The following is a 115,343-nucleotide window of genomic DNA, read 5'->3' on the forward strand; positions in this document are numbered from 1 at the left end:
AGCACCACTTTCACCACTTCTGGCCCATTCTCAGTCACTGACAATCCCGAACCATCATATGACGGCGCTTTGTCGATCACCGTGACATCCAAAGGCAACTCAATGTTCTCGTCTTCCGTGCCGGAGACCGACGTGGTGATTTCAGTGTCTACTCCATCGCCAATGGGGTTAACCACAACGTCGATGGTGGTGCTGTATTCTTTCGGTGTGCTGAGTAGATTCTCTTTGGCGTAAACCACCATGACAACCGTCATTGAACCACTGAAGTTTTTGGGTGGAATAAACGCAATATCATCAAGAGAGAAACTTTGGCTGTTAGGTGGCACACTGATGGTCCAGTCGCCGCCGCCACTGTTCTGCACCAACTGGCTTCCATTAGAAACTAACTGGAAATCATCAGGCACACCGGTGAGTTTCACCGAAACAATCTTCTCAGAACCATCAGTGTCCTGCAGCGTTGCCGTGACTCCTGTTAGTGCGATTTGCTCATCTTCGTTGCCCGCAATCGCTGAAGTATTACCACTGAAGGTAACCGGATCGTTAACTGGCAAGACTTCGAACGACACATTGGTTGATATGGTTTTAACGGTGACAGAGTCAGGTAAGCTCGTCTGGTCATTCACTGCCCTATCTTCTACCGTTGTATCGACTTTAATGCTGACATCACCACTGAAATCCGCTATCGGCTTGAAGTAAACCTTGGAAAGATCAGCACTGGAAACAGTGATGGTGCTTTGCGGGTTCTCACCACTTTCATCAACAAAAAAACCTACGGAGCTGTCAACGGTCAATACAGCCTGAGTGATGGTTTCAACACCGGAATTGGGCGACGTATCGGGGTCGATTAATTTCGACGTGAAATCCAGCTCGATAATGCCATCTTCTAATGCTTTATCTGGTACGGGAACCCATTCTGATTGGTCATCTACAGGCTGTTCTTCATTATTCAGACCATCGGTTTGAATCACTTTCACTTCAGTTGAAACGCCGTCGACGACAGGCGTCACGAGCATCGCAATCGTGGTATCTAACTCTTTGATATTACCACTGAGTTGATCCGTGGTGACCAGCTTGATGGGTAAGGTGACATCCCCGGCGAAGTGCTTTGGAAGCGTCAATGTGATGCCGGAAAGATCGACGGAACCATCGCTACCAACAGGCACTTTCGCGACGTATTCACCGGTCTCGTAGTTGAATTCCATCCCAGATACAGATGCACCAATAGCCCCCAATGCAGCAGCATCGATGACCAGAGAGAGCTCATCATTGGGCGCATCCACAGCATTTATCTGGATAAAGTCGTCAATTTGCTCTCCAAATTTAATCGATTTATCTTCAGCACCTGTCACATTCTGCAAGTTGACCGATATATCACCTGCCAACTCGGTCTGATCTGTCTCACCCTGAAAGTCCAGTGTCAGCACAATGGGCTTCTGCTCGACGGGAGTACTTACGTCTCCCTCAGTTCCGTCCCCCTGATCCTGAACCTGCGCTGTGATTTGCGCATATACAGGCGCCGTTGTTTTAGCAGACGTCGTAATGGCCAATGTATCTAATGCATTCGCAGGAACAGTCCAACTGCCGTCACCATTATTGATCCCACCTGTCACGTAGAACTGGTCATAGAGTTCAAGCTGTTCTTCTGTCAGTGGTGTTCCACTGGCATCAGCGACAAAAGTGACCACGACCTGGGTAATAATTTCCTCGCTGCTTCCGTCTGTGTTTACGCCTTCAGGTGTTATAAATGCCAAACGTCTATCAGGACTGGAAAGTGATATTGAGCCAGTACCCTCCCCGACAATGGTCGTCGAAAGAATATTATCGGAAGCATCAATTAGCTCGATGTCTCCAGTATTCTCTAAGGTCGCGATGATGAGGACATTCAGATCCCCCGTGATCTCTTTGGTATCAACTGCCGCTGAATCAGTATCTTTTTGCTCAACCGTCAGTTTCACGCTCAGGTCGAGATCACGGTCAAGGTCGACATTCTCGGGCGCTCTCAACAGCAAATTGGAACCAGACAACAGCTTGGTGATCTGATCCGCTGTCAACACGACTTCTCCACCAGCGAACGTCAACGGTGCGGATTCACCTGCAATCGTCAGCGTATACCCATCGTCAATCGCTGCCTGAGCCATCGAAAAGGTAATAGCGGTAATAGATTCTTTGTTATCAGTGAATCCTTCATCCGTATTTGGACGCCAATTAACGACCACATTCTGGTCTTCAAATCCACGGCTGTTGAGCGTGTAATCTTGCGCATCAATTTCCGGTTCGATATGTACAATGACATCTTTATCGACGGTCAAAGAATCGCCATCGTCTTCAGTGACGATAATGGTGACAGTCAGCGTGATATCATCTGTGCTGCCAGGAGGAGGAACCAGTTTAACGTCTGAAAGCCCATCTACCTTGGCCTGATATTGGGGTTCACCATTAGCACCCAGACCAGCATAAACTAGGTTGATTTCGTCATCATTGGTATCTAATAAGGTCACGCCTTGGGGAATATTGGTGACCAGCGTAGACAGTGTTTCAGAGTCATCGTCAGGCAGAGAACTCCCTTTCTCACCAGATTTAATGGTAAACGAAAGTGAAACTTCTCCATCTTCCGGAATGGTGGTTTCAATCCCCGTCTCCACGCCATCTTCGATGACTGGCTGCCAAACATTACCTAAATCTGCTTCAATATCTGGCACATCAGCCACGCCTTTCAAAGCCACGTTGAGGATTTTGCGCCAGTCTCGTAGATATCAGTCACCGTCTCGGCGACACCACTGGCATTGGTGACTGTGATCGTGTCTTTCACCACGCCCCTGACACTCAATGCGAAATCCACATTGCTTTCCGGTGGTGGCTGAAGCTTCAAACCAGTGATGTCTGAATACGCAATTTCATAGAGACCACCGGTTTCCGGTACTTCAGTGCCATCACTCAAGAGTAATTTCGCCCCTGTCGGCACGCCAGTGATCCAGACATAAAGCACTTCAGAACCGTCTGTGTCGGCTGAATCTGTCAGTGAGATATGCGGTGCGAGGTCAATAAGCTCGTCTTCCAGCCCACTGGCACGGGTCACTTTGAGGGTCGTAGTATCCGCAATGGGGTCAACTGCGATCGTGATGGTTTGAGATTCAGAGTCCGCCGTTTGCTGACCGGACGCAAAATTGTCCTTCTCTTTACTTTGGGCAATCGCTGTTAGCGTGATGTCACCAGAGAAATTCTCGTCAGGTTTCACCACCACATTGTTAATATCTGCAGCTGCGACGATGTATTTGCCATCTGTCGGCGTCAATTCTGCGCCATTAAGCAACAAGGTGGCCCTGCCAGCGTCGAGTGTCAGGATGTAGTTCAGTTCTTCCGAGTCATCCCTGTCTTCCAATTCGGCGTTCAGGTTGAGTGTTGCGCCGTCACTGTCTTCATCAATCCGGTAGTAAAGCGTTGTCGTTGAGTTTTCCCAAATCGGCACATCAGCAATACCCTCAACAGTGATGGAGAAGGTTTTGTTATCCAACTGACGTTCTGAGCCATCTCCGTTGGCCACAAATCCCGTCACGGTAAACGTAGGCACACCGTTAGATGCGGAGTAATCCTGATCAGGGACAAAGGTCACGCCTTGTAGTGTCCAAAGTTCATTGGAAGCATTGGGCGTGAACAAGTTGCCCGCAAGCTCAATTTGATTCCCTGTGATGGGAAGCTCCGCACCGTTCGCATAGAAAGTGCCGTGAGCGTTGGATGGCAAGGTAATCAAAACGCGATCAACCGTTTCACTTTGGTCATTATCACCAACGTCGACAGTCATATTGATCGGAATACCATCTGCCGGATTGCCGACCAGATCATCATTAGGATCTGGCTCCCTTCCCTGATCTTCAATGCCAGATGCATTTTGGACGACAAGTTGCGGCTGGGCATCGACAACCACAATTTCCGTTGTGCCGACAACGATGTCTCCATCGCCGTCAAGAATTTCGTAGCTAAAAGATTCTGTGATGCGGTTGCTGGTTGAGCCGGTGTGTGTGATGTCATCGTTGGCGATGAACTCCACCGTACCGCGGCTATGAATCACCAAGGTGCCGAGTTCTTGCCCGCCACTCCCCTCGGTGACCGTAAACCGGTTATTAATGCCCGGTGTCAGTTCATGCTGTTCGCCATTGATGGTGACTGACTTGATGGTTGCATCATCAGCGCCTCGATTGCGCGCAGGCAGAATGGTAATGCGTGAAGATGAATCCCCTTCTTCCGTCACCAAACTTCCGCCGCCTGTTCCGACGCCGTCGGTCTCCAACGAAAATGGCACATCATCAAGGACATTCACGACGATATTGGCTGTCGCTTTGTCGCCATCAGCATCAGTCACTTCAACAGGGAAGTTAATCGCGAGAGAATTTTTCTCTTCACCTCGCGGATGGTCAAGTGCGCCAAGCAGTGCAAAGGTATAAGTGCCATTCGGGAATACGGTTAGCGTAAAGACTTCTCTTGCGCCCGCCATACCGGTGTAAACCTTATTGGCAGATGTATCACTGGTCAGCTCCAGCGTGACTGCGGTGCCTTTTGAACTCAGCGGAATGGCAGTACCAGCCGCATCTTCACTATTGTCGCTATTTACTGAGGCAAAGCCGCTAACGTTTATCGCTACATCAGCAATTTCATCACTGCCGCTATTGATTTCCAGTTGTCCGGTCGCGGTATCCTGATCAGTGCCCACACCACCAGGCGTGGTACCGGGTCGGTTCTGATTGGGGCTTGAGCCATTAGCGTTGATATCGCTTTCTTCTACATTCAACACAGGCGCGTTGGTAATCACTGGCGCTTCGCCATCCTGAATATCAACGCTAATCGCTGCAATGCCACTTATCACATCACCATCAGAATCCTTGGTGTCGAGAGAGACTGAAATAACAATGCGATCACCATTAATCGTTACCCGTGTGTTTGATGTCGCATCAGCATTGTGGTCAACAGGTTTGTGAAGCGTGATAGAAGGTTCGATGACCAAACCATAGCCATCGACGCTTTGGGTAGCAGGAAAGCTCAACGTCATGACCAACTCACCATCAACCCGCCCAGACAGGACACCTGTCGTCTGATCGTATTCGAAGTCGATGGGTTCACCGTTACTGGTGAGTACCTCTTCCATGTCTTTAATCAAGTCATCCAACTGAGCACTGCTGATTCTCACGTCGTCCGGGATCAATCGGTCAGTTCTCGCATTGACTGTCAAACTCACGGTTGAGGTATCGGGATAGCCAACTTGAGCGCCCTCAGGCGTTAAATCTGGCTCAGTGATCGGCAAGGTTTTGTCAGTAGACGGAATGATCGCCGAGTCATCATCCTCAATGGTGATGGTAAACTCGCCCGTCACTTCATCGCCATCAATATCCGTCACTTTTACGCCAATTGGCAGTTCAAGGTCGCTGCCAGCCTCATCAACAGCCAAATCCAAAACAACGGAGTATTCACCTGTTGGCTTACCCGAAGCATCAGTATCAAGCTTGATGGTCAGCACCGTGTCACCATTCGCAGGTGAAGAAGACGCGGACAAGCTTGGATCATCGATAACTACGATGATTTCGTTAGTGAGCGAAGAAAATGGCTGTGGTTGAACACTGGTTTGATAGCCACTGCTGGTGATGGCATTAAGTGCTGCTTCCAATCCTGAAGGCGCATAGAACTCGATGGACTGAATCGCATCTGTTCCTTGGGTAATGCCAAGGCTGATATTCTCTTGCGAGCGCATGCTGCCAATAATGGGGTCAATGAGTGTTGAATCGACAGGATCGACACTTGCCGCGCGCCATCCTTTATGGTGAGCGTGAAATCAGATGTCGTTGTGTCACCGTCATCATCCGTGACTTTAAGTGAGAGCGGCAACTCTACCGACTCACTGTCTGGCTGTTCAATCGGACGGTTTACGGTTGCGGTGTATTGGTTGTTCGCTTGATCGATAGCTACCGTCAGAACAGTTATAGTGGCGCCAGACCCGTCGATATACCCCACTTCGATGGTTTTGTTTGAGCCATTGAGTTCGTTCAATGGGGTTAGCAAAGTCAGCGCATTGCCTTCGCTGGTTAGCCCTTCTATTTGGGTAGCCAAAGCAGCCTCTAAATCCCAAACCAGCGAGGTGATGTCATCACTTCCCACCTCTAAGCCCAGAGATTCAGTTGTCGAAACCGGTGTATCGCCATTGGCTGGTTCAGTGAGTTCAGCATCCGCGACTTCCATTATCGCATTAATGCCATCTTCCACTGAGTAAGTGACTTCAATAGGCGTATTTAGCGGGTCGTTATCCGTATCGCGTGCCTGAAGTTGAACCTTGATAGCGAAGATTTCGTCATCGCTACCAGAGGCTGGCTTAACTGTCACCCATTGGTTGTCAGCAAACTTGCTTTCTTCAATGTGATCAAGTGGCTCGCTGAGCGTAAAGACAGAAGCAATAGACAGGCCTTGCGCCCCCGTACCCGCCGATGGGGTTGTGGTCAACGTTAAGCTAATCACTTCTGTGCCGTCGCCCTTTTCACCCACTAGCGTGATGACGTTATCTGCGGTGCCCGCCTCAATGCGGAATGTCAGCGCATCACCACCTGAAGTCAGTTCATTCAACTCTTCAATCAATGCAGTCAGATTGGCGATGGAGACAGAATTGGGTAGTAGCCTATCCGCAGCGGCATCTAATGTGATCGTGCCGTTGACGGTTTGAGCAGGTTCGTTAAGTTTATCCTCGGTGATTTCATACTCACCACTCACTGTCGCTGATTCGCCCGACGCGTTACTGCCATCATTGACGGTAACGGTAAAGTCAGAGGAATCACTGTCACCATCGTGATCCGTGACTTTCACAGAAAGTGGCAGCTCAACCTTTTCATCTGATGGCTGGTCGATAGATTGTGACAGCGTCACTTTATATTGATTGTTACCCGCATCCAGCTCAATCGTCATCACGGTAACTGTTGCACCAGAGCCATCGGTATAGCCAATCTCTATCGGATTATCAGAATCATTTAAATCGCTGACTGGACTCAGCAATGACAAGGTATTGCCATTGCTGGTTAGCTCTTCAACGATGGTCTGAAAATCACTGTCTAGCTGCCAAACCAGTGATTCAATATCATCACTCCCGATATCCAGTCCCAGCGAGCGAGTTTCTATCGCTGTTGAACCGGAATTAGGGTCAGTCACACTGGCATCCTGAACAGCGATTTCTGGATGGATGCCGTCTTCAAGCGAATACGTCACTTCTATCGGCGCATCCAGCAAATCATCATCGGTATCTTTCGCTTGCAGTTGAAGCTTGATATCAAAAATCTCTTCGCTGCTGCCAGATGCAGATTTGATGGTGACCCATTGATTGTTAGCAAACTTGTCTGGTTCAGCATGGTCGAGGGGGAGGTTGAGCGTGAAGACTGAATCAATCGTGATGCCCTGCGCACCGCTGCCCGAGATTTGCGTGGTAGTCAGCGTGAGGCTAACCACCTCAGTGCCATCCGCTTTTTTACCGACTAGCTCAATGACGTTATCAGCCGTGCCCGGTTGAATGGTGAAAGTCAGTGCATCACCACCGGAAGTCAGTTCGTTGAGTTCGCTTTGAAGAGCCGACAAGTTGGCGATAAATACAGAATCCGGCTGAAGCCTGTCTGTGGTGGCATCTAATGTAATGGTGCCGTTGGCGGTTTGAGCAGGTTCATTCAGCTGGTCTTCAATTAAGTCGTAATTACCGGAGACACTGACATTGACGCCATTGGCGTTGTCATTGTCTTCAACAATCACCGTGAAAGTAGAATCTGCGGTGTCACCATCTTTGTCCGTCACCCTCACGGAAAGTAGAATGTCGATTTTGTCGTTACTGGTGGTTTGATCGATTGGCTGGGACAGCACTACATCGTAATCATTGTTCACCTGATCCAGCGTGACGGTCATCACTGTGATTGTGGTGCCCGTGCCGTCAACATAACCAATCTCGATCGGTTGGTTTGAATCATTGATGTCGCTGAGTGGTGTTAACAGCGAAAGGGCATTGCCATTGCTGGTGAAGCCTTCGATGGTGGTCTGGAATGTGCTATCCAACTGCCAAACCAGCGATTCAATATCATCACTGCCAATAGTAAGGCCAAGCGAACCCGATACCGTTGATGCGCTCCCCCCTTTAAGCGGATCGACGAGTTCTAGGTCAGCGGCATCAATCACCGGATGAATGCCATCCTCAATCGAATACGTCACTTCAATGGGGTCATCTAACGCATCATTATCTGTATCAAGCACCTGAAGCTGAAGTTTGATGTCGAAGATTTCTTCGCTGCCACCGGATGCAGGATTAATCGTCACCCACTTATTGTCAGTAAATTTGCTGTCTTCAATGTGGTCTAGCGGTTCGTTGAGTGTAAAAACAGAAGCAATCGAGATCCCCTGTGCGCCGGAACCCGGCTGTTGCGTCGTGGTCAGCGTCAGACTGACCACTTCCGTGCCATCGGCTTTTTTACCCACCAACTCGATAACGTTCCCTGCCGTGCCTGGCTCTATCGAGAAAGTCAGCGAATCACCACCAGACGTCAGTTCATTGAGCTCGGACTGTAATTCCGACAGATTGGCAATAGAGAGGGAATCAGGTTGCAGACGGTCAGTTTTCGCATCCAGCGTAATCGTGCCGTTTGCGGTTTGCGCCGGTTCATTCAACTGATTTTCTGTGATTTCAAAACCGCCACTCTCCGTCGCGGACTCGCCAGATGCATTGCCCGCATCGTTAATCGTGAGGGTGAACTCAGAGGTAGTGCTGTCCCCATCGTCGTCTGTCACTTTAACCGTTAATGGCAATTCGACCTTATCATCGGTTGGCTCATCAATCGGTTGCGACAACCTCACCTTATATTCATTACTGGTTTGATCGAGTTCGATAGTGAGCACGGTAATCGTAGTGCCAGACTCGGTGTAGCCAATCTGAATGGGATCACCATCGGCGTTGAGTTCACTTAAGGGGGTCAGCAATGATAAGGAATTCCCGTTGCTGGTGAGGCTTTCAATCAAGGTTTGAAAACTGCTGTCGAGTTGCCATGTGAGTGAGGCAATATCATCACTGCCTACCGCTAACCCTAGCGATTCAGAGGTAATCGAAGCAGGCTCGCCAACCATTGGATCAGTCAGCGTTGAATCTGCCGCGTCGATTAGTGGCGTTATCCCATCTTCCACTTTATAAGTCACGCTGATTGGCGCATTGAGTGGGTCTCCATCCGAATCTTGTACCTGCAGATCGACTTTAATGTCGAAGATTTCCTCGTCCGTACCCGAAGCCGATGCAATAGTGACCCATTGGTTATCCGCAAACTGGCCGGGATCAAGGTGATCCAACGAACCATCCAAGGTAAAGACTGACGCAATGGAAATACCTTGCGCGCCCGTACCAGAGGTTTGACTGGCCGTTAACGTGATATTGACGATTTCGCTGCCGTCCGGCTTAGTTCCTGTAATTTCGACAACATTGCCCGTTTTAGTGAACTGGAAAGACAGCGCCTCACCGCCAGAAGTCAGCTCACTAAGCTCGGTTTGAAGGCCGGTGAGATTTGCAATTTCAAGGGTGTCAGGAACCAATCTGTCTGCCGCTGCATCTAGCGTTATGGTGCCATTTGCGACCAAAGCAGGCTCTTCCAGCTGGTCTTCAGTGAGTTCATACTGCCCTTCTATGGTTGCGTTTTCTCCCGAAGCGTTATCACCATCTTCAAACGTGACGGTAAAGGTGCCAACGCCGCTGTCCCCGTCCCTATCTGTTGCCTCAACGGTCACCGGAATCAAGGTGTCATTGGTCGCTTCTGACTCATCAATCGTGGCATTTTGGGTGACAACGTAGGCATATTGATCTGTCGACCCCGCGACAGGTTGGAGGGTGATGCTAAGCACAAGGGTGGAAGGGTCGCTATCGAGGCTAACGCGGATGTCGTTATCTTCGATAACAAAGGAAGTCGATGCACCGTTGCTGGTAATCGCACTCAAGGCATCGGAAAGTTCCGTGGTCTCTACAAAACGAATCAATGCCAGTGCATCACTGTTTACATCCAGATTGATGGGAATGGGCTCGGAAACATACTCCACGTTGTTTTCATCAATGGTGATGCTGTCAGGGCTAAGTGTTGGATCGGCACCATCTAACACGGCCACTGTGGCACTGACGGGGGAATCCAGCGCATTGCCGCTAACGTCTTGCCCTTGGATCTCCATCGCTATGTTGATGGCATCCCCCGCCACTGTCACCAAACCCGCACTGTTACCCTCCGCGTTGTGGTCCAGTGGTGCATTCAAGGTAACAGAGACCGTCAATGACACATCCCTGCCAACCTGTTCGCCTGCCACTTCAATAATGACAACGGGTTCGCCATTTAGGCTCCCAGTGATGGTTTTGCCATCTGCAGAAAGACCATATTCCAGTGGCTCACCGCCGCTTTGTGTATCTGCGGTCAGCTCAGCGATTAACGCTTCCGCTACCGTCGGCTCAATCACAAAGCTGGTCGCATCCAACGGTAAAGAGCTTGCAGTGATCAACACACTGGAAATCGTGTTTACCGGGTACTGATCTGGCTGTAAGTCGCTCTCGGTGATGGTGAGAGACAGAGACTCACCACCGAAGGGGGAAGAATAGGAAGTGGATCGTCATCGGCTGGAGCGGCTGCGTTGGAAGAAAAGGTAGTATCGAACCCGGCCTGTGCCAGCACGCTGGTATTGTTGTACTGAATAACCGCAAAGTCGCCGATAGACGAGCTGGTTCCGGCTGCACCACCTGCTGCCGGCGCTTCGAAATCCAACGTCGGATCTGCACCCGCCAAAATCGCTTGTTGCAAGGCGGCAATATCACCATCTAGCAGCGCGATTGCGTCTTCACTGTCTGCCAGCGTGACGTTTTCATCCAGCCCAATGATCTGAATGCCCTCATCATCGAGCTTGATACAGGTGGCACAGGGCTCTGTAACCAAAACGGGTTCGCCATCTTTAATGACAATGTAACGGGCGTTGGGTGACGCGATAACTATACCTTCAGCACCCACATTTCCACTGCCGCTGACTGGCGTTGCCAGATTGTTTTGAACAAGGTAGACCTTGCCTTCTTCTACGGTGACTGACGCTGATAATTTTTCTATGTTTTCCGACGTCTCTGAGCCGGTATTTGCTGTCTTCATCGATATACCTATAACGTTTACGAATCACCCAGCCAGCTGCCCCACTGTCTAGATTTACCAACTAAATTGCAGTGAGACGGGTTTTCGAAATTGTTTGCCTATCGGATTTGGTGCGAAGTACTAATCGATCAAATTGGTAAAAAATTAATGCCTCCCAGACAGTTTGGCCTTTAGAAGTTTGCTTTGACCTGTCTCATTTCCGATAGAAAAGCGATAAAGCCCGTTTTGGGGGGTCAAATACTTTCGAACATGCCCTACTTTTTACGTTGCTAAGTCAAACATGTGATTTATCGCAATTTGTGGTCACACACCTGTCCATATATCAATGCATCCAAGCAGTTTCAGGAGAAGAATAACAGGTGAAAAAATGGCAGTTGGTTCCAGTTTTCTTTCCACATTTTGACGTTTTGACTTTTCAAATTTTACGCAGGGTCTAATTTCGCTTTGAGGGAGCATTCATGAAGCAACGTAACACCCACTCTAGACTGCGGTTTTTGGCAAGAACATCTCGTTTCCCTACAGCTTGGAAACCAACATTAAGTGTTATCGCATTTGCACTTTGTAGCACCGGTTTAGCAGCAACCGTGCAGGCACAATCGTTGGAGCAAGCCGTTGCAACGACACTTTCACAAAATCCGACAATCAGAGAAGCCTATAACGAGTTTAAAAGTCGTGAAGCGGACATCGATGCATCACAAGGTGGTTACCTGCCTTCCGTGGATCTAGACGCCGGTATTGGTTATTCCGAATACGACAGTGACAATAACGATGGGACTTATCATCCCAAGGACGTACGGTTGAGCCTTCGACAGTTAATTTGGGACGGCTCTATTACTTATAACGACATCAAACGCACCAAAGCAGAAGCTGAAGCACAGCGCTTTCAACTGTTAGCAGATGCTCAAGACACCGCGCTCAGCGTGACAGAAGTCTATATCGAGGTCTTGCGCTCTCAGGCGATCATGGATCTTTCCCAAAAGAATCTGGAAACCCATGAGCGTATCTTTGGTGATATCAAAAAGCGAGCGGATTCGGGCATCAGTTCCACCGCAGATCTTTCTCAGGCGCAAGGTCGTCTGGCACAGGCACAAACCAATTTGCTGTCTGCAATGAGCAATCTCGATGACGCTGTTATCGAGTTTGAACGCATTGTAGGCGCATCTCCTCTCGATTTGGTCTTGCCGGAAGTTGATGCGCTTTTTATCCCACCAACACTGGTTGAAGCACTCACCATCGCCAAAGAAAACAACCCCGTTATTCAGGTTGCAACGAACGATGTAGAGGCCGCACACCGTCAGTACAAACAGGCTAAAGGCGACTTTCTCCCAACGTTTACCATTGAAGCCTCTCAGGAATGGGGTGAAGAGTTAGATGGTCAGCCAGGTGATACCGACGAGTTTCAGGCCATGCTGCGCATGCGCTACAACCTGTATAACGGTGGCACCGACGCGGCGGAAGCACGCAGCGCCGCATACCAAATAAATAAAGCGAAGAACATTCGCCATAACGCACATCGTCTGTTGGATGAAAGTACGCGTCTGGCATGGACAGCGAAAGAGTTGGCAGAGAAACAAACACAGTTCCTGCAACAACACGTTGATTCAGCCTCTAAGACGCTTGAAGCATACGAAAAGCAATATTTGATTGGCCGTCGTACATTGCTCGATCTGCTCAACACAGAAAACGAGTTGTTTGATGCGCGCCGCTCATACATTGATTCTCATTACGCCGGTATTTATTCAAAGTACCGGGTTTTGAATGCCACTGGCCTGCTGCTCGATGAACTGCGCGTTGATACGCCAGAAGAGTGGCAAGCTTCGGTCTACGGCAAGGACGGCAAAGATAAACAAGGAGACACCGAATGATGAACGCTTTTCAGCGATACGCTGGCATGTCTCGGCAAGCTCTCAGCAGTGTATTTCTGATCATCGCGGCTCTGGTGCTGGCGGGTTGTTCCACCAGCGCTTCACAAGCCCCTGTTGCCAAACAACATGCTGATTTGTTGGATGATGACAGTGATGGCGTGATTAACGCCCGGGATGCCTGTGAAGGCACCCCTCTTGGTGCAGTCATTAACAATGATGGTTGTTCCGAAGAGCTGGAAATCAGTGCCCGTGATGACCTGCATATTCTGTTTGCTAACGATTCAGCAAAGATCCCAGCAAGCTTTATCACCGAAGTGAATGACCTCGCCCGCTTCATGAAGTCTTTCACTTACATCGTGGTTGAGCTTAACGGTTACGCGAGTGTGGTGGGCGACCCAGATTACAACCTAGCGCTTTCAGAGCGTCGAGCCAATGCCGTAAAAAGCGCACTGATCAAACAAGGCATTAGGCCGGATAGGGTTCGAATCATTGGTTATGGCGAATCCGATCCCGTTCCTGCCCAGTCTCAGGAGCAGTCGGACATACTCAGTCGCCGCGTGACAGCGAGTGTGAAAGTATCGGAAACCGAAGTGGTTAACAAATGGACGATCTACACGTCATCATCCGCAGAATGAGATGACATCAGAAACAGAAAAAGGGCCGATTTGGCCCTTTTCTTTTATCACTTTTCTTTTATCGCTGATTGACTCATTAACGGCTTTTAGTGCAGGACAACCGGATCAAGCGTTCCCTGGTTGGTCGGTAACGCCAATAATAACCAGAAATCCAAATCTGTCTCGGTACACTTGTCTGGCGTGACTCGAATAACGCCTTTACAGCGCTTGCCGCTGGGTTGTTCAAGCAACGCACCGGGTCTTCGTAGTGCTTCTTTCATACACTCATCGCCAACAATGAACTGCAAGCCGTCATCATCTACGATGCTGAACAGTCGACCATGCTGGAAAAAGTAAATGCGCTCATTGTCGACTTCTTCCCGTATACCTGAAATGCCCAGCAACGCCCGGCGAACGAAGCCCGATAACTCTTGACCAGTCACACTCATTGGATTGTTCCGTATTAACTTCAACGATAATCATTCCCAATATAGTGATATGAAACGATCTGTTAATCCTAAGGGGAGCACATTGGGACGAAAACCGTTAAAAAGTCTGACAGACTTATAATCAACTTCGTAAAACTGTACTCATAAATATCCGGTGTTTCGAAAAAAGTATCAATCTTGAGTATTAAATCCTCTCAACCCGAAGTCACCGTGTAATGCGGGATTAAGGCGTGAACCCGCTTTAAGCATCAGGTTGATCTCGCACACATTTCATTCTCAAGGCTTCTTGACTTTATCAACGCTGGGCTACGCTTTAACTGTGAGACATCCATCTCACCTATTTAATCGTCTGCACTCCGTTGACGTTTGATTGCGTACTTATGATTTAGGAGGTGAATCGACAGCTAGAAACCACCCTTCTGTTCGCAATGACCAATTACAAAGGAGAGACGGTATGAAAGGGCTTCTATGGTTTAGACACGATTTACGATTGGCAGACAACCCTGCGCTCGTCGCCCTCTCCCGGCGCTGTAACCAAGCCCTCATGGTTTACGTGATTGACCCTGAATGGTTTCGACCCGCTCATTTTCAATCGCGTCACTTGGGAAGATTCAGGGAGGAGTTCTTATACCAATCTCTGCGTGCACTGGAACGTGAACTCAAAAAGCGTAAGCAACGTCTGGTTGTTAAAGTGGGTAATCCCCTCCAGGTGATACCAGATCTTTGCAAAAAGCACGGTATCGATCTTCTGGCCGTGACTGACCACCCCGGTGTATATGAACGCCAACAAGTGGCTTACTTATCACGAACTCTCGGTTGCGAGGTCAGTGTCAGCGAGAGCTTCTCACTTTTCCTTCGTAGCCAACTCACATTTGATAAAACCACCTTCCCGCAAACTTTCAGCCAGTTCAGAAAACATGTAGAAAAGCAGAACATCCTCCCCTGTATCCCTATTAGCGCACCTGAATCACTGCCTAAGCACATTGATGAGCGTCGTGATATCTGGGGTGGCCAAGAGTTTGTTTACGACCTGACGCCGTATCATGGCGGTGAAGATTCCGGCATGGTCCAACTGAACCAATTCTTCTGGAAAACCCAGGGGCTGAAAAATTACAAAGAAACCCGCAATGGATTGGATGGATGGCAGTTCTCGTCCCGTCTATCCGCATGGTTGGCAAACGGTTCAATATCTCCCCGTATTGTCGCTGCGGAGTTGGACAACTACGAGTATCGTCACGGACGGTCTGATTCCACCGAGTCCATGTATGCTGAGTTGCTGTGGCGCGAATACTTCCAATGGATGATGCATTACCATGGCGCCAGCATGTTTGCATTTGAGGGCATTAAGAACAAACGCCCTCTTACCACTTACTATTGTCAAAACTACAAGGCCTGGGAACGAGGCACCACAGAATATCCCATTGTGAATGCCTGCATGCGTCAACTGAACCAGACCGGGTACATGTCGAATCGAGGACGTCAGATTGTTGCTTCATGTCTGGTCAATGAGCTGGGTGTGGATTGGCGATTCGGTGCAGCCTACTTCGAACAGCAGCTGATAGACTTTGACGTCGCAACCAATTACGGCAACTGGCAGTACCTGGCAGGTGTTGGCGCAGATCCCCGTGGTCAACGTCATTTCAATCTGGAGAAGCAAACCGAAATTTACGATCCTGAAGGCTCATTCGTTGAGAAATGGGCCAATTCGAAATCGTCAGAAAGCTTGTTGAAGTATTGAATATCAACTAATGCGACGGGCGGCCTTAGGTCGCCTTTTTCTTTGCCACTGAAATCAGTAATGACTAAGTCATGCCCTTGCCTACCGTGGCCCGAACCGGAATTCCCTCCGAATAAAATGCTTCCAGACAAATTACATTCACACCAAAATGGGCAGGCGTTACGCACTTACGAGGGAAAGGATAACCGTCCCTTTATTGAGTGTTGGTCTTTACTCAAGAATTTCCAAAATGCGCTCACTCACTCGCTTGGCAAAAATCAGTGCTGAATGGGTTAATGGAAAAACTTCATGGCTTGCCATTCCGTCTATTTTCGTTTCTTCAACAAGCACGGTGCCGTCTGACTCCTCATCGCGAACCAACACCGTTGCCGGGCCAATACGCATATCCCCGGCAATACTGTATAGCGTTGAGCCTTTCGGCCATGTGGGTTCTTGTTCCGGCATCAGAAAGCGGCTGGACTCCTGAAACATAAAGTCACCGATCCCTATGTCTTTAAAAAACGCGGCGACCTTTGAGCCTTTGTGTGGGGTGCCCAAGGTAATAACCGTTTTTACACACCTAGACATGTCGCTGCCGTTTTCGAGATAAGCGCGCGTAATTACACCACCCATGGAGTGCGCAACAATTGCGATGTCATCACCATCAATAAAGTCATCCATCGCCCTGAACAACCCGCTCAGATCGGGCATGACGGTGTTGTAAGACAAATTCAAAACCTTGTGTCCTACACTTTCCAAGCGTTTTTCCAAGGGCAACATGGCAACACCATGCATGTACAGTCCGTGTAATAGAATGATTTTCATAATGTTCTTCTTATTCTCATTGAATCAGCCATTTTCCGTCATACCCGCGAGGTAATCATCAAACGGAACACCAGATTCATCATAACCTCAGAACAAGTCTTTCAACTGAGACACTGCGTACACTCTTTGAATAGGTACTTTATATCGACAAACATCGTCCATGGGCAATGTATTAACACTTCGAAGGACCGACATAATGGATTTACGACACCTCCTCATTTCATCAGTTTTTGTTGCTTTACCTTTTACCGCGAGCGCAGACGATGCGTCAAAAGAAGCGGCAAAAATTGAACAAGCGCGAGTTCATGAACTAAAAAAACTTGAAGAAGCTGCAAAGCGTGATCTGGCGGAAATTGAGCGGGAGTCGGCTAAAGACATTTCTGAAATGGAGCGCGAAGCGCAGAAACAATCTCAAGAAGAAATGGTTGAAAGTAAAAAGAAAGCCGCCGAGCAAAAACGCGAAATGATGAAAAAAGAAGCCGAAAAGAAACGTGAGCACCTGAAAAACAAGGCGAAGTGTAAAGGCAAAGAAAAAGCCTGCGAAAACGTAAGTTAAATCTACTTCTTGAAGATGAAAAAGCGACCCACAACGCGGTCGCTTTTTTCGCCCTGAATTTGAGTGGGATTGCCGACAATGAGACGCTCTGATATTCCTCTCGCTGCATACTCTTATACCCAAACAACCTTTAAGTGCTGGATTCAGGTTGTTTGGGTATATCTGGCTGCATAAATATCTCACATGGAGAACGTCACAATGAAATCATCCAAATTGGCCCTTCTCAGCATGCTGTTTGTTGTCGCTCCGTTTGGCTCTCAAGCCACAGAAACTGCCGGGCAACAGGCTGAACAAGTCGCACAGGAACGCGTAGCCCAAATGGAAGCGGTAGCCGACTCTGCCGAATCCGAAGCAAAGTTGTTGTTAGAGGAAACCAAAAAAGAGACGGAAGCGATGACCGAAGACGCAAAAGAAGCGGTCAGTGAGTAGTATTGCAAAGAAACAAAAAGGCGGTCAACTGACCGCCTTCCTACTGATTTATTTTGTTTTTAGAAGATAAGGTGCGCGACACCGGCGATGACTGGCAGAGTCACTAAAGTACGCAGGATGAAAATCATTACCAATTCCCAAACCTTCACCGGGATCTTACTGCCCAGCAGCAGCGCTCCAACTTCAGACATGTAAATCAGCTGGGTCACAGACAAGGTTGCTACAACAAAACGGGTCATTTCGTTGTCAATGTTCGCCGCCAGAACCGCGGGAATGAACATGTCTGCAATACCAATCAGCATGGTTTCAGATGCAGCGACCGCTTCGGGGATTTGCAGTAATTCCAGCAGAGGAACAAATGGCATACCCAGAATGGTGAATACTGGCGTGTATTCCGCGATGATCAGTGCAGAAGTACCAATCGCCATCACCACAGGCAGAACACCAAACACCATGTCAGCAGCGTTCTGGAATCCCTCTTTCAGTACATCACTCAAAGAGCGGATATGAGATGCGCGGTTGACGGCACTTTTCACACCGAAGGAGAACAGCGTTTCACCTTCTGGAAGAGATTCATGCTCAAAGGTTTTCTCTTCGCCATTCACCAGGGTGTTCTTTTTCCAACAAAGTGGAGGAAGACGCGGCACAACAACCGCAGCCACGAAGCCCGCCAGACACACTGTCAGGTAGAATGGGACAAACATGTGCTCCAGACCGACCTGTGCAATAACCACCAAGCTGAAGCTGATTGAAACCACCGAGAAAGTTGTACCAACAATGGCAGCTTCACGTTCGGTGTAGTAACCCTGCTCGTATTGCTTGCTCGACATCAGAATGGCTACGCTACCATCACCCAGCCAAGAGCTGGCACAGTCCACCGCAGAGCGGCCTGGCAAACCAAACAATGGACGCATGATTTTGGTCATGAAGGTACCAATCAGTTCAAGAAGGCCAAAGTTGGTCAACAGCGGCAGGAACAGACCTGCAAAAACGAAGACAGAAAGCAGAGTCGGAAGAAGATCGCCCAGGACGAAACCGCCGGTAGCACCGCCAATCACGTGTTCAGGACCAAAACCGAAAAACGCCATGACGACAAACGCTGCCCCCAACAAACGGACTGTCAGCCAAACAGGTGTTGCCAAAAACAGGCCTGACAAGAACTTTGAATCTGTAATGAAGCGTGGCTTTGTCGCCAGCGCCAGCACTGAACCCAATGCACTAATGAGGATGATGCTAGTCACCACGATAGTCGCGCTCTGACCAAGAAGCCCCAATAGCGACTTCGCCAGCACAGCGATAGGGATCGTAAAGCCACCATCAATCATAATTGGCGTCATAAACAGCAGTACGCCCAGCAATGATGGGATCAAGAACATCAACAGATTCCGTGTTGATGAAGACGATGTTTTTAGTTCTTCTGTTTTTTGCATGGCAATACTTCCTGAGCAATGCGTTGGCGAAATAGATATTCACTAAAAGTGACTAATTGAGCGCAAGGTTAATGCAACCCGTTTTCCATGTAAACAATAAATAGTCATATATTTTGAATAATTTCACCATATTGGCTCAATTGACTATTTTGAATTCAAATATTGTATATATTTAACGCATTAAGTGTTAATAACATGTAAATACAACTAATGGGATGCATAAAAAAACCGGCTTTAAATAGCCGGTTTACGATGGACTTCCCCTAGTCACAAAAGTGAATAGCTATCCTATTTTACGATCGATCTTTGCATATTCGGCTTCAACCCATGCACCGAAGCTGTCCATCAGGGCAACGACAGCGCGTTTTTTCACGGGCTTACGTTCAATCAAATAGAAAAGTCGCTCTATTTCTAACGATTTATCAGGGTAGTGTTGAAGAAAAGCCTCAGAAGCGGGCTTCAATTCAAACTGCCAGTTCTGCTCTTTATGCGCGACCAACCCAAAGCTGGCTCTGATTAACCGCTCGGCGGCTTCCTGGGCGGCGTCGAGTTGCGTCCCCCATTTGGTTGCGACCGCGATTTTCTGCCGTAAGTCTTTAAGTCTTGGTGCCAAGTCATCATTCATTGCCTTGGACACTTCCCAGCTCACCTCGAAATGTCCGAAGCTCTTGCTGAGGTTTTCTCCTGCCAAGTTCACTGAACAATGCTTCAGGAAGAAACCCCAGCGGAATATATTCGCTAAATTGGTCACTTCTTTCAGTGGTACGACATCAATAAGCACACGCTTTAGGGCATCGCTGGATTGTTCAATGCGCCAACGAACGGTATTCAGCGCTGCATACTCCTGCACATTTAAAGCACGTGTGCAGACCAACAGCAAGGTGAGGTCGGCAGTCTCCCCTGCTTCCCTTCTAGCAACGTCGCCAGACAGATAAAGGCTATGAAAAAGTTCGCCACCCATCGCTGACTGAATCTGGCGGACAGAAGCCGCTATCGGTTCAACATAATCAGGTTGAAACGGTCTTTCGTTATCCAACTCAGGTAACAGGCCACCACGCGGCTTGTTCTTGTACAAAGGCATGTCCTCGTTCGGGCAGCTTTAGTTTTCTATATTCTATACCCAATGAGGTTCAAGATGCTGGTATCAATATGAAATCGAGTGATTTATCGCTGCCTTTCTAAGCAATCTCGTGTTGTGATGATTGGGAAATCGCTAACACCGTGGTGTAATGACACAAATTCAGACATCCTGAGAGACCTCCATGGAAATGCCTTTACTGTCAATTGACGAAACACTCGACACTGCCTTTGAAATCTTCTACGAAATGGCAGAGGACAATCTCGAATACGATGACATGCTGGCTTATCAAGAGCGCTTCGATGAAGAAGGCGCCGGCGTTGCTGTAGAAGCAGAAAGCGATTGGGAAGGCCACGTGGCGTTTGACGTAGACCGCGAAGTGTTTGTTGAAATCCGCATCGGCCTAACTTCAGGCGATACGCTGGACGATGTGTTGGTTCGTATGCTAATCAGCCGTGACCCGGAACAGAAGTTCTGTCATATGCTGTGGAAGCGTGCAGCAGAATAAAAAATGGGGGCCAGCAAAAACGACCGCTGGCCCGTTGGCAAGTTAAAACTGAAAATCTTTTGACGCGTCGTGGTTCCTTGGCAGCTTGTGCGCAATGCCCTTGTGACAGTCAATGCAAGTCTGCCCTGCTTCTTCCGCCTTGTCGTGCACACTCGCCGCCACTGATTTCTGGGCGCTGAAATCCATAAACTCGAAATTGTGGCAGTTTCTACATTCTTGAGAGTCGTTTGCCTTCATTCGGTTCCACTCTCGGGTTGCCATTTCCAGTCGATGATCTTCAAATTTTTGAGGTGTATCAACAATACCAAACGCTTTTGCATAAAGCTCCTTACTCGCTTGGATTTTTCGCACCATTTTCGGACCCCATTCTTTAGGCACGTGGCAATCAGGACACGTAGCCCTTACACCGCTTCGGTTGCTGTAGTGAATGGTACCGACATATTCCTGGTACACATTGTCTTGCATCTCATGACAGCCGATACAAAACTCCTCGCGGTTCGTCATTTCCATTCCGGTGTTAAAACCACCCCAGAAAATGATCCCCGCAATGAAGCCCAGTGTCAGCACCGTACCGATAGCCAAGCCGCTCGGTGTTCTGAACCAGGTCCAGAATTTGGTGATGAATCCCGGTAGTTTCATCATCACCTCCTACTGTCCAAACTTACCGGCTGGAACAAACTCGTTCTCAACCAGCGCTTCAGCCTGCACTTGTGGAACATGGCACTGAAGACAAAAATAACGGCGTGGTGACACCTCCGTCAGCACCTTGTTGTCACGATCCATAAAGTGGGTCGGACTAACACGTGGCGCGCCCGTTTTACGGTAAACATCCACGTCATGGCACTGCAGGCACGCGTTGTTGGATTGATTGACCTGATAACCATCGACCGAATGGGGAACCATCGGCGGCTGGTTAACATAGTTGAGCGCAAAGCGTTCCTGATGTTTAGGTACCGCTTTGATTTTTGGCACTTCATTGTTGGCGCCTATCTCCTGATCGCCACGCAGTGATGTGACTTCAGCGATGGCGACAGAACTGAGTAATGCCGCAACAATCAGGGAAATGGAGATTTTCTTTTTCATTGTCGGATCCTTTCGAATCAAATTCTTTCAGTGTGCTGCGGGGCGTTCCCACAGCACTGCCCGGATAAGTCGTTACGCCTTTACAATCTTCACAGCCGCTTTCTTGAAGTCGGTTTCTTTAGAAAGCGGGTCAGTTGCATCCAATGTCAGCTTGTTAACGAGCTGTCCGGCGTCGAAGAACGGCATGAATACCAGCCCTTCCGGCACACGGTTACGCCCGCGTGTTTCCACATGCGTCGCCACCTCGCCACGACGGGAAATCACTTTCACCGCATCGCCACGACGCAAACCACGGCGTTTTGCATCCAACGGGTGCATGTAAACCACGGCATCCGGATAGGCTTTATAGAGCTCAGGGACGCGGCGGGTCATGGTGCCTGTGTGCCAGTGTTCCAACACACGTCCCGTTGACAGCCACAGGTCGTATTCTTCATCCGGCTCTTCTGCAGCAGGTTCGAAAGGCAGTGCGAAGATGACTGCTTTCTTGTCAGGTTTGCCGTAAAACGCAAAACCTTCTCCGGCATTCACATACGGATCGTGACCTTCTGCGTAGCGCCACAGGGTTTCTTTGCCATCTACCACAGGCCAGCGCAGGCCACGAGCCTGGTGGTAGGTTTCGAAAGGTGCAAGGTCATGCGCTTTACCACGGCCAAACGCCGCATACTCTTCAAACAGACCTTTTTGGATGTAGAAGCCAGCGTCTCGCGCGTCGTCGTTCAGGCGGTCAGCCGGGATTTCATCAAGCTTGTACTCGTTGACTTGCCCATTGGCGAACAGAATGTCGAACAGGGTTTTGTCTTTGTACTCTGGCATTTTCGCAACCAGGTCCGCAGGCCATACTTCACCCACTTTGATACGTTTAGACAGCTCAACAATTTGCCAAAGGTCAGACTTAGCCTCACCCGGCGCCTTGATTTGCTGGTACCAGAACTGGGTACGGCGCTCGGCGTTACCATAGGCGCCCTCTTTCTCTACCCACATTGCCGTTGGCAGAATAAGGTCAGATGCCATCGCTGTTACCGTTGGATACGGGTCAGACGTAATGATGAAGTTTCGGGGGTCACGATAGCCTGGCAGACGCTCTTCGTTAATGTTCGGACCTGCCTGCATGTTGTTGTTACACATCACCCAATAGACATTCAGCTTGCCGTCTTTGAGCATGCGGTCTTGCAGAACAGCGTGATAGCCCGGCTTCGATGGTATCGTTCCTTCAGGCAGTTTCCAGATTTTTTCCGCCATGGCGCGGTGTTTAGGGTTAGCTACTACCATGTCCGCAGGAAGACGGTGAGCAAAGGTACCCACTTCACGCGCTGTACCACAGGCCGAAGGTTGACCGGTCAGGGAGAACGGACCACAACCCGGCTTAGAGATTTTTCCGGTCAGCAGGTGAATGTTGTAGCAAAGGTTGTTTGCCCATACACCACGAGTGTGTTGGTTGAAGCCCATGGTCCAATAAGAAACTACTTTGGTTTCCGGATTGGCGTATAGCTCTGCCAGTGCAATCAGTTGATCTTCGGGTACACCAGACAACTCAGAAACCGACTTCACGTCGTAATCAGCAACAAATTTAGCGAAGGTGTCAAAGTCGATCGCTTCCGATGCACCACTACCCGCGTTCTCTGCAGATTTTTCAAGTGGATGAGTAGGACGCAGACCATAACCGATATCGGTCGCGCCTTTGCGGAAGTTCACGTGTTTTTCGATGAAAGATTTATCGACTTTATCGTTTTGAATAATGTAGTTGGCGATAAAGTTCAGGATCGCAAGGTCTGTCTGCGGCGTGAAGATAATGCCATTGTCAGCCAGCTCAAAACTGCGGTGTTCATAGGTAGAAAGCACAGCGACTTTAACGTGATCTGCTGACAAACGGCGATCTGCCAGACGCGTCCACAAAATCGGGTGCATCTCTGCCATGTTAGAGCCCCAAAGTACAAACGCATCCGCTTGTTCCAGGTCGTCATAACAACCCATTGGCTCATCCATACCAAAGGTACGCATAAAGCCCACTACCGCGGATGCCATACAGTGACGTGCATTCGGGTCAATGTTGTTAGAAAGGAAACCTGCTTTCATCAGCTTGGCTGCGGCATAACCTTCCCATACAGTCCATTGGCCTGAGCCAAACATGCCAACAGTGGTTGGGCCGTTTTGCTGAATGGCCGTTTTGAACTTGTCTGCCATGATATCCAGCGCTTCATCCCAGCTCACTGGCGTGAATTCACCTTCTTTGTCGTAAACACCGTCTTTCTTACGCAGCAAAGGCTGGGTCAGACGGTCGCTTCCGTACATAATTTTTGGCAGAAAGTATCCCTTCACGCAGCTCAAGCCTCGGTTAACCGGGGCTTCCGGATCACCTTGAGACGCAACAACGCGCCCATTCTGAGTGCCTACTAATACGCCACAGCCAGTGCCGCAAAATCGGCATGGCGCTTTATCCCATTTTACCTGCTCATCAGATCCCGCCGCTTGCGCGATTGAAACGGGCAAGGTCACGCCTGCTGCGCTTGCAGCCGCAGCAGCGGCATTTGCTTTTAAAAATTTACGTCGTGTCAGGTTCATCGTCCCACTCCTTCCAATGCATCCTCAGGCTCTTCTTCCTCGACCTGATGAAAAACCAGTGTCGCTGCCAGTACGCCAGGCAACGCTTTAATCTGTTCAAATTTATCCAGTAAACCGCCACGGCTTTCGCCTTCAATCACCACGACCAGCTTTCCAACTTCACTGGAAGCTGGCACTTCCGCGCCGGGGATCTTTTCAATCTCTGAGGTAACGCTTTCTATTTGATCAGCAGCGGCATGAACCACCAGACTGCTTACGTGATATTCATTCATTGCCAGTGTTCTCCATGGCGATGGCATTGACAGGACAAGGCGAGATGCAAGCACCACAGCCGGTACAGTCGTGAAGGTTGATATTTGGCTGGGCGACTTGCCCTTGTGTCAGTTGGAATCGGATGGCGCGCGTATCGCACACATCGCTGCAACTGCGGCATTCCACCCCTTTGAAAGTGAGGCAGGTATCCTTGATGGTAATGACCTGTTCCCAGGGCTTTTCGGTTTCTGGGGCGAAAAGTTTCTCCGGACACTGTTCAGCGCAGGCATAGCAGAAGGTGCATTCGCCTTTGGAGAAATCGATAGAGGGGAAACCGCCGTCGCCATTCACGATCACTTGCTCCTCACACACGAGGTGACATTCACCACAGCGGGTACATTGATCAGTGAAATTGTCGCGGTCAGCAATCCATGGCAAAGGCTGAACCTTGGCTTTGGCTGCGCTTCTCAGAAAGAATCGGCGACGAGTATCGACCATCTTGGACCTTAATCCTTAAAGCTCACATTTCATGAGCTACTTCTTAATTAAGGCCACGTTATGAAGAATTGAGAGGTGTATATATACCTCTTAGGGGGTATATAGGGGGTGGTATTGCGCTAGATCAATTTATCGAATTGATTTGGCTCACATTATGAAATCAAAACCGTAAGCTTGAATCTTAAGATGAGTGCTCAAAAGAAAGATATAGCTGTAAAACAATCCGTTACCACCATCGTCGCCCGTTCTCTTATTGGCATACTCTTTCTCGCGGTGATTATCACGGGTTTTGCAATCTTTACCTTTGCTTCCAGCCTGAATGACGCTGCGGCGATCAATACCTCTGGCTCATTGCGGATGCAAAGCTACAGAATTGCTTACGACATCGTACTCGACTCTCCTCGTCTGCCTGAGCATATCGCAAGCTTTGAAGCGTCACTGCTTTCGCCTGAACTCGTTATTCTGGATAACTTCGCCGTTCCCATGGAAATACGGGACCGTTATAACTCGCTCATCTCTCGCTGGGTCTTGTTGCGCCCGGAGTTGGAGAGCCAAGATCGAGGTTTTTACGTTGAGCAAGTCGGTTTATTCGTAAATGATATCGACCGTTTTGTGTATGCCCTTCAGCAGCATTCTGAAAACAAACTACAGGTGCTCGCCATGGTGGGAAGTGTCGGTCTTGGGCTGATCTTGGCGTTGGTGCTGTTTCTGATTCACTACACTCAACGCCACATCGTGAATCCTCTCAACATGCTGGTGAAAGCCAGCCAGAAGATTCAAAACCGCGAATTTGATGCAGAGTTACCGCCTGTTATGAACAATGAATTGGGTGTGCTTTCCAACAGCTTCGCCTTGATGGCCAATGAACTAAAAGGCCTCTACAACAACCTAGAGCAGAAAATTGAGAGTAAAACCCAAAAGCTCACCAAGGCCAACCAGTCACTCAATGTGCTTTATGATTGTTCAACCCAACTCTCTTCTACCTTCCTTACGCGGGAGAGCTTCGAGAAAATCTTAGCCATCACATTGAAAGCAGACGGTGTAAACGCGTTGGCATTACAGGCCCATAACGAAAACCAGACTGACTGGGAAATTTCTGCAGGTGAGCCATCAGAAGAAGAATGGCGTTCCCTCCCATTAGAGCTTGATGGAGAAACGCTTGGAACCCTCAAATGGCAAGGGAACATAGACATCGTTGACCATGCGCTTCTCTCTAATCTGGCCGCTATTTTTGCCCGTGGGGTTTACTATAATCATGCGCAGAAACAGGCCATGCACCTCGCAGTGATGGAAGAGCGGGCAACATTGGCGCGTGAGCTACATGATTCAATCGCTCAATCGCTCTCTTACCTGAAGATCCAAACGAGTTTGTTAAAACGCCATCTAAAAGTTATTGATGCGCCTGACTGCAAAGAGATTGCTGACGATATCAGCGAACAATTGCGCATTGCTTACGATCAGCTGCGGGAACTGCTAAACGCATTCAGACTGTCTTTGACTCATGCTGATTTTGGCCTTGCCCTTCGCGAAATGATTGATGCCTTACAATCGCAGACCGATGCAAAGCTGTCTGTTTCTGCTGAAATGGATACCCTTTCTATGGATGCACAGCGCCAGATGCACATTCTGCAAATCATCCGTGAAGCCTGTGCCAATGCCATCAAACACGCACAGGCAACTAACATCAGGGTTCGCTGTTTCCAGTATAATCATCAGGCTTATGTGGAAATCGTCGATGATGGCGTTGGCTTCTCGCTACGCGAAGAAAAGCCAGACCACTATGGGCTGAACATCATGCTGGAACGCTCTGTCATGCTGGGTGGCGAGCTGAAAATCACCACAGCGCCCTCGAAAGGCTGTCAGGTAACACTAACCTTTGACCTTAACTAACCCGGAGTAACTTTCACATGGAAACATGGAGTGTCTTGCTGGTCGATGACCACCCGCTGATGAGAAAAGGTCTTTCGCAGTTACTGAAGTTTGAGCCTGAGTTTTCTTCCATTGCAGAAGCCAGCAATGGTGCTGATGCTATTGCTGAAGTGCTACGCAACGAACCAGACCTGATTATTCTGGACCTCAACATGAAAGGCCTTTCTGGTCTCGACACGCTCAAAGCACTGAGAAATGATGGCTGCACGTCCATCATTGTTATTCTGACAGTATCAGACAGTCCAAGCGACATTCACGCCATTGTACAAGCGGGTGCTGATGGTTATTTGCTTAAAGACGGTGAGCCGGAAGAGCTAGTGGACCAACTGAAGTTCGCCATGACAGGAGAAAAAGCTTATAGCGAGCAGGTCCGCCATTTTCTGGAACAGAACCGTGACCAAACTTCGCCGCTTAGCGTGCTGACAGAACGTGAACGCCAAATTCTCCATCAAGTTGCCAAGGGGCTCAGAAACAAGCAAATTGCTGAAGCGCTATATATCTCTGAAGCAACCGTGAAAGTCCACCTGAAGAACCTCTTAAAAAAACTGGGGGTAGAATCGCGCGTTGCTGCCACCGTACTCTATTTGGAAAACGAGCCGGGCGCTTGATTGAAGACTTAACAAACAAGACTAAAAGCCAAGCATAAAAAAAGGCGACCAAATGGTCGCCCTTCCTTTACTCAATTAGACATCGACTTAGAACAGGTCTTCACCGTTCAGGGTAACTGTCTCTGCGTCAGTCCAAATTGTGATGGTGCGATCCAGCGTTTCGTGCTCAAACACGTAAGCATTCAGTTCGCCAACCTGAGTATTGTTCAGTCCCATCAGGCTGATCATTTCTGCTGAGATTGGTGCGTTAACAGTACCGCCGTCAACAAACTCCCAAGGCACGCCAGATACATCAAGTGCATCATCACCTTCGCCCAGGTAAGCAACAAAGCCGTCCCAGTCATCAGGTGTGCCCAGATCTTCACCAGCAGGTACGTCTGACTGTGCTTCGATAGCATTCGGGTTGATAATAACCGTCTGGTCACCTTCATCACCAATCACTGCTTCGATTTGAGCCATAACATTGCCCGTTACAGTAGAATCTGTCTGGTAAGAAACGCCTGTGAAATCGACAACGGCATCACCTTCTACCAGCATGGTATCGAAACCGGTATCACCGTAGTACATGTGCTGATTGATCACTTCACCACTGCTGTTTGTTGTGGTGAGGCCAACAAAGTCGTCTTGGCCAAAGATAAGCACATCGTCACCTTTACTACCACGGTAGCTGTCGACACCTTCACCACCGTCGATGGTCACATCATCGCCTGGTCCGCCGTGCAGGAAGTCATCACCGGCACCACCCAGCAAGGTATCTTTACCAGTACCACCGAATAAGGTGTCATTACCTTCACCACCTTCAATGATGTCGTCGCCTTCACCACCATAGATAGTGTCATCGCCAACACCACCCATGATGTGGTCAACATCGTCACCACCATAAATGGTGTCGTTACCTTCACCACCGTAGATAGTATCGGCGTCGCTCTCTTCAACAACCTGAGTCGCATTCACTTTCATCACAACGTCATTGAAGTCTTTGTCACCCAGACACCACAGGTCTTCCCAGCAAGAGTTCTCGCCAGAGTTGATTTCGTGATCCTGACGGTCGCCGTTTTTACCTTGCTCAGACACATAGCCACCAGCAGACAGACTACCTTGACCAAATACTGGGCTACCGTTAGCAAAACTCAGCGTTACTTCGCCCTCGTCAAAGCCTTTGGTATCGCCGTCTGGAATGATGAACAAGCCAAGGCGATCTGCACCTTCAACATCGATAATTGCTTGCGCTTCGTTATCCAGTTTCGCGTTGTCAGCCATGATCACGGCTTTCAGAACGTTACCATTCTCATCCAGCACGTAGTAACCCACGCTGTTGTTGTAAGAAGCACTAGAGGTGATGTGTGACAGATCTAACGTGACAGCGTCACCATTGCTGATATCCCAGTAACCATCGTGGCCACGGTCAAGCTCCAGTGTTTGGTGACCATAGTTACCACCGTAAATGACGTCGTCGCCTTCTCCACCGTAAATTACATCGTCGCCCCATTGACCGTAAATGGTGTCGTTACCTTTACCACCGTCAATGTAATCTTCATCGTTAGAGACCTGAGTTTGCTCTTCAGCAATCTGGTCGTACTCGATGTAGCTGATGTTGCTGTAAGAATTTGGCACCAGTGACAGATCAGTAGCATCTGTGATTTCAGGGCCGCTCAGTTGAAGCAGCAGGTTACCGTTCTCATTCAGATTGTTGTAGTGGTGGCCATTACCATCCAGATCCACATCAATCACGGCAAATTCGTAGATGTTGCCGTCTGAATCACAGTACTTCAGGGTATAATCCAGGTTCACAGAATAAGTGTTGCCATCGATGGTCACTGTTTGTGATTTGTCATCTGAATACTCGTTGCAGTAGTCGTCACCATTCAGCTTGCCATCGTCATCCTGGAACGTCACATTGGTAGAGCCGCCATCGAAAGACAATTTGTTCGGGAAGCAGAAAGTATGGAACTCACCGCCTGAAGGCATAGTGAAGTCGCTGCCCATTTGGAAAACGTTTACACTCGGGTCGTCGCTAAAGTTAGGAGATGCAGTGTTGCCATAGATGGTGTCATCACCGTCACCACCGAAAAGCTGGTCCTGACCATTGTTGCCTTCAATGTAATCATCACCGCCCTGACCATACACAGTATCGTCACCGTCACCTGCGTAAATCTCGTCGTCACCACCAACACTTGGATCAACTTCTTCTGGAGAAGTGAAAGAAGAGTAGTCCAGGCTGCTGATGTTTTCGTAAGAGCCCTGAACGTAAGACATGCTGGTTGAAGAAGTGATTTCTGGGCCATCCAGTTGGATCAGGATTTTGCCGTTTTCACCAACGTTGTGGTAGTGACTGCCATTGTTGTCAGCATCGATGTCTACAACAGCAAACGTGTAGACGTTGCCGTCTGAATCACAGTACTTCAGTTGGTAGTCAACGTTTACATCGTACTCATTGCCATTCAGTTCAACTGTCTGCGTTTTATCGTCTGAATACTCGTTACAACGATCGTCACCGTCGAGCTTAGCGTCGTCATCATTAAACGCTACGCTGGTCGTAGAACCTGAGAAATCAAGTGTTGGTGGGAAGTTGAAAGTGTGGAATTCGCCACTTGAAGCAGTGAAGTCATCGCCAAGTACAAAAACAGCGCCAGTGTTGCCATTGCCCGATGAGCTACCTACATCACCATAGATAGTATCGTCACCACCACGACCCTCGATGTAGTCATCTCCCAAAGTGCCGTTAAGTGTCTCGCCGTTTGAAGTACCGATAATATTAGACATTTGTTGTCCCTCTTTTAGCTAACCAAAGCAAGAGGCAGTCCGGCCGTCTCAGTACCACCAACAACCCTGAGACCCGAAACTTTCCGTCCCTGTTTCACAACAGGTATGGCTTTAACTCCGAATAGTTGTCCTATTGATGAATCTCGAATGATGGGCACCTTTCGTTCGCAAAGCATTGGTGCCGCTGTTTCAAAGCGATATCAGGTTGGCCGAATGAGGGCACCACAGCAAGCGTCTGAAGTGCAATTAGTACTTAATATAAGGCTGAGGGTGGAAGTGGTCTTAACTGATTTTTAGAAAATGACGAACAGGCATTAGAAAAGCACTACGTGAAAAGCAGTACTCTTGAGTGATTATGGTATGAAACCGTACGCCGTATGTGACGTTTTCACAGGGCTGTACGGCGATATCAACAGAAAAGCCATCGACCGATGGCTTTTCCAGACATGCTATTGGCTTAGTTAATATTAGGCCGCGACAGCGGGCTTTTCTGTCAGGCTTTCGTCAGAATCCTGTTTGTTTCCTTCCGCACAATGCATCCAGTCTATCAACTTGCTTGAACATAGGATTAGAAGCAGGCCAGCAATCGCTGAAGTGACCGCAATACCACCGAAGATTGCCAGTGGGCCAGCATCGCCAACATGGCTACCAATAAAGCCTGCCACATAGTTTGCTACTGCATTGGCACAGAACCAGGTTCCCATCATCACAGACATCAGGCGAAGCGGCGCCAGTTTAGTGATCAGGGAAAGACCAATTGGAGACAGGCACAACTCACCCAGCGTGTGGAAGAAATACGCCCCTACCAGCCACCACATTGAGGCTTTCACTGACATATCACCGCCCTGCTGCATTGCCGCCCCTACCATGCAGACAAAGCCCAACGATAGGAAACCCATAGCCATCGCGAATTTGATTGGCGAACTTGGCTCGTTGGCACCCAGTCGACGCCAGAATACTGCCAGCAAAGGGGCAAGAATGATGATGAACATTGGGTTCAACGACTGGAACCAAGCCGCTGGTACTTCAAAGCTACCCAACATACGGTTAGTGTATTCCTGTGAATAGATGTTCATCAGACCACCGGCTTGTTCAAAGCCCGCCCAGAAGATGATGACAAACAGGCTCATCACGACGATCACTTTGAGGCGATCACGTTCAATCTTTGTTAGCGGTTGTTTTCCTTGACCGCCATTCTTGTCGCGATGTGCTTTTGCCGCGGGTTCAATACCAATATTGCCCAAATAACGGTTTGCAAAGAACAACTGGATAACCAGCGACAGCAACATCCCGATACCCGCGCAGAGGAAGCCAGCTTTCCACCCGTAATGCATGGAAGCGGTACCGGCAATGATACCTGCCAGCAATGAACCCAGATTGATGCCCATGTAGAAAATGGTAAAAGCACCATCACGACGGTTGTCACCTTCGTTGTAAAGATGTCCTACCATGGTGGAAATGTTTGGCTTAAACAGACCGTTACCGATAATCAGAAACGCAAGACCGACATAGAACGCCTGAAGTTCAAACGGGTCGATAAAGCTGTTTGGCAATGCCAGTGTAAACTGACCAATTGCCATGAGCGCACCACCGACTATGATTGAGCGTCGTTGGCCAAGGAAGTTATCAGCAATCCAGCCGCCAAGAACAGGCGTCAGGTAGACAAGTCCAGTGTAGATACCGTAGAGGTTCAGCGCGTCTTGTGTCGTCCATCCGAGACCGCCGTTAATGGTTTTATCTGTGAGGTAAAGCACCAGGATGGCGCGCATTGCGTAGAAGGAGAAGCGTTCCCAAAGCTCTGTGCCACAGAGGAGGAACAGACCGCGAGGATGACCCAGCCATTCAGACTGTCTGCTTGCATTCATTGTGTGTTTACCGCCTTTATGATTATTAAAGCGGGAGTTTCTAGGTCCTCCTTTTCCTTTCCGACTCCGCTACAGGCGGTACACATTGCACCAATTTGATGTTCGTCGCAATTACTAAATAAACAAATTTTATATTTCCGAATTTGCTTTGATCTCTATCAGGAGAGACCACTACAGAAAAAGGCAGGAGATCCTGTTGGATTTCCTGCCTTTTTGTCCATTTCGCCTGTATTTTATACTTTACAGCGCCCTAGTCTGTTAGCGCCGTCACGGGTGTATCTGGCGCCATATTCTGACGGCGACACAGCAGCAAACCCAGTCCTGATACCACTGCCATGGCCAGCAAAATTGCGCCCAGCGAGAACTGATCATTCACGTTCATCTGTGCCGCCAACAAGGTAAATAAGCCTGCACTCATGTTTTGAACACCGCCCATCACCGCACCCGCCGTGCCTGCATGACGTGGAAACGGCGAGATAGCACCTGTGGTTGCCGCAGGGAAAAGGACACCCGCGCCCATGAAGTAAATAAATGCACCGCCAATCAGCGTCTCAACGGTCACAGTGACAAAATAGCCAGGGATCACTACGGTCAATGCGCCCGCTAACAAGATCACCGAACCGACTAGCAGAGATTTCCCTGATGACTTTCGCTGCTCGATCACGCTTGAAAGCCAAGAGCCCGCCATAAAACCCGGCAAAGGCAGTACGAATAGCAGGCTCACTGTCGTCGCACTCAGACCCAGTGTGCTTCCCAGCAACACCCCTGCTGCCGCCTCAAACACTGAGATACCAGAGAAAACCGCAATCAGGCAGATTAAGTAACCTTGAAACTGTCGGTTACTCATCACATGGTGATAGCTCTTCAACACAGAGTCTTGGCGACGTGCTTCAGGTGGCAATGTTTCCTGAAAATACAGCGACATGATCAAACACACCACGGCCGCCAACATGAACAAGAATCCATAACTCGCCTGCCAGCCAAAATAGGTGCTGAGTAAGCCACCAATCACAGGTGCCATCAGCGGCGAGAAAATCAGACCAATGCTGACGAGACTGTTCGCTTTGTGAAGACGGCTACCGTCAAAGCAGTCTCTTGTCAGGGTACGCGCCATAGCGCCACCACAACCAATACCAGCACCTTGAATCACACTGCCCAGCAAGAAAATGCTGAAGCTCGGCGCCATGAGCGTCACGATGGTACCAACAAGATAAATCGCCAAACCGACAAGAATGATGGGTTTACGACCAAAACGGTCAGACAGCGGACCATAGATAAACTGGGAAAGACCGTAAGGGATCAAGTAGCACGCCATGACCGCTTGCAGCCATGCTGGCGGTACAGCAAAACTGTCAGCCATCATGGCCATGGAAGGCACATACATGGTCTGGGTCATCTGACCAACAGCAGCCAGAATGATAATCATGAGTAAAATTTTGGATAAAGGCGTTGTCGATGACATCACCGGCACTCCCGGAAGCAAATAATCACTAAGAATCTTTTATGCGAGGAAGTGGACGATAAAAGGGATATTTAACGCTTTCGTTGAATAGTACGCCACCACCTCTAATTTTTCGCAGAGTTTAGTGTCGTGAGAGGCTTCAAACAACTAATTAAACGTCATTCAAGCACGATAAGAAATCATAGAAAGGATTAGTTTTACTAATGTTTATTTACAACCATTGGCTTGCCTGATTATTCGTTAACCAAGAATATACCCGAACAACCTTAAGATGCAGGATTCAAGCATCTTCAGGTCGTTTGGGTATAGCTCTCCAAGATCAAAAAAGCAGCGCCAGAGCGCTGCTTTTCATGAAGATAATTCGCGGAGGGCGATCAGATCGTCAACTTGTGCTTACCGTGAGAGACTTTAGCCTTCAGATACATTTTGTTGCCGTCTTTGAGGTGAGCCTGAGTGCCGACCACTGCTTCCAACTGGATGCCGTGCTCTTGGATTTCACGGATTTTCTTCGGATTGTTGGTGATAAGGCGGATGGTATCAACATCAAGCGCCTTCAGCATCGCTGCCGCGTCTTCAAAGGTTCGCAAATCATCGGGAAACCCAAGATGATTGTTGGCTTCATAAGTGTTCATGCCTTCGCTTTGCAGCTTATAGGCATCCAGCTTGTTGTATAGACCAATTCCACGACCTTCCTGGCGAAGATAGAGAATGACCCCACCTTCTTCACCCATTTTCTGAATGGTTTCTTCCAGCTGTTCGCCGCAATCACAGCGAGAGGAGTGGAATACATCGCCTGTCAGGCATTCAGAGTGCATTCTGACCAGCGGTGCGCCCTGCTGCTGATCTGCACTTTTGAAGATAATAGCGACGTGCTCTTTATCTGAGCCCAAACCTTCGAACGAAAGAATCTCTGCAGGGATCTTACTACCTACACCCACGTTCAATGGAACTCTTGCTCTAACTTTTGCCATCGACTGCAATTCTCTTTTTATTCAGCTTCGCTGAATGGTACTGCCCTGTTTATCCGGGTTGAGCCGCTTAGTGTTAAGCGCCGGATACATATCAACATACTCGTATTAGAATTGTTATAATATAACAATTGTAACGCTGTGGCGGGCAATCGTATCAGAACTCTAACGGGACTGCCAACCTCTCAGCGGAGGCGGCGTATCACGCTTGCAGGGTTTCCAGACACCACGGAAAACGGTTCGATATCACCTTCGACCACGGAACCCGCTTCAACCACAACCCCTTCGCCAATCGATACCCCGGCTTTGATCACACTGTTACCACCAATAACAACGTTGTTGCCGATAATTATAGGCAATGAAATTTCCATCTCACCATTCAGTACCTCCAACGGCAGGAGACTTTGGGTAATGGTGTATATACCTACGCCAGGGCCGATGAGGACATTGTTCCCTATTTCTACGTGTCCACTGTCTATGATGGTGCAGTTTGGACCAAAGGCCACGTTGTTACCCACATTGACGTTCATGCCGTAGGTGCAGGTAAACGGAGCCTCTACCACCACGCCTTTGCCGCGAATCGCAAACAGCTTAGTGATCACCATTTCATTGGCATCAACGTCTGCCGGGTCAATGGTATTGAATTGCTGACAAAGCCGTCTGGATGCATAGCGGAATTGAGTCAGTTCCGGGTCTGCGGGGCTATATGGCATTCCCTGCTGCATCTTTTCAAATTCAGTCAATCTTTCTTCCTTGAAAACATTGTGATTTTTTAAAGTTAGCCCGTTACTGATGATACGTCATTGAACGCTGCTGCATATTGGTCAACGAAATGTCGGCCTGCTTCGAGACCATCCTGATAATCATGTTCCAGTTGGAAAGGCTTACTCAGTAACGCACTGCTTGAAAGAGGCTGTTTTGGCGCGAGTTGAATAAGCTCAGTGCGGACAGGAGGATGGGACATAAATTCAATCGCTTCCTGATACGTTTGAAAATGCCGTGTTAGCATTTCCAACATATCCGCATTCAATTTCTGTCCAGATAAAGCGTGAAGACGATAAATCGAATCACCGCCAAATAGCCAACGGCCACCATTCTGGCTTTTATGCTTTGGCATCATGTCTTTGAGGCGATGCCAAATAGGTTCTGGCGTCTTCTCTCTATACCTCTCCCTGATTTCTTCCAACCGGTGTGAAAGTTGGTCATGGAAGTCTGAAAGTTTCTCCATGCGATCTTCAATGTTCAATCTCGCAAGGTACTCAGGAAGCCGTTTTTCCATTCTTCCCCGTAAGTTTTCTGCAAAAGCTGAACTCATTGGCGATTTATCTTCGACAACAGGCTCGGTACGGATCACCACAACAATATCTGCGCCACGGTTGAACGCTTCTCTTGCGGGAATAGCACCAGTGACACCACCATCAACAAAGAATTGGTCTTCAATGCCCACCGCTGAGGGATACAACATGGGGATCGCGCAAGTGGCTTTCATGACATCAAGCCAGTTGTCTTCAAACATACGGAAGAAGTGCGGTTCGAGGGTGTGTGTATTCGTCGCGCAGGCGTAAGCGCTTCGGTTAGACAAGGTAGTCAGTGCATTTTCTAAACGTAGCCCTTCCGGGTGGTTTGGACTCGCCATTTCCAGCGCCCAGTCCAGATCCATGAATTGCTGCCGACGCACATACTTCATCAGGTTGAAGAAGCGATCGTGCGTGGTGTACTCAGTAATGAAATGATGCCCGAAACCGCGTTGGCGGGTGATATAAGAAGCAAGGTTGAGTGCACCGGCAGAGGTACCGATATAGATTTCAAACGGGTCGAAACCTGCATCGAGAAAACTGTCTAATACTCCTGCTGTGAAGACGCCTTTCTGTCCCCCACCTTGCGCAGCCAAAGCAATGCGCTTTTTGCGTTTAAGGGCGTGGTCAATCATAGGAGTAGCGGAAACGCTGTTGGATGGATAAGACGCTGAAAACGCAGTGTCTTTAGGGCTCTGCACAAGCACCTCTCGGTGTCATCATAGAATAGGCGCTATCTTACGCCTTCTCACTTGCCAAGAGCCAATGTTTTTATACAACTGAACGCTATGAGAAAACGATAGCGACAGTCGCGAAGGTAATGATGCCGCTCAATGCACAAAATACGGTAATCAGCGCAATTTTTAGATTAGTGTCCATTCTCTGACCCCTTAACGATAACACTTACGTTACATATACATAATGTAGGGAGATTATCACTGCAAGGCCTAATATTCAGTTTCCTATCTAAGATCGTTAAATCATTGAAGCAAATGTTTCATTATGTGACACAAAGCAAAGCCCCTGCCTATAAAGCCTCAACAGAATCTTTCACTGTCTTTGCGAGAGACTTAGCAAACACATTGAAACATCTCTTCCTCAAGGGAGGATTGAATAAATTTGATCTTAAATCCCAGCACATGCCTAAAAAAAGAACAATAAACTTCAATTTATCACCATATTTTATTTAACAGACCATTAACTAGCACTATTAGAGACACTTTGAAAATAGTTGCAAATTAGCCCTATTTTTTAGTGGATTAGATTTAGATAAAACTCATTAATCTTGATATTACCGATCGATGGGCGACAAGACCCTGTGCAGTTTTAACGACTTTTTAAGCTTTAAACTTCAAATTCGAACCAATACGCATTTTTGTTCATTTTTCACTCAAACAAACACGGGAAATAGATCGCAACTTTCTGCTAACAGAAACATCATCAATAGTTCATATCACTATCAATACGTCATTTACATCCAGAAACACACCACCCACATACACTTATACGGAATGATAACCAACAAAACAGCACGATCATAAGAGATTCACGCTATTGATTTAGTTGAAACCAATGCTTAATCTGCCTTTAACCTCACAGGCAGAAGATTATTTTGCCAAATCGTGAAGGGAAAAAATTCCAAACACAACATGGTTGAATCAGCACCCGCAACCAAGCGCTTCCAGAGCAGTAACAAAACCATTCAAATCTGTTCACGTCGACGCTAATAACACAGCGCAGCACAACAAGACGTTGTCTGCGTACATAAAAGGACGGGTGTTATCACCAACAAGGAGAAGTTATGACTAGAGAAGTCTGGGGCTCTCGCGCAGGATTTATCCTCGCGGCAGTAGGCTCCGCAATCGGCTTGGGGAACATCTGGCGTTTCCCATATATGGCTTACGAAAACGGCGGCGGCGCATTTTTTGTTCCTTACCTTTTCGCCATGCTGACCGCGGGTATTCCATTTATGATCATGGAGTTTGGCCTTGGCCATAAGCTTCGTGGTTCTGCACCGGTTGTCTTTTCAAAACTGAACACCAAGTTCGAATGGCTGGGCTGGTTCCAGGTAGGTATCGCAGCGGTTATCGCGGTTTACTACGTGGCGGTTATCGGCTGGGCAATGTCTTACGTTGGCTTTGCATTTGACCAAAGCTGGGGCACAGACACCAACGCCTTCTTCTTCAGCGAATACCTGAAGCTAGGCGAAAACTCACCAAGTAATCTGGGGAGCTGGCAGCTTCACATCGCGATTCCTATGACTATCGCATGGGCGATCACTTTTGCGGCAGTATTTACCGGCATCAAAGGCGGTATCGAGCGCGCAAACAAGATTTTGATGCCTGTACTCTTCATCATGGTTATCTTACTGATTGCACGCGTAGCTTTCCTGCCAGGTGCTGTTGAAGGTCTGAACTATCTGTTCACTCCTGATTTCAGCAAACTGACTGACGCGAAAGTTTGGTCAGCGGCTTACGGCCAGATCTTCTTCACACTGTCTGTTGGCTTTGCCATCATGCTGGCTTACTCGAGCTACCTGCCTAAGAAATCTGACGTGACGAACAATGCGTTCATGACCGTTCTGATCAACTGTGGTTTCTCCATTCTGGCCGGCGTACTTATCTTCTCTATCTTGGGCTACATGGCACAAGAGCAAGGTAAAGCGCTCACTGAAGTGGTAAGTGGCGGTGTTGGTTTAGCGTTCATTACGCTTCCACAAGCTATCAACCTGCTACCAGCACCTTACATCATTGGTCCACTGTTGTTCCTGGCACTGGTTGTTGCGGGTCTGAGCTCACACATTTCAATCATTGAAGCGGTGACGTCAGCGATTATCGACAAGCTGAACATCAGCCGTAAAGTCGCCGCCTCTGTCGTTTGTGGTACTGGTTTCGCGGTTTCTATGGCGTTTGCAACTAACGGTGGTCTGTTACTGCTGGATCTGGTTGACTACTTCATGAACAACGTCGCTCTGCTGGCAAGCTGTCTGATTGAGCTGGTTATCTTGGGCTGGTTGATCAAAGTGTCTGACATCCGTGACCACGTGAACAAAGTCTCTGAGTTCTCTGTAGGCGCTTGGCTGGAAGTGTGTGTACGCTTCGTAAGCCCACTGATGCTGGCTTGGATCGTCGGTACTAACCTGGTTAACACATTCAAAGAAGGTTACGGCGGCTACGAGCAAAGCGATCTGCTGATGCTGGGCTGGGGTCTGACAGCTGCTCTGGCTATCGTAGGTATCATCGTAAATATCGTATCTCGTCCTGCTAAGGATTCAGCGGAAGAAGACGCACAGGAGGCAAACGTATGACAACAGGTGCAATCATTATGATGCTGATTGGTTTCGGCATTACCTGGGGTGGCGCAGCATACTGCATCAGCCGCGCAATGAACTCGGATAAATAATCCGGACCCAGAAAGTACAGAACCCCGGCCAATGCCGGGGTTCTTTTTTGTCCAAATCAACCATTTGTTTGATCCCATCCACTCAATTTGGGCGTGCCTCGCTAGAATCAAGACATTTTCTCTAAGATAATAACGTGATACTTGTCGAGAATAAGGGGAAGACCTTTCATGGTTAATCAGAAGCGGATCCTGGTGGTGGATGACGATTTAGAAATCCGCGAACTGCTTCAAGAGTATCTGTCCAAAGCGGGATACGATGTCACGACCGCGCAGAACGGGCAGGAAATGAAAGCGAAACTCGCCGTTCAATACCCAGATCTCATCCTTCTCGACATTATGCTGCCCGGTGATGATGGATTCACGCTGTGTAAATATGTTCGACAAGACTCGAGCGTGCCTATCATCATGCTTACTGCAGTTTCCGATGAAACTGACCAGATCATTGGTCTGGAACTTGGTGCGGATGACTATATTGCCAAGCCGTTCAGCCCTCGCCAATTGGTTGCCCGAATCCGTGCCCTACTTCGCCGCACCCAGCAATTGCAGGAAACCACCATGTCCAAGCCAAAAGCGATTCGTTTCGCGCAGTGGCGCTTGGACCCTGTCACACAACGACTCAATCATCAGGTCACCGGTCAGGAAGTAGAAATGACTTCAGCAGATTTTGCCCTGCTGATGCTGTTTATTGAAAACCCCAACTCGCTGATGGACAGAAACGCGATTTCTAACGCGACACGTGGCCGCGACGCACAACCTCAAGAACGTGGCATTGATGTTCAGGTCAGTCGACTACGCCAAAGACTAAAAGATAACGGCCGCCAATCCACCATCATCAAAACCGTTCGTGGTAACGGCTACATGTTTGTCGCAGACATTACCTATGAGTCTTAACTTAAAATCTTACTTCTGGCCGCGTTCGCTGCTTTCGCGGACCTTGTTACTCACGGTACTGTCAGTGATCCTTGCACAAAGTGTGGCCAGTTTCTTCTGGTACACCCAGTCCAAGGAACGCGAAGTGGAAGGTTTGAAATCGGCATCTGAAAGCATGGCGCAGATGTTTGCTTCCACCACTACCTTCTTCCAGTCATTGCCACTCGAATACCGACATATCGCTCTGGACCAACTCCGTAATATGGGTGGTGCACGCTTTTTCGTCTCATTTAACACGGAAGAAATCCGCATCACGCCAATGCCGGATACTCGTTCAAAACTCGAGGCGATTAGCACCATTGAAAGCGTGCTAAAAAAAGAACTGCCCAATGTTGATCAAATCAAAGTGGATTTTTCCCGCCCTGAAACCTTGCGCGTTTTGAACAACAGCTTGTTGCTGTCTGACCTTCCGAAGTCCTGGGCGCATCACACGCTGAGCTTGGAACCCCTAAATCCGCCGATTCTGGTTGTGCAAATTGAACTCACCGAAGGGCAATGGGTATACATCGCTGCGATCCTGCCCGCTCCGTATGTGACTTTGGAAAATGATCTGATTAACGCGGATCAAATCGTCTTCCTGTTTGCGATTACCACGCTGCTTCTGGTCTTTACCTTTACGCTGATCCGCAATCAAACCCGGCCATTAAAGCGACTCGCACAAGCAGCAAACCGACTGAGCACCGATATCGAACAGCCAGAATTGGTCGAAGAAGGTGCCAGTGAAATTACAACAGTAACCCGAGCTTTTAACCTGATGCAGAAACGCCTTCAGCGTTACATGCATGACAGGGAAAAACTGTTTGGTTCTATCTCTCACGATTTGAAGACGCCAATCACCCGTTTACGTCTTCGTGCTGAGTTGATTGACGATGAAGTTCAGGCTACCAAGATCAACAAAGACCTTGATGAACTTGAGATCATGGTAAAAGGCGCTCTCCAGACGGTGAAAGACACTGACATTCATGAGAACGTATCGGCGCTTGATGTCGTGCAAATTCTGAACACTATCGCCGAGGTACATAACCAGCAACGGTTGAGGGTAAACATTACCGGCGAACAGCTGCGTCCATTTTACTGTAAGCCTTTGGCGTTCAAGCGCTGCCTGACTAACCTCATCGATAACGGAGTGAAGTACGGCGATGAGGTTATGGTTTATGTTCATGATGGCGAGAAGTCTCTCGATATCACTTTGATGGACAATGGCCCGGGCGTTCCTGACGAATTCCTCAAAAAGGTTTTTGACCCTTATTTCCGTCTACATACAGATTTGCACGGAACTGGCCTCGGCTTAGGTATCGCAAAAAATATCATTCGCGCACATGGTGGTGAAATCATTCTTTCCAACCGCAAGGAAGGCGGTCTGCAAATCGACATCGCTTTCCCCAGGACCTGAATTATGAAGAGATTTTCCCCCCTTTTCTTGGCACTCGGCCTCACTTTTTCTGCTCAGGCAAGTGACGGCAATGATGTAGAAGTTCTCCACTGGTGGACAAGTGGCGGCGAGGCCCGCTCCGTCGACACGCTTAAAGAGATGATGAAACGCGAAGGCCATGTCTGGCGTGACTTTGCTGTCGCAGGCCGTGCTGGCGAAAGTGCTATCAACACCCTTCGCATTCGTGCTCTATCAGGCAATCCGCCCGACGCGGCGCAAATCAAGGGCCCTGAAATTCAGGAGTGGGGAAAGCTGGGCTTCCTTGCCAGCGTCGATGATGTCGCCAAGGAACAACGTTGGAACGAACTGGTTCCCCACCGCGTCAGCGATTACCTTAAAGTAGATGGCCACTATGTCGCAGTGCCTTTTAACATTCACCGCGTCAATTGGTTGTGGGCCAATGCTGATGTTTTGAATAAAGTTGGTGTTCAGCCACCGCAAACACTCGACGAGTTCTTTTCTGTTGCCGAAAAAATTAAAGCTGCAGGCTATATCCCACTGGCACTTGGCAATGAGCCCTGGCAGGAAACCACGCTTTTTGAGCTAATCGCACTCGCTGTGATGGGCACAGATGAATTTCACAAAGCCTTTATTGAACAGGACAGCGACGCGCTAACCAGTAACAAAATGCGCGAGACCCTTGAGGTTTTCCGCCGCATGAAGCAATACACAGACATTGATTCGCCGGGGCGCAACTGGAGCGACACCACGTCTCTAGTGATCGATGGAAAAGCGGCGATGCAAATGATGGGGGACTGGGCAAAAGGCGAATTTCTGGCCGCAGGGAAGCAGGCTGGTAAGGATTTCCTTTGTATTCCTGCGCCGGGCACTGCCAATCAGTTTTCTTTCAACATCGACAGCTTTGTTTTCTTCAAAAATGGCGCAACGCAGACCACAGAATCCCAGAAAATGCTGGCGAAATTAATTCTCGACCCAGACTTCCAGCGAGAATTTAATCTCAGTAAGGGCTCCATCCCAGTGCGTGTCGATATTGATATGGAAGGTTTTGACGCCTGTGCACAAGACTCTATGCAGGCATTTTTGCGCGCCGCGGCCACCGACAATCTGGTTGCCAGCCTGTCCCACAACATGGCGATTGGCCGTGCGTCCCAAATTGCGCTGTTTGATGTGATCAGCCGCTTCTTCAACGACGACAATGTCGACATTGACGAAACCATGCGACACATTCGCGCAGCCGTTTTGGCTGATCGACTGTAACAACGCCACCTTTAGACTCCACTTTTCTATTCGTGCCCCTTATCACAGGGGCACTATTCAAAAGCTGTTGATATAACTAACCTGCTCACACTACACACTTTCGACACCGAAACTTAATCTCTTTGTCAAACCTGGCATCTACTCTTTGCGACGCGTTCTAAGTTGGCGGGAACTCACACATTTTATTTGCGAGTAAAGACACGCAAACTAGGCGGTGCTATAACAAAACCGCAACATAACGCTCATATGCTCTAACCTCCCGCTCGAACGAGCAAACACACTTTCTAAATGGAAAGCCGATACGGCAATAGAAGTTCGTCAGACAAGGAGTAAACCATGAAGCTAGGTCAATTAGCAGCACTAACCTCTGTATCACTGCTGCTGGCATCCCCATCTTACGCTGCAACAGAAATCGAGTGGTGGCACGCGATGGGTGGCAATCTCGGTGAGAAAGTGAACGAGATTGCAGATAAGTTTAATGCAAGCCAAAGCGATTACGTTGTTAAGCCTGTGTACAAAGGCAATTACACGGAAACAATGACAGGTGCTGTTGCCGCATTCCGTGCAAAACAGCAACCAGAAATTGTTCAGGTTTTTGAAGTTGGTACTGCGACCATGATGGGCGCGAAAGGTGCTATCTATCCTGTGTACCAATTGATGGAAAACACCAAAACAGAATTCGACCCTTCTGCTTACCTAGCATCAGTAACCGGTTATTACACCGACAGCGACGGCAACATGCTGTCTATGCCATTTAACAGTTCTACCCCAGTGCTTTACTACAACAAAGACCTGTTCGCTAAAGCAGGTGTCGAGCCACCAAAAACGTGGGAAGAAATGGACGCCGTAGCAGACAAGCTGCTGGCAAACGGTGCGAAATGTGGTTTCACCACGGGCTGGCAATCCTGGACACAAATCGAGAACTTCGGAGCGCGCCACAATGCACCTATCGCTACTGCTAATAATGGTTTCGACAGCACAGATGCCAAGCTGCTGATCAACGATAAAATCTTCGTTGACCACATCGCTCAACTGGCAGAATGGCAAAAAGACGGCACCTTTAAATACGGCGGCCGCCGTTCAGACAGTGCGCCACTGTTCTACAGCGGTGAGTGTGCCATGTACATCAACTCTTCAGCGTCTTACGCGGGCATTAAAGGCAACGTGAAAGACTTTGAGTTCGGTGTGTCACCATTGCCTTACTACTCCTCTAAGATCAAAACCCCACAGAACTCCATCATCGGTGGTGCAACCCTGTGGGTACTGCAAGGCCATGACAAGAAAGACTACGACGGTGTCGCTAAGTTCTTCAAATTCATGTCCAGCGCGGAAAACCAAGCCGACTGGCATCAGTTCACAGGTTATCTGCCAATCACTCACGCAGCGTACGACCTGAGTAAGAAACAAGGTTTCTACAACGAAAACCCAGGGACTGACGTGGCGATTGTTCAGATGACATCTGTTGAGCCGACTCCTGCTTCCAAAGGTATTCGCCTCGGTAACTTTGTGCAGATCCGTGATGTGATCAACGAAGAGCTGGAAAACGTTTGGTCTGGCGAAGCCTCTGCACAAGATGCAATGGATAAAGCCGTTAAGCGCGGAAACGTACTGCTGGCAAAATTCGCAAAAGCGAACAAGTAATACGCTCACCGTAATACCGGGGGGATATATCCCCCCGCTGATCCACATAATTACAATAAGCAGGTTGTTATGGATAACAAACCCGTCTTTCACAACGTCTGGTTACCCGTACTGCTGCTCGCCCCTCAATTGGTCATCACTTTTATTTTTTTCCTGTGGCCAGCGGGACAAGCAGTATGGCAATCCACGTTATTGGAAGATCCCTTCGGGTTAAGTACAGAATTCGTAGGCTTAGAGAACTTCTTTGAGCTTTTTGAAGACAGTGCTTACTTCTCGTCATTTGGCACCACCCTATTCTTCAGCTTCGCAGTCGCAGCATTAGCGCTTTTCGTCTCTTTGCTGCTGGCGGTCATGGCCGACCACATTATCAAAGGCGCCACTGCCTATAAGACCTTACTTATCTGGCCTTACGCGGTTGCACCCGCGGTTGCAGGTGTGCTTTGGCTGTTTATGTTTAACCCAACGGTAGGCGTATTGGCACATGCCATGGCAGCCGTAGGGATAGACTGGAACCCCTTTATCAACGGGGGCGATGGCATGTTTATGGTTATCGTCGCAGCAACGTGGAAACAGATAAGTTACAACTTTCTGTTCTTCCTCGCCGGATTGCAGTCTATTCCCCGTTCACTGATCGAAGCGGCAGCGATTGATGGTGCAGGCCCGGCGAAGCGATTCTTTACCATTGTGTTCCCACTGCTTTCGCCAACCTCTTTCTTCCTTCTGGTCGTGAACTTGGTTTATGCCTTCTTTGACACCTTCGGCGTTATCCATGCAATGACACAAGGTGGCCCTGGCGACTCGACCACAACGCTGGTTTACAAGGTTTATGCCGATGGCTTTGTGGGACTGAACTTAGGTTCGTCTTCCGCACAGTCTGTCCTTCTGATGATTCTGGTCGGCGTGCTGACCGTCATTCAGTTCAAATACGTTGAGAAGAAGGTGGCTTACTGATGGTAGAAAGAAGACCGTTACTGACATTCTTCAGCCACTTCATTCTCATTCTGGGTGTGCTGGCCGTCGCCTTGCCTGTCTGGCTCGCATTGACGGCAGCAACACACGACAGTAAAGAGTTTGTGAGTGGCATGACACCGCTTTGGTTCGGTGATCGTGGTTTTGAGGTTTTCCATGAAATCCTCACAGAAGGTACATCACGTGAACTGGATATCAGCGTAGCTGGGATGCTATGGAACTCGACGTTGATGGCACTTGGAATCGCCTTCGGCAAGCTTTCCATTTCCATTCTGTCAGCCTATGCCGTGGTGTACTTCCGTTTCCCTGGCCGTATGCTGGCGTTTTGGGTGATCTTCATGACCCTGATGTTACCTGTAGAAGTTCGTATTATGCCGACTTTTCAGGTCATCGCCGATCTCAGCATGCTGAACACCATGTCTGGCCTGACTATCCCGCTAATCGCCAGTGCTACCGCGACTTTCCTGTTCCGCCAGTTTTTCATGACGGTACCGGGCGAGTTGTTGGAAGCCGCTCGAATTGATGGCGCAGGGCCGATCAAATTCTTCTTTGATATTCTCCTGCCGCTTTCGAGAACCAATATCGCAGCACTATTCGTGATTACGTTCATTTACGGCTGGAACCAATATCTATGGCCTCTGCTGATAACCACCGAAGATAACTACTACACCATCGTGATGAGTATCCAACGCATGTTGGCTGTCGGTGATGGCGAAGTGGAATGGAACAAGGTGATGGCAACGACGCTACTCGCCATGATCCCGCCTGTACTCGTGGTGCTTGGCATGCAAAGGCTGTTCGTGAAAGGCCTGGTAGAAACTGAAAAATAATAAAGAATTAAGCTTCACACAGAGGATGCGTGAATGGCGACAATGACACTCGACCAAATTAAAAAAGTTTACCCCAACGGTTTTAAAGCAATTCACGGGGTAGATTTAGACATCGCAGATGGCGAAATGATTGTGCTGGTAGGCCCAAGTGGCTGCGGCAAATCCACTCTACTCCGCATGATTGCTGGGTTGGAAACCATATCGGACGGCGCCTTATCAATAGGTGGAGACCGCGTAAACGAAAAAGAACCCGGCGAGCGCGACATCGCCATGGTGTTCCAGAACTACGCACTATATCCGCACATGACAGTGTTCAATAACATGGCGTATGGCCTGAGAAACCGTGGCGTTCCTAAAGATCAGATAGAAACATCGGTCAACGAAGTGGCAAAGATGCTGGAGCTTGACCATCTGCTGACCCGCAGACCGTCTCAGCTTTCCGGTGGTCAGCGTCAACGTGTGGCTATGGGGCGTGCCATTGTGCGTCGTCCAAAAGCGTTTTTGTTTGATGAACCGCTTTCCAACCTCGACGCCAAACTGCGTGTGCAAATGCGCTTGGAAATCAAAAAGCTCCAGCGCTCGCTGAATACCACATCTATCTACGTCACCCACGATCAAGTGGAAGCTATGACACTGGCGGATCGTCTGGTGGTACTAAGTGCTGGTAACGTCGAACAGGTTGGCACACCGCTGGAAGTTTATGACACCCCTGCCTCTCTGTTCGTAGCGACATTTATTGGCAGCCCGTCGATGAACATTCTTGAAGGCTCAGTGAATGGTGGAAAGCTGACCTTGAGCAATGGGGAATCCATTACGGATTCGAATCTTGAAGATTGTAGCCTTTACATCGGGTTGCGTCCTGAGCATCTCCAGATTGCCGAGAACCCGGACAACAAGCAACTCACGATGAAGGTAACACTCACCGAATCTTTGGGTGCAGACTTACTGGTTTACGGTACGCTGGGTGATTCTGACCAGCAAATGACGCTGCGTGTTGAGGGGCATGTGGTGGTTGAGGATGGCGCATCGTTACCTCTGAATATCGACACTAAAAACATTCACCTGTTCGATAGAGAAACTGAAAAACGCATCGAAAGCTAACCCCTCTATTTGTCACAATCTGAGCAACTGAGAGATCTCTCGCTTGGATTGTGACAATCCACTAATTCCAGAGAAAATTTTCGTTTTTATTCTTCGGTCGCTAACATTACCATTACGACTATAAAATATCTGTAGCGTCAATGCCAAAGAAAGAACGCCACAGAAACAACCTTCGACCAAAAGGATTTAAAAATGCGTCGTTCAGCCCTGATCCTCATCGCCACTTTGGTGCCTGGTATTTCGTTTGCGAAAGACATCGAACAACTGGACAAGCTCTGTGTTAGCCAGAAGTATCACAACTATGTAGATGCCTCGATCACCTGGTACGAAAACCTTGTCGACCTGACTATTAAGAAAGACCCTAAACTGGAAGGCGTTGCGGGTTGGTTCCTTGAAGGTCGCCGTAACCACTTCATGCTTAACGAAGAAGCGTTTGACTACTATCTGGAAAACGACCCAAGCAAACTTAACTTTGATGCTCCAGTGGAATCTTGGTTGGATTTGTCTCAAGAGGACGTAAAGATTCTTAGCAGCTCACAAGGCGAACTAGCGGATGCAGCGAAGAAAGTCTTCGAATTCCGTCAGGGTAAAGCCCACGAAGGTAACTACGATCTTCGCTCGGCTCTCGCATCCCTGCTCAGCCACCCCAAAGAAATCGATGTACCGTTGACTCAGTACAACGATGCGATGATGAAGCTGGCTGAGACCAGTTGCGATAAGCAATAACAACCGCGCGCTAAGCTTTACAAAGGTCACCTAAATGGTGGCCTTTGTCTCAACTCCCAAGATTTCTACCCTTTGATATCGACCAAGCCCACGTCTTTCCTGTGTTGTAACTTCGGCGAACATCGTGTAGAAAAGCCCATTATTAGAAAATAAAGAACCTCGGATGGTTACAGAAACTAAGACGGCGGAAGCGTCCCTGGAAAGCCTCCACCGTATTTTTACCGTGCCCGAAGCGCCCGATTCCACCTTGGGCAAAATCGAGCAGGAAATTTCCCAAAACCTGAATCGCTTTTTGCAGAATCATATTGCTGCGACAGATTCATCTCTCACTGATATCGAAAAAGATTTCAGCAACCCGTTGATCCCTGAAAAACCAACCTTCGTTTCCGAACACACCGAGTTTTTGCTGGATAAACTGGTTGCCCAATCGGTTCATACCTCATCGCCACGCTTTATTGGTCACATGACATCAGCGCTCCCCTACTTCCTGATGCCGCTGTCCAAGATCATGATTGGCCTTAACCAGAACACGGTCAAGATCGAAACCTCAAAGGCATTCACGCCACTCGAGCGTCAGGTGCTGGGCATGCTCCACAACCTGATTTACGACCGTGATGACCCGTTCTATGAAAGCTGGATGCACAGCGCTGAACACTCCCTTGGGGCATTTTGCTCCGGCGGGACAATCGCCAATATCACGGCTTTGTGGGTAGCACGCAATGCTGCACTGAAAGCGGATGGCGATTTCAAAGGCGTGGCTGAAGAAGGTCTGTTCCGCGCCATGCGCCATTATGGCTATGACGATCTGGCTATTCTGGTCTCTGAGCGCGGGCACTATTCCCTGAAGAAGTCTGCTGACGTGCTTGGTATTGGGCGCCAGTCTCTGGTTGCGATTCCAACCGACGAGAACAACCGAATCCGTATTGATAAGCTCAAAGAGAAAGTTGCTGAGCTGAAAGCGAAAAACACCAAGGTATTTGCACTGGTTGGCGTTGCTGGCACGACCGAGACCGGGAATATCGACCCGCTTGACGCCATGGCAGAAATTGCTGAGCGTGAAGGCATTCATTTTCATGTGGATGCAGCCTGGGGCGGTGCAAGTTTGATGTCCAACAACCAGCGACAAAAACTCAAAGGCATTGAACGCGCTGATTCGGTGACCATTGATGCACACAAGCAGCTATATGTGCCAATGGGTGCGGGCATGGTGATTTTCAAAGACCCTTCTATGGTCTCTGCGATTGAGCATCACGCCAACTACATCCTGCGTAAAGGCTCTAAAGACCTCGGCAGCCACACGCTCGAAGGGTCTCGTAGCGGCATGGCAATGCTGCTGTATGCAAGCTTGAATATCATCGGACGCGAAGGCTACGAGCTGCTGATTGATCAAAGCGTCGACAAGGCTGAGTACTTTGCTTCACTTATCGCTGAGCAACCAGACTTTGAAGTGGTAAGTAAGCCGGAGCTTTGCCTGCTCACATACCGCTTTGTACCAGAAGCAGTTAAGAAAGCGTTCGAAGTTGCCAATGACGCCCAACGTGAAATGCTCCACCAGCACCTCAACGATCTGACGGTTTTCATTCAAAAGCACCAACGCGAAGCCGGAAACACTTTCGTCTCCCGAACCACGTTAACGCCAGTCCAATTCGACAATCGCGCCACTATCGTATTCCGTGTGGTTTTAGCCAACCCGCTTACCACCAAAAACATCCTAGAAGAAGTGTTAGAGGAACAGAGAGCACTGGCAAAACAAAGCACAATCGCGTATCCCAAGCTTCTGGAACTTGCCGAACAAATCCTGAATTAATCTTCACAAAAGAAAGCCGCGAAAGCGGCTTTTTTGTTTCTCACTGCTTACGACTCATTGCTGCAACATGCTGATTTCAAATCGCTTGGCTAAGTACTGTTTCAAGAATACGGCTTGAAAGAAATCTGGCAGGAAGCCTATGACGAGGTCAAAGGTGTTGGCTGGGCTGACGTAACCAACTACTTCCTGACCAACAATATCTCCGGTGCCTGGTGTGGTTCTTTCTTTGCCAACACGGAGCGTTGGAATGCGCTGCCTGATCACTTGAAAGTGCTGTTCAATATGATGATGGATTCGTCGCACTACTACCGTCAACATTGGTACTGGGGCGGTGAAGCGAAGCTCAGAACCACAGGCACGAAAATGCAGCTGACCACGATTCCGGACGAGGAGTGGCGTCAGGTTGAACTGGAAGCCTATAAGTTCTGGGACGAAGTGGCTGAAACCAGTCCACGGGCAAAACGTGTAGTAGAAATCTTTAAAGAATATGCAGGGGTGATGGAGAAAGCAGGTAAACCTTACCGCTATTCCTGAGAATTGCGATACCGGAAATGAAAAAAACCAGCGTTGATAGGCCAATACCGACGCTGGTTTTCCTCGAGTTTTTACGTTGGCAGATTTAGAGTTCTGCCCTCTCATTAGTTTCCTTCAGCTGATAAAACCAAATGAAAGAAATGAAAGTCTTTTGGTTCAGAATCAGTCTGTAAGTGGCGGCCTTGCATTACTGACTGATTTTGAACACAGGGGTAATTTAGTACCTGATGAATAAGAAAACTGTGAGGTAAACAAGAAAGTTCCTTTATGTTTTATGCAGATGCAGCAATTTTGCGAGTCAGGTAATACTGTGGAAATAAGATCACAGTTGTGCTGAAAAATATGTACACCATTGGGCATTAACCCCTACGTAAAATCCGTGCTACACTCCGCTCTTCCGAGCTCATAGAGCCTCTTTTCACGTATTTCGCGGCGCGCTTCATTCCATTCCATGATCACTTGCTCCCGGCTTTCACCCCGCCCCATGTCACTGAATAGAAACCTATCAACCGTGTGATTAAATGCTTCCAGATCCATTTTTTCCTGATACACGACACCCATAAATTCAAAAGCCTGAGACTTCTCTTTATTACTGCCGATAACGGTAAACTGCTGCAGGGTATCCAGTGCCGCTTCATACTCACACTTGACGATTTGTTGCTCTGTCCCCAGCAACTTGCCATGCACACCATAGGTAGACACATAGCTGCAGCCGGAAACCATGCCCATTGTCATCAGACTCAGCAGTAACTTTTCATGAAAATCCTTATCAAAATGAGGCGGCAAATTTTTGTCGATGACTAAAAAACTTGCAATAATCAGGCCGATAAAACAAAAAAGCCGGGATTCAATCCCGGCTCTTCACATCTGATAGTTTGGCACTAAGGCAACTAAGGGCGCTTACCCAACTTCACTGTGCCATTTTGTTCGAACATCGCCGTTTCTTTGCGTTTGCGGCCTATCAGCAGTGGCTTGTCATCATAGAACAAGAAGTTTTTCCAATACTTCTTGAACATTCCCCAGCGGGTTTCAACGATGTTGCCTTTGTCGTAACAGAAGTAAACCACCGCATTGTCTTCCCATGGGAAAAACGCCAATACGTCCTCCGGCAAATCGCCTTCTTCTTCCCAAGGGTGTTGCCAGTCAGATTCTTGCTCCCACACATCACGCATGATCGCCCAGTCGCCTTTACCAAAGTGATCCGGCGTTGGGCTTTGTTGGCTGACAAAATCGCGCCATAGCTGCCCGCCGCGTTCTTCGGTCATCGGTTTGATGTGCTCGCGGTCTTCTTCGGCAACAGGCATAGACTGGTGCGTGAAAATCCACTTACGTTTGTATTCTTCAAAGGGAATGTAATTCATAGTTCTCTCAGAATTCGCGGGAGTTATCTCCCCGCGAACATGTAACCCTCGCCATGGACAGTAATGAACATTTGCGGTTTTTTTGGTTCAACTTCGATTTTGTTGCGTAAACGTCGAACTAATACATCAATGGTTCTGTCATTTGGCGCATCGACTCGATGGCTGATCAAATTCAAGATTCGCTCCCGACTTAATACACGGTTGCGGTTCGCCGTAAACGCCACCAGCATCTCATATTCTGCTTTGGTGAGTTTCACTGCGTTGTCGCCTTTACTCAGTGCGCGGCGCTCAATGTCGAATGTCCAGCCATTGAAGTTCACGATGTTACCACTTTCTTTTACTGAACTCTGCATATCAGGCTGAGTATTCGCTTTGGAAATACGCCAGAGCAAATTGCGCACTCGCACAAGAAGTTCTCGTAATTCAAGTGGTTTGGTGCAGTAGTCATCTGCCCCCATCTCCAAGCCAACAATACGGTCAATACTGTCAGTTCTCGCGGTGATGAGAATAATACCGACATCGGATTTGCTGCGCAGTTGGCGCGTCAGCATTAACCCATCCTCACCAGGCAGGTTGATATCAAGCAGCACCAAGTCAACGTGCTGCTCATTCATAATCTGGTGCATTTCCTTGCCGTCAGCGGCCTGACTGACGTGATATCCCTGTTTTTCGAAGTACGCGCTCACCATAGTGCGAGTCACTGCTTCATCATCTACGACCAAGATGTGATGCGTCACATTTACCCTGTTCACATATCGTCATGAGGAGGCGCACTGTACCACCTAAATTGCTAACAAACTTGATTTATCTCATGGTTATTGCAATTTTTTGTGCGCCAAATCAACCATGTTTTTTAACAATCACAAGGGTATTTTTGCGAGATAGGCGACAATTAAGTCATTTTGGGGACATTTAGAAGCACATAAAGCCCACATTTCACGTTAACAATCGATTCTGTTCACATCTGTTCATATTCTCCGCTCACCTGTTCATTTTCTAGATGAACCATATTCATATCCAATCGCTACTATGCCCACCTCTAAATAACGCATCAAAAACATGTAGCTATAGTGCGCTGGCTTGCTTCCAAACACGCTACCGGAATGGGCCCAAACACTAACTACAAAAACTTTATGGGTGTATCCACTTTTATGAAAAAGCTATTGCAGAAGCTGAACAAACCAAGCGCGAAGTACTCCATCCTTGCGCTGGTTCTGATCGGTGCTGTCATCACGGTTGCCGGCGTGGTCGTGATGAACAAGTCTCTCGACTACTTCTCTCAAACCGAGTTCTGTGTGTCGTGCCACACGATGCAGCAAAACTACGAGGAATATAAGCAGTCGATTCACTACAGCAACGCAAAAGGCATCCGTGCTGAATGTGTAGACTGTCACCAGCCTAAAGATTTCGTAGGCAAAATCTGGCGCAAAATGGGCGCTTATAAAGACGTTTACCACCACTTCGTGACGGGCAAGATTGATACCCCAGAGAAGTTTGAGGAACACAGACTCGAACTCGCCCAGAAAGTCTGGGATCGCATGGCTGACGAGAACTACAAGACCTGTACAACCTGTCACTCATACGAAGCGATGGATCACGACAAGCAGTCTGTTCAGGCGATGAAAGAAATGATCCCTGCTGCGAAAGAAAATATGGCGTGTATCGAGTGTCACAAAGGCATTGCTCACGAACTGCCAAACATGGCCGGTGGCTTCCGTAAGACATTCGAAACCCTGACTGCTTCCGCAACCGCTCCTGCTGGCGCGAAGAAACTGTTCTCTATCGAAGAGAAGAGCCTGTTTGCTACCGCTGATGCAAACGGCAAGGTTGAAGGCCAGCTGCTGCCAGCTTCTGAAGTAGAAGTGGTTGGCGAAGAAGGCGACATGCTAAAAGTGCGTGTTCAAGGTTGGATCGAAACCAACGGTAAAGGCCGCGTGATGACTGAGTACATGGGTAAACGTGTATTCAAGGCGACCGTTCGTGGTGACGTGAAAGCGACTGAGACTGTGATTTCTGAAGAAGTGGATCCAGCAACCAACATCGCTTGGAAACAAGTGGCTGTGAATGCCTACATCACCAAAGATCACCTGGTTGAAAGCATTGACCCTATCTGGGACTACGCATCAGAAATGTACGCATCTTCTTGTAACTCTTGTCACGCAGCACCGGCCCCTGGCCACTTCACTGCAAACGGCTGGATTTCAAGCCTGAAAGCGATGAGTGCGTACTACCGCCTGAGCAAGACCGAAGAGCGCACTCTGCTGAAGTATCTGCAGAACCACGGTAGTGATACCGGCGGTGCAGGCGCCCACTAATCGGCCAAAAGAATACTAAGCGGCAGATGCGCCCTCGTGCATCTGCCCTGATGAATTAAAAACTATAAGGACTTCTACATGGCGACTGAAAAACAACAAGGCATTTCCCGCCGTCGTTTTCTCTCTGGCATGTTAACCGCCAGTGCGGGTGTTGTGATTGGTTCCAGCCTGCTGGCACCACGCAAAGCAATGGCCGCGACTGAAGCGAAAAACACCTTCTCTGGTGAAGTTATCCACGGTTCACACTGGGGTGCATTCCGCGCGAAAGTTGAAAACGGTATCTGGGTTGACACTGTAGCGTTTGAAAACGACCCACATCCAACTTCAATGCTGAACGGTGTGCGTGAAGTGGTTTACAACCCATCTCGCGTTAAGTACCCGATGGTACGCATCGACTGGCTGAAGCACGGCTGGAAATCAGACACCTCACAACGTGGTGACAACCGATTTGTACGTGTGCCATGGTCACAGGCGCTGGACTTCTTCCACCACGAGCTGGAGCGTGTTCAAAACACCTATGGCCCAAGCGCACTGTACGCAGGTCACTCTGGCTGGCAGTCATGCGGTAAATTCAACACCGCCGGTACTATGATGCAGCGCGCTATCAGCCTACACGGTACTTACCTGGCAAAAGTGGGCGACTACTCGACCGGTTCTGCTCAGGTTGTTCTGCCTTACGTTGCGGGTGCAATGGAAGTTTATGAGCAGCAAACTTCTTGGCCTCTGGTTCTGGAAAACGCGAAAAACATCGTGATCTGGGGTTCTGACCCAATCAAGAACCTGCAAGTGGGCTGGCTGGTTCCAGACCACAGCGTTTACGGTTACTACCAGCAACTGGCTGAGAAAGTAAAAGCAGGCGAAATCAACGTGATTCACGTTGACCCGGTGAAGAACGAATCATACAAGTTCTTCGGCGGTTCTCAGGTTGCAGTTAACCCGCAAACTGACGTACCTCTGATGCTGGCAATCGCGCACACTCTGTACACTGAGAAGCTGTACGACGAGCAGTTCCTGGCTGACTACACCACAGGTTTCGACAAGTTCGTTCCTTACCTGACTGGTGAGAAAGACGGCGTAGCGAAAACGCCTGAATGGGCAGCAGAAATCTGTGGCATCCCTGCAGATCAAATCCGCGAACTGGCGCGCACCATGGCAAATGGCCGCACCCAGATCATCGCGGGCTGGTGTCTGCAGCGCATGCAGCACGGTGAACAATACGCGTGGATGATCGTTGTTCTGGCAGCCATGCTGGGTCAAATCGGCCTTCCAGGCGGTGGCTTTGGCTTTGGTTGGCACTACAACGACGCAGGTACTATTACTTCTGCGGGTCCACTGATGTCTGGTTTTAGCTCAGTGACTGGCGTTGATCCAATCCACAGCGGCAGCTACAACGGCTACTCAAGCTACATCCCTGTTGCACGTTTCGTTGATTGTATCGAGAACCCGGGTACCACTATCCAGTTCAACGGCCACAGCGTGAAATTCCCACACATGAAGATGGCTATCTTCTGTGGTAACAACCCATTCCACCACCATCAGGATCGTAACCGCATGATCAAAGCGTGGCGTAATCTGGAAACGGTTGTCAGCGTTGAGCACCAGTGGACAGCGACTTGCCGCTTTGCAGATATCGTTCTGCCAGCAACCACCACTTACGAGCGTAACGACATCGAGCAGTTCGGTAACCACTCGAACAAGGGCATCATCGCGATGAAACAAATCGTTGAGCCAATGTTCGAAGCGAAAGACGATTTCGATATCTTCCGTGAGCTGTGTACCCGTTACGGTCGTGAAGAAGCCTTCACTGGCGGCAAGACCAAGATGGAGTGGATTGAAGAGATCTACAACGGTGCACGTCTGCAAGGTCGTGGTATCGGCGTTCGCATGCCTAACTTCGTTAAATTCTGGGAAGAAGAGCAATTCATCGCATTCCCAGAAGGTTCAGAGTGGGTTCGTCACGCAGCGTTCCGTAAAGAACCGGATCTGGAGCCACTGGGCACCGCGTCTGGTCTGATCGAGATCTACTGTAAGACTATCGCTGACATGGGCTACGACGACTGTCAGGGTCACCCAATGTGGTTCGAAAAAGTAGAACGTAGCCACGGTGGTCCTAAGTCGAAGCAGTACCCTATCCACCTGCAAAGCTGTCACCCGAACCACCGTCTGCACTCGCAGCTGTGTTCGTCTGACGACCACCGCGGCACTTACGCGGTAGCAGGTCGCGAACCTTGCTACATCAGCACTGCTGACGCGAAGGCACGTGGTATTAAGTCTGGCGACATCGTGCGTGTATACAACGATCGCGGTCAGGTACTGGCTGGTGCAGTGGTAACAGACGATTACATGTCTGGCGTATGTCGTATCCACGAAGGTGCATGGTATGCGCCGCTGGAAGGTGGCAAACCAGGTACCCTGTGTACCTACGGCGATCCAAACGTGCTGACCGTTGATATCGGTACTTCTAAGCTGGCTCAAGCAACCTCTGCACACACTGCACTGGTTGAAATTGAGAAATACACCGGCAAAGTGCCAGCAGTGACAGGCTTCAGCGGCCCTATCGCGGTTGACGACGTTAACCCACTGTTCCCGGCGATGGATATCGCATAAGAGACAGTGTGAAGAAAAAGGGCAGCTTGGCTGCCCTTTTTTACTCTAAGCTGGTTAGAATTAACGAAAAACATCCCTCACTTACGGAATGACAATGCAAGAATTTATCGCCATTAACGAACAACGTGCCGAGTTTTACTGGTGGATGTCTTCACTGTTTGCGACGGAGTTGACCCAGCAAGATCTGGACAACTATCACGGCGGCGACATGGATAACTATTACTCCGTGTTGGCGATGACTGACGAATTGAAAGCCCCGATTGCCGAACTACGTGACGCTTTGGCGAAACTGAAAGTCAGAGAAGATGCGCAGCTTGAATTGGCGGCAGATTTCTGTGGCTTGTTCCTGAGCACACCTAAGTCAGGCGCCCTGCCTTATGCCTCCATGTACATTGGCGAAACCGGTTTATTGAACGACAAGCCTGCGGTTGAAATGGGCCAGTGGATGGATAAATACGGCATTGCACAGCGCAAAGATTTCAATGAACCGTTTGATCACTTGGCGGTAGAACTCGACTTTATGGGCAATCTGGTGATCCTCGCGAACAAAGAAACAGGTGAGGAAAAGCAGGAAGCGATGATGCAAGAGCAGCAACGTTTTCTGGAAACCATGATGCTGCCTTGGATTGAGCAGTTCCAGCAAACCGTGCATCAGTTCGACAAGTTCGGTTTCTATAAAGCGGCAGCAAATCTGCTGGTGTCCTTTATCAAACTGGATAGAGCCTTCCTGAAAGGCGAATAATCGCAAGCACACTGTTATAAAGCCGGGCTTGTTCCCGGCTTTTTTGTTTCTAACCGTTCAAAATCACCAAGCTGGCGCTCAGTTAGCTGAAACTGAAAGTACGCACTATGTGGTTAGCATGATGCGCATCAACCTTATGCACGTCTCTAAGACACAATAATTGCGGCGTAGGACCATTGACATTAAACTGTGAACGCAAGCGATTGGCATTGAGAATTTTCTGAAATCTTGCAACAAACTCATGTAAGTGCCTCGCGCGTTTCTTCTCCTCTGCGTCAATAACGCTCAGACTATTTGGGCATTGCGTCAGATTACGCGTCAGTAAGAGAAAGAAAGCACACATAATTTGAACGAACCTGATACGCCGCTTATACCGTCGGATTGAATCGAAAACATTCAGATCGGTTAAGCGGCGTAAACTTGTGCAGTCCGATATGACAGAGGCTGCCAATGAAAACGATAAGAAGATTACCGAATGGCAACAATTAAAGACGTCGCTCGACTCGCCGGTGTCTCTACAACAACAGTTTCGCACGTGATCAACAAGACACGTTTTGTTGCAGAGAATACGACAAAGAAAGTATGGGCAGCAGTCGATGAACTGAATTACGCACCAAGCGCAGTGGCTAGAAGCTTGAAGTGCAACTCTACCCGCACCATTGGCATGCTGGTGACCAAATCAACCAACCCATTCTTCGCAGAAGTGGTGCATGGTGTAGAAGAATACTGCTACAACGAAGGCTACACGCTTATCCTGTGCAATACCGAAGGTAATCTCTCCAAGCAGCGCGATTACCTGCGTATGCTGGCGGAAAAGCGCGTGGATGGCTTGCTTGTCATGTGTTCTGATCTGAACGAAGAACTGCTTTCTCTGCTTGAGAAGAAGCAGGATCTGCCAATGGTAGTTATGGACTGGGGTACGCAGCACATCAACACTGACTGCATTCAGGACAACGCAGAGCTTGGTGGCTACATTGCCACTAAACACTTTATTGAAAACGGTCATACCAAGATTGGCTGTATCTCAGGCCAGATGGATAAGCTGACTTGTAGAGAGCGTCTGGACGGTTTCCGCAAAGCGCTGGAAGAAGCAGGTCTGACTTACAACCCGGATTGGATTGTAGAAGCGGATTTCGAATGTGATTCTGCGGTAGAAGCCGCAAATAAGCTTGTCGCGCTGGATGACCGCCCTACTGCCGTATTCTGTTTTAACGATATTATGGCATTGGCTGCGATCAGTACCTTCCGTCAGGCGGGTCTGGATGTGCCGAATGACATTTCCATCATTGGTTATGACAACATCGATTTAGCTGGCTTCTTCTCGCCACCGTTAACGACAATTCACCAGCCTAAAAACCGTTTGGGCAAAACGGCGATTAAGCTACTGATGGAACGTCTGGCAAACAAAGAGAACCAGCAACAGATTTTTGAAATGCAGCCTGAATTGATTGTGCGACGCTCTGTAAAAAATTTAAATCAGTCATAGCCCAAAATCGTCGCAAATGTCACCAAAAAGCCTGAGCTTTACGCTCAGGCTTTTCTTTTACTGACAAGTTTTCCAAATAAATGCATCTTGTTATTGCGACGAACCTCAAAATCAATAAAATGCCCAGATTTCTAGTGCTACCCTTATTTCATACTGTAAAAGGGGTGCGATGGTCGAAATTTCTTCAATAACAAAGAGAACGGAATAATTACAAAGAAATCAATAGAGTTCGTTCTGAACTAAGATCACACTTTGTTCGACCAGCAATAACGACAAAAAGACGCGATTCGGTTAAGCTAAATCTCGTCAAGAAAAAGGCAAACCAAGGCGAAAGCCTGGGACGCAAAGCTTCCGGCCTCACACCGTTGAAAATATTCATCAGGTGTTGGTAGCGGAGCTACCGATGACGTTAGCATTTCACATCCGGTTCGCCCGGTGCGTTGACAATTCTCTGAATTAGCATTGCTACGTTACTCCTTGACCATTCATCCAGGAACGTATTGATTGAGAATAAGTCACATGGATAAACCAACCCTAAAAAACACACTGAAGTTCTTCGAATGTCTGGGCAAAATGAAATCGCGCTCTATGTTTGGCGGTTTTGGTGTTTTCTGCGACGAGACAATGTTTGCACTTGTCGTGAATAACCAGCTTCATCTTCGCGCTGGCCCAGCCAACGAAACAGAATTCAAAGCACTGAATATGGAACCCTACGTCTATAAGAAGCGTGGATTCCCAGTTGTCACTAAGTACTACGCCGTACCACAAGATTGGTGGGATCAGTCCGGCCTAATGATGGACCACGCCACCAAAGCCCTTGCTATTGCCAGAGAAGACCAGCAAGAAAAGAAGACTGCGGCGCCTTCACGTATCAAAGATCTTCCGAACCTTCGCCTTGCGACGGAACGTATGCTGAAAAAAGCAGGTATTGAATCCGTCGAAGAGCTTCAACGTGCCGGCGCAGTAGGTGCTTATCAAGCACTACAAAAATCCCACAACGATACGTTAAGCCTGGAGTTACTTTGGGCGCTGGAAGGTGCGATTGAAGGCAAGCATTGGTCGGTGATCACGCCCCAACGCAGAAACGAGTTGCTCGAGACCCTTCGACAGTAATCCACAATTACTTCGTTATATACCCAAACAACCTGAAGATGCAGGATTCAGCGTGTTTGTGTATAGAAACAGCCAACGTGCCCTTCTCCGCCGTTGGCTGTTTTGCTTTCTGATATTCCATACTGTAAATCCGTACTAATTTACAAATTTCCTGTCGATTTGATGCTGTTTTGGAGAGAGATAATGGAAAGTCACGTCATGAACCATTGCTTATTTGATAAGGCTTTGTCAGAGAAAACTGATGAAAATCCGATGATTTTGACTGTCGTACAATCAACCTCAACAAAGCACTCCTAAAATCATTTTTGTGACATATGTCACATATGAGACACACAAGAGCCTTGCCCGCTTACCAGTGCATGCAAATCTGAACTATGCCAAAAGAGAAGACAGACAAATGGCAACAGAAAAATGCACTACACAAAGCCGTTTCCAGACCAAATAGACAGAATTTTCCGCGACCATTTCAGAAAATGGCCGCGCAGATTCAAGTGGACGGTTTTTCTTTGCTTCTTTTTTCCCGCAGCCTCCTATGCAGCAAATACGCACGGCACCTTTGACCCCTCGTTTCTCACCATCATTGTTATCCTCTTTTGCGGTATCAACGCTCTGGTTGTGATTTGGGGCCTGAAGTTGAACAGTTTTGCTCAACGCTGCTATTGGCATCGTAACTACCACATTGGCGGCGCAACGACGCTGGCACTCATCCCTCTCGGTATTTTGGTACTTCAATACACTAAATACTGTCTATGAATTCAACTTGTGATTCTTCATTGACACATCCAGACTCTATTCAATCCCATATACTCCCTTTTTTATCATATAGTTAGTCCTATCTCGACGGCTTTTTATATACATATTTGGACATATAACATCGAAAAAATTGAAGTAGTTTGTAATTTTTCCCAGTACCTGTCGGTCATATCCCACAAGCAAGGAAAAGGAAAAGCGCGCAAATCCACGTATTGCTTTCGTCAAACTGAACCTCGTTTACTCCCAAGGTCACAGTTTTGGCAATAAACCTGTTTAACTCTTTGGTAATGAAGTGCATTTCGTCCAGACAAAAGGAAACTTTTGCCATAGTTAGAACTGTGCTTTAAGCAACGCTGTTATCCAAATTTCGATTGAACAGACTCGTGGAACAACGTCACTTATAAAGGATCAGAAATGAACACAAAGAAGTTAGCTGTTCTCATTGTCATTGCAGCCATATTTGTCACATGGTTTGCCTTCGACCTCGGCGCACTGTTTACGCTTGAAAACGCCAAGGCCCAGCATGAAGCATTAAAAGACACCATCGCGAGTAACTTTGTTACAGCAAGCATCATCTATTTCGTTGTCTACATCGCGATGACCGCACTCTCACTGCCCGGCGCGGCGATTGCTACACTGCTCGGTGCCGCATTGTTCGGTTTCTGGTGGGCGTTGCTTATGGTTTCATTTGCCAGTTCCATTGGCGCGACCCTTGCGTTTTTGGTCAGTCGCTTCCTGCTGAAAGATTCGGTTCAGAACAAGTTTGGTGACCGTCTGGCGACGATTAACCAAGGCGTGGAGAAAGATGGTCCTTTCTATCTGCTCACACTGCGTCTTATCCCGGTATTTCCGTTCTTCCTGATTAACCTGCTGATGGGCTTAACGCCAATTCGCACAGCGACTTTCTATATTGTTAGCCAAATCGGCATGCTGCCGGGTACTGCGGTTTACATCAACGCAGGTACGCAACTGGCGCAAATCGATTCCCTAAGCGGCATTGTCTCTCCGGGTGTGTTGCTGTCACTGGTTCTGCTTGGTGTGTTCCCAATCATCGCCAAGATGATCATGAACGTGATTCAAAAGCGTCGTGTCTACGCCAAATGGCAAAAGCCAGCCACGTTTGACCGCAACCTGATAGCGATTGGTGCCGGGGCTGGCGGCTTGGTGACTACCTACATTGGTGCAGCGGTAAAAGCCAAAGTCACCCTGATTGAAAAACACAAAATGGGTGGCGACTGTCTGAATACTGGCTGCGTGCCATCTAAAGCCTTGATTCGTGCAGGCCACGCCGTTCATGAAATCAAACGCTCGCAAGAGTTTGGTGTGAACGTTGGCGAACCTACCGTGGATTTCCAACAAGTGATGGGCCGCGTACACAAAGTCATCGCAGACATCGAGCCGCACGATTCTGTGGAGCGTTACACCAAGCTGGGTGTGGAATGTATCGAAGGCGAAGCGAAAATCCTCTCCCCATGGGAAGTCGAAGTGAATGGTCAGCGCCTGACCACGCGTAACATTGTTATCGCAACCGGTGCGCGTCCTTTGGTTCCGGGTATTCCGGGCCTACAAGAAGTGAGCTACCTGACCTCAGACAACGTCTGGGAGCTTCAGGAGCAGCCTAAGAAGCTCTTGGTACTGGGTGGTGGTCCAATCGGTAGCGAACTGGCACAAAGCTTCTCTCGCCTCGGTACAGACGTGACCTTGGTGGAAATGGCAGACCAATTGCTGATCCGTGAAGATGCTGACGCTGCTGAGCTGGTCGTTAAAGGCCTGAAAGAAGACGGCGTGAACATTCTGCTTGGCCACAAAGCTACACGTTTTGAAAAAGACGGCGACGTTCAACGTGCTTACCTTGAGCGCAATAGCGAAGAAGTTGTCATCGAATTTGATTATGTGATGCTGGCGCTCGGTCGCGTCGCAAACACGAAAGGCTTTGGTCTTGAGGACATCGGCGTTGAGCTCACGGAGCGCGGCACCGTCAAAGTGAACGAGTATCTGCAAACCAACTACCCGAACATCTTTGCGGTGGGTGATGTGGCAGGTCCTTTCCAGCTGACCCACGCTGCAGGACATCAGGCTTGGTATGCGGCAGTGAATGCGCTGTTTGGTGATTTCAAGAAGTTCAAAGCAGATTACTCAGTGATGCCAGCGGCGACTTATACTGCGCCGGAAGTTGCCCGTGTCGGTATCAATGAGAAAGAAGCGATTGCACAAGGCATCGAGTACGAAGTGGCACACTACGGTATCGATGACTTGGATCGTGCGATTGCAGACGGTGAAGACCATGGCTTTATCAAAGTCATCACGCCTAAAGGCAAAGACAAGATTCTGGGTGTTACCATTGTGGGTTCACATGCTGGCGACTTGCTCGCAGAATTCACCCTCGCGATGCGCCATGGCCTTGGATTAAACAAGATCCTCGGTACAGTGCACCCTTACCCAACCATGAGTGAGGCCACCAAATACACCGCAGGTGTTTGGAAACAGAATAACGCGCCTCAAGGATTGCTCGCTTGGGTAGAGAAGTTCCACACTTGGATGCGTAATGAATCCAGTGCAAACAAATCTCAAACCATGATTAAGGAAGATTGATCACCATGAATTTGAAATCCATCGTCGCAGCTTGCGCCCTCGCCTTCACTTCAGCCATTTCGGCGGCTGACCTCTCCAACTGGGAGAAAATTGAAGAAGGTGCTCAAGGCCAAACGGTTTACTTCAATGCCTGGGGCGGAAGTCAGGAAATCAATGCCTACCTGCGTTGGGCAGGCGATGAACTAAAAGATCGTTACGGCGTCACGCTTCAACATGTCAAAGTATCTGACATTGCAGAGACCGTTAACCGTTTGGTCGCTGAAAAAGCCGCAGGTAAGAACGAAGGCGGCAGTGTAGACATGGTTTGGATTAATGGTGAAAACTTCAAGTCTATGAAATCAAACGGCCTGTTGTTTGGGCCGTTCGTTGAAAACCTGCCGAACTGGTCGATTGTTGATAAATCCTTGCCAGTCAAAGAGGACTTTACCGAGCCAACAAATGGTTTGGAAGCACCTTGGGGTGTGGGCCAGTTAGTTTTCATCCACGATGAAAAGACGCTGGCAAACCCACCAGCCTCTTTCAACGAGATGCTGAGTCTGGCCAAAGCGTTTCCGGGAAAAATCACCTACCCGAAACCACCGGCATTCCACGGCACCAGCTTCCTGAAAGCCGCTTTGCTGGAATTGAGCATGGATACTGCCCCGCTCTACAAACCTGCAGATCAAGCTGATTTTAATGCAGTGACAGCGCCGCTTTGGAAGTATCTGGACGAACTGCACACAGTAGCTTGGCGTCAGGGGAAACAATTCCCGGCAGCCAGCGCGGAAACCATGCAGTTGTTGGATGACGGCGAGTTGCTGCTCGCCATCACATTTAACCCTAATGCCGCTGAAACGGCAGTGAAAAACGGTACACTTGCGCCTTCCGCTAAAGCCTTTGCTTTTAACGAGGGTGCGCTGTCCAATATTCACTTTATGGGTATCCCTTGGAACGCCAATGCGAAAGAAGGCGCTCTCGTCGCGGTCAACTTCCTGATGAGCGAAGAAGCGCAGGCTCGTAAAGCAAACAGTGATTACTGGGGTGACCCAGCGGTCGTGAAATTGTCTGACAGCAAGCCATTGTTCAAGTCGCAGCCTGAGCCACATCCAAGCTGGCAAGGCGCGCTCGAGCAAGAATGGCTTAAGCGCTATGGTCAATAATTAGAGTAAATGTTGAAGCGATAAGCGCTTCATGCGAAATGAGGTAAACATGTTACGCCCGCTGTATTTAATGACATTAGTCGTGTGCTGTTTACCTCTCCTTCCTGGACTTGGCGGCGTATTACTTTCTGCCGTCAGTTATCTTCCCGTTCTTGGATTGAGCGAACCCAGCCTTGATGGTTGGCGCGCGATGCAAGAGTGGCCCGGCACTCACAAAGCCATTCAGCTTACCCTGTTTACCGGTATTGCCGCCTCATTCTTTGCCGCACTGTTTACGTTTCTTATTCTTCAATCCTGTTGGGGAACCCGTTTCTGGAAGCGCATCGAGCAATGGCTTTCGCCTTTGCTGGCCATGCCTCATGTCGCCTTTGCGATTGGCTTTGCTCTTACCTTTGCCCCATCAGGCTGGTTATTCCGTTTTGTCGCGCTGTTTACCGGACAAGAACAGCCCTACCACTGGTCGCTGGTTCAGGACAGTAGCGGTATTGGATTGATTCTGGCACTGGCTGTGAAGGAAACCCCTTTTCTATTGTTGATGAGCCTTTCTGTACTGAAGCAAATGCAGTTAGACCGCTTACTCGCAGCCTCACAAAGCTTGGGCTACAACCGTACCGCGGCTTGGTTGAAAGTGGTGTTCCCGCAGTGGCTACCAAAAATGCGTTTCCCGATTTATGCCGTGTTGGCTTACGGGTTATCCGTCGTTGACGTAGCGATGATTTTAGGACCCACTTCGCCGACTACCTTCGCCGTATTGGTGTGGCAATGGTTTAACGACCCTGATTTATCGATGTTGCCGCGTGCGGCAGCGGGAGCCATTTCGTTATTCGTCCTCTGTTTCGGCACTCTACTTTTGTATCGCCTGTTCGAATATGTGCTGATTAATGTTTGGCAGAACTGGCAGTTCAGCGGTAGCAAAACCTACTCTCTGCCCGGGCGACACCTGTTTAAGCTCATCGCCCTGTTGCCATTTATGATGATTCCCCTGCTGCTGGTTTGGTCGTTCGCCCTTCGCTGGCGCTTTCCAGACATTTGGCCGACACGCGTCAGCACGCGGTTTTGGGAACAGGAATCCAGTCATCTGATTGAACTGGCGACCAACAGCCTGATTCTTGGCCTGATATCCGCGACGGTTGCGTTGATATTTGCCGTCGGCTGTCTGGAGTATCGCGATAAATACCACAAATCACTGCCGCAATTAGTTATAGCCGTGCCTATGCTGATCCCACAGTTATCGATTCTGTTCGGTATTCAGGTCGCGATATACATGTTACCGGGGCAATGGCACGTCCCTGCTACCATCTGGGCGCATATCCTGTTTGCCTTCCCTTATGTTTACCTCGCATTGGATGGGCCTTGGAAATCGTTCGATCAGCGTCTTACACAAACCGCGCGCAGCTTGGGACACAGTCCGTTTAAAGCCTGGTGGCAGGTGAAGCTGCCTATTGTCATTCCTGCGATTTTGCTGGCTTGGGCTGTTGGTCTCAGCGTCAGTTTTGCTCAATATCTGCCTACCCAACTTCTGGGCGCGGGACGTATCACCACATTAACTACCGAAGCTGTTAGCCTTGCCAGCGGTCAGGACAGACGTATCAGCGCCGTGTATGGTTTGATTCAAGCCTTTCTGCCGCTTGTTTTCTTTGCCCTTGCGCTGGCTGCCAGCCGGTTGGCTGACCCGCGCCGTCGCCTCGCCCGACATGATGAATCCAGAGAGTCTGTGAATGAGTTTGTCCGTACAAAACCTGACTATAAAATCTAATCAAGCCACTTTGGTCACTGGCATGTCATTCCTCGTCGAAAATGGGGATGTACTGTCCATCATGGGACCCAGTGGCTGTGGTAAATCCACGCTACTCAGCGCAGTTGCCGGACATCTTTCTCCAGAGTTTGATTGCGAAGGCGATATTCTGGTTAATGGCCAAAGCATCCAATCACTCCCGGCAGAAAAACGGGCAGTAGGGATTCTGTTTCAAGATGATCTGCTCTTCCCGCACCTCAATGTTTGGCAGAACCTTGCGTTTGGCTTGCCTGACGCCATGAGCGCTGCGGAGAAAAAAGAACGTGCGCTGGCAACGTTGCAAGAAATAGAACTCGCAGATATCGCTTTTAAAGCGCCAGACCAAATCTCCGGTGGTCAACGTGCGCGTATTAGTTTGATGAGAACCCTGCTCTCCCACCCCAAAGTCATCTTGCTGGATGAGCCTTTCAGCAAGCTGGATAAGCCACTTCGAAAGTCATTCCGCGCATTTGTGTTCAAGCAAATCAAAAACCGTAACATTGCGGCGGTGATGGTGACACATGATGAGGATGACGTGCCCATGGAAAGCACCTTGCTGCATTGGCCAAGCAAAGAAAGGGAAACGACCTCGAAAGTGGGTTTTAATGAGACGGAGCAGAACAATGCTTGATCGCTATTCCATCGTCGTTATCCGTTGGCCCTTAAAGCAAGCGGCCAAGATCCCTGACAAAATCGGCCTCACTGCTAACCAAGTCACGGTGAGTGGCTTTCTGATTGGCTTGCTGGCGCTACCTACTATCGCTTACGAGTATTACTGGCTTGGGCTATTGTTTATCGCTCTAAACCGTATTTTTGATGGGTTAGACGGTGCGTTGGCCCGCCGACAAGGGATTACAGATGCAGGTGGATTTCTGGATATCACGTTGGATTTCCTTTTCTATTCGATGATCCCCTTTGCTTTTGCGTTGGCAAATCCCGAACAAAACGCAGTTGCAGCGACGTTCCTTGTTTTTTCCTTTATGGGAACAGGATCAAGCTTCCTCGCATTTGCCATCATGGCGAGTAAGCGCAACATCGAAAATCCCGTCTATCAAAGCAAATCGCTTTACTACATTGGCGGGTTAACCGAGGGAACAGAAACCATCGCCTGTTTTGTCCTGTTCTGTTTGTTCCCGGGTTACTTTGCAGAAATCGCATGGACGTTTGGCGCACTTTGCTGGGTTACCACAGCCACACGTATTTGGGCGGGTTATCAAACACTGAAAGAGGAGCCACCTCAGGATAACGCGGGATGATCACTCCCGCGCCAGATTATTAATTGCAAATGCCAGCACGTCGATATCAACTTGACCGAAGAATCGATAACGACCGGAATCGAAAACCCACGCCGGGCTACCCGGGATTTTGTCTTCCTCTGCATGTTTGATGTCACCATAGACATCTGCCAAGGCTTTCCCCGTCAAAAAGTGCTCCATGATGTCTGGCGTCGCAAGGTGACACTCCTCAAGCACATCTTTTAACACACCATAGTGGCTGATATCTCTGGCATCGCGAAAAAACGCCTCACGGAGTGCATGTTCGAGTTCAACCGCAACCTCATTACCTGCAACAAACTGCACCGCTTTCAACGCCTGATGCGGCATCAAAGAACTTGATGGCCGGACTTTTCTCCATAAGTCAGGGTGGACGTCCAAACCATCAAATTTCGCCATTAACCTTTCGGTGATGTCAGCATATTTCATGTACCCGCGTTCACCAGCACCTATGGTGCTCATTCTCTCTGGAACGTTGGCATACAACCCCAAGTAATGATGTTGCCATTGCACATGGGAGGTATCCCAAAGGTGCATGATCTTGTCGTTGTAATGTTGGCCAACCCAACCCCAAAAACAAAGCAAATCACTGTAGAAGTTAACCTGTACTGTCATGGAAAACTGATCCTTGTCACTGTGAAATGTTAAAGAACTCGTCTAAGTAATTGATTCAGTGCTTGGTTATCCCCACCTAACGTCAGCCTTTCAATTGCCGCGTATTTTCTCAGGTAGATCTCAGGAGCCAGATCCCACTGGGTTCTGCGGGACACCCTTTCTTTGAGGAAGCCTTTTGTTGTTTCCAAATGGCCTTGCTGAGCTTCAGCGTTGATCAGGTATTGATGCAGAATATCTTGTTGGGCATGGCTTCCACCCAGCTTCGCCATATCGTATCGAATTGGCGTTATCAAATTTGCAGCTTGGGCAAAATTGCCATCTTCAAAGGCTTCAATACCCGTAACCAGCTTTTGGGAAAGCTCATTTTCAGTCGGGTAACGCAGAGCATTTGGGTTACCTAGCTTTCCCTTCAATAACGAGATTGCCTCTTTTTCACCCGCACGATGGAGCACCATGGCGGAGTGAAGTTCAGTAAACAGGTAGATATAGTCTCCATAAGCATCCCGCACACCTTCGTAGAGCCGCTGCCAACGTTCACCAACATCAATACCTAAAAACTCCAAACGCTTGAGTAATGAAGCGCCGTTTTGAACACTCAAGTAGAAATTGGAAGGTTCAGGGTAAATATGGTGGTCAAGAAGGGAGAACACTTCGTCAATGTTGCCCTGCTCAAGGTGAAACAGCGCAAGGTGCCACCAGAGATGGCCGACAAACGCGTTATGGGTAGGTAACTGTTCTCTGCGTGACTCTATCCAATCTATGCCCTCATCAGTTCGTGCATTCATTTCCAGTACATGAGCGAGAGAGTGGACAACCCATACATCTGCAGGGTTTAGCTCAACCGCTCTAAGGGCATAATCTTCAGCCAGTTGGTACTCCCCAACCTCTTCAAGCGCAAAGCTGAAAGCACCGATAAAATAACCGTAGCCTGAAATATCTTCTCCCCAGTGAGGTGCGATTTTCGCGGCAGTATCAACCAATCGTTGTCTTTCACCAAACCAGAAAAGGTTACCTGTAGACTGTCGAAAAGCGACCAGATCCAACGGCCACTCATTCAAAATACCTGCCCATACTTCCAGAACAGCTTTGATATCTCCCCGCTGATAAGCTTCTAGTGCAGAAATATGTTGTTGCTCTCGGCTATTGGTTTGTTTAACGAGGGAACGAATGGAAGCCAACACATCAGAAATGCCAGCCAATGATGAATAGCGCCCTTCACTCGCAATGCTATAACCCTTCAAGACATGGGCCATCACAAATTCTGGGTGTGTTTCTAGGATGGAATCTATTTTTTCCATGGCATTTGGGCGATAGTCGAAAATCCATTCCAATGCAGCTTCAAACTTTTTAACGCCAGCGTCATCTGTGCCTGTATATATCAATCCTCTGCTGTCTGTACCCATTGTTTTTGTTCTCCCTAGTCAACGTTTAAGTGAGACTAGCGAGCACAATGAAGGGTGACAAACTAGGATAAATTGCCTGTAGGGAAACGATTTGTTTGTGTCACTAAACTTGAGTGACAAACAAAAACGCCCGGGATTTCTCCCAGGCGTTTGATTTCAGATATTGGTTTAGAAGGACTGCGTAATTAGCTTGCTCTCTTCGATCATGGCGTTAATGACATCCTGACCGGAAGAATCACTATCCAATCCGAAGGCGTTAACCATGTCTTCAATCGAGGTTGATGCAAACACCACTTGCTGGTCAACTGCATCGCCGTCTGTAGCAAGAGACAATACCGCTTCGCCTTCGTCGTTTTCTTCCAGTGCAACAAGATAACTGCCAAGGTCTTCATCGCTAACCTCACCGAGTACGTCTGCAAAATCCAGCACGTCCAGTTCAGGCTCATAGTCATGGATTGTATCTACTGTTCCAACAGCCGCATCACCTTGCAGGAAGATGAAGGTGTCTGAGCCTTCACCACCGTACATGTCATCAGAGCCTGCTCCGCCTGCGATCAGATCGTTGCCTAAGCCACCATCAATGATATCGTTGCCGGCATATCCGTAGATGTCGTTGTTTGCTTCACCACCATTCAGGTTGTCGTCCAATTCTGAGCCTTCGATAACTTCCATCAGGTTTCCGAGCGGGACATCGACATCTTCACCTGCATTGATATCCAGAGACATGTCTGCTGTATCACCAAAGTCATTTTCCAACTTCAGTTCAAAGTGTTCGATCTCTTCGCCCAATGAAGCATCAGACGCCAGTTGGTAAACGTATTCACCTTCGGCGTGGCGATCGTCGTCCGAGCCATAAATGGTGAGCTCTCCGCGCTCAGTCTGAACAACCAAGGTACCTTCCGGAACTTCATAGACTGCGCCATCAATCTCGACGGTCTTCATGTTCCAGTGGCCGGAGGTTTCCGCCTCAGCCAGCAGGTTGCCTGACACCAGGAAGTTACCCGCTGATTGCTCAACAATGCCTTCTTGGCTGAAGGTCGCGCGCCGTCGTTATTGAGTAATGCTGAGAAATCTTCTTCACTGACAAACTCGAAGTTATCTTCCGAGAGATTTTGCAGCAGAGTGTCTTCCAGCGTCAGGGTTTTGCTGCCCATAGTGATAACCACATCAACGCCGACCTGTGCCATCGCAAGTGCGCCGAATGACAGCACATTCGTTGAGCGCGAAATCACGACTTTGTCATCACGGGTGCTGAAGTCTACGACAGTGTCATTACCTTTGCCGTCATAAGCGACGGTATTGTTGCCGCTTCCAAGCTCTAGGCTGTTATCACCGCCACCGCCGTATACGATATCGCTGCCGCTGCTACCAGAGAGCGTATCGTTACCCCAACCGCCGAGCATGATGTCATCATCACCGCCGCCGTTCAGGGTGTCGTCGCCGCTGCCACCGACCAGCACATCAGCACCTGAGCCGCCATAGAGGGTGTCATTGCCGTTATCTCCCCAGACAATGTCGTCACCATTGCTGCCATAAAGGGTGTCGTTACCTAAGCCACCTTTAACAAAGTCATTCCCTTCACCGCCGTATGCCAGGTCGTCGCCATCGCCACCTTGGATGTTGTCGTTGCCATCATCACCCCAGATGGAGTCGTTACCGTCACCACCTGAGAGAGAGTCGTTACCGATACCGCTTTTCAGAATGTCGTTGCCGTCACCGCCATTGAGTACGTCGTCACCCTCCGCACCGTACAGCTCGTCATCTCCATCACCGCCGTTAATGACATCGTCGCCGGTACCAGCTTGCACGATATCTGAGCCCTCGCCACCGTTTAAGGTGTCATCGCCTTCGTCGCCGTACATGACATCATCGCCAACACCGCCATTCAGGACATCGTCGCCGATGCCTGCGATGAGTTCATCGTTACCGTCGCCACCGTTTAGCGTATCGTTACCGTCTTCCCCCATGAGGATGTCAGCACCAAGGCCGCCGTTCAGGACATCATTACCAATGCCGCCTCGTAAGGTATCATCACCCTCGCCGCCATTGAGCACATCATCGCCGTCGTCGCCTTTGACATAGTCGTTGCCATCGCCACCGTTGACGATGTCGTTGCCATCGCCGCCGTAAAGCTTGTCAGCGCCCACATCACCGTTCAGTACATCAGCACCAGTGCCGCCATAGAGGCTGTCATCACCTGAACCGCCGTTGACCAAGTCATCGCCCGACCCGCCGTAAGCAAGATCGTTTCCGTTTCCTGCATGTAAGGTATCGTTACCGCTGTCGCCGCGGAGCGTGTCATCGCCTAAGCCGCCATAGAGCTTGTCGTTGTCAGAACCGCCATAAAGCGTATCCGCGCCCCTGCCACCGTATAAAGTGTCTTCACCAGAGTCGCCTTTCAGGACATCGCTTCCTCTGCCACCTTTAAGTGTATCGTCGTCCTTACCGCCGTTTAGCTCATCATTGCCTCTGCCGCCGTGCAGTAAATCTGCTCCATCGCCACCATTTAAGACGTCGCTACCTCTACCGCCGTTTAGTGTGTCATCGCCCAAACCACCGTTGAGTACATCGGCACCTCTGCCGCCTTTGAGCGTATCTTCTCCTGCCCCGCCATTGAGAGTGTCAGCACCTCTACCGCCATGGAGAGCATCACTTCCGTCGCCACCATTGAGTGTGTCCTGTCCTCGGCCACCAAACAGTGAATCCTCGCCATCACCGCCGTCTAAAACGTCAGCGCCTCTGCCACCTTTCAAGACGTCGTTTCCGTCTCCACCGTTAAGCGTGTCTTGTCCTCGACCGCCGAACAAGGTGTCATCACCAACGCCTCCTTCAAGGATGTCAGCGCCTCTACCGCCTTTGAGAACATCGTCTCCGGTGCCACCATCCAAAATATCGGCACCTTTACCGCCGTGGAGCGTGTCATCACCAGACTCGCCGTACAATTCGTCTTTTCCGTTACCGCCATAGAGGGTGTCGGCATTACCTGTAAAGGTGACGGTTTCTCCGTCAATCTCTACCGTTTCATAAACTTGGGCCAGAGAAATGTTGTCGATCAGCGCGCCGTAGCTATCAGACTGCCCCTCACCGGAGAAAGCAACCTTGATGCTTTCTGTCCCTTCAGGGAGCAAAAGTAGACTGCTAAAAGATTCGTAGGCTTGATTTGATTGGTCGTTATCGAAGTATTGGTAATACAGCACCTCACCATCTTGATCCGTCACACTGACCGAAAAAGCACTGGTTGTGGTGTTACTGCCACGATATCGGTTGGCATGGTCGAAACTGATTTCCATCGCCGCGTCTTGTTGCGCCGAAATAGATGAAACATCGAATTGTTGGAAAACAGTCGCGTTTGCGGTGGAGTCGAGCTCCATCACAGTGTTTGTCACATCATTGGCAGGGCCGCCCCCAAAGCCACCCTGCTGGAATTCCATCTTAATGTTGCCTTCGCTTTCCCAGCCAGGTACATCTTCATCGTTGACGAGGCTCCACATTCTTCTGCCGTCGTCACCATAAGATTCGAACCCACCATTGAGAACAAGGTTTGGCCCACGTGTCGCACCATCACCGTCATCGCCGTAGAGAACATCAGCGCCCTGATTACCGCGCAGCACGTCATTACCCATGCCGCCTTTTAACTCATCACTACCTCTGCCACCCGAGAGCGTGTCGTCCCCAGCGTCGCCTTTCACGTAGTCATTGCCGCGACCGCCATTAACGACGTCGTCACCATCACCACCGAACAGACGGTCTGCGCCGCGATTTCCATTTAGAACATCATCGCCGCTGGCACCATAAAGTTCATCTGCGCCTTTGCCGCCGAAAAGCTGGTCATCGCCCTTACCGCCTTGCAGCAAGTCTGCGCCTTGATTTCCTTTCAGGACATCATCGCCGTCACCGCCCCAAATTGCGTCGTTACCACGACCACCTGAGAGCTCGTCATTTCCCGTACCGCCCTGAATTTCATCCGCACCACGGCCGCCATTGATAGCGTCATTACCGCTACCGCCGCTTAAGAAGTCCTCGCCCTTACCGCCATATATAACGTCGTCACCTTCATTACCATAAACCTCATCGTCACCCTTTCCAGCGCGAATGGTGTCGTTGTCGGTTGTCTCAACAACTTGTGTCTGGGTAACTTCAATTTTAAACGTGACATCGTCGTAGTCTCTGTCACCTAAGTTCCAGAGGTCTTCCCAACTGGAGGTTTCGCCGTCAAAACGTTCGTGGTCTTGGTCGTTATTATTGAGAGGAGCTTCTGTGAGATACACCCCGACAGTGACGTTATCTTGTGTCACCGTAGGGCTATCATTAGATAAAGCGAGTGTGACGTCACCAACGTCAAATCCGCGGCTGTCGCCATTCGGAATGAGGAACATGCCAAGTTTGGCAGCATTCTCTGGTGCGGTAATCTCGAGAGTAGCTGTATCGGCATCTTTGGCGTTATCAATCAATACTGAAGACTGAATGACCATGCCATTGTCATCGACAATGTAATAACCGATGCTGTTTCTAAATCCTGCTGCAGAAGCGATATCAGACAAAGTGACCTTGAGTGCGGTCTCGGCTTGAATGTTGTAGATAGTACTATCTGCACCGCCGTCTATCGTTGAAGTGAAGGTAGAAGAGCCTGTCGTTCCGTCGGTGCCGTTACCAAAAATAACATCATCGCCTTTGCCGCCAGTGATAATGTCATCACCCAGGGCGCCGTTGATTGTGTCCGCAGAATTCGTCCCGTTTAAAATATCGTTTCCGTCTGTCTCAAAAAAATTAGATTCGGACATAATAACCCCTCGTGAAAAACAACTACCACTTGGGAAAAACTAGAAACAATTAGCTAATGACTCAAATGTGAAATTTGCGTCTCAATTTGAGAACTCCGACCTGACAAGAGAGCGATAGGTAACAAGGGGGATATTATTTTGTTTTTTCTGTATTTTTTTCAAACAACGAAAGCAGCCTTATTTAACAAAATGTTATGCGCTAAAAACCTTTTTATTTTGGGAATGAAGACGACGCTTGCTTTCTATACAAATCTTCGCAAACACTATACACATTTGGTTAAAAAGCATGATGTAAGAGTGATCACCTAAATATTGCGAATTTTGTTTAGCGTGTGATCAATTCTTATCTCCATTTCATCCTTGGGAATAGATAAGCCCAACATCTTCCGAGTGGCGTTAATGTCCAATAAATTCAAAGCCATCCAAGACGCAAGATACTCTGCGGCCAGACACCCTCCGGCGGTGGCGATGTTGCCTTTAGAGGAAAATGATGAAGAGGAGAAAGAAAGCCCGGTAGCACTCGCCAGAGATTCTGTCTTTAAATCTGTCGAAATGGAAACATCGCTTCCAATTATTCCCTTAGCAATAAGCAGTAAAACACCTGAGCATTGTGCACCTATATATTGGCGCTCTGGATCAAGTTGAAAAGATGAAATAAAGTTTGAATTTTCAGCGTATTGATTAGAAAGCTTTCCGCTCCCAAATATCACACCGTCATATTCTTCTAGCCTTTCTAACGTTGGATTAGCTTGAATGCACAAACCATTCATTGAATTGACATCTGAATGCGTTGAAACAATTTCCGCAACCAAACCAAGATTGTTAAGTCGGTTCAGCATCGTAAAAGCGATCATCGAATCCATTTCGTTAAAGCCATCCAAAGTGACGATAGCAACTTTTTTCAAAATGGCTTCCTCTCCAGCTATTTGACTTATGACTATTAATGATTTTGTACTGACAAACCTAAGATGAAAAGCTGCCCAAGCCTTTCTTTTCGAATACTCTTTAACCTTGGACAACAAAAAAAGGCCGCTATTGATAGCGGCCATTGGTTTCAGTCGGTGTCGGCTTATTTGCCCATTTTCGACTGAATGTAGTTTTGCAGACCAACCATATTGATCAAGCGAAGTTGCTTCTCCAGCCAGTACATGTGGTCTGACTCGGTATCATCAAGAAGCTTCAACAGGATTTCACGGGTCTGATAGTCCTGTTTTTCTTCACACAGCGCGATCACGGTGCGCAGCTCTGCAGCCACCATGTACTCGTATTTCAGATCGTTCTGCATCATCTCTTCGACGTCAGCACCGATCAGCAGCTTTTCACGAGACTGAACATCCGGCGTGCCTTCCAGGAAAAGAATACGGTTGATCAGAATGGATGCATGCTCACGCTCGTCTTCAGACTCGTGATTGATGCGCTCGTAAAGCTCATCCATACCCCAGTCTTCGTACATGCGGGCGTGAACGAAATATTGATCCATCGCAGACAGTTCATTTGTCAGCAAGCGGTTCAGACCATCAATAATTTCTTGATTACCTTTCATGATTATTTCTCCATTTTCGCTTGCAGATAATTTTGTAGACCCGTCAGGCCAATCAGTTCAAGTTGAGACTCGATCCAGTCCAGATGTTCTTCTTCATCTTCAAGGATGTCATTCAACAACTCACGCGTTACATAGTCTTGCTTCTCTTCACAGATGGCGATCGCTTCTTTCAATTGAACCAACTGTTCTTCCAGCATAACTTTATCGCATTCGATCATTTCCTGGACTTCCTCGCCAATGCGAAGACGTTCAAGGTGCTGTAAGTTTGGTAAGCCTTCCAAAAACAGAATACGCTCGATCAATTTATCGGCGTGCTTCATGTCCTGAATAGATTTCTTGTATTCGGCTTTATTGAGCGCTTCAAAACCCCAATTGCCCAGCATTCTTGCATGGAGGAAGTACTGGTTAATTGCGGTGAGCTCGGAGGTGAGAATCTTATTCAGCTCAACGACAACGTCTTGATGACCTTTCATCGTGATGATCCTTTTATAACGCTGGTAATCCCAAAAGATGTGCCACATCCTAAGTGAAATTGAATTCAACAACAACCAGAAAAAGTCTTAATTTTCATGGCATTAGACAATGATAACGATTCCCATTTTTATTCACCTTTAGGTTACCTATTCGCAATAATCCTTATACATTACATGTCTTTAACTGCAAGTATTTGGAAAGGCGGGTCTTATTCGGTTTAAGCCCTTAAAGACAGTTTGTCTTTCCTCTGGTATCCCTCCAAAATGCCGGGGTTTCCCCTTCCGTGTGTATTCAGAGAAATTTCATGAAATCCGACATGTATTCAAAATTTGCCCAGCAATATGACGAAGCAGTTAAAGACAATATCTACAACGCTCTGTTTGAACGCCCGAACCTACAAGCCATGCTTGGCGACATCGAAGGAAAGAATGTGTTGGATTTAGGTTGTGGTTCCGGTGTGTATGCGGATTACTTCCTGAGTGAAGGCGCTGCGTCAGTCACCTGCCTCGACTTCTCTGCTGAAATGGTCGACATCGTGAAGAACAAGTTTGGTCAGCGTGTTTCGGCGTATGTTCAGGACCTATCAGAAGGCTTACCCAAAGAAGCTGATGGGCAATATGATGTTATCGTGTGTCCGTTGGTCATTCATTACCTGAAAGACCTCACCGCTCTATTCAGCGACGTCTATCGCGTGCTAAAGCCTGGCGGATACATGGTGTTTTCGACCCATCACCCGTTTGCTGACTTCGAGTGTTCAACAACGGGCAGCTACTTTGATACCGAGCTAGTGCAAGAAGAATGGAACACGGTCGGTACACCGGTTCAGGTGACGTTTTACCGCAGACCGCTGGTGGAGATTTCCAATGCAATCACCAGTGCGGGGCTGTCAATCACTCAGATTTCAGAGGGTCAGGTTTCAGAAGCGATTAAACAAGCATCACCAAAGACCTATGAACGCTTAAGAAAGCACCCCAATTTCATCTTTATCAAGTGTAAAAAGTAGAATGTACAAAGTGGAGCTTTAGGCTCCACAACTCCCTACCACCACGCTCACCACATGCTCAATCTTCTCATCCAGATCTTTCCCTTCAGGAATTGGCTGCATGTCGAATACTTGGGGCCATACAAACATGCCGTTGAACAGGCTTGAGTATGTCTGAGTCAGCAGTTCCAATTTGATGGCTTTGATTTCCCCAGCCTTCTGCGCTTCATCAAACCAATGGTTCAGCGATTTATTGTTGTAGATTTTTGAAATGATTTGGCTGGCCATATCTGGCTGACGCAAGAACTCCATCAAGATGGTTCGGGTGAAAGGAATCCCATACGTGCCATAAAGGTTTTCAACCTCATTTCGCGTAATCGTAGTGAGTTGCTCACTCAGGCTTTTTTCGGCGTCAAATTCGTATCTTAGGCTTTCATCAATCGAAGACTGAATGATGGTCAGCACAGATTCAAACAGCACTTCCTTGCTTTCAAAATGACGATAAAGCGTGCGCTTTGATACTTCTGCGGTTGTGCAGACGCGGTCCATATTCGCAGCCGCGAATCCATGCTGGATAAACTCATCTTTGGCTGCAGTAATGATCGCCAGGCGCTTTTGCTCTGAACGTGTCATGGGCTCTCTCCTTTTCTCAACGCGACAAATCTACCAAGTTGAAATCAAAAAGTACACTTTTGAGTTTACCTCAATACAAAACACGCTTAAGATAAACTTCAGAGTTTACTTTTGGTTTTAACACCAACCCCAGAATTGTCTGATCAGACCGGCTTTGCAGGCCGGTCTCTTTGTGGAGTGGAACTACATGGTCGTCAACACGTTCGGCAAACCGTCATTCAAGCGCGGCGCTATTGCTACTTTGATCATCTCTTCTTTTCTTCTGTCAGGTTGTGGCGAGAAAGCGGTTGAACAAGTCACTGCGCCAGTCATCCAGCCAGCCCTGACGGAAATCGTCGATACACAACAAGCCGCTGATCTCAGCTTTAACGGTGTGGTGCGCGCTGCTGAACGCGCAGACATGGCTTTCCGCATGGGTGGCCGGCTGACCAACATCTTCGTCAATGAAGGTGATCAAGTAATAAAAGGCCAATTGCTCGCAACGCTGGATTCACGCGATGCCAAGACAGCTTTGGAATCAGCAGAGCTTGAATTGAGAAACACCACGCTGGAATACGAGCGTGCACAGGCGATTTATAAGAAAAGCCAGGCGATCTCCAAAGCCGATTTAGATGCGATTACCACACGCTTTGATCTGGCAAAGAACCGCGTTTCTGAAGCAAAACGCCAGCTGGAATACACCGAACTTCACGCACCGTTTGATGGCATTGTTGGCCGCAAAATGGTGGATAACCACATTCAGGTTCAAGCCAATGAACCAGTGCTGACCGTGCATGACCTCAACGATTTGGAAGTGGTGATTAACATTCCTCATCAAGTCATGTTGTCTGGCGGTAACCGCACTAAAGCCATCGCAGAGATTTCTTCGATTCCGGGGCAAGCCTTCCCGCTGACACTTCGCACTTTTGCTACCCAGGCAGATTCAGTGTCCCAAACCTATGCCGTCGTTCTCGGGCTTGAGCAGGTGAATGGCTTCCGCGTTTTGCCGGGTATGGCCGTGAAAGTCGTACCCGAAATAAATGCTATTGCTGACGAAAACACCCTTATCACCCTGCCACTGAACGCCGTAGTTCCAGATAACCAAGGCAAGCAGTTCGTCTGGGTGGTTGGCGACGATAACAAAGCTGAAAAACGTTATGTGGACGTGGGCGCGCTGGTCAAAGACCGCATTGTCGTGAAACAGAACTTGGCTCTTGGCGAACGCGTCATCATCGCGGGCGTATCCAGCGTGAGAGAAGGCATGGAAGTCCGCCCTTACACTGACGAACGTACTGGAGCATAACAATGGATATCGCACGTTATACCATTGCCAAACGCACCAGTGTTTGGGTGCTGATCGCCCTCACCCTGATTGGCGGCTATATCAGCTACCTCAAACTCGGTCGTTTTGAAGATCCGGAATTTGTCATCCGTCAGGCGGTGATTGTCACTCCGTATTCCGGCGCAACAGCGCAGGAAGTCTCTGACGAAGTGACCGATGTGATCGAAGGCGCGGTGCAGTCGCTCCAGGAACTCAAAGAGGTGAAATCCGTCTCCATGCAAGGCATGTCTGAGGTGACGGTTGAAATCAAACTCGAGTTTGCCAAAAGTAGTGCCGACCTCCAACAGGTTTGGGACAAACTGCGCCGCAAGGTATCAGACGCCCAAAGGCAGCTACCTCCAGGCGCTGGCCCCTCGATTGTTAACGACGATTTTGCGGATGTGTACGCCCTGTTCTTTGCCGTGACCGGAGAAGGGTTCAGCGATAAGCAACTGCAGGATTACGTCGATACCCTTCGCCGTGAAATCGTGCTGGTACCGGGCGTGGCAAAAACCGCAACCTTGGCGGAGCAACAGGAAACCATCTTTGTCGAGATCTCCAGCGAACGTCTTGCAGAATTTGGTGTGTCTGCAGAGAAAGTCTTCCAAGTGCTGCAAAAGCAAAACCTGGTGACGATTGCAGGCACCATCGAAACCCAAGCCATGCGTATTCCGGTGATCCCAAGCTCCAGCATTGATTCCGTTGCCGACCTGAAAAACCTGCAAGTTGCGGTCGGTGATAACAACACCGTGCTGCGTCTGGGTGATATTGCCAACATCATGCGAGGTTACAAAGAACCTTCCACCATGCTGATGCGATACAACGGCGAGCGTGCGATCGGCTTTGGTATCTCGAATGTCACCGGCGGTAACGTCGTGGATATGGGTGACGCAGTAAAAGCGCGTCTGGCAGAGTTGGAAAGCCAGCGTCCGCTCGGCATGGAGCTTAATGTTATCTCCATGCAGTCTGATTCGGTGCGTGATTCTGTCGCGAACTTTATCGACAACCTGATTGCCGCGGTTGCCATCGTATTTGTGGTACTGCTGCTGTTTATGGGCGTCCGCTCTGGTGTGATTATCGGCTTTGTCTTGCTACTGACTGTCGCAGGCACGCTCTGCATCATGCTGATTGAAGATATCGCCATGCAGCGTATTTCGCTGGGTGCGTTGATCATCGCGCTTGGCATGTTGGTGGATAACGCCATCGTGGTAACAGACGGTATTCTGGTGCGATTGCAGCAAGAACCGGATGCAGACCGCAAGGTTGTGGTTTCAGACGTGGTGAACGCCACCAAATGGCCTCTGCTTGGCGGCACTGTTGTCGGTATCTGTGCATTCAGTGCGATTGGTTTGTCGCCATCAGACATGGGCGAATACGCAGGCTCCCTGTTCTGGGTGATCCTGTATTCCATGTTCCTGAGCTGGGTGTTTGCAGTTACCGTCACACCAATGCTGTGCCATGACTTCCTCAAAGTGAAGCCGGTAAAAGCCGATAAGAAGCCGGGTCGTATGGTGACAGGTTACAAAGCTTTGCTGACCTGGGTATTGAAGCGCCGCATCATCAGTTGTGCCTTGCTGTTCGGTACAATGGCCGCCGCGATTTGGGGCGTGCAATTTGTTCCACCGGGCTTTATGCCGGAATCTCAACGTCCTCAGTTCGTGGTTGATGTTTACTTGCCGCAAGGCTCAGACATCAAGCGCACTGAAGCTGTGGTCGCCGACATTGAGAAAGACGTGAAAGCCAAAGAAGGCATTACCAATATCACCAGCTTCATTGGCGGTGGGGGCCTTCGTTTTATGCTGACGTACGCGCCGGAAGCCCGTAACCCAAGCTATGGCCAATTGCTGATTGATATCGATGATTACACCAAAATCGCCCCGCTTCTCGGCGAACTGCAAAGCGAACTGGATGCGAAATACCCTGACGCTTCTATCAAGGTATGGAAGTTCATGCTTGGCCGCGGTGGCGGTAAGAAAATCGAAGCTGGCTTCAAAGGCCCTGACAGCGCGGTGCTGCGTCAACTGGCAGAACAAGCGAAAGCCATCATGTTGGCCGACGATAACCTGATTGCGGTGCAAGACGATTGGCGTCAGCAAGTGCCAGTGCTTCGCCCTGTTTATTCTTCCGAAGAAGCGCAGCGTTTCGGCCTAACCACGCAGGAAATTAATCAGGCGATTGCCCAAACCTGACGGGGCGTAACGTGGGTGTTTACCGCGATGGCGATGACTTGATCCCGATTGTGGTGCGCGCGCCTGAAAGCGAACGCAATCACCAGCGAGCAATTGAGAACACCGAAGTATTCAGCCCAGCAACAGGCTCCTTTATTCTGGTAAGCCAGTTGGTCGATTCAGTCGACGTGGTGTATCAGGACGCGATTCTTCGCCGTATCGATCGTGTGCCAACCATTCTGGTTCAGGCTGACCCTGCACCGGGCGTGCTGACTGCGGACGCGTTCAACGATGTGCGCGGCAAGATTGAAGCCATTGAATTGCCTGTGGGTTACGAGCTTAAGTGGTACGGAGAATACAAAGCCTCGAAAGATGCCAACGAAGGTCTGGTGATTTCTGCGCCTTACGGTTTCGCAGCCATGATTCTGGCCGTTGTCTTTATGTTCAACGCCCTGCGCCAACCACTGGTGATTTGGCTGACTGCCCCACTGGCAGTGGTGGGTGTGACGGTTGGATTGATCGTGTTCCAGACACCGTTCGAGTTTATGGCAATCCTCGGCTTCCTGAGCCTGATTGGTATGATGGTGAAAAATGCGATTGTACTAGTTGATCAGGCAGACGTGGAAATCCGCGATGGTAAAGCGCCTTACTTTGCGATTATCGACGCCGCCCTCAGCCGCGCCCGTCCGGTATTGCTTGGCGCATTCACCACCATTCTGGGTGTTGCCCCACTCTTGATTGATCCCTTCTTCAAGAGCATGGCAGTGACCATTATGTTTGGTCTGCTGTTCGCAACTATCCTGACATTGGTAGTGATACCGCTGTTCTATGCGATGCTCTTTAGGGTGAAGGTGGAAGCTGCTTAAAGCAAGTTGAAAGGAAATACGAAGGGAGCCGAGTGGCTCCTTTTTGTTTTGTTGGCTTGTGCCCTTGCAATTCTCAGCTTCGTTGTTTAAACATCAATCAATCAGAAACTTCGGCAGACGTTAAATGGCAAACCAGCTAACAGAAGATGATTTGATAGAAGCCCTTTCCGGCCTTTTCATCGACAACGAAATTGACTATGAATTCATCGCGTCAGTTGCTCGAGCATTCCCATTGGAAAAAGTAGAACACACCCTTTTCTCTGTGGTTGCACCTATCTGCCACACGAACCTTTCCACACCCGCCCCAGAAGTTTGGTTGGCGTTTGACCGAGAGCAATTACTTGAAAGTGTTAAAGCCCTCAAAGCTCAAAGAGAGCGAGCAGGGTTTTTATCGAAAATCTAACATATGATTTTGGATAAGTGCCTCAAGAGACAGTTCTCATATGAATGGAGTCAGTTAAAAAGCCAGCTATAGATTCGTTTGGGAAAACGATGCTAACTGAGTTTTGGACAAAAAAGAGTTTGGCGCATCGGGCGAAATCTACCTTTCTAGTAACTTTTCATGTCCCCAAATGATGAATGGCACCACTTTATGTGATGCCGAATCCGAAAGCATTTGGACAGTATCTTCCATATGAAAACCTGTACTGGTCTACTAAATTTAGCGGCCGTCATGTTTTTTCTCATGTCCTTTTGGTTGGTATACCTACTTTAACCGCATTATTTTCTAAATTGATATTTTGCAACTACAGCCTCACGATTGGTGGAAAGTTCTTTTGCAAGAAGCTTATCCTCTTCTGATACGTGATCATGTAAATGTTTACTTCCCCACTCCAAAAGGTCCAGGATTACAGGTGCTAAATCTCTGCCTTTTTGTGTAAGTTTATAGAAGAAAACCTTTTTGTTTGTTGGGTGGTTTTCTTTTGAAACAGCCTCTATTTCTTCTAGTTTTTTTAACCTTTCACTCAGACGAGCGGAAGAGATTTTTTCTTTATTACTCATGAAGTCCTTAAAGGTTAAGGCATCTTCATTGAGTAAATCTCTCACGATAATAAGTGTCCACTTATCACCAAACAAGTCTAGTGTGCTGCTTATAGGGCAATGAGATCTAAAGTGAGCCTTCATATTTTTGCTTTCATTTTGAAAGTGATCTATTATCAGTTTGGTCTAAATTATAAGGTTAGTTCACCAGCATCCGCAAAAGGAACATTATGGGAATTACAAAAAAATCACTGCTTTCATTGACGACTATATTCGGATTGATGGCTGTCGTTGGCTGCGCACAGCTTTCACCTAAATCTGACTTAGCATCTAAAGCTATTGGACAAGAACTTGCAGCATCACAATTAGCTGCGGCTCAAGCTTCAGGGCTAACTAAAAAAACCGTAGATATTAAAGGTTATACTGCCCATTTCTACGAGGGAGGAGAAAGCAATGAACCTACTTTGGTACTGCTACACGGCTTAGTTGATAACAAAAACTCCTTTGTTCCAGCTGTTTCTGAATTAACTAAAAAATATCATGTCGTTTTGCCTGACCTACAAGCTCATGGCGACAATGCTCAAGTTAATGAAAGAGATCACAGCATCGAGGGGCAAGCTGCTTTTATTCGAGATTTGGTTGAAAAGTTAGGTATTAAGTCCTTGTATATTGGTGGTAATTCAATGGGTGGACATACTGCAGCTGCTTTTGCATACCGTTACCAAAGTATGGTTAAAGGGCTTATCGTTCTAAACGGAACAGGTGTTTGGTTAGATAAGCCATCAACTTATTACCCTTTTCCAGAAGAAGTTGATGGTCCATTCATGAAAGAAATGTGGGGAAGCATTCTGATCAATCCTCCTCAGTTACCTGATGCGGCGTGGAATTTTTTAGCGACTGATTTTCAAGCTAAAAGTCCATTCTACAATCAAGTGGTTGTTCAAATTGAAAACAGTTTAGATTTTCGATTGGATGAAAAATTAGCAACAGTTAAAGTACCTGCATTAATCATATGGGGCAGTGAAGATAAAATAGTACCTCTATATCACGGTAAAGGTTATCACGCTAAACTACCAAATTCAGAATTTAAAGTTCTGAATGCGGGGCATGGACCTCAATTGGATATTCCTGATGTAGTACAGGATGAAATTGCACAATTTCTTAAAAAACAATCAGTTTTATAATCTCCAACAAGTAATAAGCGTCCCTAACCAAAGGAGAACTTATTGCTATTCAAACACCATGAGAACCTCTTGATACAGGCTTCTCAGCAAAACAAAAACCTGTATCAAGATTTTCGTAACCAGTTCGCTCTGACAATCTATTTAGTCACCAAATCTATCACTATCGCATTAGATCTAACGCCGCAGTAAGTAGAAAGACCTGATATAGTCTGGTTAATGCTGTGGAATACAGAACAACCCCTAGTGATTTATTACCAATTTTTACAAGTAAAAATCAGCAGCCTAATCACCTTTCTCTATTTGATTGAATCGGTATTACGTTCAGGTTTCTGTCACGCTTTGGGGCAATAATGACCCAGTCCTAACACAAAGGGAGTCAGTTGACTCCCTTCGGTATCAAAGCCCACCTCCCCTATATCTGGAGTCTTAAAATCGCAGGCCTGTCTCATCAATCAAGCCTTAGATTTAAGTGGTGAGCCAAATGACTTCGGTTTAAATAGTGACAGTAAGTGGAGGCTCCGGAACCTCTAAGAAACAGGCAATCACTCGATAGAGTTCACCTTCTGCCACTGTGATTTTACCGTCAGACTCGATGGCTAACCGGCAAGCTTTTACAAACTTACGTCTATGTGGCGGTCTAAGTTGAAGCAACGTCTCTAACATCGCTCGATTCAATCGCCAGTTATTATTAGCATCTTGGAGTGTGGTTTCAGCGAAACCTAAAGACGTAAGCGCTGTATTGAAAGCGCGTTCTGCACCATCTTGCTCTGAATGAGTCACCCAAGCTAACTCCCGAAGTAACCAATGCACGCTGTCCTTTAGTTGTTTCAGGCTTTTGTTCTGGCGAGTTGTGCCAAAAGGACCAATGAGATGCTTTTCCACCAAGTTAATGACACACCATTCCGACAAGGAATAATGATCATCCGTTTTGGAAAGCTCTCGAAGCACTTCGCAGAGCCTGTTCTTTTGCCCATCACTCAAGGCTTTCAGCGCAGGAATCGCTAACTCTAAAAGAGGAAGCCTCAAATGAAGTGGTAGATGGTAGTCCAACCAAGGTAGCAGTGCGGCTTGAGAGACCATTGGGACGTGCCCTTTGATCATCTTGCGCTGTATGTCACTACCATCAAATATCAGCATCAAAGCAATAAAACGCGAACTGTATGGCTCACGAGCTATATCAACCAGTTCGTCAGGTAGTTGGCTAATGAGCTGTTTACCGATTTCGCTCATCTCAGTTGAAGTTGCAGCAGTTTCTTGTGGAGCAGAGCCGGTACTTGAAGCGAACCCACTGACTTGTTCATTCCCAAACGCAGATACTTTTTGCTGGCTGTGAGCAAAACTTCCGTCCCAGTTTGGTTCGATACGACGAATACGCTCTTCGAGTGGAGGGTGCGTGGCAAAGAATCCAGTGAAACCGGACAGTTGACTCTGCCCAAACATCATATGACTCATTTGGTTACTTGCTTTGGCATTCAAACCAGATCCAGACGAGTGCCCGCCTATCTTCTTAAGCGCACCGGCGATTCCGTGGTCATTGCGGGTAAACTGAACAGCGCTGGCATCTGCTAAGAACTCGCGTTGACGTGAAATCGCGGCTTTGATCATGGACCCAAACAAGGTGCCAACCCAACCCAGTATCAAGCAAACAATCGCAATTAGCATGATCACTGCAAAAGCTTTACCCGAATCTGAAGAGCTTCTCGATGAGGATCTTGCATGGTGCGTATTGTCTAAAACCAAGTGACCCAAATGCGCAATACATGTGATACCAAACAATACGCCAATCAAGCGTGTATTTAAGCGCATATCTCCATTCAAAACGTGGCTAAACTCATGCGCGATAACACCTTGAAGTTCATCACGGGTGAAGTTATCTAGCGCACCTTGTGTCACCCCAATAACGGCATCATCAATACTCATTCCGGCGGCAAAGGCATTAATACCGCGCTCGTCCGCTAAAAGATAGACAGGAGGAACAGGAATACCCGAAGCGATTGCCATCTCTTCGACAACGTTCAGTAGCTGCCTATGTTTGGCATTTGTCGTATTCGAAGAAATGAGCTTCCCACCAATACTCTCTGCGACACCATGCCCCCCGTGTGAAGACAGCTCATAAAGCCGAATCATGGAGCTGACTGCTACGACCAATATGACGCCTGCAAAGCAAAATAAGGCATAGATAATCGCGGTTCGTTCGTCAAAGGGCTCCCCAGTCACCGAATAATAGATGCCAATGGATAACACGCTGACTAGGCCAGTGATGATTAATACTGCTAAGGAAAACAGAAACACCAAAAGCCCGGTACGTCGCCGCGCGGTATCTTGATGATCATAGAAATTCATTAGAACTCTACCTTTGGCGCTTCTTGGATTGCTTCACTGTCCGCAAATTCCAGCAATTTGCCATCCTGGAAACCAAACATATTCGCAAACAACACTGGAGGGAAAGTTTGCTTGTAGGTGTTGTAAGTGGTGACAGCGTCGTTAAATGCTTGGCGAGCAAAGGCGACCTTGTTTTCTGTACTGGTGAGCTCTTCCTGCAGCTGACTCATGGTTTCGTTGGCTTTTAGCTCTGGGTAAGCTTCGACAACCACATTCAACTTACCTAACGCGTTTTGTAACATGCCCTCGGCTTGAGCCAGTTGGCTAATTGCAGCATCACTGTCTGGCGCGTCACTTGCCGCTTTCAAGCCAGAGATTGCTTGATTACGCGCCTGAATCACACGTTCGAAGGTCTCTTTTTCATGTTCCATGTAGCCTTTCGCGGTGCTCACAAGATTCGGAATAAGGTCGTAGCGGCGTTTTAGCTGAACCTCAATTTGAGCAAAACTGTTTTTAAAACGATTACGCAGTGTCACGAGCTTGTTGTAAATGCTAACTATGAGCACTGCGACAACCAAAATAATAACGATAGAAACAATAAGTGAAGTCATAACAAGTTCCGTTTTGTTAATGTGTAGAGAATTTATCTATATATGAAGCAGAAAAAATACTGTTCGATCTGGATATTTGTTTGTCTTTTTCAACAAAGACTCAGCCAGACCCTCCGCAAGTTCAGCACGGTAAAATGGTAAGCCAATCGATGCCTCTGTGGTAATTCATGCATCACATTTGCGGCCAAGTGCCATTCCTAAACAGCTCAAACATAAACAAAATCAATCGGTATTTTTCGACAGCGAATTTCTCAAGCTCTCAATTCAACCAACAATGCCTGCATCTGGGGATTTCATCGCTCAGTCAAAAATCACATTGCCAATGAAAGTAACGCGAGGGGAATGACAATCACAGAGAAGTGCAAAATGTTGAACCACTTATCACGGTTCTGTGCGCGCTTGAACCCAACCACCGCCAGTAATGCATCTACCACAGGCATTTTGTATCGCGTGATCAATAAAACAATCTGCAACACGATGCCTGAGATAAAGATATATTTCGCTGCCACACCATAAGGCGTCGCCCACATCGCATTCAGGCTTTCAACTACACCCTGCTCTACCGCCATATCACTTTTTCCCTGTTTGTTTGGCTGATTATCTATTGGGCATCCTGCCCTGCTGAGCCACGCATAGCTCACTTTTGATTGTCAAAAAAGACTCATCAGACTATAGCGTGGATGTAAAGCGGGATGCGTGTCAGTTTTGTGGAAAAAGCAAAGATAGATAGAAGGTTAAAGCGCTCTGTGCTCGAAGCCATCATGATTTTTGGTAGTCGGCTTCTTCTCACTTTTGTCGATAACTTCGTCTCTTCTGAAAGGTCATTAAACAAGTTAGAAAGAGAACCATCTCTGTCACCATTCCCGATAAAAGTAGACTTATCAGTCTGAACACGTATGATCTCGGGTAATGTTTAATAGAAACAAACTAAATGTTTGTTTATAAAAGATTTAATTATGGTCAGAGAAGCAACACTTACTCCATACAGTAGATGGGCCAAGCCTTTGGTGTCAGAAGTGGCCGAAGTGATCAACCTATTAAAAGACAGCGGCTACGATTCCAATCAATTGGTTAGCGTAACAGGCATCCAGCAAAAGAACATTAATGCATGGACGGCGCGTTATAAGAACGAACCTGACAACGTTTCAACCATCCCTTACCCATGCTGGTGCTTCTTGTGCGCGCTCGCTGGTAAGCCGAATATCCAAAGCGCCGGTGAAGTGATTGAAGTTAACGTAAGAAGAGTGCTTTCTTATTTTAAACCGACGGCTTTCAGGCCTAATGACAAGTTTGTGTGCCCCACCAGTGAGCAGTTCAGTAATTTGATTGATAACGACAATTACGAAGCGCTGACCACTGAAAAGCTGTCAGAGGTGTTTAATTGGAATGCCAATAACTTTGCGCGCGGCATTGATGACGGCTCATTGCCGTTCCTGAACTGGAGCCTGATCGTCATGAGCATGGGCATCGATATTCAAAAGATGATCCTAAAAGAGCTGCAAGGTCCAGTCTCCCTCGACGAATGTGATTGAGCCTCGGCCAACGATTCAATCACCGCAAAAACAAAAAGGCGCTATCAAACCCTCGTTTGATAGCGCCTTTTTGTTTAGGACATCATAAGCCCAGCAATCACATTTGGCTTACGGTCAGGTTTCGCGCTTAGTCGATGTCGCAATCCGTACAGCTTTGCAGCGCGACTTCATGTTCAAACACGGCTTTATCACTGCCGTCAGCAAGAAGCTCTGCGATTTCATCTTCAACTTCTTGCTCATCTTCCGCTTTAACTTGATTCGCGAGTTCTTCTTCCGAGTAGCCAAAGAAGTTCAGCAGCAAGTAATCACGCGCTTCTTCTTTTGTGCAAGTCACGTTTACTGAAAGATCAGGTTCAACCTTGCCTTGCGCTATAATCGCTGCGATTTGAGCGACAACATCGTCTTTCATCGCTAAGGTTAACCAACCAAGATCAGTGCTTACTGTGGTGTTTTTGCAGTTAAAACAAGGCAGTTGGTGAAAGTAATATTGAAAATCAGTCATGGTCATTTTTCTTCCCGTGTTTTGTCGCACGATTATGATCATTTTCTGGCAAAATACTACTTGTATATACCCAAACGACCTGAAGATGCTCGTATTCAGGTTGTTTGGATACATCCCAATTAATAAGGCCAATCACAATGTCTAATGTCGTTCAGTTTTCTCAGTTCGGTGGTAATAAGAAGGCTAAAAATTCCCCATCAGCCAATTCCCCTAGTCCGAAAGAATTAAGGGAACAGGCGGCATTGAAACAAGAGAATCAATGCTACTTCTGCGGCACGCGTAAAGAACCCAAAGACTTGCACTGGCTTAATCAGGTTGGCTTTAAGCCGAAGACCCATGTTGTCTGCGGTACATGCAGCTCTGAGGCAAAATCGCATTCAATGGATGAACTGCGGATCATCCTTGCGCTGAAGGCCATGGACTTCAGAACCATTAAAATGAAACAGTACCTTGAGTTAAGGGAAAAAGGCGTTCGCATAGACGGTGTCAGTGAATACAAGTTTCACTTTGAAACGCTTGAGTGATGATGACCAAAAACAAAAGGGAGCCAATCGGCTCCCTTCCCTATTCCAAATGACCAACCGTTCCTAACGCTGCAACACCCTTTCAATCTCACTCAGGCTGGATGGGTCATCAATCGTCGAAGGCACCACATACTGCTCACCATCGGCGATTTGGCGCATGGTTCTGCGCAGAATTTTACCGGAACGTGTTTTCGGCAATCTGTCGACAACCAAGGCCAGTTTGAAACAAGCCACTGCACCGATTTCTTCCCTTACTTTGGCGACAAGTTCTCCAGCCAATTGGTCTGAAGCTATGTCGACGCCGTCTTTCAGCACCACAAAGCCGACGGGAAGCTGCCCTTTTAGCTCGTCGTGAATACCGATAACCGCGCATTCAGCTACAGCAGGATGTGCACCGACAATCTCTTCCATTTCTCCGGTTGAGAGGCGGTGCCCGGCGACGTTTATCACATCATCAATGCGACCCATGATGAAGAGATAGCCCTCTTCATCTAAATAGCCACCATCGCCAGAGACATAGTAACCGGGGAATTGACTCAGATAGCCCGTTTCGAAACGGTCATGATTGCGCCATACCGTCGGTAAGCAACTTGGTGGTAATGGGCGTTTCAGTGCCACATACCCTTGCTGGTTGGCTTGAAGGCTATTGCCAAGCGCATCCAGTATTTCGACTTGATAGCCCGGTGTTGGCTTGGTCGATGAACCCGCTTTAACTGGCATCACCTCAATACCCATTGGGTCACAAGCAATCGCCCAGCCTGTCTCGGTTTGCCACCAATGGTCAATTACCGGTTTTCCGGTTTTTTCGACCACCCAATCGTAGGTCGGAGGGTCGAGCCTTTCACCTGCCATAAAGATGGATTTCAGCGAACTTAAATCGTACTCATTGACGTAGTTCCCTTCCGGATCTTCTTTCTTGATGGCGCGAAAAGCCGTCGGTGCAGAGAAAAGCACATTCACCGCATAGTCTTGGCATACACGCCAAAAGGCACCTGGGTCCGGCGTTCGAACAGGCTTACCTTCGAACAGTATGGTGGTACACCCATGAATAAGCGGCGCGTAGACAATGTAGGAATGCCCCACTACCCAGCCGACATCAGACGCTGCCCAGAACACGCCTTCTTGCGGCATGTCGTACACAGCTTTCATAGAGTATTTCATGGCGACTGCATGGCCGCCGTTGTCACGTACCACCCCTTTGGGTTTGCCCGTGGTACCTGAGGTATAAAGGATATAAAGCGGATCGGTGGCAAGCACAGGAACGCAGTCATGGGGCTGCGCCGCTTCATAGGCGGTTTGCCAATCCACATCGCGTTCTTGGTCTAACGTTGCAGCACTCTCTGGACGTTGTAACACCACCACTTTTTCAGGCTTCCAGCGGCTGTCCATGATGGCTTTGTCGACCAGAGGTTTATAGGGAATCACTTTGCTGACTTCGATACCGCAAGAGGCCGTCATCAGCACTTTTGGCTCTGCATCTTCAATGCGAACCGCCAGTTCGTTAGGTGCAAATCCACCAAACACCACAGAGTGAATCGCGCCCAGTCTTGCACAAGCCAGCATCGCCATGGCGGCTTCCGGCACCATCGGCATGTAAATCACTACGCGGTCGCCTTTCTCAACGCCCATTCCGGCGAGCATACCCGCGATTTTTGCCACTTGGTCACGCAGTTCAAAGTAGCTATAGGCTTGTCTTTTCGCAGTGACTGGAGAGTCGTAGATCAGCGCGGTTTTATCGCCACGCCCGTTTTCACAATGGTAATCCAAGGCCAGCCAGGCGGTGTTCATCACACCATCCGAGAACCAACGCTCAATGCCATTTTCGTCGTTGGCCAGAATGGTTTCCGGCTTTTCAAACCAGTCCAGTTGTTCTGCTTGCTCACGCCAGAAGGCTTCTGGTTCGGTTTGCGCTTTCAAGTACTCCTGTTGATAGCCAGACATATTGATTCCTCCAAAATGTCTTTCTGAACGCGTTAGCTTTCGCCGCGCTTGTTCGCTTCTAGAACGCTGGAAGGCACATGAACACGTCCCTCCATCAAAATGCGGGCGCTGCGGCTCATGATCGCCTTTTCAACCCACCAGCCTTCGGGCTTAAGATGTGCCTTCGCGCCCACCTTTAAGGTGCCGGAGGGGTGACCAAACACCACGTTTTCCCTTTCTCCACCACCTGCCGCCAAATTGACGATAGTGCCCGGCACACAGGCAGCAGCCGCGACGGCCACCGCGGCGGTTCCCATCATGGCGTGGTGCAATTTCCCCATCGACAAGGCGCGAACGAGCACATCGATATCGGCGGCCTCCACCATTTTCCCGCTGGAACTCAGGTAGCTTTTAGGCGGGGAAACGAACGCAATCTTCGGTGTGTGCTGGCGGGTTTGGGCATCTTCCACGGTTTGGTTTAAACCCATTTGGATAGCGCCATAAGCGCGGATTTTTTCAAATCGCCCCAGAGCTTCCGCGTCATTATTAATCGCCTCTTGCAGCTCTGTACCTTCATAGCCAATCTCAGACGCATCAAGGAAGATGGTCGGAATACCCGCATTGATAAATGAGGCTCGGAACGAGCCGATTTCCGGCACTTCCAACGTGTCGATAAGGTTGCCCGTCGGGAACAGCGAACGCGGTGCGCCCGCAGGATGAAGAAACTCCACCGGCACTTCTGCGGCAGGAAAGGTCACGCCATCGAGTTCGAAATCGCCCGACTCGTCTACTTCCCCGTCGCGCATTGGCACGTCAACCACCAAGGTTTTACCGATATTGGCTTGCCAGATACGCACCGAAATAACACCGTTGTCGACCATGCGCTCTTTGGCAATCAAACCTGCATGCACCGCGAATGGCCCGACCGCTGCTGAAAGGTTGCCGCAGTTGCCGCTCCAATCGACGAAGGGTTTATCAATCGCGACCTGACCAAACAGGTAATCGACATCGTGATCGTCGCGGCTGCTTTTGGACACAATCACTGTTTTGCTGGTGCTGGACGTTGCGCCGCCCATGCCATCAATCTGTTTGCTGTAAGGATCCGGGCTGCCAATCACCCGCATCAGAATGGCATCTCGCACCGCGCCCGGCGATTGCGCTTCAACAGGCAAATCTGTCATCCTGAAGAAGACGCCTTTGCTGGTGCCACCTCGCATGTAGGTGGCAGGAATTTTCAAATTTTTACTCATGCTCACCACCTATTGCGCCAGGAAATCTTGCGCGAAGCGTTGAAGCACCCCACCCGCTTGATAGACCTTCACTTCATCTTCGGTATCAAGACGGCAGGTCACAACGACATCAAGCTTTTCACCATTGGCTCGGGTGATAACCAAAGCCAAATCCGCGCCGGGTTTGATCTCCCCTACTACGTCATAAAGCTCAGTACCATCAATCCCCAAGGTGTTACGGTTAACACCCGTTTTAAACTGCAAAGGCAGCACACCCATGCCGACCAAATTGGTGCGGTGAATGCGCTCGAAGCCTTCTGCTGCTATCGCTTCAACACCCGCCAAACGAACGCCTTTCGCCGCCCAGTCACGTGAAGAGCCCTGCCCGTAATCTGCGCCCGCAATAATGATGAGCGGTTGTTTACGCTCCATGTAGGTTTCAATCGCTTCCCACATGCGAGTGACGCTACTTTCTGGCTCAACGCGCGCCAACGATCCTTGCACCACTTCGCCGTTTTCCTTCACCATTTCATTGAGCAATTTCGGGTTAGCAAAGGTTGCACGTTGAGCAGTCAGGTGATCGCCTCGGTGCGTCGCATAAGAGTTGAAATCGACAGGTTCCAAGCCCATTTTCGCCAGATATTCGCCCGCTGCGCTGGATGGCAGAATGGCATTGGAAGGCGATAGGTGGTCAGTGGTGATGTTGTCGCCCAACACCGCCAGTGGACGCATGCCTTTCAACGTGCGCTCACCTGCCAATGCGCCTTCCCAATATGGCGGTCTGCGAATGTAGGTACTCATAGGACGCCAGTCGTAAAGCGGATCGCTCAGGCTTGCGCTCTCATCTTGCTGGAACATTTCGACGTAAATACGCTGGAATTGTTCTGGCTTGACGGACTTGCCCACCACCTCGTCAATTTCTGCATCGGTCGGCCACAAATCGTTGAGGTAAATCGGCTTGCCATTGGTATCAGTGCCTAACGCATCACGTTCGATATCAAAGCGCATGGTGCCGGCAATGGCGTAAGCAACAACCAACGGCGGCGAAGCCAAAAACGCTTGTTTGGCATGCGGATGGATTCGGCCATCAAAGTTACGGTTACCGGAAAGTACCGCTGTCGCATACAAGTCGCGTTCTATGATTTCCTTTTCGATAGCTGGGTCTAACGCACCGCTCATGCCGTTACAGGTGGTACAGGCATACGCCACTATGCCAAAGCCCAACTGTTCCAATTCAGACAACAGCCCTGCTTCTTCCAGATACAGCTTCGCCACTTTCGAACCTGGGGCGAAGGAGGTTTTCACCCAAGGTTGTCGAACCAAGCCAAGTTCATTCGCTTTTTTCGCCACCAAACCAGCGGCGACCACATTGCGCGGGTTACTGGTATTGGTGCAGGACGTGATAGCAGCGATGATGACTGCGCCATCCGGCATGCTGCCTTCTGAGTCTGCTGGCGGCTGTGCTGACGCAATGCCGCGCTCAGCGAGTTCACTGGTTGGCAAACGACGATGTGGGTTTGAAGGGCCTGCCATGTTACGTGTCACACTGGAAAGGTCGAACTCTAGAATCCGCTCATAGCGTGCGCTTTCCAAATCATCTGCCCACAAGCCAACGGTTTTGGCATAGGTCTCGACCAAGGCGACTTGCTCAGGCTCGCGGCCTGTCAGCTTGAGGTAGTTGATGGTCTGTTCATCTATATAGAACATCGCGGCGGTTGCGCCGTATTCTGGCGTCATGTTGGAGATGGTCGCCCTGTCTCCTATAGTCAGTGCACGTGCGCCTTCGCCAAAGAATTCCAGATAGCTCGACACCACGCGCTCGTTACGAAGAAACTCGGTGAGTGCCAACACGATGTCGGTGGCAGTAATGCCTTCCTGACGTTTGCCTACCAACTTCACGCCGACGATGTCCGGCAGTCGCATCATGGAAGGTCGACCAAGCATGACTGTTTCCGCTTCAAGGCCACCGACGCCAATCGCGATGACGCCCAAGGCATCAACGTGCGGGGTATGGCTGTCTGTGCCGACACAAGTATCGGGGAAGGCGACGCCCTGTTGGCTTTGGATAACCGGTGACATCTTTTCCAAATTGATTTGGTGCATGATGCCGTTGCCCGCAGGGATTACGCTGACGTTTTTAAAGGCGGTTTTACACCACTCGATAAAGTGAAAGCGATCTTCATTGCGGCGCTCTTCAATGGCGCGGTTCTTTTCAAAGGCATCGGGTTCAAAACCCGCATGTTCGACGGCCAGTGAATGGTCAACAATCAGTTGGGTTTCCACCACGGGATTGACCCGTGAAGGGTCCCCGCCCTGATCTGCAATGGCATCACGAAGACCTGCCAAATCCACTAATGCGGTTTGCCCAAGAATGTCGTGACACACCACGCGTGCGGGATACCAAGGAAAATCCAATTCCTTTTTGCCTTCCACAATTTGGGTCAGGCAGGCTTGTAAATCCGCCGGATTACAGCGGCGCACCAGTTGTTCTGCCAATACACGCGAGGTATACGGCAGGGTGTCGTAAGCGTCCGGCTTGATGTCATTAACGGCTGCGCGAACATCGAAATAGTCGATTCCGGTTTGCGCGAGCGGCCTTCGGTATTGGGTATTGTTTTGCGTCATCGTCTGTTCCCTATTTACGCCCATTAACGCTGCTCAATCGGCAACCAATCACGGGATTCTGGCCCGGTATAATCGGCGCTTGGACGAATGATGCGGTTGTTTTCGCGCTGCTCAAATACGTGTGCCGCCCAGCCAGTTAAACGGCTCATCACAAAAATCGGTGTGAACAATTTGGTGGGAATATCCATAAAGTGATAGGCAGAGGCGTGGAAAAATCCGCATTACAGAACAAGCCTTTCTCGCGCTTCATGACGGCTTCAACACGTTCTGATACGGCATAAAGGTGGGTATCGCCGACCGCTTCAGAAAGTTCTTCTGACCAGCGTTTGATGAGCGCATTGCGCGGGTCACTTTCACGGTAAATCGCATGACCGAAGCCCATGATTTTGTCTTTGTTTTCCAACATGCGCAGAATGTTCTGCTCAGCTTCATCGGGCGTTTGCCAGTTTTCAATCATCTCCATAGCCGCCTCGTTTGCCCCACCATGCAGAGGACCTCGCAAGGTGCCGATGGCCGCAGTAATACAGGAGTGCAGGTCAGACAGCGTTGACGCACACACACGCGCCGCGAAAGTAGAGGCATTAAACTCGTGCTCAGCGTAAAGGATCAGTGAACAGTGCATCACTTGCTTGTGCAGGTTACTCGGTGCTTTGCCTGTCAGCATTTTCAGGAAGTAACCGCCGGTGCAATCTTCACTGGTGTCTTCGGTATCAATACGCACACCGTCGTGGCTGAAGCGATACCAGTAACAAATGATGGCCGGGAACAGTGCCAGCATGCGCTCGGTGGCGTTCAACTGTTCAGAGAAATCCTGCTCTTGCTCTAGATTCCCCAGAACCGAACAGCCAGTGCGCATCACATCCATGGGGTGCGCTGAAGCGGGAATGAGTTCCAAAGCCTGCTTCAGCTCTGTCGGCAAACCGCGCAGACTCACCAGACGCGTTTTGTAATCGTCGAGTTCTTTTTGATTGGGCAGATGACCACGCAATAACAAATGCGCGACTTCTTCAAACTGCGCGTTGTTCGCCAGATCGGTAATGTCATAGCCACGGTAAGTCAGCCCTGTGCCTGATTTTCCAACAGTACATAGCGCTGTTGTACCTGCACTTTGACCACGTAGCCCTGCTCCACTTAGCTCTTTGTTTGGCATGTTGAACTCCTTTTCAGTTCGCGGTTGCCCTCTGTCGGGGCGTTATTGACGAACGGTTTCACGTATTGGATTTAGTTTTTGTATTCAAGCGTGAGTCTCAGCAAGCGCTTGTTAACGGGTGTTCTTTTTAATCATCACGATTTGTCTTGTGCGAACAGATCGTCCAGTTTGTTTTCGTAGTCGTGATAGTTGAGGTAGTCGTAGAGCTCGGCGCGGGTTTGCATTGAATCGACCAAGGCCTCTTGGTTGCCCTCTTCGAGCAGGTGGCGATAGACGTTTTCCGCCGCTTTGTTCATTGCCCTGAACGCACTCAGCGGGTAAAGCACCATGTCGACGTCCACTCCGGCCAATTCTTCACAGGCATACAATGGGGTTTGACCGAACTCAGTGATGTTGGCGAGGATGGGCACAGGTTTGCCAATCGCACTGCGAAGCGCGCTTGAGAATTGCTGGTATTGTTCCAGCTTGTTCATCGCTTCCGGGAAAATCATGTCAGCACCCGCTTCGATACAAGCAATCGCGCGTTCGATGGCGCTGTCCATGCCTTCCACAGCCAGCGCATCAGTGCGTGCCATGATGACGAACTGATCATCAGTACGGGCATCGACGGCGGCTTTTACGCGATCGACCATTTCCTGCTGGCTAACAATCGCCTTGTTCGGGCGATGACCACAGCGTTTTTGTGCCACCTGATCTTCCATGTGCACCGCTGCTGCGCCTGCTTTCTCCATCGCTTTGATGGTGCGGGCGATATTGAATGCGCCGCCGAATCCGGTATCGATATCTACCAGCAAGGGTAAATCGCAGGCATTCGTGATGCGTTCGACATCGACCATCACATCATTCAGCGTGGTGATGCCTAGATCAGGCAGACCGTAACTTGCGTTGGCGATACCACCACCAGAGAGATAAATGGCTTGATGGCCGAGACGTTGTGCCATCATGGCGCAGTAAGGATTGATGGTGCCGACAATTTGCAGTGGGTTGTTCTGCTCAACGGCTTGTCGGAATTTGGCTCCAGGGGAGAGTGTCATAGTCAGGTCCTTCTAATCTTTTAAGATTTGTTGTTCGATTGCCTTTCGGCTGCCCGCGATATGGCGACGCATTGCCAGCTCTGCAAGCTCTTCGTCTCGGTTGCGGATCGCGTGCAAAATAAACTTGTGCTCTTCTAACGCATGATTGGGTCTGGATTGAGTCTTGGGCGATTGGTAGCGGTACATGCGAAGCAGGTGATAAAGCTCGCCGCAGAGTAAGTTGATCAGCTTTTGATTGCGGCTCGCCATGATCACCCGGTAGTGAAAATCAAAGTCGCCATATTGATGGAAGTAAGATGCGCCCTCGACTTCGTCGATATGTCTGGAGTGCTTAGTGAGCAAATCTTCTATGCCCTGAAGCTCATCCTGCTTGATGTTTCTGGCTGCCAGTCGCGCCGCCATGCCTTCCAACGCTTCACGCACTGCATACAACTCAACGAGCTTCTCTGGCGTTAAGGTAATGACACGCGCCCCAACATGGGGAATACGCTCAATCAGCCCCAGCCCTTCCAAGCGCATAATGGCTTCGCGCAGCGGCCCACGGCTGCATTCATAACGGCGGGCGAGTTCTGGTTCAGAGATTTTGCTTCCCGACGCGATTTCACCGGAGACGATGGCCTCGACCAGCAAGGCTGTCAGATTTTCCGACTTGGTGTTTTCTTTCGATGTGGGACTCACGCTTTCCAGCGTCTCGCTTAATGCGTTGTTTTCGCTCATTGTGTTCCTTGTCCAATGGCTGTGTTGACGGTTTTTGTCGTGGTTTCCTCCAACACTTTCATAAGCATTTGTGGAGGAAATTGAGGCATCGATACAACCCCAACATTGTCTACAATTTAATCTTATGGACATACTTTAGACATTAAAAAGGGATTAGATCAAGAGGATTGTCGACAATTAAGACCAAGGTATAAGGTAATCAATAAGGAAGTTAAAGAAGCGTTAAGAAGTGATAGATTTGTGGGACAGGCAAATGAGAGACACAGTCTTGATAGCATGGCTATTGAGTATTCACGCATAAATAGCGTAGATTTTAAGTAACCCCTTCGCAGTCGAGATGAAGAAGAAAAATGGCTAACATCATGGAGCAATTAGCGTTTTCCCTTTCTCTCGTCGCGCCGATCTTTTTCATTATTTCCCTTGGCTATATCTTCAAAAGACTAAAGTGGACGAACGCTAACTTTAACGATGTTGCCTCACGTCTGGTGTTCAATGTCGCCCTGCCAGCAATGCTGTTTTTAAGTATTGCCACGGCTGACCATAACTTCTCGCAAGCCACAGAATTTCTGGCTTTTTCCGTGGTCATGACGGTGATTTTTTTCCTGTTTTGTATCGCGTCCACCAAACTGGCTTTAAAAGGAAATCCAGATCACGGCGTACTGATACAAGGGAGCTTTCGTGCCAACACCGCCATCATAGGCATCGCTTACGTTGAAAATGCCTATGGCAGTCAAGGACTGGCCCTCGCGGCAATTTATGTGGCAGTGATTACCGTGATATACAACATTCAAGCGGTGATCTGCTTGTCGCCGCGCTCGGCGGGTTCCAAGCTGCAGTCCACGAAAACTATATTTATCAATCTCGCCAAGAATCCGCTGATCATTGCGATTGCACTTGGCGTTGTTGTTTCACTACTGAATATCACTCTCCCACCCGTGATTGTCGACACGGGCAACTACCTTTCCCGAATCGCACTTCCACTCGCGCTCTTGTGTACGGGCGGCAGCTTGGATTTCCGGATGATGAGAGAGGAGAAAAAGCCCACCTGGTTTGCAGCATCTAACAAGCTCATGGTTGCGCCTTTCGCCTTTACCTTGATTGGTTACCTGTATGGATTCAGAGGGCTGGAACTGGGGATTCTGTTCTTCATGAACGCCGCTCCAGTGGCAGCAGCAAGCTATGCAATGACACAAGCCGCCGGAGCCAATACCACGTTAAGCGCCAATATCATCGGTCTCACTACCCTGTTTTCCAGCGTGACGGTTTGTGTGGGGTCCTTGGTGTTGAAAGTGTTGGGGTTGATATAGCGCTAAGCCATCCCGAGACTCATTGCTTATTAGGGACGTTAATCAGAGCAAACAAAGAAAGCCGCTTCTAACAGCGGCTTTCTATTTCGCTTTGTACAGTGAGTTACAAAGCACCCCGAAAATCAAACAGCTCATAATGGGTGTTGTTCTTCGGCATGCCGAGTTGTTCTAGCCCTTCCTGCATTGTCTTTCTGACTTCAGGGTTGCCGCAGAAATAGAGCGAAACATCACCGATGTCGCCATTAATATCTTCGGCAATTTTTTCTGGCGTTAGACGCCCTTGCTCTGAATAGACAATGTTTAGATTGACCGTCGGCAAGCCTGCGACTAATTCACCAAGCTCCTTTGCAAATATGGCAACTTCTTCGTTTTTCACGAGATAATAAAGCGTGACTGAAGGGTGCTGTTTGCTTTGGCTGTTAAGCGATTGCAACCAGGCGATAAACGGGGTGATGCCAATGCCTGAACCAATCCAGATTTGCTCTTTCGCTTTCATATCCAAGCGGAAGCGCCCGTAAGGCATATCCAGTCGAATCATCTGGCCGTTTTCCAAATGCTCATAAAGCGTTTTGGTGTAATCACCCAATGCTGCAATCGAGAAGCTTGGTTTACCGCCTTGCTCGCTACTTGCAATGGTGTAAGGATGCGGTTCGCTTTTGATGTTGTCGTTATGAAGCACAGAGACAAAGGCGAATTGCCCGGCTTCCCACTTCGGCTTGCCCTGCAAAGGCTTGGCATCAAAACTGACGATACCATTTTGCTTTTTCACGTTTTCAACTTTGCCGATGTAGTGCTTACTGGTGTCTTTGCCAAAGGCATAGTAATACCAAGCCCAAACACCAATAACTGCTGTCAGATTCATAGCGATTCCCGCTGGCGAGAACAACTGGAAAGGCCTGACGGCAAAAAGATAGTGGAAGACGGAGATGAAGAAAACCAACCCCATCAAGCGATGGCTCCACTTCCATAAGTGGTAAGGCAGCATGCGCATAAAGCTGATCACTACCAAGACCAGCAGCAGCCAAGTTGCCCATTCTCCGGTGTCGGAGCCAATCTCAATCAGACTTGTTTCTTCACGAGCGACTTCAGATTGTGGCACTAACCACCAATGCATGAAGATAGAAAAAACCGACCAAATACCCGCCCATCGGTGCGCTTTGTAAACCCTGTCCAAACCACCAAAGATAGATTCCAGAATTTCCATGCGCGTCGAAAGCAGAAAAGCCAATGCCATTCCCACCAAGGCATTAGCAGCAAAAAAGGCTGCAATCCAACGTTGAAGCGTTAATTCTTCCGGCAGCAAACTGCCTATGCCGATGAAGCTAAGTAATACTGCGCCGGCAACTAAGATGTTTTTCCGGTTATCCAGTGCGAATTTCAATTTCAAAAGACTTGCCTGTCGTGTGTATAAAATTGGTTTGAATTAGAAAGGCTTCCTCTTGTGAAATATAGTGCTTCGAATGTCGAATTGTTGTGAAATCTAACTATCGAAACACTGTTTTTAATCCTCTTTCTCGGCTAGTCCACACGAACAGGTCGTTTCAACGAAAAGCGTCGGAGTAGTCCCCATCCAATCCAAAAGAAGACTGAGAGTGCAATCGCGGTAAGAATAGCCGGTTTTGGGTTTTCGAGACTGCTGATGGAACCCGCATACGCAGCGATAAAGGTATAGGGCAGGTTAACTGCGCACCAAGCCAGTAGGAAAGTTGTGAAATTCATGCGGCTGATACCTGACATACATGCTGTGACTTCTGGCAAGATCGGCATGGCGCGGGAAAGCAAAATCATTAACACACCATGCTGACGGAAGTGACCGCGTAACTCAGCACGCTGTTTCTCATCTTTCACGACGACATTCACCAGCTTATCGCCAAACTTCGCACTCAAGATATACCCGGCGATTCCCGCCAGCAAAGTACCTATTAAGGCTGCCAAGGCGCCAACATATGCCCCTGCAAAATAGCCACCGAGAATCATGATGGAAAGCGTGGGTACCGCGATGAACAAATCCAAAAACAACAATGAGACGACAATAATTGCAACAGTCAATGCACTCAGTGACTGTGCTTGCTCAAACCACAACTGAATCTGCTCTACCGTTAACCAGCCCATCGCATTCACCGCAATAAAGGTCGATGCAAAAAACAGGGCCATGATTCCCATGAGTTTAAAAAGTGATGACATAAATCCTCCTTACGGATAGCGGATGGTGATTTCGTGGGGAGAGGTGATGCTTGCGGCTTCAAGCTGTGCACTGGAAAAACTTGGCGCTTTGAATGTGATTCGCGCACCGTTGGAGAAACCCAAACCTTCTTTGGGCCAGACACCTGTCCAGTTCTTGGTGACTTTCCCGTCCTCGTCTTCGTCGTGTAGAACCTTGACAGCAAACTGCGTTGGCACATTTTCGAAGGTGACGTTCCGCTCTGCTTTGTCAGCGGTGTAACTAACGATCCTTAGCGCTTTATCGTGCTTCTTTGGAAAACCGTCTTCAGCAAATAGCATCACCAGAACATTTCCTGGCCTTTTTGTATCTATCCCCTTCACAACGATGTCTACGCGGTTTTCTGTCGCCGTTGCAGTCATTGAAATCACTCCCCAAATAAATCCCAGCCAACTGTGTTTTGTGACCATTTATGACGCCTTCAGTAGTTTGCGTGCTGCGAAAGGAGCCAAGGCATTCAGCACCCGTAAAAATCGGGTCGCACCAATGTCGAAGTCGTCCTCGCCTTTTTCGATACCAGCGATAATTTCAGTAGCTGCCACATCCGATGAGATTTTGTTCTTGCCCCTGCCTTTAGTCATTGCGGTATCTACCAGAGGTAAAAAAGCCTGTTGTACGCCAACAACGGAGCCTTCCAGTTGATAGCGCAAACTCTGGGAGAAAATGTTGAGTGCGCCTTTCGTTGCGCAATAGACCGCAGAAGATGCCTTTGGCACTAATCCAAGTGCAGAATTAATGTTGATGACGCGAGACGATTCCGATGCAAGAAGCGCAGGCAATAAGCCATGAATTAGCGCGCAAACAGAGGTGAAGTTGGTATCGACTTCCGTTTTCACTGTGTCGAATGTGAACGCCTCATCAGTGAATTTCGGCATAAACTGGGCCGCGGCGTTATTGATGAGCAAATCTATTTCGGGTTTCGCGGAGGCAATAGATTGGGCGATGAGATGAACCTGATTCACATCAGCCAAATCAACCTGAAAAGTGATGATGGAAGGCCATTTTTTCTTTAATGTGCTGAGTTTCTCTGCATCCCGCCCAAGCACTATCAGTTGGTTATCACCGACGAGTTGTTCAACTAACTGGCGGCCAATGCCGGACGTCCCACCAGTAAGCACAATGGTTTTATTGAGTAGTTTCATCCTGACTCCCTTTTTAGATAGTTCGGGAGTCAGCTTATTCGGCAGAGGCGGCTAACACTTTAACAAGAGTTAAAACCACCAAATTTCTTCTTTTTTACTGGCGCTGATAAGCGTTTTGGACGCCGAGTTTTGCTCGGATGCGGGATAGTGAGACTTCAGTGATACCAAGGTAGGACGCGATATGATAGTTGGGCAGCGATTGCGATAATTCAGGGCAGGATTCGACAAACTGAATATAGAGCTCGGTAGGCGACAGCATCAGTAAATCAGCTTCCCTCGCCTCTTTTTTTAAGGCTAATGCGGTCACCATCTGCAGGAAGGCATCTTTCCATCCCGGTGTTGACTCACTTAAACTTCTTAACGCCTTAGCAGGCAATTCGAAGCACACTGAATCGGTTAATACTTCACAGCCAAAGCGCGCTGGCAGCCCTCTTGCGAAAGACGACAAACACGCAGACACCTCGCCCTGCTGGAGAAAAGACTTGTTACGTCGGTTGCCGTCTGGCGTGAGATAGAAATTGCACAAGGTACCCGCACAAACAAACCCTACTTTGTCGACAACATCTCCGGCGCTGAACAGGACATCCCCCTTGCTGTAAAACTTGAGTTTTCCCTGATCGATAAAAGACTGCCATTCGTCATCGCTCAGAGCAAAATGCTGTCTGAAGCCCGCTTCAAACTGTGCCAGTATCTGCCTTTCTTCCATCCACATTTCCGTTCTTCATCGGTTTACCATCGGCTAATTCATTACGCATTACAGCGAGTTGCAGATCTTACTTATCCCAATAAGGTGTGCCTTCAAATCGGGCAACAAGAAAATCAATCAAGGTTCTGACTCGGCGTGATAAATGCCGTGTTTGCGGGTAAATCGCATAGGCGTTGAGTTCACCAAAGGCATAGCCGGGCAGCACCACTTCTAGACGCCCTTCCCTGATGGCCTGATGGACAACAAATGTTGGCAGATGGGCAATACCCATCCCTTTTTCTGCCGCAGAAAGCAGAAATTCCCCGCTGCTACCCTTCAAAGCGGGCTTAATCTTCACTTTTTGCAGCTTACCTTCCGGTGTGTTTAGCCTCCAATGACTGGCATCTTTGCTCAGGCTGTAGACCAGCGCTTGATGATGACTGAGATCGGAAAGGGATTCAGGAGAGCCATGTGTTTGTAGGTATTCTGGGCTGGCACAAAGCACATGTCGAACTGTAGCAATTTTTCTGGCGAGCAACGTAGAGTCAGGCAGGTCAGCAATGCGAATAGCGAGATCGTAGCCTTCCTGAATCAAATCAACCTGTCGGTCATTGAAGTCCAGTTCAAACTCAATTTGTGGATGTTCTTGAAGAAAGTCGTTAATGGCTGGGCCGATATGTAGCACGCCGAATGTTGAGGGAACAGCAACCTTTAACGGCCCTTTCAGCACGCAATGTGCCTGAGAAGTCATTTCCTCCGCTTCACGCAAGTCTTCGAGAATGCGCAGGCAATGCTTGTAATATTCCGTGCCTGTTTCCGTGGCATGCATGGTGCGTGTTGTGCGGTGGAACAGTTGAGCATTCAGGTGTTCTTCCAGCTCTTTTAAACGTCGGCTGACTGCGGATTTGGCAATGTTCATGCGGTCTGCTGCACCGCTGATACTGCCGATCTCTACCACCCTCACAAAGGTTTCCATATTGGTGAACTTGTCCATCGACTCTCCAATCGTTCTCTTTGGGAGAACACTGAGTTACTTCAATTGCTGTTTTTTCTTTATTCAAGAATTCCTAGAGTGAACACAAATGGACGACAAGTAAAGGAAAGCAAGATGAAAATAACCAAAACAACAGCGGCAGTGCTTGCTGCGACTTCACTCTTGAGTCTCTCAACGCAAGCTAATGAGCCCGTATGGGATGCCAACAAGGTTCAGCTCGTCGCTGAAAAACTCGATGATGGGGTTTACGCCTACTACCCAACCGATGCCAAAGAGTTGGAAAAGAAAGGCCTACCTGTTGCCACCAGCGGCGGTTTCGTAGTGGGTGACAAGGGTGTGTTGATCATCGACACCATGCTGAATGAGCGGTTAAACAAGCAGGTTCAGGGCATGGTGAGGAAGGAAGCGAAAAAACCGATCATCTACGCGGTGAACACCAGCTTCCATGGCGACCACTCCTACGGCAACATGTACTTGCCAAAGGACACCAAAATCATCCAACACGAAGTGACGCAAGACTATATCGACACCCACTTCGAGCAAGACACACAGTTTATGATGCAGAACTTTGGCAAAGGCCGGGGTATTGAGGAAATCGTTCCTACCGACGCAGATATCCTTGTCGGTAAAGGTGGCACAATTAAACTGGATTTAGGCGGAAAGAACGTCGACATCATCGACTTTGGTTTTGCCCAAACTGGTGGCGATCTGTTTGTATGGGAACCGGAATCAAAAACGATGTGGACAGGTAATCCTATTATCACAGTGAAGCCTTCACTGCCTTGGCTCTTGGATGGACACCTGCTGGAAACGCTGGATTCTCTGAAGAAAGTTAAAGCTTTCCTTCCAGAGGATGCAACAGTGGTTCCGGGACATGGTTCGCCAATGTCACCTGAAGATATTCAGTGGCACATAGACTATCTGGAAGCAATAAAAACTCAGGTTCAACAAGCTATCGACGATGGCCTGTCGCTTGGTGAAACCGTGAAGAAAGTGCAGCTGCAGAGTTTACTGGTTACGCTTTGCGTGATTGGGTTCACCCTGCGCTGAATGTGCCAGCCGCTTATCGAGATTTGTCTAAGCAGCAGTAACCTCCAGTACCCGTTCTAACAACAAACAGCCACCTTTCGGGTGGCTGTTTTGTTGGGTCCTTTCCTAAACCATTGCGGCGCAACTCGAAGAATGGGCGCCAGTCTGCCTTGTCTGAATCATCAAGGGGTATCCTTTCGCCAGACGGTATATGGAGAAAGGAGAGGATAATGAAGGGAAAACTCATCGCGATGGTATTGGGTACCTTGGTAGCCACTGGTTGCGTCAACAGGGATGAAATTTATGCCAACCCGCCTCAGGAGTTGATTGACGGCGTTGAGCAACTGATGCCCGCTGCAGCCAAGTTCACCCACGAAGCCGAGGCAGAAGCACTGGAGAAAGGCATTCCATTAACACCGCAACAGGTGCTTATCGCGGAAAAAATGGGTGTTAAACATCCCGAAAAGGTCCGTGTTTACTATGTAGATAAACTGCCTGCACCAACCGACCCGGAGTTATTAGAAATCGCCAGACGCGTGGGTTACACCAATCCTAATATGGCAGGGTACACCTTTGGCTACGGCATTTGGATTCAAAACCGCTACAAATCCCAACGTGATCTGCTGCCTCACGAATTAGTGCACGTGATGCAATCAGAGAGAGCAGGACTCACCGCCCAAACCCGCGAGTACCTGATGCAGATGTTTGTTTATGGCTACTACAACGCGCCCATGGAAGTCGAAGCGCGAAAACTCACCTCTCACTATAACTAATCACGACAAAGGGCGCAGTTAAGCGCCCTTTCTTCATAAACACTTCCTCAAAACCCAAATCACCTTCGATCCATCGTCAGCAAGTTTCCACCTGACACGCCAAGTACAACCGCACACCCGCGGTTAAACCAGCGCGCCATTTTAGGCTTACTAAACCATTGGCGAAGATAAATACCGAAGAGCGCATACATAGAAATAGCAACCACTTCCAGCACCAAGAATGTCAGACCTAGAATAAAGAACTGCTGATTGATGGGGGCGGACGGGTCAACGAACTGTGGCAGAAATGCAGTAAAAATAAGGATGGCCTTTGGATTACCCGCGGCGAGCGCAAACTCTTGTTGAAGCAATGCTTTCACCTTTTTATCCGTTTCAATGTCATTAACCGGGCTCGAGGTTGACCGCCAAAGTTGGAAAGCAATCCAGAACAGATACATGGCGCCAACTAGCTTAATCGCCAGAAAGACCTTTTCTGATGCGTAGAGGATGACCGCCAAACCAGAGGCGGTTAAAGCAATCATCACCGCAAAGGCCGCTATTCGGCCAAAGCTGGCAACCAGCGCAGGTTGAAAGCCATAACAACGGGCATTATTCATCGCGAGCAGGTTGTTTGGCCCCGGCGTCATGTTTAAGGCAAAACAGGCGGGGATAAATAACAGAAAGGTGATCAGTTCCATGAAGCGTACCTTCAAATCCTTTTTGGTGACATTTCACCCTATCTAGAAGCGCACTGCGCCGTCAACCAATCATAGAAATGATTCGCCACAGGATGATCATCACAGGCGGCGCTTCGATAAAGATAATATCCGCCACTTTCAACCTGATTCACTGAATCGTCAGGCCAAGGCACCAGTTCACCACGCTCCAAGTAATCCTGCAGGAGGGAAATCCGCCCTACCATTGCTCCTTGCCTGTCCAAGACTGATTGCAACAATAAAGCATACAAACTGGAGCGGCGCGTTCGCGCTTGTATGCCACTGAACTTGTCTTGCCAGAATCGCCAATCATCATGCCAGTGCATGTCTTGGTAAAAAACGGGCTCATCCTTCCCTACATAATTAGGCGCACTGACTGGCAACAGTCTCTCGCTCCACAGTTTTTGCCAGCGACGGCCAGGGTCATGAAGGAAATAACCCAGCGCAAGATCAGTTTCTTCCGGTTGACCGGAAACGGTCGACACAGCGGTGATTTCCAATTCATGTTCAGGGAATTCATGCTGATAATTTCCCAAACGTTTTTGCAACCAGAACTGAGCAATCGCATGCTGCGTCGACAAGCGAACTGGTCATAAGTTTCCATGGCGAATCCGTTCGACATTTTCCTCAAAACCATTGAGCGCTTGCTTAACCAGCACTAAAAATTCTTTGCCTTTGGGAGTCAGTGAAACACCTTTTCCGTGCCTTGCGAACAAAGAGACGGCTAAATGACTTTCGAGCTTTTTGACCTGATACGCTACTGCAGATGCAGTCAGGAACAGCTCTTCGCCCGCTCGCGCAAAGCTTTCATGTTCAGCCGCAGCTTCAAAAGCCACCAGCGCATCTAAAGGAGGTAGGTGAGGAAAGCGAACAGAGCGCATGAGTTAAGCCCAAAATTATTTTTGCCTTATACGAAAAATAATCCATTTGAGCGAAATGGTCTTCCGCGTTGAGATAGATACATCACGAAACAGAGCAAGGACGGCAAAAATGACATTTCATAAGAAGCCTTGGGTAGCAGAAAGCATCAATGATTACGCGCAAGACACCATAGGTAATATCAGCGCGCTGAACGAATCAGGTGTCATTGCGGCAATTTATGCGCTTTCCGATGAGAACCGGAACATTCACGAAAGGGAGTGCATCAACCTCAACCCTGCCACCAATATCATGAACCCAAAAGCGGAAGCGCTGTTGGCAACAGGTATTGGTACGCGCCCTTCTCTCGGCTATCCCGGCGACAAGTATGAAATGGGACTGGAAGCCATCGAGAAAATCGAGATAATTGCAGCGCAATTGGCGTGTGATGTTTTCAATGCCAAATTTGCTGAAATCCGCGTCGCCTCTGGCGCAATGGCAAACCTTTACGCCTTTATGGCGACCGCACAACCGGGCGACACCATTCTCGTTCCACCCGCTTCTATCGGTGGTCATGTCACTCACCACAATGCAGGTGCAGCAGGATTGTATGGGCTCAATATTGTCGAAATGAAAGCAGACGCCGAGCACTACACTGTCGACTTGGATGCACTAAGAAAGCAAGCGCACGCTCTCAAACCTAAATTGATTACCATTGGTGGAAGCTTAAATCTCTTGCCCCACCCTGTTTCAGACATACGAGCCATTGCCGATGAAGTGGGTGCCAAAGTGCTGTTCGATGCAGCACACCAATGCGGAATCATTGCTGGTAAAAGCTGGCCAAACCCTCTGAATGAGCGCGCTCATCTAATGACCATGAGTACCTACAAAAGCTTGGGTGGACCTCCAGGTGGGCTGATCGTGTCGAACGATGCCGAACTGATGGAACGTATTGATGCCATCGCCTTCCCAGGTTTGACCGCTAATTTTGATGCCGCTAAATCTGCCGCACTCGCAGTGTCGCTGCTGGACTGGAAGACGTTCGGCTCGGATTATTCCAATGCCATGATTGAAGCCAATCAAGCGCTGGCTCGTGCATGTCAGGCTGAGGGACTGCCGGTTTTTCAAGTAACTGGCCCGAATGGTCAAACTCCCTCTGAGTCTCACCAGTTCGCGATTCAGGCAGCACCTTTCGGTGGTGGGCAAACCATGGCGAAGAAGCTGCGCCAAGCGAATATCCTTACATGCGGAATTGGTCTGCCAATTGAAGCGGTAGAAGGTGACATGAACGGCCTTCGCTTTGGTACACCAGAGATTGTTCGGGCTGGTTTTACTGCGGAGCACATGCCTGAAGTGGCTAAGCATATTGCCGATTCATTGTTAGACAGAAAGCCTGATGAGGAAATTGCTAAAGCGGTCTCAGCATTTCGCCGAGAGTTCACGACGATGCGTTATGTTCACAGTTAATATTTGCCAGTGTGTTGGGAGAAGCGATTTCTCCCGACGTATAGTGTCAGCGAGATCGGCGTGTATTTTCTGCTTGCAGGCATTAGCGGTTTTCAGGCGCAATATGTTTAAACTGCTCGCCAAATGCTTTGAGCTCTTCAATGGTGTAAGACGTATGCACCCGCTTAGTTGAAGGCAATTGATGATGAATACTCAATCCTTCACGCCGCGCTGTTTTAGGACGGATAGGCCTAGGCATAAATCCACCGCCACAGTTTGGACAAACGTTAGAAAGGATGTCTTCCACACAAGTGACACAGAAAGTGCACTCGTAAGTGCAGATCATTGCCTCGGTTGATTCTGGTGGCAGGTCTTTATCGCAGCATTCGCAGTTAGGTCTGATTTCCAGCATAGGCAGTTCCCTTTTGTCAACGTGGTGCGTCAGTGCAATCACTTTCATCAGATACTACCTACTGGTGCTTCTTAATCCACGGAAAGAAACATCATTTTTTCTGCAGGGTATTGATAAGAAGAATAAAAACTGCAACCCATGTCATTCATCAGGCGAATTATAGAGCCGCTTATCATTCCTCCCGTTACGTTGCTTACCGTATCCGCAAAAACGCCTCTATCTCATTGAATCAATGAGATGAGTTCCATATAGATGTCACAGCACAGTTTTTAATCATTTGAATGAGAGAAGTGAAATGACAACTGCACCGCCCAACCCAGCAGAACGAATACTCAGTCTCGATGTCATCCGCGGTATCGCGATTCTTGGCATTTTGTTTATGAACATTTTCGCCCAGCAAGCTTTGCCGGCTTTAGCGCTACATGCACCAGACTGGCAAGGAACGGCGACTGATATGGACATGGCGGTGTATACCTTCCAATCCATATTCCTTGATGGACGCTTTATGAGCCTGTTCAGTCTGCTATTTGGGGTTGGCTTGGTCATTCAAACGGAGAGTTGGCAGCGCAAACAGCAATCTGCGGGCAAGTGGATTTCACGACGACTGTTTTGGCTTGCTGTAATTGGTTTACTTCACGCAGCTTTCATTTGGCCGGGTGATATCCTGTTTGTTTATGCCGTCACAGGTCTTGTTCTCTTCCGCACCGCTAACTGGCGAGCCCGCACCCAGCTCATTTTGGGTGTTTTCTTCGTTTCATTAGCCGCATTGCTCTTTTTAGCGCTTTCCGCAGCTATTGCATTTGCGCCGCCGGAAGAAATCCCGCCTCCTATTATGGGCACCTACCTTCCCATTTCTCCAGGCAAAGCTGGCGAACTCATTCAAGCCGCCACAGGCAACTACTTTTTTGAACAGCTCCCTTTGCGTTTAGAAATGTATTTCCGCGTTTATATATCGGGCTTACCCGTGCTGATGTTCCACGTCGGTGGTCTGATGTTGATTGGTATGGGGCTGTATAAAACAGGTTTCTTCAATTCATCAAAACGTTTAATTGTCTGGTGTGTAATCGGCGCTTTAACCGCTTTTGCATCGGCATTTTTAGTGAACTTCAGAAGCGAAATTGGCTTCAACGAAGAGCTAGGTCTGGCGTTGCAGTTGCTCAATATGTCCCTGTCTCCGCTCCTTTCGCTGTGCTACGCCAAGTTACTCATTTGGATGGTAGAAAGACGGTCGGTCATTGTGCAACCTTTCGCTGCCTGCGGGCGCATGGCATTTACGCTATATCTTTCGCAATCATTCATTGCCGTAGCGATTTTCCAGTGGCTACTTCCAGACCTTTACGGCACGTTAAACCGTGCGCCACTGATTGGCATCGTTGTGATAATGAGTGTGATCCAAGTGCTGTTTGCCAACTACTGGCTGCAACATCACCGAATGGGGCCACTTGAGAAGATTTGGAGACGGTTGGCGCTGGGTAAGAAAATGACCCGTCAGTTGGACCAAGCCAAGGCGTAATTTAAACGGCTAAATCGGATACCGCCGTCAAAGAGAGATCTTTGCCGGCGGTTGTTTATATTTAACTCACTCCAACCATTCACGATGCGCTTTCTCTGCATCGCCCAGATAATCCAAAATCCAATTCACCGCCGGGTTTTCTTTGTCTGAACGCCACGCAATACAACAGGGGCTTTTGGCGGGAGGCTCCACCAGTGGTTTCTCAACCAACTCGCCACTTTCTAGATACGGCTGAGCCATATGTGATGGCATGGCTCCGATCCCTAACCCTGAGCGAAAACACTGAATGGCGCTATGCCAGTTGGGTACAGTGAGGCGACGCTGGTTGTCGAGCAGCCAGGTGGCGCGTTTGGGAAGAATACGGGAAGTGTCTTCAAGACAAATTGCAGGGTAAGCCAACAGTTGTTCATGTCTCAGAGGCTCAGGCTCTGCCGCCAGAGGATGGTCTTTCGAAACCACAAATCGCCAAGTGAGAATACCCATATCGCGATAACTTAGGTTTCCGCTGACTGGCACCGCCGCTGTCGCACCTATGGCAATATCTGCCCTGTCGTATGCCAATGCATCCCACACGCCATTGAACACTTCCATGGTCAGCAGTAGTTCTACGTCAGGGAAAGCATCGTAGAAGTCCCTAACCAATGAATCGACACGATCTTCACGCACCACGTTATCCAGTGCCAGAGAGACACTTCGCGTCCAACCGTTGGCAACACGCTGGGTTTGATCGCGTATCTCATCCATCCGCTTCATCAAGTCTCTCGCCTGTTGCACAAAGAACTCGCCAGCGGGGGTGAGTTTGACTGAGCGGTGTAATCGCTCAAATAAATTCACAGCAAGTTTCTCTTCCATCTGTCTGACGGTATAGCTCACCGCACTGGGAACTTTGTGCAATTCTTCGGCCGCGGCGGAAAAGCTACCACGACGCGCAACAGCATCGATAACTTGTAGATCTTGATAGGAAAACATACGAATCAAATTTTTTGAAAGCAGTGTGGAAATTTTAGCGTTTCACAGGGCTTTTCGCTAGCAGTAGACTGCGCGCATATTGCAACAACGGATAAGTAAAATGAAAAATACTGTTCCTATGACAACAATGATTTGGTTTGCTGGTTTGAGCATGCTCGGTTTTCTGGCGACTGATATGTACCTACCCGCTTTTGAAAACATCCGCCTTGAGATGGGTACAACTCAATCCATGATTGGTTTGTCGCTGACCGTGTTCCTATTGGGCATGGCGCTGGGTCAAATCGTTTATGGGCCCCTGTCTGACCGCATCGGCCGCATCAAAGTGCTGGTCGGCGGTATGGCGCTGTTCAGTGCTGCTACCGCAGCCTGTTTTATGGCCGACAGCATTGAAGTGTTCCTGGCTGCACGTTTTGTACAGGCGCTGGGTGCGTGTTCTGCTTCTGTGATTTGGCAAGCGGTAGTTATCGACCGTTATGACAGCAAAACGTCTCAACGCGTGTTCGCTACCATCATGCCATTGGTCGCTCTGTCTCCTGCCCTAGCGCCACTGGCGGGGGCGGCACTGGAATCTCAGTTTGGCTGGCGCAGCATTTTCATCGCGCTGGTTGCTTTGGGCGCGGTGCTGGTGATCACGACTCTGCGTCAGAAAGAAAGTGCGCCAGCAGTCAACAGCGATGAGAAGCTGGGTGCGAAACTGGTTAGCGATTACAAGAACATCATCAGCTCGCGCAAGTTCGTTGGCAACATGCTGGTATTCGCAGGCTGTTCTGCAGCGTTCTTTGCTTGGCTGACTGGTTCTCCGTTCGTGATGACAGAAATGGGTTACAACGGCGCTGACATCGGCATGAGCTATGTACCACAAACTATCGCGTTCATTGTCGGTGGGTACAGCTGTCGTGCACTCTTGAACAAGTTTGATGGTTCTGTGCTTCTGCCGTGGTTCGTGGGCCTGTTCATCGCGAGTGTTTCAATCATTTTCGCGGTGTCTTGGCAGACTGATGTGACTAACATTTGGCCGGTACTGATCCCATTCTGCTTCCTGGCAGCGGCGAACGGTGCGATTTACCCAATCGTAGTAAACAAAGCGCTGGAAGAATTTAAAACCTGTAGCGCAACGGCAGCGGGCCTGCTGAACTTCCTGCAGACGATGATCTGTTTCGTAGCAAGCGGCGTGGTATCTGCATTGGCTATCCACGGTCTGTTGACGGTATCAGCAGTGATGATGGGTGCTGGCGCAAGTGTAGCGCTGGGTCTGATGCTGAGCTGGAACGTTAACCGCGTAGCGATTGAAGATAACGCACAAGCGGCTTAAGAAGCTTCCCAATTTAAAACACCGCCTGCGATTACGCAGGCGGTGTTTTTGTTTCTGGGTTTTAGCTTACTCTTTCTTTATTCGTTCCACTCTTTGAAATGCTCGAGCAGATGGTCGATCGCGAGACGGGCCTTGAGGGGCAAGAATCGACGGTTTTGATACACCACCCATGAGGTAATGTTCTGCGTCCAGTAAGGTTCGAGAACAGGCACCAAACTCCCCTCTTCAACCGCCTTTTGAAAGCTGCTTTTTGGCATATAGCCAATGCCTAGTCCCGCTTTACAAGCTTCAATCATGGCATTCGCATTGTTACACCGGAAACGGCCAGATACCTTAATCGGCATCTCTTTACCATTCCTTTCAAAAAGCCAAGTGTCGTTATTGGTGATGAGGCATGAATGCTTTGCCAATGCTAGAGGATTCTCTGGCGTCCCATTTGCTAAAAGGTATTCTGGTGAAGCAACCGCCATCAAGTTTCTGTTTGCCAACTTTCTTGCCACCAGCCCAGAATCCTGCAAGCGACCGTAGCGAATGGCAAAATCAAAACCATCTTCAACAAAGTTCACGTGACGACTACTGAAATCCAACTCGACGGCGAGTTCGGGATGAAGTTTGGCGAATTCTACCAGTGCTGGCGCAACAAATTGTTCAGCAAAGGAGCCTGCCATACTGATCCGCAACGTTCCCTGCAAATCAAACTGCGCGCCTGTCACCATTTCGTTCGCTTGAGAAAGTCCACTTACCAACTCTTGGCATTGCAAGTAATACTGCTGCCCACTTTCCGTCAGTTTTACGGATCTTGTTGAGCGGGCAAATAACGCCGTTCCCAATCGCTCTTCCAAACGGGAAACCTGCCTTGATACATGGCTTACAGAGCAGTTCAGCCGCCGTGCAGCCTCACTGAATCCCTTTGCGTCAGCCACGGTGACGAACTCAACAATACCTTCAAAACTGAGTGAGCGTTTCTTCATTGATTATTGCCATATAGCAAAGTCGGTTTTCCATATTAATGGATTATCACCTAATTGGCGAAAGTATAGAGTATATCCATCGAGCGAACTGAACCCCGCTCACCGATAAAAAAGGATTACAGCATGAAAAAGATTCTGATCATTGTTACGAATCACGCCACACTTGGAACCACAGACCAGGCAAACGGCACATACGCACCAGAGTTGACTCACGCACTGGACGTATTTCTAAAAGCTGGCTTTGCCTATGACGTTGCCTCTATCAATG

General features: G+C 48.8%; 97 protein-coding genes, 2 pseudogenes and 2 riboswitches (2 of these 101 only partly in view). Of the genes and pseudogenes, 44 read left to right on the forward strand and 55 right to left on the reverse strand.

The window, feature by feature from the left end; all coding sequences use genetic code 11:
• The 4 genes from G5S52_RS24275 to G5S52_RS03920 all read right to left on the reverse strand — a co-directional run.
• A protein-coding gene (locus tag G5S52_RS24275) for a type I secretion C-terminal target domain-containing protein (protein ID WP_368737447.1) crosses the window boundary here: on the reverse strand, positions 1 to 2,699 show its 5' portion. The gene continues 2,014 nt to the left of window position 1, outside the view; only the first 2,699 of its 4,713 coding nucleotides appear in the window; it begins with the start codon at positions 2,697 to 2,699; its stop codon lies off the left edge, out of view.
• A 14-nt stretch (positions 2,700 to 2,713) separates the two neighbouring features.
• Positions 2,714 to 5,137 carry a T1SS-143 repeat domain-containing protein gene (locus tag G5S52_RS23765; protein ID WP_306418247.1) on the reverse strand — a complete coding sequence of 808 codons (2,424 nt, stop codon included), beginning with the start codon at positions 5,135 to 5,137 and terminating at the stop codon, positions 2,714 to 2,716.
• 422 nt (positions 5,138 to 5,559) lie between these two features.
• Positions 5,560 to 10,524 (reverse strand): hypothetical protein, encoded by a 4,965-nt coding sequence (locus tag G5S52_RS23770; RefSeq protein WP_235956081.1) that lies wholly within the window; start codon positions 10,522 to 10,524, stop codon positions 5,560 to 5,562.
• A gap of 14 nt (positions 10,525 to 10,538) precedes the next feature.
• Positions 10,539 to 11,153 (reverse strand): retention module-containing protein, encoded by a 615-nt coding sequence (locus tag G5S52_RS03920; protein ID WP_165011873.1) that lies wholly within the window; start codon positions 11,151 to 11,153, stop codon positions 10,539 to 10,541.
• A gap of 458 nt (positions 11,154 to 11,611) precedes the next feature.
• Here G5S52_RS03920 and G5S52_RS03925 point away from each other — a divergent pair, with 458 nt between their 5' ends.
• Positions 11,612 to 13,018 carry a TolC family outer membrane protein gene (locus tag G5S52_RS03925; RefSeq protein ID WP_205743764.1) on the forward strand — a complete coding sequence of 469 codons (1,407 nt, stop codon included), beginning with the start codon at positions 11,612 to 11,614 and terminating at the stop codon, positions 13,016 to 13,018.
• Entirely contained in the window at positions 13,015 to 13,653 is a 639-nt protein-coding gene (locus G5S52_RS03930) for an OmpA family protein (RefSeq protein ID WP_165011874.1), read from the forward strand. The genes G5S52_RS03925 and G5S52_RS03930 overlap by 4 nt, the downstream gene beginning before the upstream one ends.
• Before the next feature lie 86 nt (positions 13,654 to 13,739).
• On the opposite strand, the gene G5S52_RS03935 is transcribed toward G5S52_RS03930, so the two are convergent.
• Positions 13,740 to 14,081, reverse strand: coding sequence for a hypothetical protein (locus G5S52_RS03935; protein WP_205743765.1), 342 nt, complete (start codon positions 14,079 to 14,081; stop codon positions 13,740 to 13,742).
• Between the two features lie 454 nt (positions 14,082 to 14,535).
• Between G5S52_RS03935 and G5S52_RS03940 the strand changes: the two genes are divergently transcribed.
• On the forward strand, positions 14,536 to 15,819 hold the full coding sequence (locus tag G5S52_RS03940) for a DASH family cryptochrome (protein WP_165011875.1): 1,284 nt from the start codon (positions 14,536 to 14,538) through the stop codon (positions 15,817 to 15,819).
• Positions 15,820 to 16,029: 210 nt separating this feature from the next.
• Here G5S52_RS03940 and G5S52_RS03945 read toward each other — a convergent pair whose 3' ends face one another.
• Positions 16,030 to 16,623 (reverse strand): PGAP1-like alpha/beta domain-containing protein, encoded by a 594-nt coding sequence (locus G5S52_RS03945; RefSeq protein WP_165011876.1) that lies wholly within the window; start codon positions 16,621 to 16,623, stop codon positions 16,030 to 16,032.
• A gap of 196 nt (positions 16,624 to 16,819) precedes the next feature.
• Here G5S52_RS03945 and G5S52_RS03950 point away from each other — a divergent pair, with 196 nt between their 5' ends.
• Entirely contained in the window at positions 16,820 to 17,179 is a 360-nt protein-coding gene (locus G5S52_RS03950; protein ID WP_165011877.1) for a hypothetical protein, read from the forward strand.
• Between the two features lie 198 nt (positions 17,180 to 17,377).
• Positions 17,378 to 17,608, forward strand: coding sequence for a hypothetical protein (locus G5S52_RS03955; protein ID WP_165011878.1), 231 nt, complete (start codon positions 17,378 to 17,380; stop codon positions 17,606 to 17,608).
• A 59-nt stretch (positions 17,609 to 17,667) separates the two neighbouring features.
• On the opposite strand, the gene G5S52_RS03960 is transcribed toward G5S52_RS03955, so the two are convergent.
• Complete coding sequence (locus G5S52_RS03960; protein WP_165012114.1) at positions 17,668 to 18,984, reverse strand: YjiH family protein; 1,317 nt, start codon at positions 18,982 to 18,984, stop codon at positions 17,668 to 17,670.
• 337 nt (positions 18,985 to 19,321) lie between these two features.
• On the reverse strand, positions 19,322 to 20,113 hold the full coding sequence (locus G5S52_RS03965; RefSeq protein WP_165011879.1) for a hypothetical protein: 792 nt from the start codon (positions 20,111 to 20,113) through the stop codon (positions 19,322 to 19,324).
• A gap of 187 nt (positions 20,114 to 20,300) precedes the next feature.
• Between G5S52_RS03965 and G5S52_RS03970 the strand changes: the two genes are divergently transcribed.
• A complete protein-coding gene (locus G5S52_RS03970; protein ID WP_165011880.1) occupies positions 20,301 to 20,624 on the forward strand; it encodes an HI1450 family dsDNA-mimic protein in 324 nt (107 codons plus the stop codon).
• 42 nt (positions 20,625 to 20,666) lie between these two features.
• Here the strand turns inward: G5S52_RS03970 and napC are convergent, their stop codons facing one another.
• From napC to napF, 5 genes are all read right to left on the reverse strand, one after another.
• Positions 20,667 to 21,263: a cytochrome c-type protein NapC gene (napC, locus tag G5S52_RS03975; protein ID WP_165012115.1), complete on the reverse strand. Its 597-nt coding sequence runs from the start codon at positions 21,261 to 21,263 to the stop codon at positions 20,667 to 20,669.
• Positions 21,264 to 21,272: 9 nt separating this feature from the next.
• Positions 21,273 to 21,707 carry a nitrate reductase cytochrome c-type subunit gene (locus G5S52_RS03980; RefSeq protein ID WP_002540250.1) on the reverse strand — a complete coding sequence of 145 codons (435 nt, stop codon included), beginning with the start codon at positions 21,705 to 21,707 and terminating at the stop codon, positions 21,273 to 21,275.
• Between the two features lie 72 nt (positions 21,708 to 21,779).
• Positions 21,780 to 24,266, reverse strand: a complete 2,487-nt coding sequence (gene napA / locus G5S52_RS03985) for a nitrate reductase catalytic subunit NapA (protein ID WP_165011881.1) — start codon at positions 24,264 to 24,266, stop codon at positions 21,780 to 21,782.
• On the reverse strand, positions 24,263 to 24,538 hold the full coding sequence (locus tag G5S52_RS03990) for a chaperone NapD (RefSeq protein WP_165011882.1): 276 nt from the start codon (positions 24,536 to 24,538) through the stop codon (positions 24,263 to 24,265). Before G5S52_RS03990 ends, napA begins: the two co-directional genes overlap by 4 nt.
• Positions 24,531 to 25,016 (reverse strand): ferredoxin-type protein NapF, encoded by a 486-nt coding sequence (gene napF, locus G5S52_RS03995; RefSeq protein WP_165011883.1) that lies wholly within the window; start codon positions 25,014 to 25,016, stop codon positions 24,531 to 24,533. Before napF ends, G5S52_RS03990 begins: the two co-directional genes overlap by 8 nt.
• Positions 25,017 to 25,202: 186 nt before the next feature.
• On the opposite strand from napF, the gene narQ reads away from it, so the two are divergent.
• Together narQ and G5S52_RS04005 are read left to right on the forward strand one after the other, a co-directional pair.
• Positions 25,203 to 26,906: a nitrate/nitrite two-component system sensor histidine kinase NarQ gene (narQ, locus tag G5S52_RS04000; protein ID WP_165011884.1), complete on the forward strand. Its 1,704-nt coding sequence runs from the start codon at positions 25,203 to 25,205 to the stop codon at positions 26,904 to 26,906.
• A 17-nt stretch (positions 26,907 to 26,923) separates the two neighbouring features.
• Positions 26,924 to 27,553 carry a response regulator gene (locus G5S52_RS04005; protein WP_165011885.1) on the forward strand — a complete coding sequence of 210 codons (630 nt, stop codon included), beginning with the start codon at positions 26,924 to 26,926 and terminating at the stop codon, positions 27,551 to 27,553.
• A gap of 87 nt (positions 27,554 to 27,640) precedes the next feature.
• Here the strand turns inward: G5S52_RS04005 and G5S52_RS04010 are convergent, their stop codons facing one another.
• The 7 genes from G5S52_RS04010 to cydH form a co-directional block, all read right to left on the reverse strand.
• Positions 27,641 to 30,316: a calcium-binding protein gene (locus G5S52_RS04010; protein WP_165011886.1), complete on the reverse strand. Its 2,676-nt coding sequence runs from the start codon at positions 30,314 to 30,316 to the stop codon at positions 27,641 to 27,643.
• A 30-nt stretch (positions 30,317 to 30,346) separates the two neighbouring features.
• A riboswitch (cyclic di-GMP riboswitch) is annotated at positions 30,347 to 30,436 on the reverse strand.
• A 347-nt stretch (positions 30,437 to 30,783) separates the two neighbouring features.
• Complete coding sequence (locus G5S52_RS04015) at positions 30,784 to 32,181, reverse strand: peptide MFS transporter (protein ID WP_165011887.1); 1,398 nt, start codon at positions 32,179 to 32,181, stop codon at positions 30,784 to 30,786.
• Between the two features lie 250 nt (positions 32,182 to 32,431).
• Positions 32,432 to 33,643, reverse strand: a complete 1,212-nt coding sequence (gene emrD, locus G5S52_RS04020; RefSeq protein ID WP_165011888.1) for a multidrug efflux MFS transporter EmrD — start codon at positions 33,641 to 33,643, stop codon at positions 32,432 to 32,434.
• Positions 33,644 to 34,017: 374 nt separating this feature from the next.
• The gene (locus G5S52_RS04025) at positions 34,018 to 34,614 is read right to left on the reverse strand and encodes a GTP cyclohydrolase II (protein WP_165011889.1); all 597 of its coding nucleotides are present in this window, start codon (positions 34,612 to 34,614) and stop codon (positions 34,018 to 34,020) included.
• 182 nt (positions 34,615 to 34,796) lie between these two features.
• Entirely contained in the window at positions 34,797 to 35,354 is a 558-nt protein-coding gene (locus G5S52_RS04030) for a sugar O-acetyltransferase (RefSeq protein ID WP_165011890.1), read from the reverse strand.
• Positions 35,355 to 35,389: 35 nt separating this feature from the next.
• Complete coding sequence (locus G5S52_RS04035) at positions 35,390 to 36,607, reverse strand: patatin-like phospholipase family protein (RefSeq protein WP_165011891.1); 1,218 nt, start codon at positions 36,605 to 36,607, stop codon at positions 35,390 to 35,392.
• A gap of 85 nt (positions 36,608 to 36,692) precedes the next feature.
• On the reverse strand, positions 36,693 to 36,785 hold the full coding sequence (gene cydH / locus G5S52_RS04040) for a cytochrome bd-I oxidase subunit CydH (protein WP_165011892.1): 93 nt from the start codon (positions 36,783 to 36,785) through the stop codon (positions 36,693 to 36,695).
• Between the two features lie 922 nt (positions 36,786 to 37,707).
• On the opposite strand from cydH, the gene G5S52_RS04045 reads away from it, so the two are divergent.
• From G5S52_RS04045 to G5S52_RS04100, 12 genes are all read left to right on the forward strand, one after another.
• Positions 37,708 to 39,213, forward strand: a complete 1,506-nt coding sequence (locus tag G5S52_RS04045; protein ID WP_165011893.1) for a sodium-dependent transporter — start codon at positions 37,708 to 37,710, stop codon at positions 39,211 to 39,213.
• The gene (locus G5S52_RS04050; protein WP_152442386.1) at positions 39,210 to 39,308 is read left to right on the forward strand and encodes a MetS family NSS transporter small subunit; all 99 of its coding nucleotides are present in this window, start codon (positions 39,210 to 39,212) and stop codon (positions 39,306 to 39,308) included. Before G5S52_RS04045 ends, G5S52_RS04050 begins: the two co-directional genes overlap by 4 nt.
• Before the next feature lie 168 nt (positions 39,309 to 39,476).
• Positions 39,477 to 40,199 carry a response regulator gene (locus tag G5S52_RS04055; RefSeq protein WP_165011894.1) on the forward strand — a complete coding sequence of 241 codons (723 nt, stop codon included), beginning with the start codon at positions 39,477 to 39,479 and terminating at the stop codon, positions 40,197 to 40,199.
• Positions 40,189 to 41,631: an ATP-binding protein gene (locus G5S52_RS04060; protein WP_165011895.1), complete on the forward strand. Its 1,443-nt coding sequence runs from the start codon at positions 40,189 to 40,191 to the stop codon at positions 41,629 to 41,631. Before G5S52_RS04055 ends, G5S52_RS04060 begins: the two co-directional genes overlap by 11 nt.
• Before the next feature lie 3 nt (positions 41,632 to 41,634).
• Positions 41,635 to 42,888, forward strand: coding sequence for an ABC transporter substrate-binding protein (locus tag G5S52_RS04065; RefSeq protein WP_165011896.1), 1,254 nt, complete (start codon positions 41,635 to 41,637; stop codon positions 42,886 to 42,888).
• Between the two features lie 336 nt (positions 42,889 to 43,224).
• Positions 43,225 to 44,529, forward strand: coding sequence for a sn-glycerol-3-phosphate ABC transporter substrate-binding protein UgpB (ugpB, locus tag G5S52_RS04070; RefSeq protein WP_165011897.1), 1,305 nt, complete (start codon positions 43,225 to 43,227; stop codon positions 44,527 to 44,529).
• Between the two features lie 69 nt (positions 44,530 to 44,598).
• Complete coding sequence (gene ugpA, locus G5S52_RS04075) at positions 44,599 to 45,480, forward strand: sn-glycerol-3-phosphate ABC transporter permease UgpA (RefSeq protein ID WP_165011898.1); 882 nt, start codon at positions 44,599 to 44,601, stop codon at positions 45,478 to 45,480.
• Positions 45,480 to 46,328, forward strand: a complete 849-nt coding sequence (gene ugpE, locus G5S52_RS04080) for a sn-glycerol-3-phosphate ABC transporter permease UgpE (protein ID WP_165011899.1) — start codon at positions 45,480 to 45,482, stop codon at positions 46,326 to 46,328. The genes ugpA and ugpE overlap by 1 nt, the downstream gene beginning before the upstream one ends.
• A 33-nt stretch (positions 46,329 to 46,361) precedes the next feature.
• Entirely contained in the window at positions 46,362 to 47,429 is a 1,068-nt protein-coding gene (locus tag G5S52_RS04085) for a sn-glycerol-3-phosphate import ATP-binding protein UgpC (protein ID WP_165011900.1), read from the forward strand.
• 192 nt (positions 47,430 to 47,621) lie between these two features.
• On the forward strand, positions 47,622 to 48,155 hold the full coding sequence (locus tag G5S52_RS04090) for a hypothetical protein (protein ID WP_165011901.1): 534 nt from the start codon (positions 47,622 to 47,624) through the stop codon (positions 48,153 to 48,155).
• A gap of 163 nt (positions 48,156 to 48,318) precedes the next feature.
• On the forward strand, positions 48,319 to 49,962 hold the full coding sequence (panP, locus tag G5S52_RS04095) for a pyridoxal-dependent aspartate 1-decarboxylase PanP (protein ID WP_165011902.1): 1,644 nt from the start codon (positions 48,319 to 48,321) through the stop codon (positions 49,960 to 49,962).
• 114 nt (positions 49,963 to 50,076) lie between these two features.
• Positions 50,077 to 50,496 (forward strand): type 2 periplasmic-binding domain-containing protein, encoded by a 420-nt coding sequence (locus tag G5S52_RS04100; RefSeq protein WP_235956082.1) that lies wholly within the window; start codon positions 50,077 to 50,079, stop codon positions 50,494 to 50,496.
• Between the two features lie 366 nt (positions 50,497 to 50,862).
• Here the strand turns inward: G5S52_RS04100 and G5S52_RS04105 are convergent, their stop codons facing one another.
• From G5S52_RS04105 to torR, 3 genes are all read right to left on the reverse strand, one after another.
• The gene (locus tag G5S52_RS04105) at positions 50,863 to 51,231 is read right to left on the reverse strand and encodes a hypothetical protein (RefSeq protein WP_165011903.1); all 369 of its coding nucleotides are present in this window, start codon (positions 51,229 to 51,231) and stop codon (positions 50,863 to 50,865) included.
• Between the two features lie 155 nt (positions 51,232 to 51,386).
• On the reverse strand, positions 51,387 to 51,857 hold the full coding sequence (locus tag G5S52_RS04110) for a DUF2947 domain-containing protein (RefSeq protein WP_165011904.1): 471 nt from the start codon (positions 51,855 to 51,857) through the stop codon (positions 51,387 to 51,389).
• A 23-nt stretch (positions 51,858 to 51,880) separates the two neighbouring features.
• The gene (gene torR / locus G5S52_RS04115; protein WP_165011905.1) at positions 51,881 to 52,594 is read right to left on the reverse strand and encodes a two-component system response regulator TorR; all 714 of its coding nucleotides are present in this window, start codon (positions 52,592 to 52,594) and stop codon (positions 51,881 to 51,883) included.
• A 414-nt stretch (positions 52,595 to 53,008) separates the two neighbouring features.
• Here torR and torC point away from each other — a divergent pair, with 414 nt between their 5' ends.
• The 5 genes from torC (at position 53,009) to G5S52_RS04140 (ending at position 60,120) form a co-directional block, all read left to right on the forward strand.
• Positions 53,009 to 54,172 carry a pentaheme c-type cytochrome TorC gene (gene torC, locus G5S52_RS04120; protein WP_002535133.1) on the forward strand — a complete coding sequence of 388 codons (1,164 nt, stop codon included), beginning with the start codon at positions 53,009 to 53,011 and terminating at the stop codon, positions 54,170 to 54,172.
• A 78-nt stretch (positions 54,173 to 54,250) separates the two neighbouring features.
• On the forward strand, positions 54,251 to 56,779 hold the full coding sequence (gene torA, locus G5S52_RS04125) for a trimethylamine-N-oxide reductase TorA (RefSeq protein WP_165011906.1): 2,529 nt from the start codon (positions 54,251 to 54,253) through the stop codon (positions 56,777 to 56,779).
• Positions 56,780 to 56,873: 94 nt separating this feature from the next.
• The gene (gene torD / locus G5S52_RS04130) at positions 56,874 to 57,521 is read left to right on the forward strand and encodes a molecular chaperone TorD (RefSeq protein ID WP_165011907.1); all 648 of its coding nucleotides are present in this window, start codon (positions 56,874 to 56,876) and stop codon (positions 57,519 to 57,521) included.
• A gap of 475 nt (positions 57,522 to 57,996) precedes the next feature.
• Positions 57,997 to 59,007: an HTH-type transcriptional repressor PurR gene (purR, locus tag G5S52_RS04135; protein ID WP_165011908.1), complete on the forward strand. Its 1,011-nt coding sequence runs from the start codon at positions 57,997 to 57,999 to the stop codon at positions 59,005 to 59,007.
• Between the two features lie 306 nt (positions 59,008 to 59,313).
• Positions 59,314 to 59,412: riboswitch (cyclic di-GMP riboswitch) on the forward strand.
• Between the two features lie 114 nt (positions 59,413 to 59,526).
• The gene (locus G5S52_RS04140; protein ID WP_165011909.1) at positions 59,527 to 60,120 is read left to right on the forward strand and encodes a TfoX/Sxy family DNA transformation protein; all 594 of its coding nucleotides are present in this window, start codon (positions 59,527 to 59,529) and stop codon (positions 60,118 to 60,120) included.
• A gap of 372 nt (positions 60,121 to 60,492) precedes the next feature.
• Here G5S52_RS04140 and G5S52_RS23615 read toward each other — a convergent pair whose 3' ends face one another.
• The gene (locus G5S52_RS23615) at positions 60,493 to 60,786 is read right to left on the reverse strand and encodes a hypothetical protein (RefSeq protein ID WP_205743767.1); all 294 of its coding nucleotides are present in this window, start codon (positions 60,784 to 60,786) and stop codon (positions 60,493 to 60,495) included.
• 501 nt (positions 60,787 to 61,287) lie between these two features.
• On the opposite strand from G5S52_RS23615, the gene lpdA reads away from it, so the two are divergent.
• The 5 genes from lpdA to G5S52_RS04170 are packed head-to-tail and all read left to right on the forward strand — an operon-like array spanning position 61,288 to position 67,634.
• The gene (gene lpdA / locus G5S52_RS04150) at positions 61,288 to 63,465 is read left to right on the forward strand and encodes a dihydrolipoyl dehydrogenase (RefSeq protein ID WP_165011911.1); all 2,178 of its coding nucleotides are present in this window, start codon (positions 61,288 to 61,290) and stop codon (positions 63,463 to 63,465) included.
• Between the two features lie 5 nt (positions 63,466 to 63,470).
• Complete coding sequence (locus G5S52_RS04155; RefSeq protein WP_165011912.1) at positions 63,471 to 64,604, forward strand: ABC transporter substrate-binding protein; 1,134 nt, start codon at positions 63,471 to 63,473, stop codon at positions 64,602 to 64,604.
• Positions 64,605 to 64,653: 49 nt separating this feature from the next.
• Positions 64,654 to 66,360, forward strand: coding sequence for an ABC transporter permease (locus G5S52_RS04160; RefSeq protein ID WP_165011913.1), 1,707 nt, complete (start codon positions 64,654 to 64,656; stop codon positions 66,358 to 66,360).
• A complete protein-coding gene (locus G5S52_RS04165; RefSeq protein WP_165011914.1) occupies positions 66,323 to 67,009 on the forward strand; it encodes an ATP-binding cassette domain-containing protein in 687 nt (228 codons plus the stop codon). Before G5S52_RS04160 ends, G5S52_RS04165 begins: the two co-directional genes overlap by 38 nt.
• Positions 67,002 to 67,634: a CDP-alcohol phosphatidyltransferase family protein gene (locus tag G5S52_RS04170; protein WP_165011915.1), complete on the forward strand. Its 633-nt coding sequence runs from the start codon at positions 67,002 to 67,004 to the stop codon at positions 67,632 to 67,634. Before G5S52_RS04165 ends, G5S52_RS04170 begins: the two co-directional genes overlap by 8 nt.
• Here G5S52_RS04170 and G5S52_RS04175 read toward each other — a convergent pair whose 3' ends face one another.
• The 7 genes from G5S52_RS04175 to bfr (G5S52_RS04200) form a co-directional block, all read right to left on the reverse strand.
• Entirely contained in the window at positions 67,635 to 68,267 is a 633-nt protein-coding gene (locus G5S52_RS04175) for a DsbA family oxidoreductase (protein WP_165011916.1), read from the reverse strand. It lies immediately after the preceding gene.
• Between the two features lie 29 nt (positions 68,268 to 68,296).
• Positions 68,297 to 69,670: a tetratricopeptide repeat protein gene (locus G5S52_RS04180; protein WP_165011917.1), complete on the reverse strand. Its 1,374-nt coding sequence runs from the start codon at positions 69,668 to 69,670 to the stop codon at positions 68,297 to 68,299.
• A gap of 168 nt (positions 69,671 to 69,838) precedes the next feature.
• Complete coding sequence (locus G5S52_RS24280) at positions 69,839 to 70,660, reverse strand: type I secretion C-terminal target domain-containing protein (RefSeq protein ID WP_368737448.1); 822 nt, start codon at positions 70,658 to 70,660, stop codon at positions 69,839 to 69,841.
• A complete protein-coding gene (locus G5S52_RS24165; protein WP_268895503.1) occupies positions 70,609 to 74,451 on the reverse strand; it encodes a calcium-binding protein in 3,843 nt (1,280 codons plus the stop codon). Before G5S52_RS24165 ends, G5S52_RS24280 begins: the two co-directional genes overlap by 52 nt.
• Positions 74,452 to 74,756: 305 nt before the next feature.
• Complete coding sequence (locus G5S52_RS04190; RefSeq protein ID WP_165011918.1) at positions 74,757 to 75,500, reverse strand: DJ-1/PfpI family protein; 744 nt, start codon at positions 75,498 to 75,500, stop codon at positions 74,757 to 74,759.
• 20 nt (positions 75,501 to 75,520) lie between these two features.
• Entirely contained in the window at positions 75,521 to 75,994 is a 474-nt protein-coding gene (bfr, locus tag G5S52_RS04195) for a bacterioferritin (protein ID WP_062712950.1), read from the reverse strand.
• A 2-nt stretch (positions 75,995 to 75,996) separates the two neighbouring features.
• The gene (gene bfr / locus G5S52_RS04200) at positions 75,997 to 76,467 is read right to left on the reverse strand and encodes a bacterioferritin (protein ID WP_165011919.1); all 471 of its coding nucleotides are present in this window, start codon (positions 76,465 to 76,467) and stop codon (positions 75,997 to 75,999) included.
• Positions 76,468 to 76,784: 317 nt separating this feature from the next.
• Here bfr (G5S52_RS04200) and G5S52_RS04205 point away from each other — a divergent pair, with 317 nt between their 5' ends.
• Positions 76,785 to 77,471: a class I SAM-dependent DNA methyltransferase gene (locus G5S52_RS04205; protein WP_165011920.1), complete on the forward strand. Its 687-nt coding sequence runs from the start codon at positions 76,785 to 76,787 to the stop codon at positions 77,469 to 77,471.
• 18 nt (positions 77,472 to 77,489) lie between these two features.
• On the opposite strand, the gene G5S52_RS04210 is transcribed toward G5S52_RS04205, so the two are convergent.
• Positions 77,490 to 78,083, reverse strand: a complete 594-nt coding sequence (locus G5S52_RS04210) for a TetR/AcrR family transcriptional regulator (protein ID WP_165011921.1) — start codon at positions 78,081 to 78,083, stop codon at positions 77,490 to 77,492.
• Between the two features lie 187 nt (positions 78,084 to 78,270).
• On the opposite strand from G5S52_RS04210, the gene G5S52_RS04215 reads away from it, so the two are divergent.
• From G5S52_RS04215 to G5S52_RS04225, 3 genes and pseudogenes are all read left to right on the forward strand, one after another.
• Entirely contained in the window at positions 78,271 to 79,365 is a 1,095-nt protein-coding gene (locus tag G5S52_RS04215; RefSeq protein WP_165011922.1) for an efflux RND transporter periplasmic adaptor subunit, read from the forward strand.
• Between the two features lie 2 nt (positions 79,366 to 79,367).
• A pseudogene (locus tag G5S52_RS04220) lies at positions 79,368 to 82,417 on the forward strand (efflux RND transporter permease subunit).
• A 124-nt stretch (positions 82,418 to 82,541) separates the two neighbouring features.
• Complete coding sequence (locus G5S52_RS04225; protein ID WP_165011923.1) at positions 82,542 to 82,820, forward strand: DUF7079 family protein; 279 nt, start codon at positions 82,542 to 82,544, stop codon at positions 82,818 to 82,820.
• Positions 82,821 to 83,137: 317 nt separating this feature from the next.
• Here G5S52_RS04225 and G5S52_RS04230 read toward each other — a convergent pair whose 3' ends face one another.
• Entirely contained in the window at positions 83,138 to 83,542 is a 405-nt protein-coding gene (locus tag G5S52_RS04230; RefSeq protein WP_235956083.1) for a winged helix-turn-helix transcriptional regulator, read from the reverse strand.
• 86 nt (positions 83,543 to 83,628) lie between these two features.
• Here G5S52_RS04230 and G5S52_RS04235 point away from each other — a divergent pair, with 86 nt between their 5' ends.
• Positions 83,629 to 84,582, forward strand: coding sequence for an alpha/beta fold hydrolase (locus G5S52_RS04235; RefSeq protein WP_165011925.1), 954 nt, complete (start codon positions 83,629 to 83,631; stop codon positions 84,580 to 84,582).
• A 492-nt stretch (positions 84,583 to 85,074) separates the two neighbouring features.
• Here the strand turns inward: G5S52_RS04235 and G5S52_RS04240 are convergent, their stop codons facing one another.
• The 3 genes from G5S52_RS04240 to G5S52_RS04250 all read right to left on the reverse strand — a co-directional run bounded on the left by G5S52_RS04240 (position 85,075) and on the right by G5S52_RS04250 (position 88,084).
• Positions 85,075 to 86,925 (reverse strand): M48 family metallopeptidase, encoded by a 1,851-nt coding sequence (locus tag G5S52_RS04240; protein ID WP_165011926.1) that lies wholly within the window; start codon positions 86,923 to 86,925, stop codon positions 85,075 to 85,077.
• On the reverse strand, positions 86,925 to 87,515 hold the full coding sequence (locus G5S52_RS04245) for a LemA family protein (protein ID WP_165011927.1): 591 nt from the start codon (positions 87,513 to 87,515) through the stop codon (positions 86,925 to 86,927). Before G5S52_RS04245 ends, G5S52_RS04240 begins: the two co-directional genes overlap by 1 nt.
• 311 nt (positions 87,516 to 87,826) lie before the next feature.
• Positions 87,827 to 88,084, reverse strand: coding sequence for a hypothetical protein (locus G5S52_RS04250; RefSeq protein WP_165011928.1), 258 nt, complete (start codon positions 88,082 to 88,084; stop codon positions 87,827 to 87,829).
• A 387-nt stretch (positions 88,085 to 88,471) separates the two neighbouring features.
• On the opposite strand from G5S52_RS04250, the gene G5S52_RS04255 reads away from it, so the two are divergent.
• On the forward strand, positions 88,472 to 89,047 hold the full coding sequence (locus tag G5S52_RS04255) for a hypothetical protein (RefSeq protein WP_165011929.1): 576 nt from the start codon (positions 88,472 to 88,474) through the stop codon (positions 89,045 to 89,047).
• Positions 89,048 to 89,174: 127 nt separating this feature from the next.
• Here the strand turns inward: G5S52_RS04255 and G5S52_RS04260 are convergent, their stop codons facing one another.
• On the reverse strand, positions 89,175 to 89,549 hold the full coding sequence (locus tag G5S52_RS04260; RefSeq protein WP_165011930.1) for a hypothetical protein: 375 nt from the start codon (positions 89,547 to 89,549) through the stop codon (positions 89,175 to 89,177).
• Positions 89,550 to 89,686: 137 nt separating this feature from the next.
• On the opposite strand from G5S52_RS04260, the gene G5S52_RS04265 reads away from it, so the two are divergent.
• Positions 89,687 to 90,073, forward strand: a complete 387-nt coding sequence (locus G5S52_RS04265) for a hypothetical protein (RefSeq protein WP_165011931.1) — start codon at positions 89,687 to 89,689, stop codon at positions 90,071 to 90,073.
• 63 nt (positions 90,074 to 90,136) lie between these two features.
• Here the strand turns inward: G5S52_RS04265 and G5S52_RS04270 are convergent, their stop codons facing one another.
• The 6 genes and pseudogenes from G5S52_RS04270 to G5S52_RS04295 form a co-directional block, all read right to left on the reverse strand.
• Positions 90,137 to 92,014 carry a propionyl-CoA synthetase gene (locus tag G5S52_RS04270; protein WP_165011932.1) on the reverse strand — a complete coding sequence of 626 codons (1,878 nt, stop codon included), beginning with the start codon at positions 92,012 to 92,014 and terminating at the stop codon, positions 90,137 to 90,139.
• A 32-nt stretch (positions 92,015 to 92,046) separates the two neighbouring features.
• A complete protein-coding gene (gene prpF, locus G5S52_RS04275; protein WP_165011933.1) occupies positions 92,047 to 93,243 on the reverse strand; it encodes a 2-methylaconitate cis-trans isomerase PrpF in 1,197 nt (398 codons plus the stop codon).
• 9 nt (positions 93,244 to 93,252) lie between these two features.
• Positions 93,253 to 95,847, reverse strand: coding sequence for a Fe/S-dependent 2-methylisocitrate dehydratase AcnD (gene acnD, locus G5S52_RS04280; protein ID WP_165011934.1), 2,595 nt, complete (start codon positions 95,845 to 95,847; stop codon positions 93,253 to 93,255).
• A gap of 23 nt (positions 95,848 to 95,870) precedes the next feature.
• Positions 95,871 to 96,997, reverse strand: a pseudogene (prpC, locus tag G5S52_RS04285) (bifunctional 2-methylcitrate synthase/citrate synthase).
• A gap of 134 nt (positions 96,998 to 97,131) precedes the next feature.
• The gene (gene prpB, locus G5S52_RS04290; protein WP_165011935.1) at positions 97,132 to 98,031 is read right to left on the reverse strand and encodes a methylisocitrate lyase; all 900 of its coding nucleotides are present in this window, start codon (positions 98,029 to 98,031) and stop codon (positions 97,132 to 97,134) included.
• Positions 98,032 to 98,043: 12 nt separating this feature from the next.
• Positions 98,044 to 98,748, reverse strand: a complete 705-nt coding sequence (locus tag G5S52_RS04295) for a GntR family transcriptional regulator (protein WP_062714379.1) — start codon at positions 98,746 to 98,748, stop codon at positions 98,044 to 98,046.
• A 350-nt stretch (positions 98,749 to 99,098) separates the two neighbouring features.
• On the opposite strand from G5S52_RS04295, the gene G5S52_RS04300 reads away from it, so the two are divergent.
• A complete protein-coding gene (locus G5S52_RS04300) occupies positions 99,099 to 100,055 on the forward strand; it encodes an AEC family transporter (protein ID WP_165011936.1) in 957 nt (318 codons plus the stop codon).
• A 103-nt stretch (positions 100,056 to 100,158) separates the two neighbouring features.
• Here G5S52_RS04300 and G5S52_RS04305 read toward each other — a convergent pair whose 3' ends face one another.
• The 6 genes from G5S52_RS04305 to G5S52_RS04330 form a co-directional block, all read right to left on the reverse strand.
• On the reverse strand, positions 100,159 to 101,442 hold the full coding sequence (locus G5S52_RS04305; RefSeq protein ID WP_205743768.1) for a ferredoxin reductase family protein: 1,284 nt from the start codon (positions 101,440 to 101,442) through the stop codon (positions 100,159 to 100,161).
• A gap of 131 nt (positions 101,443 to 101,573) precedes the next feature.
• A complete protein-coding gene (locus G5S52_RS04310) occupies positions 101,574 to 102,239 on the reverse strand; it encodes a TVP38/TMEM64 family protein (protein ID WP_165011937.1) in 666 nt (221 codons plus the stop codon).
• A gap of 9 nt (positions 102,240 to 102,248) precedes the next feature.
• The gene (locus tag G5S52_RS04315; RefSeq protein WP_165011938.1) at positions 102,249 to 102,686 is read right to left on the reverse strand and encodes a DUF2141 domain-containing protein; all 438 of its coding nucleotides are present in this window, start codon (positions 102,684 to 102,686) and stop codon (positions 102,249 to 102,251) included.
• Positions 102,687 to 103,418 carry an SDR family oxidoreductase gene (locus G5S52_RS04320; RefSeq protein WP_165011939.1) on the reverse strand — a complete coding sequence of 244 codons (732 nt, stop codon included), beginning with the start codon at positions 103,416 to 103,418 and terminating at the stop codon, positions 102,687 to 102,689.
• Between the two features lie 94 nt (positions 103,419 to 103,512).
• On the reverse strand, positions 103,513 to 104,124 hold the full coding sequence (locus G5S52_RS04325) for a Crp/Fnr family transcriptional regulator (RefSeq protein ID WP_165011940.1): 612 nt from the start codon (positions 104,122 to 104,124) through the stop codon (positions 103,513 to 103,515).
• 67 nt (positions 104,125 to 104,191) lie between these two features.
• Positions 104,192 to 105,097, reverse strand: a complete 906-nt coding sequence (locus G5S52_RS04330) for a LysR family transcriptional regulator (RefSeq protein ID WP_165011941.1) — start codon at positions 105,095 to 105,097, stop codon at positions 104,192 to 104,194.
• Positions 105,098 to 105,211: 114 nt separating this feature from the next.
• Between G5S52_RS04330 and G5S52_RS04335 the strand changes: the two genes are divergently transcribed.
• Both G5S52_RS04335 and G5S52_RS04340 read left to right on the forward strand, forming a co-directional pair.
• On the forward strand, positions 105,212 to 106,147 hold the full coding sequence (locus G5S52_RS04335) for an MBL fold metallo-hydrolase (RefSeq protein WP_235956084.1): 936 nt from the start codon (positions 105,212 to 105,214) through the stop codon (positions 106,145 to 106,147).
• 209 nt (positions 106,148 to 106,356) lie between these two features.
• Positions 106,357 to 106,899: a hypothetical protein gene (locus G5S52_RS04340; protein ID WP_165011942.1), complete on the forward strand. Its 543-nt coding sequence runs from the start codon at positions 106,357 to 106,359 to the stop codon at positions 106,897 to 106,899.
• Between the two features lie 59 nt (positions 106,900 to 106,958).
• On the opposite strand, the gene G5S52_RS04345 is transcribed toward G5S52_RS04340, so the two are convergent.
• The 3 genes from G5S52_RS04345 to G5S52_RS23800 are packed head-to-tail and all read right to left on the reverse strand — an operon-like array spanning position 106,959 to position 108,475.
• Positions 106,959 to 107,576, reverse strand: coding sequence for a LysE family translocator (locus G5S52_RS04345; protein WP_165011943.1), 618 nt, complete (start codon positions 107,574 to 107,576; stop codon positions 106,959 to 106,961).
• Between the two features lie 38 nt (positions 107,577 to 107,614).
• Positions 107,615 to 108,175 (reverse strand): LysR substrate-binding domain-containing protein, encoded by a 561-nt coding sequence (locus G5S52_RS04350; RefSeq protein WP_235956085.1) that lies wholly within the window; start codon positions 108,173 to 108,175, stop codon positions 107,615 to 107,617.
• A gap of 9 nt (positions 108,176 to 108,184) precedes the next feature.
• Complete coding sequence (locus tag G5S52_RS23800) at positions 108,185 to 108,475, reverse strand: LysR family transcriptional regulator (RefSeq protein ID WP_235956086.1); 291 nt, start codon at positions 108,473 to 108,475, stop codon at positions 108,185 to 108,187.
• Between the two features lie 109 nt (positions 108,476 to 108,584).
• Between G5S52_RS23800 and glyA the strand changes: the two genes are divergently transcribed.
• Positions 108,585 to 109,919: a serine hydroxymethyltransferase gene (gene glyA / locus G5S52_RS04355; protein WP_165011944.1), complete on the forward strand. Its 1,335-nt coding sequence runs from the start codon at positions 108,585 to 108,587 to the stop codon at positions 109,917 to 109,919.
• 82 nt (positions 109,920 to 110,001) lie between these two features.
• On the opposite strand, the gene G5S52_RS04360 is transcribed toward glyA, so the two are convergent.
• Entirely contained in the window at positions 110,002 to 110,358 is a 357-nt protein-coding gene (locus tag G5S52_RS04360) for a DUF1272 domain-containing protein (RefSeq protein ID WP_235956087.1), read from the reverse strand.
• Between the two features lie 247 nt (positions 110,359 to 110,605).
• Between G5S52_RS04360 and G5S52_RS04365 the strand changes: the two genes are divergently transcribed.
• Positions 110,606 to 111,823, forward strand: a complete 1,218-nt coding sequence (locus tag G5S52_RS04365; RefSeq protein ID WP_165011945.1) for a DUF418 domain-containing protein — start codon at positions 110,606 to 110,608, stop codon at positions 111,821 to 111,823.
• Between the two features lie 66 nt (positions 111,824 to 111,889).
• On the opposite strand, the gene punR is transcribed toward G5S52_RS04365, so the two are convergent.
• Positions 111,890 to 112,792 (reverse strand): DNA-binding transcriptional activator PunR, encoded by a 903-nt coding sequence (gene punR / locus G5S52_RS04370; protein WP_165011946.1) that lies wholly within the window; start codon positions 112,790 to 112,792, stop codon positions 111,890 to 111,892.
• 100 nt (positions 112,793 to 112,892) lie between these two features.
• Here punR and punC point away from each other — a divergent pair, with 100 nt between their 5' ends.
• Positions 112,893 to 114,104, forward strand: a complete 1,212-nt coding sequence (gene punC, locus G5S52_RS04375) for a purine nucleoside transporter PunC (protein WP_165011947.1) — start codon at positions 112,893 to 112,895, stop codon at positions 114,102 to 114,104.
• A gap of 77 nt (positions 114,105 to 114,181) precedes the next feature.
• On the opposite strand, the gene G5S52_RS04380 is transcribed toward punC, so the two are convergent.
• A complete protein-coding gene (locus G5S52_RS04380; RefSeq protein ID WP_165011948.1) occupies positions 114,182 to 115,075 on the reverse strand; it encodes a LysR family transcriptional regulator in 894 nt (297 codons plus the stop codon).
• 123 nt (positions 115,076 to 115,198) lie between these two features.
• On the opposite strand from G5S52_RS04380, the gene G5S52_RS04385 reads away from it, so the two are divergent.
• On the forward strand, positions 115,199 to 115,343 hold the beginning of the coding sequence (locus G5S52_RS04385; protein WP_165011949.1) for a type 1 glutamine amidotransferase domain-containing protein. 527 nt of this gene lie beyond the right edge of the window; 145 of the gene's 672 nt are visible here — the first part of the coding sequence; its start codon is at positions 115,199 to 115,201; its stop codon lies off the right edge, out of view.

The sequence above is a fragment of the Grimontia sedimenti genome, assembly GCF_011045095.1.
In the GTDB taxonomy this organism is placed as follows: Bacteria; Pseudomonadota; Gammaproteobacteria; order Enterobacterales; family Vibrionaceae; genus Enterovibrio; species Enterovibrio sedimenti.

What these genes read in the sequence shown, in the direction of transcription:
- G5S52_RS23765 (WP_306418247.1), bottom strand. Translation starts at nt 5,137, where the DNA reads ATGGAAGAGGTACTCACCAGTAACGGTGAACCCATCGACTTCGAATAC.
- G5S52_RS03920 (WP_165011873.1), bottom strand. Translation starts at nt 11,153, where the DNA reads ATGAAGACAGCAAATACCGGCTCAGAGACGTCGGAAAACATAGAAAAA.
- G5S52_RS03925 (WP_205743764.1), top strand. Translation starts at nt 11,612, where the DNA reads ATGAAGCAACGTAACACCCACTCTAGACTGCGGTTTTTGGCAAGAACA.
- G5S52_RS03930 (WP_165011874.1), top strand. Translation starts at nt 13,015, where the DNA reads ATGATGAACGCTTTTCAGCGATACGCTGGCATGTCTCGGCAAGCTCTC.
- G5S52_RS03935 (WP_205743765.1), bottom strand. Translation starts at nt 14,081, where the DNA reads ATGAGTGTGACTGGTCAAGAGTTATCGGGCTTCGTTCGCCGGGCGTTG.
- G5S52_RS03940 (WP_165011875.1), top strand. Translation starts at nt 14,536, where the DNA reads ATGAAAGGGCTTCTATGGTTTAGACACGATTTACGATTGGCAGACAAC.
- G5S52_RS03945 (WP_165011876.1), bottom strand. Translation starts at nt 16,623, where the DNA reads ATGAAAATCATTCTATTACACGGACTGTACATGCATGGTGTTGCCATG.
- G5S52_RS03950 (WP_165011877.1), top strand. Translation starts at nt 16,820, where the DNA reads ATGGATTTACGACACCTCCTCATTTCATCAGTTTTTGTTGCTTTACCT.
- G5S52_RS03955 (WP_165011878.1), top strand. Translation starts at nt 17,378, where the DNA reads ATGAAATCATCCAAATTGGCCCTTCTCAGCATGCTGTTTGTTGTCGCT.
- G5S52_RS03960 (WP_165012114.1), bottom strand. Translation starts at nt 18,984, where the DNA reads ATGTTCTTGATCCCATCATTGCTGGGCGTACTGCTGTTTATGACGCCA.
- G5S52_RS03970 (WP_165011880.1), top strand. Translation starts at nt 20,301, where the DNA reads ATGGAAATGCCTTTACTGTCAATTGACGAAACACTCGACACTGCCTTT.
- napC (WP_165012115.1), bottom strand. Translation starts at nt 21,263, where the DNA reads ATGAAACTACCGGGATTCATCACCAAATTCTGGACCTGGTTCAGAACA.
- G5S52_RS03980 (WP_002540250.1), bottom strand. Translation starts at nt 21,707, where the DNA reads ATGAAAAAGAAAATCTCCATTTCCCTGATTGTTGCGGCATTACTCAGT.
- napA (WP_165011881.1), bottom strand. Translation starts at nt 24,266, where the DNA reads ATGAACCTGACACGACGTAAATTTTTAAAAGCAAATGCCGCTGCTGCG.
- G5S52_RS03990 (WP_165011882.1), bottom strand. Translation starts at nt 24,538, where the DNA reads ATGAATGAATATCACGTAAGCAGTCTGGTGGTTCATGCCGCTGCTGAT.
- napF (WP_165011883.1), bottom strand. Translation starts at nt 25,016, where the DNA reads ATGGTCGATACTCGTCGCCGATTCTTTCTGAGAAGCGCAGCCAAAGCC.
- narQ (WP_165011884.1), top strand. Translation starts at nt 25,203, where the DNA reads ATGAGTGCTCAAAAGAAAGATATAGCTGTAAAACAATCCGTTACCACC.
- G5S52_RS04005 (WP_165011885.1), top strand. Translation starts at nt 26,924, where the DNA reads ATGGAAACATGGAGTGTCTTGCTGGTCGATGACCACCCGCTGATGAGA.
- G5S52_RS04010 (WP_165011886.1), bottom strand. Translation starts at nt 30,316, where the DNA reads ATGTCTAATATTATCGGTACTTCAAACGGCGAGACACTTAACGGCACT.
- G5S52_RS04015 (WP_165011887.1), bottom strand. Translation starts at nt 32,181, where the DNA reads ATGAATGCAAGCAGACAGTCTGAATGGCTGGGTCATCCTCGCGGTCTG.
- emrD (WP_165011888.1), bottom strand. Translation starts at nt 33,643, where the DNA reads ATGTCATCGACAACGCCTTTATCCAAAATTTTACTCATGATTATCATT.
- G5S52_RS04025 (WP_165011889.1), bottom strand. Translation starts at nt 34,614, where the DNA reads ATGGCAAAAGTTAGAGCAAGAGTTCCATTGAACGTGGGTGTAGGTAGT.
- cydH (WP_165011892.1), bottom strand. Translation starts at nt 36,785, where the DNA reads ATGGACACTAATCTAAAAATTGCGCTGATTACCGTATTTTGTGCATTG.
- G5S52_RS04045 (WP_165011893.1), top strand. Translation starts at nt 37,708, where the DNA reads ATGACTAGAGAAGTCTGGGGCTCTCGCGCAGGATTTATCCTCGCGGCA.
- G5S52_RS04050 (WP_152442386.1), top strand. Translation starts at nt 39,210, where the DNA reads ATGACAACAGGTGCAATCATTATGATGCTGATTGGTTTCGGCATTACC.
- G5S52_RS04055 (WP_165011894.1), top strand. Translation starts at nt 39,477, where the DNA reads ATGGTTAATCAGAAGCGGATCCTGGTGGTGGATGACGATTTAGAAATC.
- G5S52_RS04060 (WP_165011895.1), top strand. Translation starts at nt 40,189, where the DNA reads ATGAGTCTTAACTTAAAATCTTACTTCTGGCCGCGTTCGCTGCTTTCG.
- G5S52_RS04065 (WP_165011896.1), top strand. Translation starts at nt 41,635, where the DNA reads ATGAAGAGATTTTCCCCCCTTTTCTTGGCACTCGGCCTCACTTTTTCT.
- ugpB (WP_165011897.1), top strand. Translation starts at nt 43,225, where the DNA reads ATGAAGCTAGGTCAATTAGCAGCACTAACCTCTGTATCACTGCTGCTG.
- ugpA (WP_165011898.1), top strand. Translation starts at nt 44,599, where the DNA reads ATGGATAACAAACCCGTCTTTCACAACGTCTGGTTACCCGTACTGCTG.
- ugpE (WP_165011899.1), top strand. Translation starts at nt 45,480, where the DNA reads ATGGTAGAAAGAAGACCGTTACTGACATTCTTCAGCCACTTCATTCTC.
- G5S52_RS04085 (WP_165011900.1), top strand. Translation starts at nt 46,362, where the DNA reads ATGGCGACAATGACACTCGACCAAATTAAAAAAGTTTACCCCAACGGT.
- G5S52_RS04090 (WP_165011901.1), top strand. Translation starts at nt 47,622, where the DNA reads ATGCGTCGTTCAGCCCTGATCCTCATCGCCACTTTGGTGCCTGGTATT.
- panP (WP_165011902.1), top strand. Translation starts at nt 48,319, where the DNA reads ATGGTTACAGAAACTAAGACGGCGGAAGCGTCCCTGGAAAGCCTCCAC.
- G5S52_RS04105 (WP_165011903.1), bottom strand. Translation starts at nt 51,231, where the DNA reads ATGACAATGGGCATGGTTTCCGGCTGCAGCTATGTGTCTACCTATGGT.
- G5S52_RS04110 (WP_165011904.1), bottom strand. Translation starts at nt 51,857, where the DNA reads ATGAATTACATTCCCTTTGAAGAATACAAACGTAAGTGGATTTTCACG.
- torC (WP_002535133.1), top strand. Translation starts at nt 53,009, where the DNA reads ATGAAAAAGCTATTGCAGAAGCTGAACAAACCAAGCGCGAAGTACTCC.
- torA (WP_165011906.1), top strand. Translation starts at nt 54,251, where the DNA reads ATGGCGACTGAAAAACAACAAGGCATTTCCCGCCGTCGTTTTCTCTCT.
- torD (WP_165011907.1), top strand. Translation starts at nt 56,874, where the DNA reads ATGCAAGAATTTATCGCCATTAACGAACAACGTGCCGAGTTTTACTGG.
- purR (WP_165011908.1), top strand. Translation starts at nt 57,997, where the DNA reads ATGGCAACAATTAAAGACGTCGCTCGACTCGCCGGTGTCTCTACAACA.
- G5S52_RS04140 (WP_165011909.1), top strand. Translation starts at nt 59,527, where the DNA reads ATGGATAAACCAACCCTAAAAAACACACTGAAGTTCTTCGAATGTCTG.
- G5S52_RS23615 (WP_205743767.1), bottom strand. Translation starts at nt 60,786, where the DNA reads ATGCCAATAGCAGCGTTGAGCAAAACTGTTCAACTTCAGGCCCCAAAT.
- lpdA (WP_165011911.1), top strand. Translation starts at nt 61,288, where the DNA reads ATGAACACAAAGAAGTTAGCTGTTCTCATTGTCATTGCAGCCATATTT.
- G5S52_RS04155 (WP_165011912.1), top strand. Translation starts at nt 63,471, where the DNA reads ATGAATTTGAAATCCATCGTCGCAGCTTGCGCCCTCGCCTTCACTTCA.
- G5S52_RS04160 (WP_165011913.1), top strand. Translation starts at nt 64,654, where the DNA reads ATGTTACGCCCGCTGTATTTAATGACATTAGTCGTGTGCTGTTTACCT.
- G5S52_RS04165 (WP_165011914.1), top strand. Translation starts at nt 66,323, where the DNA reads ATGAGTTTGTCCGTACAAAACCTGACTATAAAATCTAATCAAGCCACT.
- G5S52_RS04170 (WP_165011915.1), top strand. Translation starts at nt 67,002, where the DNA reads ATGCTTGATCGCTATTCCATCGTCGTTATCCGTTGGCCCTTAAAGCAA.
- G5S52_RS04175 (WP_165011916.1), bottom strand. Translation starts at nt 68,267, where the DNA reads ATGACAGTACAGGTTAACTTCTACAGTGATTTGCTTTGTTTTTGGGGT.
- G5S52_RS04180 (WP_165011917.1), bottom strand. Translation starts at nt 69,670, where the DNA reads ATGGGTACAGACAGCAGAGGATTGATATATACAGGCACAGATGACGCT.
- G5S52_RS24165 (WP_268895503.1), bottom strand. Translation starts at nt 74,451, where the DNA reads ATGTCCGAATCTAATTTTTTTGAGACAGACGGAAACGATATTTTAAAC.
- G5S52_RS04190 (WP_165011918.1), bottom strand. Translation starts at nt 75,500, where the DNA reads ATGGCCGCTATCAATAGCGGCCTTTTTTTGTTGTCCAAGGTTAAAGAG.
- bfr (WP_062712950.1), bottom strand. Translation starts at nt 75,994, where the DNA reads ATGAAAGGTAATCAAGAAATTATTGATGGTCTGAACCGCTTGCTGACA.
- bfr (WP_165011919.1), bottom strand. Translation starts at nt 76,467, where the DNA reads ATGAAAGGTCATCAAGACGTTGTCGTTGAGCTGAATAAGATTCTCACC.
- G5S52_RS04205 (WP_165011920.1), top strand. Translation starts at nt 76,785, where the DNA reads ATGTATTCAAAATTTGCCCAGCAATATGACGAAGCAGTTAAAGACAAT.
- G5S52_RS04210 (WP_165011921.1), bottom strand. Translation starts at nt 78,083, where the DNA reads ATGACACGTTCAGAGCAAAAGCGCCTGGCGATCATTACTGCAGCCAAA.
- G5S52_RS04215 (WP_165011922.1), top strand. Translation starts at nt 78,271, where the DNA reads ATGGTCGTCAACACGTTCGGCAAACCGTCATTCAAGCGCGGCGCTATT.
- G5S52_RS04225 (WP_165011923.1), top strand. Translation starts at nt 82,542, where the DNA reads ATGGCAAACCAGCTAACAGAAGATGATTTGATAGAAGCCCTTTCCGGC.
- G5S52_RS04230 (WP_235956083.1), bottom strand. Translation starts at nt 83,542, where the DNA reads ATGAAGGCTCACTTTAGATCTCATTGCCCTATAAGCAGCACACTAGAC.
- G5S52_RS04235 (WP_165011925.1), top strand. Translation starts at nt 83,629, where the DNA reads ATGGGAATTACAAAAAAATCACTGCTTTCATTGACGACTATATTCGGA.
- G5S52_RS04240 (WP_165011926.1), bottom strand. Translation starts at nt 86,925, where the DNA reads ATGAATTTCTATGATCATCAAGATACCGCGCGGCGACGTACCGGGCTT.
- G5S52_RS04245 (WP_165011927.1), bottom strand. Translation starts at nt 87,515, where the DNA reads ATGACTTCACTTATTGTTTCTATCGTTATTATTTTGGTTGTCGCAGTG.
- G5S52_RS04250 (WP_165011928.1), bottom strand. Translation starts at nt 88,084, where the DNA reads ATGGCGGTAGAGCAGGGTGTAGTTGAAAGCCTGAATGCGATGTGGGCG.
- G5S52_RS04255 (WP_165011929.1), top strand. Translation starts at nt 88,472, where the DNA reads ATGGTCAGAGAAGCAACACTTACTCCATACAGTAGATGGGCCAAGCCT.
- G5S52_RS04260 (WP_165011930.1), bottom strand. Translation starts at nt 89,549, where the DNA reads ATGACTGATTTTCAATATTACTTTCACCAACTGCCTTGTTTTAACTGC.
- G5S52_RS04265 (WP_165011931.1), top strand. Translation starts at nt 89,687, where the DNA reads ATGTCTAATGTCGTTCAGTTTTCTCAGTTCGGTGGTAATAAGAAGGCT.
- G5S52_RS04270 (WP_165011932.1), bottom strand. Translation starts at nt 92,014, where the DNA reads ATGTCTGGCTATCAACAGGAGTACTTGAAAGCGCAAACCGAACCAGAA.
- prpF (WP_165011933.1), bottom strand. Translation starts at nt 93,243, where the DNA reads ATGAGTAAAAATTTGAAAATTCCTGCCACCTACATGCGAGGTGGCACC.
- acnD (WP_165011934.1), bottom strand. Translation starts at nt 95,847, where the DNA reads ATGACGCAAAACAATACCCAATACCGAAGGCCGCTCGCGCAAACCGGA.
- prpB (WP_165011935.1), bottom strand. Translation starts at nt 98,031, where the DNA reads ATGACACTCTCCCCTGGAGCCAAATTCCGACAAGCCGTTGAGCAGAAC.
- G5S52_RS04295 (WP_062714379.1), bottom strand. Translation starts at nt 98,748, where the DNA reads ATGAGCGAAAACAACGCATTAAGCGAGACGCTGGAAAGCGTGAGTCCC.
- G5S52_RS04300 (WP_165011936.1), top strand. Translation starts at nt 99,099, where the DNA reads ATGGCTAACATCATGGAGCAATTAGCGTTTTCCCTTTCTCTCGTCGCG.
- G5S52_RS04310 (WP_165011937.1), bottom strand. Translation starts at nt 102,239, where the DNA reads ATGTCATCACTTTTTAAACTCATGGGAATCATGGCCCTGTTTTTTGCA.
- G5S52_RS04315 (WP_165011938.1), bottom strand. Translation starts at nt 102,686, where the DNA reads ATGGTCACAAAACACAGTTGGCTGGGATTTATTTGGGGAGTGATTTCA.
- G5S52_RS04320 (WP_165011939.1), bottom strand. Translation starts at nt 103,418, where the DNA reads ATGAAACTACTCAATAAAACCATTGTGCTTACTGGTGGGACGTCCGGC.
- G5S52_RS04325 (WP_165011940.1), bottom strand. Translation starts at nt 104,124, where the DNA reads ATGGAAGAAAGGCAGATACTGGCACAGTTTGAAGCGGGCTTCAGACAG.
- G5S52_RS04330 (WP_165011941.1), bottom strand. Translation starts at nt 105,097, where the DNA reads ATGGACAAGTTCACCAATATGGAAACCTTTGTGAGGGTGGTAGAGATC.
- G5S52_RS04335 (WP_235956084.1), top strand. Translation starts at nt 105,212, where the DNA reads ATGAAAATAACCAAAACAACAGCGGCAGTGCTTGCTGCGACTTCACTC.
- G5S52_RS04340 (WP_165011942.1), top strand. Translation starts at nt 106,357, where the DNA reads ATGAAGGGAAAACTCATCGCGATGGTATTGGGTACCTTGGTAGCCACT.
- G5S52_RS04345 (WP_165011943.1), bottom strand. Translation starts at nt 107,576, where the DNA reads ATGGAACTGATCACCTTTCTGTTATTTATCCCCGCCTGTTTTGCCTTA.
- G5S52_RS23800 (WP_235956086.1), bottom strand. Translation starts at nt 108,475, where the DNA reads ATGCGCTCTGTTCGCTTTCCTCACCTACCTCCTTTAGATGCGCTGGTG.
- glyA (WP_165011944.1), top strand. Translation starts at nt 108,585, where the DNA reads ATGACATTTCATAAGAAGCCTTGGGTAGCAGAAAGCATCAATGATTAC.
- G5S52_RS04360 (WP_235956087.1), bottom strand. Translation starts at nt 110,358, where the DNA reads ATGAAAGTGATTGCACTGACGCACCACGTTGACAAAAGGGAACTGCCT.
- G5S52_RS04365 (WP_165011945.1), top strand. Translation starts at nt 110,606, where the DNA reads ATGACAACTGCACCGCCCAACCCAGCAGAACGAATACTCAGTCTCGAT.
- punR (WP_165011946.1), bottom strand. Translation starts at nt 112,792, where the DNA reads ATGTTTTCCTATCAAGATCTACAAGTTATCGATGCTGTTGCGCGTCGT.
- punC (WP_165011947.1), top strand. Translation starts at nt 112,893, where the DNA reads ATGAAAAATACTGTTCCTATGACAACAATGATTTGGTTTGCTGGTTTG.
- G5S52_RS04380 (WP_165011948.1), bottom strand. Translation starts at nt 115,075, where the DNA reads ATGAAGAAACGCTCACTCAGTTTTGAAGGTATTGTTGAGTTCGTCACC.